The sequence below is a fragment of the Allobosea sp. TWI1241 genome (assembly GCF_039673065.1).
Classification (GTDB): Bacteria; Pseudomonadota; Alphaproteobacteria; order Rhizobiales; family Beijerinckiaceae; genus Allobosea.
In genome coordinates, this window is the sequence record NZ_JBDJKW010000003.1 from 222,990 (window position 1) to 335,527 (window position 112,538).

Below are 112,538 nucleotides of genomic sequence, written 5' to 3' on the forward strand. Positions count from 1 at the left end.
TTCGGCCAGGCCTTGCCCTCGGTCAGGCGGGAGTTCTTCGGGAGATTGAATTCGGCCATCGGTCAGATCGTCCTCAATACACCCGCGCCTTGGGCTTGATGTACTCGATGTCGTTGGACAGCGTGTAGGTGTGCACCGGGCGGTCGTCGAGCGTCACCGTCCGCTTGGAATCGTCGATCCAGGCGAGCGTGTGCTTCATCCAGTCCTTGTCGTCGCGGTTCGGATAGTCCTCGCGGGCATGGGCGCCGCGGCTCTCCGGGCGCTGCAGCGCCGAGTCCATGGTGACAACGGCCTGGGTGATCAGGTTCTCGAACTCGAGCGTCTCGATCAGGTCCGAGTTCCAGATCAGCGACCGGTCGGTGGTGCCGATGTCCTCGATGCCGCCCCAGACCTCGTGGATCAGCTTGGAGCCCTCTTCCAGCGTCTCGCCGGTGCGGTAGACCGCGCAGTTGTTCTGCATGGTCCGCTGCATGCGGTCGCGCAGCACCGCGGTCGGCGTGCCGCCCTTGGCGTTGCGGTAGCGGTCGAGGCGGGTCAGCGACAGGTCGGCCGAGTTCGCCGGCAGCTCCGGCTGGCTCTCGCCGGCCTTGACCGTCTCGGCGCAGCGCAGCCCCGCGGCGCGGCCGAAGACCACGAGGTCGATCAGCGAGTTGGAGCCGAGGCGGTTGGCGCCGTGCACCGAGACGCAGGCCGCCTCGCCGATCGCCATCAGGCCGGGCACCACGGTGTCCGGGTTGCCGTCCACCTTGGTCAGCACCTCGCCGTGGAAGTTCGTCGGGATGCCGCCCATGTTGTAGTGGACCGTCGGCAGCACCGGGATCGGCTCGCGGGTCACGTCGACGCCGGCGAAGATCTTGGCGCTCTCCGAGATGCCCGGCAGGCGCTCGTGCAGGATCTTCGGATCGAGATGGTCGAGGTGCAGGTAGATGTGGTCCTTGTTCTTGCCGACGCCGCGGCCGGCCCGGATTTCCATCGTCATCGAGCGCGAGACGACGTCGCGCGAGGCGAGGTCCTTGGCCGAGGGGGCATAGCGCTCCATGAAGCGCTCGCCCTCGGAATTGGTGAGATAGCCGCCCTCGCCGCGGGCGCCCTCGGTGATCAGGCAGCCCGAGCCGTAGATGCCGGTCGGGTGGAACTGCACGAACTCCATGTCCTGCAGCGGCAGGCCGGCGCGCAGCACCATGCCGCCGCCGTCGCCGGTGCAGGTATGGGCCGAGGTGGCGGAGAAATAGGAGCGGCCATAGCCGCCGGTCGCCAGGATGGTCTGCTGCGAGCGGAAGCGGTGCAGCGTGCCGTCGTCGAGTTTCAGCGCGATCACGCCGCGGCAATGGCCCTCATCGTCCATGATGAGGTCGATCGCGAAATACTCGATGAAGAACTCGGTGTTGTAGCGCAGCGCCTGCCCGTAGAGCGTGTGCAGCATGGCGTGGCCGGTGCGGTCGGCCGCGGCGCAGGTGCGCTGGGCCGGCGGGCCCTCGCCGAACTCGGTGGTCATGCCGCCGAAGGGCCGCTGGTAGATCTTGCCGGTCTCGGTGCGCGAGAAGGGCACGCCCCAGTGCTCAAGCTCGTAGACGGCGGCCGGCGCGTTGCGCACCAGATACTCGATGGCGTCCTGGTCGCCGAGCCAGTCCGACCCCTTCACGGTGTCGAACATGTGCCACTGCCAGGTGTCCTTGCCCATATTGCCGAGCGAGGCGGCGACGCCGCCCTGAGCCGCGACGGTGTGCGAGCGCGTCGGGAACACCTTGGAGATGCAGGCGGTGCGCAGGCCGGCCTGCGAGCAGCCGACCGTGGCGCGAAGCCCCGCGCCGCCGGCGCCGACGACGACCACGTCGAAGGTGTGGTCAGTGATGGCGTAGGCCTGGCCGGTATAGGCCGGGACGGGGCGGGCGCGGGTGATCGCCATGATCAGCCTCCGAACGAGATCTTGAGCAGCGCGAAGGCGCAGGCGGCGCCGACCGCGACCGCGAAGAAGGTGTTGGCCATCACGGCCAGGACCTTGAGGCCCTCGCCATGGACGTAGTCCTCGATCACCACCTGCATGCCGAGCCGCATGTGGATGGCGCCCGAGACCACGAAGAGCAGCATCAGGATGCCGACGACCGGGCGCGACAGCGTCGCCACCGCCTCGGGATAGGGCTTGCCGATCAGCGAGATCACGACGCAGAGGAAGGCCAGCGCCAGCACGACATTGGCGACCGCGGTGACGCGCTGCAGCCAGAAATGCCCGGTTCCGGACTTGGCGGAGCCGAGGCCGCGGACTCGCGAGAGCGGGGTGCGCATCGAAGATTTCGACAGCATGGAACTCTCCCTCAGCGCGTCAGGGCCACGGCCCAGACGAGCACGGTGAGCCCGCCCGAGACCAGGACGCTGTACTTGGCGAGGTTCATGCGCGCCTGCGGCTCGAAGCCACGGCCCATGTCCCAGACGAAATGGCGCAGGCCGCCGACCATGTGGTGCAGCAGCGCGAAGGTGTAGCCGAACAGGACGAGGCGGCCGAGGAAGGAGCCGGCGATCGCCTGGGCGGTCTCGTAGGGGCCGGGACCGCTGGCGGCCGCGACCAGCCAGAGCGCGATCAGGAGCGTGCCGCAGTAAAGAGCGACGCCGGTGGCGCGATGGGCGATCGACATCGCCATGGTCCAGGACCAGCGGTAGATCTGCAGATGCGGCGAAAGCGGGCGTGCCGCCGGTTTGACCTCGGCCAAGTTTGAGACTCCCGACCTATCGACGTGATATGGAGCGATGGATCGCTTGGTATCGTTCTAGAGTGTATGGCTCTCTAACGAAACCCGCGCGCTGCTGCAATGCGGGAGGGGATAATGCGGTTACAGAATCGCATTATTGTCATTTTACCGGGCTCAGCGCGGCAGCAGCGCCCAGTAGTCGAGATCGAGCAGCACGCCCTCGGCATAGCCCTCGTCGCGGCGCAGCGGGAAGTCGGCGCAGGGCAGGTCGCGCGTCGCCACCAGCCGCAGGCGCATCGCGCCGACATCCTCGCGGCCGGGCAGCGCCTCGCGTTCCAGCACCTCGCTCCAGGCATAGACCGTATCGCCGGCGAAGAGCGGCGCGACATGGCGGCCGGCATTGATCGCCGCGACATGGAAGGCGTTGCCGAGCCCGTTGAAGGACAAAGCCCGCGCCAGGCTGATGACATGCCCGCCATAGATCAGCCGGCGGCCGAAGCGACTGCCGCGCGCCGCATGCGCGTCGAAATGCACCTTTGCGGTGTTCTGGTAGAGCCGGGTCGCAAGCTGGTGCTCGGCCTCCTCGACGGTCATGCCGTCGACATGGTCGACGCGCTCCCCCGGCTCGTAATCGCCCCAGCGGAAGAGCGAGCCGGCGAGGCTGTCGTCGTATGCCCCCGCGCTGAGCGGCGGGCAGGCGGCGCCGAGCGCCTCGGGCGCGACCGCCTTGGGCAGTTCCGGCACATGCTCGATCGCCGCGGGCGTGCCCGGCAGGCGCTTGCGCACCAGCACCCAGCGCACATAGCTCAGCACCGCCTCGCCGCGCTGGTTCACGCCGACCGAGCGGACATAGACGATGCCGGCATCGCCGCCCGACGTTTGCTTCAGCCCGATCACCTCGGAGGTCGTCGCCAGCGTGTCGCCGGGATAGACCGGCGCGAGGAAGCGCCCGTCGGCATAGCCGAGATTGGCGACGGCGTTCAGCGAGACGTCCGGCACTGTCTTGCCGAAGACGATATGAAAGACCAGCAGATCGTCCACCGGCGCTGCCGGATAGCCGAGCGACCGGGCGAAGGCGTCGGAGGACTGCACCGCGAAGCGCGGCCCGTAGAGCGCCGTATAGAGCGAGACGTCGCCGGCGGTGACGGTGCGCGGCGTGGCGTGGACGATCGTCTCGCCGAGGCGGAAATCCTCGAAGAAGCGGCCCGGGTCGGTCTTGCTCGGCTGCGGCATGGTCAGGTCCGGTTGGTTGCCCGCCGATTGTGCGCCGCGGGATGGGCCGGCGTCCAGCCTGCCCGCCGCGACGCTCAGCCGGCGAGCGCCACCAGCGCCGCAAGATCGACATTGGCGCCGCAGACCAGCACGCCGACGCGCTCGTCTGGCGCCGGCACATAGGCGCCGTCGACCAGAGCCGCGAGCGCTGCCGCCCCGCCGGGCTCGACCGCCAGCCGGCAATCGCGCCAAAGCAGGCGCTGCGCCCGCGTGATCGCCGCATCCTCGACCAGCACCACCCGCTCGACCGCCTCGCGGCAGATCGCATGAACGAGATCGCCGACATTGCGGGCGCCGAGCGAGTCGGCCGCGACCGAGGCGACCGGCACGTCGACCGCCCTTCCCGCGGCCAGCGCCGCATGCAGCGCGCGCGAGCCCTCCGGCTCGACCGCCACGACCTTGACCGGCGTGCCGGCAAACCAGGCAGCGATGCCCGAGACCAGCCCCCCGCCGCCGGCCGCGACCAGCACGGTGTCGAGCTCCGGCTCCTGCGCCTGCCATTCGCGCGCCAGCGTGCCCTGCCCGGTCACCGTCGCGAGTTCGCCGAAGGGATGGATCTTGAGCGCGCCCGTCTCCGCCACGAAGGCGTCGCAGGCGGCCTGCGCCTCGGCATATTGCGCCCCGCCGATACGCACCTCGGCGCCGAAGCGGCGGATCGCCTCGATCTTGGCCGGCGAGGCGATCTCCGGCACGAAGATCGTCGCCTTCACCCCGCGCCGGCCGGCGGCATAGGCCACCGCCGCGCCGTGATTGCCGCCGGAGGCCGCAGCGACGCCGGCCTGCGGCACGGTGCGCGACAACAGGTTGTAGAAGGCGCCGCGCGTCTTGAAGGAGCCGGCGTGCTGCAGGCACTCGAGCTTGAGCGAGACGCTGCGATCGAGGCCGAAGCTGCCGGCGCCGGGGCGCATCACCGGCGTCACCCGCACATGGCCGGCGATGAGCTCCGCCGCGCGGTCGATCTCGCTGCGGTTCAGGGGCAGGGCTGGCATCGGCGTCTCCTCGGTGGCGTCGCGGGCGGCCCGGAACGACCAGATCGCGACCGGCAGACCGTGGCTATCGCGTCCGGGCGGATCGGGGAAGGGCCGGCCGCGCCCTGCGGCGATGTGCCGGGCGACCACCAGCGCCGCCAGCGCGTCGAGCTGGTCGTCGGCGCCCGCCCCGCGCGGCGGGCGCGCCAGCAGCGTCTCGACCGGCAGCCCGGCGCCGAGCAGCAGCGAGCGCCGCTCGGCCATGCCGTCGGGATTGATCGCGCCGCGGATCTTCTTGGGATGCAGCAGCGGCGCGCCCCTGAGCGTGCGGAAGGCGAGTTCGGGATGCGTCTCGAACACCCGGTCCGCCAGCTGCGGATGCGCCCGCAGCCAGGCGTCGAGCTCGCGGATGCGCGGGAAGAGATGGAAGCCCTGCTGCGAGACCTTGCGCGGCGGCTGCGACTGCGCGGCCGCCAGCCGGCAGGCCTCGCCATAGTCGGCCGCCTCGACCGCGGCGCGGGCGGGGATCGAGAATACCGAGGACTGGCGCGCCCCGAGCAGCGGCCTGACCGCCTGCTCCGGCCCGCGCCCCGAGCCGTCGATCCGCTCCGGCAGGCCGATCGGCATGTCGACAGCGACGACGGCGAAGGATCCGAGCGCCGCCGCCAGCGCCGGCCAGTGCGGGAAGACGGACAGCTCCGGCGGCGCGTCGCTACCCAGCGTCGCGATCCCCGCGATCCAGCCGGCCCGGCACCCGTCCACCCCCGCGATCCGCATCGGCCCGTCCCCCCTGCCCCGCCCGGCATTGCATCGCCAGCCCGTCTGGTGTGCATTGCAGCACGAGAGACGGCTTCCGGAGACCGACCATGACCGATATCCGCCCGCGGCGCAGCATCCTCTACATGCCCGGCTCGAACGCCCGCGCGCTGGAAAAGGCCAGGGAGATCGCTGCCGACGCGCTGATCCTCGATCTCGAGGATGCCGTGGCGCCAGAGGCCAAGGAAGCGGCGCGCGCCCAGGTCTGCGCCGCGGTCAAGGGCGGCGGCTATGGCCGGCGCGAGCTGGTGATTCGCGTCAACGCCCCCGAGACGCCCTGGTTCGAGGCCGATCTCGCCGCCGCGGCCGAGGCGGCGCCCGACGCCATCCTGCTCCCGAAAGTGTCCTCGCCCGAGACGCTCGTCGATGTCGGCCAGCGCCTCACCGGCTTGTGGGCGGCCGAGCGCACCCGCATCTGGGCGATGATCGAGACGCCGCTCGCCATCCTCGACTGCGAGCGCATCGCGCGCGCCGCCCGCGATCCCGCCACGCGGCTCGACTGCCTGGTGCTCGGCACCAACGACCTCGCCAAGGAGACGCGCGCCCGCTTCGTGCCCGGTCGCGCCCCGATGCTGTCCTGGCTCACGACCGCTTTGCTCGCCGGGCGCGCCCATGGCGTCGACGTGATCGACGGCGTCTACAACGCGCTGAAGGACGAGGCCGGCTTACGCGCCGAATGCGAGCAGGCCCGCGATCTCGGCTTCGACGGCAAGACGCTGATCCATCCCGGCCAGGTCGCCACCGCCAATGCGGTGTTCGCCCCCGACGAGGAGGAGCTGACGCGCGCCCGCGCGATCGTCGCCGCCTTCGCCCTGCCCGAGAACGCCGGCAAGGGCGCGATCCAGCTCGACGGCCGGATGGTGGAGCTGCTGCACGCCGAGATGGCTCGCCGGACCATCGCCATCGCCGAGGCGATCGCCGGCTGAGCGGCGCCGTCAAACACGAAAGGCCGGGAGCACGCTCCCGGCCTTGTCGTTTCAGTCTGCTCGGATGCGTCCGGTTCAGGCGGCCTTGCGGCCCTCGAACACATGCTTGAACTCGCGCAGCTGCACGAGGATTTCCTGCAGGCGCTTCTTCACGGTCTCGTCGGTGGTCGCGGCCAGGCGGGTCTCGACGGCGAGGATCTCGGCGTCGAGCACGGCGGCGTCGACGTCCTCGATGAAGCGGGCCTGCTCGGCCAGGATCGTCGCCGAGACCTGGTTGATCTCGATCAGGCCGCCATTGACGAAGAATTCCTTGCCGTTGCTGTCCGAGGTCTGGACCAGAACGACACCGGCCTTCAGCGTCGCGACCAGCGGCGCATGGCCGGCCAGCACGGTCATCTCGCCCTCGACGGAGGGAACGATGACGCTGGTGGCCTCACCCGAGAACAGGATGCGTTCCGGCGAGACGAGTTCGAACTTGAAGGTGGCCATCGTAAACTCTCTCCGGGTTCGTCGGGGCCGGGCTGGGCCCGGCCGTCACGGAACCAGTTCCGTCCCGTCCGCAGCGTCCGGGGCCGAAGCCCGGGACGAAGCAGCGGGGCATCGCCCGGCCGGATCGACCGGCCCGGGCGACACTCAGGGCGTCACGCGGCCTCGGCGGCCAGGCGCTGGGCCTTCTCGATCGCCTCGTCAATGGAGCCGACCATGTAGAAGGCGGCTTCCGGCAGGTGATCGTACTTGCCCTCGACCAGGCCCTTGAAGCTCTTGATCGTGTCCTCGAGCGAGACCAGCTTGCCGGGCGAGCCGGTGAAGACCTCGGCGACGTGGAAGGGCTGCGACAGGAAGCGCTCGATCTTGCGCGCGCGGGCGACCGCCGTCTTGTCCTCTTCCGAGAGCTCGTCCATGCCCAGGATCGCGATGATGTCCTGCAGGGCCTTGTAGCGCTGGAGGATCTGCTGGACCTGGCGGGCCACCGCGTAGTGCTCCTCGCCGACGATGGCCGGCGACAGCATGCGCGAGGTCGAGTCGAGCGGGTCGACCGCCGGGTAGATGCCCTTTTCCGCGATCGAGCGCGAGAGCACGGTCGTAGCGTCGAGGTGGGCGAAGGAGGTGGCCGGGGCCGGGTCGGTCAGGTCGTCGGCGGGCACGTAGATCGCCTGCACCGAGGTGATCGAGCCCTTGGTGGTGGTGGTGATGCGCTCCTGCAGCATGCCCATGTCGGTGGCGAGCGTCGGCTGATAGCCCACCGCCGAGGGGATGCGGCCGAGCAGCGCCGACACTTCCGAACCCGCCTGGGTGAAGCGGAAGATGTTGTCGACGAAGAACAGCACGTCCTGGCCCTGGTCGCGGAAGTGCTCGGCGACGGTCAGGCCGGTCAGCGCGACGCGGGCGCGGGCGCCCGGGGGCTCGTTCATCTGGCCGTAGACCAGGGCGCACTTGGAGCCGGCGGCCGAACCACCGTTCGCCTTCGGGTCCTTGTTGACGTTCGACTCGATCATCTCGTGATAGAGATCGTTACCCTCGCGGGTACGCTCGCCGACGCCGGCGAACACCGAGTAGCCGCCATGGGCCTTCGCGACGTTGTTGATCAGCTCCATGATGAGCACGGTCTTGCCGACGCCGGCGCCGCCGAACAGGCCGATCTTGCCGCCCCTGGAGTAGGGCGCCAGCAGGTCGACGACCTTGATGCCGGTGACGAGGATCTGCGCCTCGGTCGACTGCTCGGAGTAGCTCGGGGCCGGCTGGTGGATGCCGCGGGTGGTCGGGGCGCCGATCGGGCCGAGCTCGTCCACCGGCTCGCCGATGACGTTCATGATGCGGCCGAGGCACTCGTCGCCGACCGGCACGGAGATCGGGGCGCCGGTGTCGGTCACCGCCTGGCCGCGGACCAGACCTTCGGTGGAGTCCATGGCGATGGTGCGCACGGTGTTCTCGCCGAGATGCTGGGCGACCTCGAGAACCAGGCGGTTGCCGAGGTTGTCAGTCTCGAGCGCGTTCAGGATCTCCGGCAGCTCGCCGTCGAACTGCACGTCGACGACGGCGCCGATGACCTGCGCGACGCGGCCGGTGCCGGTGTTGGCGGGCTTGTCGGCGGTCTTGGTCTTGGTTGCGGCTTTGGCCATGGTTCGAACCTCGAAAATTCGCGTTCAGCGTGTCGGAATGGCCGGCACGCCGGCCTTGAGTCTAGTCGGTTAGAGCGCTTCGGCGCCCGAGATGATCTCGATCAGTTCCTTCGTGATCATCGCCTGGCGGGAGCGGTTGTAGATCTGGGTCTGCTTCTTGATCATCTCGCCGGCATTGCGCGTGGCGGAGTCCATGGCGGACATGCGCGCGCCCTGCTCGGAGGCGGCGTTCTCGAGCAGCGCCCGCAGGACCTGGACGGTCAGGTTGCGCGGCAGCAGCGTCTCGAGGATCTCGCCCTCGTCCGGCTCGTAGTCGTAGACCGCGTCGCTGGTCGACGTCCCGGCCGGGATCTCGGCGGGAATGATGCGCTGCGCGGTCGGGATCTGGGAGATGACCGACTTGAACTTGGAGAAGAAGATCGTGGCGACGTCGAACTCGCCGGCGGCGAAGCGGGCCAGCACGTTCTGGGCGATCGCCTCGGCGTTGACGAAGCCGATCTGCTTGAACTCGCGCAGGTCGACGACCTCGATGATGTCCTTCTCGAACTGCCGCTTCAGGGCGTCGTAGCCCTTCTTGCCGACGCAGATGATCTTGACCGTCTTGCCCTCGGCCTTGAGCGCGACCGCCTTCTCGCGCGCGAGGCGCGAGATCGACGAGTTGAACGCGCCGCACAGGCCGCGCTCCGCGGTGCAGACCACCAGCAGATGCACCTTGTCGGAGCCCGTGCCGGCGATCAGGCGCGGCGCGCTGCTGCCGCTGACGCCGGACGCCAGATTGGCCAGCACCGTCTCCATGCGCTCGGCATAGGGGCGGGCCGCTTCGGCGGCGGTCTGCGCGCGGCGCAGCTTCGCGGCCGAGACCATCTGCATGGCCTTGGTGATCTTCTGCGTCGCCTTGAACGAGGCGATGCGGTTTCTGAGATCCTTAAGGGAGGGCATGCCTTGCTCTCACTCCGTCGCCCGGGTCGTCCCGGAGCATCCGCGTCTTCAACCTCGTTCCGTCAGGCCGGGCACGAGGCCCGGCCCTGGCGGAGCGCCGATCAGGCGAACGACTTGGTGAAGCCCTCGACGATCTCCTTCAGCTTCGCGGCATTCGCGTCCGAAAGATCCTTCGTCGAACCGATCTCGTTGAGGAGGTCGGCATGCTTCGTGCGGACGAGGGAGAGCAGGCCCTCCTCGAACTCGCGCACCTTGGCGACCGGCAGCGCGTCGAGATAGCCGTTCACGCCGGCATAGATCACCACGACCTGCTCTTCCATCTTCAGCGGCGAGAACTGCGCCTGCTTCAGCAGCTCGGTCAGGCGGGCGCCGCGGTTCAGCAGGCGCTGGGTCACCGCGTCGAGGTCCGAGCCGAACTGGGCGAAGGCGGCCATCTCGCGGTACTGCGCGAGCTCGCCCTTGATCTTGCCCGCGACCTTCTTGGTCGCCTTGGTCTGCGCCGAGGAGCCGACGCGCGACACCGAGAGGCCGACGTTCACAGCCGGGCGAATACCCTGGTAGAACAGGTCGGTCTCAAGGAAGATCTGGCCGTCGGTGATCGAGATCACGTTGGTCGGGATGTAGGCCGAGACGTCGTTCGCCTGGGTTTCGATGACCGGCAGCGCCGTCAGCGAGCCGAGACCGGCGGCCTCGCCCATCTTCGCCGCGCGCTCGAGCAGGCGGGAATGGAGATAGAACACGTCGCCCGGATAGGCCTCGCGGCCCGGCGGGCGGCGCAGCAGCAGCGACATCTGGCGATAGGCGACGGCCTGCTTCGACAGGTCGTCATAGATGATCACGGCGTGCATGCCGTTGTCGCGGAAGAACTCGCCCATGGCGCAGCCGGCGAAGGGCGCCAGGAACTGCATCGGGGCGGCGTCCGAGGCGGTGGCCGCCACGACGATCGAGTACTCCAGCGCGCCGCGCTCCTCGAGCACCTTCACGAACTGGGCGACGGTCGAGCGCTTCTGGCCGACGGCGACGTAGACGCAGTAGAGCTTCTGGCTCTCCGGGGCGCCTTCGCCGTTCAGCGACTTCTGGTTCAGGATCGTGTCGAGCGCCACGGCGGTCTTCCCGGTCTGGCGGTCGCCGATGATCAGCTCGCGCTGGCCGCGGCCGATCGGGATCAGGGCGTCGATCGCCTTGAGGCCGGTCGCCATCGGCTCGTGCACCGACTTGCGCGGGATGATGCCGGGCGCCTTGACGTCGACGCGGGCGCGCTGGGTGGTCTTGATCGGGCCCTTGCCATCGATCGGGTTGCCGAGCGCGTCGACGACGCGGCCGAGCAGCTCCTTGCCGACCGGCACGTCGACGATGGCGCCGGTGCGCTTGACGGTCTGGCCTTCCTTGATCTCGCGGTCGGAGCCGAAGATCACGACGCCGACATTGTCGCTCTCGAGGTTGAGCGCCATGCCGCGGACGCCGGATTCGAACTCGACCATCTCGCCGGCCTGGACCTTGTCGAGGCCGTAGACGCGGGCGATGCCGTCACCGACCGACAGGACCTGGCCGACCTCGGTGACCGACGCTTCCGAGCCGAAATTGGAGATCTGGGACTTCAGGATAGCGGAGATTTCAGCGGCGCGGATGTCCATCAGCCGACCTCTTTCATGGCGAGACGAATTGAATTGAGCTTGGTTTTCAGGGACGCGTCGACCATGCGGGACCCCATCTTCACGACGAGACCGCCGATGATGGCCGGGTCGACCTTGACCGAGACGTCGACATCCTTGCCGGCGACCTGCTTGAGGGTCGCGGCGATGTCCTTGAGCTGGGCGGCGGAGGGCTCCTCGGCCAGCGTGACCTGCGCGCTGACGATACCCTTGGCCTCGGCGACCCGGGCGCGATAGGCGCGGATCATCCCCGGCAGCGCGAACAGGCGGCGCTTGCTGGCGACGAGGCCGATGAAATTGGCGGCGAGGCCGGTGATGCCGGCCTTGGCGGTGAGCGCGGTCACGGCGGAGACCTGCTCCTGCGCCGTGAAGGCGGGGCTGCCGACGAGACGCTGCAGATCGGCGCTCTCGGCGATCATCGCATCGAAGGTCGCGAGATCAGCGGAGACGGCATCGACCGCCCCGGATTCGCTGGCAAGCTCGAACAGTGCCGTGGCATAGCGCCCGGCGACGCCCGAGACAGGGGATTGGTCCTGCGATCCGCCCTCGGCCACGCTCTCGCTCTCTTCTTTCAAGGGACCACCCCGGCCCCTTCTGACGAAGGCGGAGTGCATGATCCCGGCGCTGCGACGATCAAGCACGGGTCGGCCCTTCCAGGGCGGAGCGCGCTTGGATGCGGCGGTGCACTAACATGCGGATTTGGGGGGCGCAACCCGAGCGTAAGCCCCTCGCCATGCTTTGGATGCGGTCGAAGGAAGCAGGAGCGGCGCCTGCCTGCGCCGGGCGCTCGCGCAGCGGCAGCGCGGGCCCTAGAGAAAGCTCTGTGGATCGACGTCCACCGCCACCCTCACCGAGCCCTTGGGGCGCGGCGCCCGCGCCAGCCAGGCCCTGAGATACGCCTGGAGATTGATCTCGCGCCCGGTGCCCACGATCAGCCGCATCCGGTGGCGGCCGCGCAGGATGGCGAGCGGCGCCTCGGCCGGGCCGAGCACCGCGACGCCCGCCGGCGCCTCGGCGCAACGCGCCAGCGCCCGCGCATGCGCCTCGGCCTCCGCCTGCCCCGTCGCCGAGACGATCAGCGCCGCCAGCCGGCCGAAGGGCGGCAGGCCCGCCGCCTCGCGCGCCGCAGTCTCGGCCGCATAGAAGCGCTCGGGATCGCCCGAGATCAGCGCCTGCAGCACCGGGTGGGACGGGTCGTGCGTCTGGAGCAGGGCGCGCCCCGGCTTCTCGCCGCGCCCGGCCCGGCCGGTGACCTGCCGCAGCGCCTGGAAGGTGCGCTCGGCGGCGCGCGGATCGCCGGATGTCAGGCCGAGATCGGCATCGACCACGCCGACCAGCGTCATGCCCGGGAAATTGTGCCCCTTGGCCACGAGCTGTGTGCCGATGACGATGTCGAATTCGCCGTTCGCCACCGCCATCAGCTCGGTCTTGAGGCGCTCCGTGCCGCCGGGAAAATCGCTGGACAGGACGATGCCGCGCGCCTGTGGAAACAGCGTCGCCACCTCCTCCGCCAGCCGCTCGACGCCGGGGCCGCAGGCCGCCAGGCTCTCGGGCTTGTGGCAGGCGGGGCATTCGTGCGGCCGGCGTTCGACATGCCCGCAATGATGGCAGACCAGCGCGCGCCGGAAGCGATGGTCGACCAGCCAGGCCGAGCAGTTGGGGCACTGGAAGCGGTGGCCGCAGTCGCGGCACAGCGTCAGCGGCGCATAGCCGCGGCGGTTGAGGAAGAGCAGCGACTGCTCGCCCGCCTCGAGATTGGCCGCCACCGCCCTGGCCAGCGCCGCGGAGATCCAGCGCCCGCGCTCCGGCTTGTCGCGGCGCAAATCGACCAGGCCGAGCTGCGGCAGGCTGCGCCCGCCATAGCGCTCGGGCAGCTTGAGATGGCGGTAACGCCCGCGCTCGGCGTTGACGCGGGTCTCCAGCGAGGGTGTCGCGGAGGCCAGCACCACCGGCGCGTTCTCGATGCGCCCGCGCACGACGGCCATGTCGCGGGCGTGGTACGTGACGCCATCCTCCTGCTTGTAGGCGGATTCGTGCTCCTCATCGACGATGATCAGGCCGAGATCGGCATAGGGCAGGAACAGCGCCGAGCGCGCACCGGCCACCACCAGCGCCTCGCCGCGGGCGATCGCCGCCTGCAATCGCTCGCGCCGCCGGCCGCTCACCCCGGAATGCCACAGCCCGGGCCGCACGCCGAAGCGCGCCTCGAACCGGTCGAGGAACTGCGCCGTCAGCGCGATCTCCGGCATCAGGATCAGGCTCTGCCGGCCGAGGCGCACCGCCTCCGCCACCGCCTCGAAATAGACCTCGGTCTTGCCGGAGCCGGTGACGCCCTCCAGCAGCGCCACCTGCCAGGCGCGCTCGCGCACCATCCCGGTCAGCGCGTCGGCCACCGCGCGCTGGTCCGGCGAGAGCGCCGGCTGCTGGTGCTCGGGATCGGGCCTCGCCGCCACCGCCTCCTGCGGCAGGGCCTCGACCGAGAAGGTGCCGGCATCGATCAGCGAATCGATCACCGCCGCGCTGACCGAAGCCGCTTCAGCCAGCGCGCTCTTGCCGATCAGCAGCCCGCCCTCCGCCGCGGCGATGGCGCGGGCACGGGCCGGCGTCATGCGTGCCGGGGGCGGCCCGGCGAGCCGGATGCCAAGCTTCGGCCGCTCCGGCTTGTCCTCCGGCGGGCGGCGCAGCGCCAGCGCCAGCACTGAGCCCTTGGGCGCCAGCGTGTACCACGCCACCCAGTCGACCAGCTGGCGCAGCGCCGGGTCGAGCGGCGGCATGTCGAGCCGGGCGGCGACCGCCTTGAGATTGCCGCCGCTGCCGGCACCGGTCTCCCAGACCACGCCGGCCGTCTCGCGCGGCCCGAAGGGAACGAGAACCACGTCGCCGGGCGCGAGCGTCAGCCCCGGCGGGACCTTGTAGCTGTAGGCCTGGTCCAGCCCGAGCGGGATCAGCACCTCGACAGTGCCCCCGCCTCCCCCGTCTTGCCGCGTGCCGTCCATGGCCGTTCCAGTAGAGCAAGACCGCGCGCCGGGGAACCGGCCCGCCGGCGCCAGCCCGGAGCGATCGTCACGGCTACCATCATGGCCGCCGTGCATGATCGCCCTTCGCAGGCGGCCGCCTTGTTTGCTATGGACGCGCCATGAGCACGATCACCAAGCCCGTCTCGCTGCGCGAGCACGTCGTCCCCGTCGAAGCCGGCGAGCATGTCGTCGGTGCCTTCTGGCTGAAGCAGACCCTGCTGCTCGCCCTCTCGGACGGCCGTATCCTGCGCTGGCGCGACGGCGCGAGCGACACGGTCGAAGCCCATGGCGGCGGCCTGCTCTGCGCCACGGCCGACCGCGAGCGCCTGGTCAGCGGCGGCGACGACGGCCGCGTCGTCGAGACCCGCGCCGAGGGCGAGCCGGTCGAGATCGCCCGCGACGCCAAGCGCCGCTGGATCGACGCGGTGGCGATCTCGGCGTCCGGCAGCCTGGCCTGGAACGCCGGCCGCAGCGTCAGCGCCCGCGACGACAAGGGCCGGCTGCGCAGCCTCGACGTCGTCTCGACGCCGCAGGGACTGGTCTTCGCCCCCAAGGGCTACCGGCTCGCCATCGCCCAGACCAACGGCGTCGCGCTCTGGTATCCCAACACCGAGGCCGCGCCCGAGCAGCTCGAGTGGAAGGGCTCGCATCTCGACGTCGTCTGGTCGCCGGACGGACGCTTCGTGGTCTCCTCCATGCAGGAGAACGCGCTGCATGGCTGGCGCCTCGGCGAGAAGCCCTCGCATATGCGCATGACCGGCTACCCGGCCAAGCCGCGCTCGCTGTCCTGGTCGCATGACGGGCTCTGGCTCGCCTCCTCCGGTGCCGACGCCGCCATCGTCTGGCCCTTCCAGGGCGACGGGCCGACCGGCAAGGCCCCGCGCGAATGCGGCGTCCGCCATGCCCGCGTCACCCGCGTCGCCTTCCATCCCGGCGCGCTGGTGCTGGCCGCCGGCTATGACGATGGCTGCGTCCTGCTGATCCGCCTGACCGACGCCTCCGAGCTGCTGGTGCGCGCGGCACAGCGCGGCAGCGGCATCACCGCCTTCGCCTGGGACAAGGGCGGCAAGCACCTCGCCTTCGGCACGGAAGACGGCCAGGCCGGCGTGCTGACCCTGCCGGCGAGTTGAGCCGCATGCGCCTCGGCCTGTTCGGACGCAAGGGCCGCGACCCGGCCGAAGCGGAGCGCGTCGAGGCGGCGCGGCGCCAGGTCCGCGCCCTGCTCGCCCTGCCCGAGGACACCGCCGTCGCGGTCAACGAGATCGTCTGCGCCGACCCGGCCTGCCCCGGCACCGAGACGGTGATCCTGGTGATGGAGCCCGGCCGCAAGACCAGGGCCTACAAGGTGCTGGCACCGCTCGCCGAGCTGACCCCGGAGCTGCTGGCACAGGCGCTGCGCGACGCGTGCTGAACCGCAGGGCTGCCGCCCTCCCCCGATCGCGATGATCGTCGCCGCCGCCATCCCCTGTCAGCAGCCGCGGGCTAGGCCGGTTCCGCCGGCGCGCCCGGGCGGCTAGCGTGTCACCCATGCCGCCCCGCACACGCTCTCCCCTGCCCTTGAGCCGCGCACAGGCGCGCCGCATCTGGCTGCGCGCCCAGCGCCTCGACGAGGCCGCGCCCTTCGGGGCCGGCCCGCAGGCGACGCCGGCGGCCATCGCCCATCTCGGCTATGTGCAGATCGACACGATCAACGTGATCGAGCGCTGCCACCACCACATCCTGTTCAGCCGCATTCCCGATTATCGCCGCGAGCACCTCGTCCAGGCCCAGACGCACGACAAGACCGTGCTGGAATACTGGACGCACGCGCTCTCCTATGTGCCGGCCGCCGATCTGCGCTACCTCCTGCCGGCCATGAAGCGCCATCGCGCCGAACCGAAGCGCTGGTCCGCCGTCGGCAGCCGCGAGGACAGCCGCAAGCTGCTCGCCCGCATCCGCAGGGAAGGCGCGCTCACCATCCGCGACATCGACAGCGAGGAGCTGATCGAGAAGACGCATCTCTGGGCCAGCAAGAAGCCGTCCAAGGGCCTGCTCGAACGCGCCTTCTACGATGGCGAGCTGGTGATCTCGGCGCGCGCCGGCATGCTCAAGACCTATGAGCTGATCGAACGGCATTTCGGCTGGGAGAAGCGCCCCGCCCCGGCGACCGAGCGGCAGGTCACCGCCCACAGGCTCGACCGGGCGCTGCGCGCCCAGGGCGTCGTCAGCCTGGAGTCGATCTGCCATCTCGACGCGCCCGCCAAGGCCGCGGTGGCGGAGCTGATCGCCGCACGCGTCCGGCGCCGGGAGCTGGTGCCCGTCGCGCTGGAGGGCGCGGCGACGCAGGCGCACTGGGCGCCGCCTGCCCTGCTGGAGGCCGCCTGCGCCCCGCCGGACGGCGACCGAATCCACATCCTCTCGCCCTTCGACCCGCTGGTGATCCAGCGCCGGCGCCTCGCCGCCTTCTTCGGCTACGAACACCGCTTCGAGGCCTATCTCCCGGCGCAGAAGCGGGTCTTCGGCTATTTCGGCCTGCCGCTCCTGGCCGGCGACCGCTTCGTCGCCGTGGCCGACCTCAAGACCGACCGGGCCGCGCGCAAGCTTCTGGTCCAGCGCTGGACCTGGCTGGAGCCGGATCCGCCGGCGCAGCTGCGCCGCGCTGTCGACGACGCGATGCACCGGTTCGAGCGCTTCCAGCTCGCTTGAACGCGCCGGCGCGACGGGCTCACTCCGGGCGCGGCCAGCGGAAATCGTCGGCCCGGCCCGGCAGCGGCGCCGGCGCGACGCCCTCGCCGAAGACCTGGTCGAGCCGCGCCGCGGCATCGCCGCCGCCGCGCGCCTGCTCGATCGTCGCGACAAGCGCCGGCTCGGCCGCGGCCGGCGCCCCCGTCAACGGCAGGATCGGCCCCGCCAGCGGCTTCGCCGGCAGTGAGGGCAGCCCGGTCAGGTCGCCGGCATGGCCGCGCATCATGGCGTCGATCAGCTGCTCGACCGTGCCCGGCGCCAGCGAGACGGCGGCCGATGGCGGCGCGGCGGGAATGGCGAGCAGCGGCTCGCCCGGCGCGCCGTCGAGCAGGCGGCGGACGATCAGATCGACGAAATGCGCCGCCTTGCGCGCGCCGGCCTTGGTGAAATGCACCCCGTCGCCGAGGCGCAGCCGGGTGATCTGCCCGTCCACGTCGGGGCCCATGGCGCTGTAGCGGTTGTCGGCGTCTAGATAGGGCGTCCACAGCTCGACGAAATGTCCGCCCGCCTGCGCGACGCTCTTCTGGAACACGCCGTTCAGCACGGCGAGGTCGGCGGAGAGCCGGCCGTTCTGCATCGGCGGTGTGCCGACCCAGATCAGCGGCACCCTGCGGGCGGCGAAGGCGGCGATCACGCTCTCGACGCGGGCCCGGTAGAGCGTAAGCCAGGCCTCGCTCAGCGGCTCGTGGGTGACGTCGCCCTCGCGGATCGGCTGGCGGTCGTTCGGGCCGACCAGGATCACCCCGGCGAAGATCTTCGGATCGGCCGCCAGCATCTCGGTCACGGCGCGCGGCCAGTCGTAGAAATCGCTGCGGACCAAGCCGCTGTCGGGCTTGGCCCGGCGCAGCACCGCGACGTCGTCGCGATCGGCCAGCAGGTCGTCGAGCCCGGCCGAGATCTGGTCGGCCAGCGTGTCGCCGACCACGAGGATATGATGGCGGACGTCGATCTTGGGGATGACGGGGTCGTCGCGCACCACCACCGCCGGCGCGGTGCGCCGCGGCTGCACGGCGCGCTGCTGGCGCGGCGCCGGGCGCTGCGGCCGCGGCGTCACCGAGAAATTGAACAGCCCGCGCGGCTTCTGCAGCGTCGGGTCGCGCATCAGGAAGGTGTCGCCCTCGGCGAAGGAACTCGGCCCGCCCGTCGCCAGCAGGAGAAGGGCGGCCGCCAGCATGGTCAGGACGCTACGCAGACGCATCGCGGGCCGGCCCTTCCTCCACGACACTCAAAGGCGGTCGGGCGCGATCATAGCGCGCCCGCGGCCGGAAGTCAGCGCTGGGCGCGCATGCGCTGCAGCAGGGCCGGCGTCGGCCAGCCATCGGCGAGCAGCCCGACGCGCAGCTGGTAGGCCCGCACCGCGGTGCGCGTGCCGGTGCCGATGCGCCCGTCGGCGTCGTGCGAGTAGAGGCCGAGCGCCGCCAGCCGCCGCTGCACGTCGACGATGCCCGCCTTGTCGAGGCGCGGCGCCTGCTTGGGCCAGGCGGCCTGCAGCGCCGGGCGGCCCATGATCCGGTCGCCGAGATGGCCGACCGCCAGGGCATAGGCATCCGAGGAGTTGTAGGCCTTGATCACGTCGAAATTGGCGGTGAGCAGCATGGCCGGCCCGGTATGGCCGGCGGGGTAGAACAGCCGCGCCTCGCCGCCGGACGGCAGCGCCCGCCCGTCGACCCGGCGCACGCCGGCGGCACGGAAGGCGGCGAAGCTCGCCCGGTCGCTGCGATGGTCGAAGCCCTGCGGCACCGACACCTCCATGCCCCAGGGCAGGCCGGGCACCCAGCCGTGCTGGCGCAGGTAGTTGGCGGTGGAGGCCAGCGCGTCGCTCGTCGAGGCCCAGATGTCGGCATGGCCGTCGCCGGTATAGTCGACCGCGTATTTCAGGTAGCTCGACGGCATGAACTGGGTGTGGCCCATCGCGCCGGCCCAGGAGCCGCGCAGCTCGCGCCGCCCGGCATGGCCCTTCTCGAGCAGCTCCAGCGCCACCAGCAGCTCGTCACGGAAGAAGTCGCCGCGATAGCGGATGCTCGCCAGCGTCGCCAGCGAGCGGATCACGTCCTTGTCGCCGGTGAAGGAGCCGTAATTGGTCTCCATCCCCCAGACGCCGAGCACGATCTCGCGCGGCACGCCGTAGCGGCTCTCCAGCTGCGCCAGCACGCCGGCATGGGCGGAGACCATCGCCTGGCCCCGCGCGATGCGCCCGCCGCCGACAGCATTGTCGAGATAGCTCCAGATCGGCGCGACGAATTCCGACTGGCGCCTGGTCAGCTTGATGATCGACGGGTCGGAGGTGACGCCGTCGAAGGCGAGCTGGAAGGTCTTGCGCGAGATGCCGCGCGCCTGGGCCAGCGGCCAGAGCCGCTGGACGAAACCGTCGAAGCTGCCGGCCTGCGCCGGAACGGCGGTCGCCGCGGGCCGCGCTGGCGGCGTCGGCGACTGGGCCCGGGCCTGGCCGATCGAGCCTGTGGTCTGCGCCATGGCCGGGCCCAGCCCGATCAGAGCCGCGGCGGCGAGAAGCGTGAGGCGGCGCATGTCGGAATCCCCTGGCACGGTCGCTGGAAACGGATGCCTCCACATCCGCCCGAACGAGGTTAACCATGGGTTAATCGGACGCCAAATCGCCGTGCGCCGAGGTCGCAGCCGGCACTTTCGCCCCGAAAGGAACGCGCGCGCCCGACTCAGCGGTCGTTGCGGCTGCGCAAATGCGCTTCCCAGGCCAACGCATGGCCGACGATCTCGGCGAGATCCTCATGGGCCGGGCGCCAGCCCAGCACCTCGCGGATACGGTCGGCGCCGGCGATCAGCGAGGCCGGGTCGCCCGGCCGGCGCGGCGAGAGCTTCACCGGGAAGTCGACGCCCGAGACCGCCTTCACCACCTCGACGACCTCCTTCACCGAATAGCCGCGGCCATAGCCGCAGTTCAGCGTCAGGGTCTCGCCGCCCGCCCGCAGATGGTCGAGCGCCGCGAGATGGGCGCGGGCGAGATCGGTGACGTGGATATAGTCGCGCACGCAGGTGCCGTCCGGCGTCGGATAATCGTCGCCGAAGATCTCGAGCCCCGCCCGCTCGCCGAGCGCGGCCTGGCTGGCGACCTTGATCAGATGGGTCGCGGTCGCCGACGACTGGCCGGAGCGCCCGCGCGGATCGGCGCCGGCGACGTTGAAATAGCGCAGTGCGACATAGCTCAGACCATGGGCGCGGGCGACGTCGGCCAGCATCCATTCACTCATCAGCTTGGAGCGGCCATAGGGGTTGATCGGCGCCAGCGCGAGATCCTCCGGCACCGGCGAGACCGACGGCTCGCCATAGACCGCCGCCGTCGACGAGAAGATCATATGGCGGACGCCGCCGCGCACCGCGCTCTCCAGCAGCGCGCGCGTCTTCACCGTGTTGTTGAGATAGTAGCCGAGCGGGTCGGCGACGGAGTCCGGCACCACGATCCGCGCGGCGAAATGCGCGATCGCCGTAACGCCGTTCTCGGCGATGACGCGCTCGACCAGAGCCTGGTCGCCCATGTCGCCCTGCACGAAAACGGCCTGCGGCGGCACCGCCCACCAGGCCCCGGTCGAGAGATCGTCGAGCACCACGACGCGCTCGCCGCGGTCGAGCAGTTCGAGGACCATGTGGCTGCCGATATAGCCGGCCCCGCCCGACACCAGAATCGCCATGCGCCTCTCCCCTGCCCGCTCTCGCCGCGCGCTCTCCTGCCTCCATAGCCCCGAATTCTCTAAGATTGCGTGAGAGCGCTGCCCTTGCGGGAACCTCGGGCCGCCTGCGGAATTGACGTTGCAGAAAGGCTTGTCCGCTATCCTGGCTCGAGCTGGCCCGGCTTTCGCCAAAATCGCCGGACAGCCTTGGCTTCGCCGGCGGGATGGGGGGCGCCGCCGGCATGGTTCTCCATGCCCTTCCGAACACCAGATAACGCGCGCCGAGGGCGCGCGGGATGGATGCGCATGACCAAGAAGATCCGCAAGGCCGTGTTCCCGGTCGCAGGCCTCGGCACCCGCTTCCTGCCCGCCACCAAGGCGATCCCCAAGGAGATGCTGACCATCGTTGACCGGCCCGTGGTCCAGCACGTGGTCGACGAGGCGCGCGCCGCCGGCATCGAGCACTTCGTCTTCGTCACCGGCCGCAACAAGGCGGTGATCGAGGACCATTTCGACATGGCCTACGAGCTCGACGACACGCTGCAGAAGCGCGGCAAGGCCAAGGAGCTCGCGGCGCTGAAGCACGACCTGCCGGCCGCCGGCGCCACCTCCTTCACCCGCCAGCAGGCGCCGCTCGGCCTCGGTCACGCGGTCTGGTGCGCCCGCGACATCGTCGGTGACGAGCCCTTCGCCCTGCTCCTGCCCGACATGCTCCATCATGGCGGCAAGGGCTGCCTCGCCGAGATGATCGAGGCCTATGAGCGTCATGGCGGCAACCACATCGCCGTCGCCCCCGTTCCCGACGACCAGACCCATCAATACGGCATCGTCGGCGTCGAGGACGCCTCGGCCAAGGTCTCACGCATCACCGGCATGGTCGAGAAACCGGCCAAGGGCACCGCGCCCTCCAACCTGCACATCTCCGGCCGCTACATCCTGCAGCCCTCGATCTTCGAGCTGCTGGCCAGGCAGGAAAAGGGCGCCGGCGGCGAGATCCAGCTCACCGATTCGATGATTGCCCTGCAGGAGAAGGAGCCGTTCTTCGCGGTGCGCTTCGACGGCGCGATCTACGATACCGGCTCGAAGATCGGCTTCCTCGCCGCCAATGTCGCCTATGCGCTGGAGCGCGAGGACCTGGGTCCGCAACTGCGCGCCGAGATCGCCCGGATGACCGGCTGAGCCTTTCGCCAGCCGACACGCCGCCAGCAAGGCCGCCCGCGAGGGCGGCCTTTTTCGCGAAGCAGGCTTGCGTGGATCGCCTTGGGCGCGCCGGCGCCTCAGAACTGGACGCGCAGGCCGACCAGCGAGACGTTGGCGGTGTAGTCCGAGCCCTGCGCCGTCGAGTTCAGCCGCTCATGGGTGAAGCTCGCGCGCACCGCGAAGGTCCGGGTCAGCCGGTATTCGAGCCGCGCACCGAGCGTCGTGTTGATCTCGCGCAGGCCCTGCCCCTCGTAATCGGTGCGGGCGAGGCTGGTGAAGCCGGTGACCGTCAGGTTCCGGCGCAGCGCGTGCGCCACCTCGAGGCTGACGCGCCGCGCCGTGGTGCCGCTGGAGCCGGCGACGGTGGTGTCACCCAGCTCGGAGCTGCCGCGCAGCGTCACGGTGGTCAGCGGCGTCGGCGTCCAGATCAGCGCCGCGTCGCCGACGATGCCGCGCAGGTTCTTCAGCCGCGCATCCTCGTAGCGCCGGTCCTGATAGCCGGCCGAGACCTCGCCGCTGAGCTGGCGCGTGATCTCGAAGCTCGATCCCGCCCTGAGCGTGTAGCCGTCGGAGGAGCGCATATAGCCGCTGGAATCGACCTTGCGGTCGTATTGGCGCGTGTCGACCTCGCCCTGCAGGAAGGGGGTGAAGCCCGGCGTCACCTCATAGGCCGCGCGCAGGCGCAGGCCGTACTGGGTCTGGTTGCGGTCGGCCTGGCTGAGCTTGCGCCCGTTGGTGAGGGTCGCGTCCTCGTAGTCGTTACGGTCGACCGAGCCGCGCAGCGTCATCTGCAGCCGGTTGAAGTCATGCGTCACGCCGGCCGAGGCGCCGTAGGTATAGATGATCGGCCGCCCCTTCACCGCCGCCGTCAGGTCCGGCGAGCCGGGGCGCTGCGTGTCGATGCGCAGGCGTGATTCGAGCAGGATGCGAGTGTCGCGGCTGGCATCGAGCCTCAGCGCCAGATTGCCGTCCGCATCCGGGCGCGAGGCGTCCTCGGCCCGGTGATAGCGGCTGTAGCCGCCGCGCAGCATGCCGGTCAGCGCATGCACGCTCCAGTCGGACTGGACGCCGAGCTCGCCTTCGGCGCGGGTGAAGGGCGAGCCCTTGCTCGGCCCGCTGATGCGCGCCGGATTGCTGTCATAGCCGACCGAGCCGGTGATGGCCGGGCGCAGCGTCAGCCCGCCGAGGCGCAGGCCGAGCGGCGCGTAAGGGTCTTCCTCCGGCGCACGGCGGCGCGGCGGCGGCGGCGCCGGCGGCGTCACGGGCGGCAGGCCGGTCACCACCGGCTGCGGCGCGCGCACCTGGCGCTGGGTGACGCCGCGCAGCGAGGGCGCCTGGATCGGCTGGCTGGCCCGCGGCGGCTGGCGCTGCGAGATCACGCCCGAGGCGGGCAGCGCCGCGGCCGGATCGGTGACGGTATCGGGCACGGCGTTGACCGGCAGCGCCGGATCGGGCGCGGGAGCCTGCGCCTGCGACACGGCGGCCGGCGTTCCGGTGCGCAATGCGGGGGGAGCGGAGGTGCGCGGCGCCTGGGTCTGCGCCTGCCCGGGCCAGGCCAGCAGGACCGCCGCGCCGCAGGAGCCTGCGACGCCGGCCAGCCGGCGGATCTTGGCGAGACGGGACACGGGCCGACGGCGCTCCGCTGACGAACAGATGCACGCCGGGATCGGCGCGCATGGTTAACGGAGTTAGAACGAGGACGGTTAATACCGCGTCAACGCGCGGGGCTATGGCCGGCCGGGCCGCGCCCATGCTAGAGGCCCGCGCATGACTGCGACCACCAGCGCCTCCGCCCAGCGGACCATCGCCACCGAACGCGCCGGCCTCGACGCGCTCCACGCCGCGATCGGCAGCGGCCTCGCCGGGCCCTTCGCCGCCGCCGTCGACATGATCCGCACGGCCGCCGGCCGGGTGATCGTCACCGGCATGGGCAAGTCCGGCCATGTCGGGCGCAAGGTCGCCGCGACCTTCGCCTCCACCGGCACGCCGGCGCATTTCGTCCACCCGGCCGAGGCCAGCCATGGCGATCTCGGCATGGTGCAGCCGCAGGACGTGGTGATCGCCCTGTCATGGTCGGGCGAGGCGCCGGAGCTCTCGGCGATCGTCTCCTATACCCGCCGCTTCCGCGTCGGCCTGATCGCCATCACCGCCAATGCCGACAGCGCGCTCGGGCGCGAGGCCGATGTCGCGCTGGTGCTGCCCAAGGCGCAGGAAGCCTGCCCCAACGGGCTGGCGCCGACCACCTCGACCACCATGCAGATGGCGCTCGGCGACGCGCTCGCCGTGGCACTGCTGGAGGCGCGCGGCTTCTCGCGGCAGGATTTCTACACCTACCACCCCGGCGGCAAGCTCGGTGCGCAGCTCAAGACGGTGGCGACCATCATGCACGCCGGCGAGCGCCTGCCGATCGTCGGCGAGACGGCGGCGATGGCCGACGTGGTCGAGATGATCACGGCCAAGGGCTTCGGCTGCGCCATCGTCATCGACGTAGACGGACGGCTGACGGGTGTCGTCACCGATGGCGACCTGCGCCGCAAGCTCGGCCCGGGCTGGGGCGCACGGCTCGCCCGCGACGTGATGACCAGGGATCCGCGCCGGATCGGCCCCGACGCGCTCGCCGTCGAGGCGCTGGAGACCGTGAACCGGCTGCGGGTGACGGCGCTGATCGTCGCCGATGCGGAAGCGAGGCCCGTCGGCCTCGTCCATGTCCACGACCTGCTGGCGCTCGGCGTCGCCTGAGCGCCAGCGGGCCCCGCCGCCTCAGCCGCGTTCGTAGAGCAGGCGGGCGCGGATCGTGCCGTCGAGCGCCTTGATCTCCTCAATGATCTCGCGCGCCGCCTCGCCGACCGGATCGGCCTCCATCACCACGTAGCCGATCTCGCCGTCGGTCTGGTAGTTCTGCGCCGCGATGTTGAGGTTGCGGTTGGCGAAGACGTCGTTCAGCCGGCGCAGCATGCCCGGCACGTTGCGCTGGACATGGATGAAGCGCGTCCCGGCCGAGCGGGCGCCGAGCTGCACCTGCGGGAAGTTGACCGCGCCGACCGTCGAGCCGACATCGGAATAGTCGACCAGCTTGCGCGCCACCTCGGCGCCGATGCGCTCCTGCGCCTCCTCGGTCGAGCCGCCGACATGCGGGGTCAGGATGACGTTCGGCAGGCCCTGCAAAGGCGTGACGAAGGGCTCGCTGTTGGAGGCCGGCTCCTTCGGGAAGACGTCGACCGCCGCGCCCGCCAGATGGCCGGAGCGCAAGCCCTCGGCCAGCGCCTCGAGATCGACCACCGTGCCGCGGGAATTGTTGATGAGATAGGCGCCCTTCTTCATCGCCGCGATCTGAGCGGCGCCGATCATGCCATGCGTCGCCGGTGTCTCCGGCACGTGCAGCGAGACGATGTCGCTGGCGCCGAGCAGCGTGTTCAGGCTGTCGACCGGCTCGGTGTTGCCATGGCGCAGGCGGTCGGTGTGATCGTAATAGATCACCCGCATGCCCATCGCCTCGGCCAGCGTCGAGAGCTGGCTGCCGATATTGCCGTAGCCGACGATGCCGAGCGTCTTGCCGCGCACCTCGAAGGCGCCGTTGGCCGACTTGTCCCAGCCGCCCTGATGCGCCGAGCGCGAGCGGTCGGGAATGCGCCGCAGCAGCATGACGATCTCGCCGATGGTCAGTTCTGCGACGCTGCGCGTATTGGAGAAGGGCGCGTTGAACACCGGGATGCCGCGCAGGCGCGCAGCGTCGAGATCGACCTGGTTGGTGCCGACCGAGAAGCAGCCCACCGCGAAGAGCCGCTTGGCGGCGGCGAAGACCGGCTCGGTCAGCTGCGTGCGCGAGCGGATGCCGAGCACATGCGTCTTCTCGATCGCCTCGATCAGCTGCGCCTCGTCCAGCGCCTTGGGCAGCCGGGTCAGGTTGGTGTAGCCGGCCTGCTGCAGGGCGGCGACGGCGGAATCGTTGATTCCCTCCAGGAGCAGGACGCGGATGCGGTCCTTGGGGAAGGAAAGCCGGTCGGTCGGAAGGGTCATGATGCGGCTGCTGGTCCGTGGGGGCGCCTTGGAGCAGGCGCGCGTCGGTCACCGGCGCGCGCCGCCTGCGGAAGCCATGGCTATAGACCTGCCTTCGCAGCGCACAACCGCAAAATTGTCGCGTTAGCCGCCCGCCGCACGCATCGGGACCACCGAACCGAGCCCGGAGAGATGCTGCTGCGGCAGCAGGAAGGGCTGTCCGGCCGGCGGCAGGCGGCTGAAGGACAGCGAGACGCGGAACACGCCGCGTAGCAACTCGTCGTCGAGGATGGCCGAGGGCTCGCCCTGCGCCACGATCGCGCCCTCGTGCATCACGACCAGGCGGTCGGCATAGGTCACGGCGAGGTTGAGATCGTGCAGCACCACCAGCACGGCGGCGCCCTGGGCTGCGATCTCGCGGGCGGCATCGAGCAGCGAGAGCTGGTGGCAGAGATCGAGGCTGGCAATCGGCTCGTCAAGGAACAGCACCTGGCGCTGCGCCAGCGAGCGCCCGGCCTCGAGCTGGCAGAGCGCGCGGGCGAACTGCACCCGCTGCTGCTCGCCGCCGGAGAGCGTCTGGTACTGGCGCTCGGCCAGGCCGATCACGCCGGCGGTGTCGAGCGCCCGCGCGACGATCGCGTCCTTCTGCGCCCGCCCCTGCGCCCGGCCGACGCCTTCGAGCCCGAGCCGCGCCACCTCGTAGACGCTGAAGGGGAAGGCGAGCTTCTGGTTCTGCACCATCACGGCGCGGCGGCAGGCGAGCTGCCAGGCCGGCGTCGCCGAAAGCGGCTCGCCTTCGAGGCGCACCTCGCCGCGGCTCGGCGCGATCTCGCCGGTCAGCAGCTTGAGCAGGGTCGACTTGCCGGCCCCGTTAGGCCCGACGACGATGGTCATCTGCCCGGTCTCGAGCGCGAGCGAGGCCGAGCGCACCAGCGCCGCCCCGCGCACGGAGAAGGCGAGATCGCGTGCCTCCAGGATCGCGCCCATGCTCAGATCTCCGCGATCCGGCCGCGCCGCAGCAGCAGCCACAGGAAGAAGGGCGCACCGATGAAGGCGGTGACGATGCCGATCGGCAGCTCGGCCGGGGCGACCACCAGGCGGGCCACGATGTCGGCGCCGACCAGCAGCGCCGCCCCGCCCAGCGCCGAGAGCGGCAGCAGCAGCCGGTGGTCAGGCCCGACCGAGAGCCGGATCAGATGCGGCACGACGATGCCGACGAAGCCGATCACGCCTGCAGCCGCGACGCTCGCCCCGACTGAGAGCGCCACCAGCACGATCGCGATCGCCTTGATGCGCTGCACCGGGATGCCGAGATGATAGGCCTCGGCCTCGCCCAGCATCAGCGCGTTGAGCCCGCGCGCCAGGAAGGGCACGGCGATCACCAGCGGCAGCACGATCGGCGCGACCGCCGAAAGCTTGGTCCAGCTCGCGCCGCCGAGGCTGCCCATCGACCAGAAGGTCAGGTCGCGCAGCTGCCTGTCGTCGGAGAGATAGGCGAGCAGCCCGGTGAGCGAGCCGGCAAGCGCGCCCAGCGCCACGCCGGCCAGCAGCATGGTCGCGACCGAGGTGCGGCCGTTGCGCGTCGCGATCAGGTAGAGCGCCAGCGTCGAAACCAGCCCGCCGAAGAAGGCGCCGAAGGGCAGCGCCGCGAAGGGCAGCTTCAGCGCCATGCCGGCGAGCAGCCTGTCGCCGAGCACGATCGTCGCCGCCGCCGCCAGCCCCGCGCCGGCCGAGACGCCGACCAGGCCGGGATCGGCGAGCGGATTGCGGAAGAGCCCCTGCATCAGCGCGCCCGAGATCGCCAGCGCCGCCCCGACCAGCGCGCCGAGCAGCAGGCGCGGCATGCGGATATTGAGCACGACCAGCGCCTCGCGCCCGTCGAGCAGCGCCTGCGGCGCCAGCCCGAGCTTGGCGAGCAGGATCTCGGCGACGCGGCCGGGCGCGATCGCGAAGGCACCGGCGCCGAGCGAGAGCAGCAGCAGCAGCAGGCAGAAGCCGGCCAGCACCAGCACGGTGACGAGGTTGCGCTGGCGCCGGCCCGCGGCGAGCCGCGCCAGCGCCTCGACGCCGGACGGCGCCGCCGGCTTGATCGCGAGGCTCATGGCGCGGCGTACGCCTTGCCGGCATCCGACACCGCGATGCCGGCCTCGGGGTAGAGGAGCCCCATCAGGTCGCGCGCGGCGTCCGGCGTGCGCGGGCCGAAGCCGAGCAGATAGAGCCCGTCCATGCGGATCAACGCCTTGGTCTTGGCGGCCGGGGTCTGCGAGAAGGCCGGCGCCGCGAACAGCTCGTCGGCCGAGGAGCCGTGCGCCGCAGTGTGGCGCATCATCACGATGTAGTCGGGCGCGGCGTTGATGATCGCCTCGTCGGTCATCGGCTTGTAGCCCTCGACCGCGGCGGCGGCGTTGATGCCGCCGGCCAGCGCGATGATGCCGTCGGCGGTGCTGTTGCGCCCGCCCACCATGGTGCGCCCGTTCTGGGTCGAGAGCACGAAGAGCACGCGCTTGCGCGCCGGCAGCCGGGCGCGCTGGGCGTCGAGCGCGACGAAGGCTTCGCGCACCCGCTCCGCCAGGGCCTGCGCTGGCCCCGCGGCGCCGGCAGCCTTGCCGATCACCGCGATCTTGTTGACCACGGCGTCGGCGGTGAAGGCCTCGGGCACGTCGGCGATCGGCGTGCCGGATTCGCGCAGCAGGGCGAGCGCGTCCGGCGGCCCCGCGCCCTCGACCGCGATGACCAGCGTCGGCCGCAGCGAGAGCACGCCCTCGGCCGAGAGCGCCCGGACATAGCCGACGCTCTTTTTCTCCTTCAGCGCCTCCGGCGGCCACTGGCTGGTGGTGTCGACGCCGACCACCTTGTCCTGCAGGCCGAGCGCGTAGAGCACCTCGGTGATCGCGCCGCCGACCGCGACGATGCGGGCGCTCGCACCGGCGCTGTTGTCCTGGGCGCTTACAGCGAACCCGCCCGCCGCCAGTGCCAGCGCGCCGGCCAGCGCGGCCACGGCCAGGCGACGACGGCGCTGCGACCGCGGAGCGGGCGAAGGCAGATGCTGCGGAGAAGGAAGCATGGATCCGGCCCTCGTCGGTTCGCACAGCGTCACGCCTCCGGAAGCCCGGAGTCGAAGCTGCATGTCATCTAAACTGGGAGCCAGTTTTTAGTTATTAAAAACAACATATACTGGCCTTTATTGACGGAAATATTCAGCTTTACTAAGAGAGGTCAAGAGCGGCGGAATTGCGTCCGCGCGGCCGCACCACGGCCGGGCGGCCTGCCGCGACCAGTCCAGCCAGTCAGCAGTCCGGGGAACACCGATGTTCATCGCCATGAACCGCTTCAAGGTCGTCAAGGGTGAAGAGGCCGCCTTCATCGAGGTCTGGGCCTCGCGCAAGACCCGCCTGGACGAGATGAAGGGCTTCGTCTCCTTCAACCTGCTCAAGGGCCCGGAGAAGGAGGACCACACCCTGTTCTCCTCGCACACGGTCTGGGAGACCAAGGACGACTTCACCGCCTGGACCCGCTCCGAGCAGTTCCGCGACTCGCACAGCAAGGCCGGCCAGCCGCGGCCGAAGCCGCTCTTCCTCGGCCATCCCGAGTTCGAGGGCTTCGAGTCGGTGCTGGGCGAGACCAACCCGAACCGGCCTCTCCAGGCCGCCGAGTGACGCCCGCCATGTCGACCATGACCATGCCGGCGCCCTCCGCCGACGCGATGGCGCGGGTCCGCGAGGCCCTCGCCGCCAAGCCCGACGGCGTGATCGAGGCCGTCGCCCGCGAGCACGGCGTACCGACGCTCGCCGTGCTGGAGGCCGCACCGGCCGACCAGCGCCACCAAATCCCGGCCGAGCGCTTCGAGGATCTCTGGAAGCAGCTCGCGGGCTGGGGCACCGTGCTCTTCATCGTGCACACGCCCGACATCGTTCTGGAGTGCGAGGGCGAGCTGCCCGTCGGCTCCTTCGGCCACGGCTACTACAACATCCATGGCGACAGCCCGATCGGCGGACACATCAAGGCCGCCAACTGCACGGCAATCTATCTGGTCGACCGGCAGTTCCACGGCCGGCGCTCCTGCTCGGTGCAGTTCTTCAATGCCGCCGGCGAGGCCATGTTCAAGGTCTTCGTCCGTCGCGACAAGGCGCGCGAGCTGCTGCCCGACCAGGTCGCCCGCTTCGAGGCCCTGAAGCGCGACTTCGCCTGAGCGGAGACGGCCCTGCGCCGAAAGGCCGCGTCGGCCCGGGGTCGCAAACCCTGTGTCCTGCGCTAACTCTCGGGCTGCATGCGTCCGCGGCCTCGTGCTAAGCGGACGCCCCGATCTGTCATGCGAAGACACCGCGGCCCGAGGGGCGGAGCCACGTTCGTCTCGCCATCGTCCTGCACCGTCGCCGACCGGGGAAAGCCCGACCGCGCGGGGCGCAGGACCGGCGTTAAGGAACGATTAACCAAGTGAGCGCAGCGTCCAAAGGGCCGGACAGGGGTGGCGACAAGGCTGCACAGGCCCGCCCTCCCACCTCCGGTTCCGCCGACGGGGCGGAGTTTCCGCCCGTCGCCGAGCATCTCGATATCGCGAGCGAGGCCGCGGACATGGCTGCTCACGTCACTTTCGAACGCGCGCTCGCGCCGGTGCCGATCGCCCGCAAGGCCATCGGCGCGCTGATTCGCCCGACCGCGGGCGTCGCCGCCGGCTTCCTGCTGGCGCTGCGCTACGTCCAGGCCCGCGTGCTCTCGATCTGGGGCCTGCTGATCGCCGCGGCCCTGTGCCCGCCGCAGGCCTTCGCCGATTTCGCGATCTATGCCGCGCTGGTCAATATCGTCTCGATCCCGGCGCTGCTGCGCTTCGAGGCGATCTTCTTCCAGGACAGCGACACCGACCGGCTCGGCCGCGCCTTCCGGCTGGCGCTGGCCACCGGTGGCGGCTTCTCGGCGCTGCTCTGCCTCGTCGCGGCCGTCCTCGCCGCGACCGGCACGGTCCAGCCCGAGCACGCGCTGCTCTTCGTGCTCTCGCTGACCGGTCGCTCGGTGATCCGGCTCGCCACCGCCGAAGCCACCGCCGCCGGCGACATGCGCACCATCGGCAATGCCGGCCTCGTCCAGTCGGTGGTCCAGCCGGCGGCGATGCTGGCGCTGATCCTCGCGCTCGACGGCTCGTCCACCGTGCTCTTCGCCGCCGACGCCCTCGGCCATGCCGTCGCGGCCGCCTATCTGGTCTGGCGCCGCCGCCACGCCATCCGCGATCTCGCCGTCACCGCGCCCTGGTCGCGCGAGGAACTCTGGCGCTCCGCACGGCGCTGGCACGCCGCGCCGCGCATCCTGCTGCCCTCGGCCCTGCTCTCCTTCGGCTTCTCGGTCGTGCCGCTGGCGGCGCTGCCCTTCACCGACGACCCGATCTTCGCCGCGCAGGTGGCGCTGGCGATGCGGCTGCTCGACGTGCCGACCCAGATGTTCGCGGCCGTCACCGTGCCGGTGGTGATGAGCAATCTGCGCATCCGCCAGGGTGTCGTGCGCCGGCGCCGGGCGAGGCTGCTGACGCTCGGCCTGCTGGTGCTCGCCTTCGGCCTGTTCGGCGGCATCGCCGGCGCGGCCTTCCTCGGCGGTTCCTGGCTGGAGGCGACGCAGTGGCACGGGCTCGACCGGGTGCTGCTGGCGCTGGCGCCCTTCTATGCCGGCATCGCCATGGTCTCGCCGCTCCACGAAATGGGCACGCTGGCGCGCGCGCCGCAGCATCCGATGGCCGCCAATGCGGTGGCGATCGTCGCCGCCGTCGCGGTCATGGCCTGGTTCGGCACGGTCTCGCTGCCGATGCTGGCGGCGATCGGCGCGATCTCGCTGGCCCGCACCGCCGTCCATGCCCGCCTGACCTGGACGGGGATCGATCTGCGGCAGGGAACCTTCGGCGCGGCGCGGACCTCGACGGGCTGAGCCGGCCTATTCGCGCCGGATCAGCCGGTCGGCCAGCAGCGAGGAGAAGAAGCCCGGCTTGAACTCGCGCTCGAGCCGCTGCGGGTCGTAATGCTCCGCCACCCAGTCGAGGAAGGCAATGCCGCGGCTCTCGCCCTCGCGGCGATAGGCCTCGAAGAACGCGTCGAGGATGCCGGTCTTGGCGAAGCGGAAATGGCCGTAGCGCAGCGACAGCGCCGCCATCGCCTCGGCCAGCGGCCGCTTCTCGTGCATCAGCAGATAGAGCGCCGCGAAGAAGCCGGCACGGTCAGCGCCCGACTTGCAGTGGACCACGGCCGGCAGCTCCAGCCCGGCGAAGAAGGCCGGCGCCGCCAGGATGGTCTCGCGCTCGGGCGCGCCGCGCGAGCGCAGCACGAACTCGACCAGCGTGATGCCATGGCGCTCGCAGGCCTCCTTCTGCAGCGGCCAGGCGCCGTGCTCGCGCCCGCCGCGCAGATTGACCACGGTGCGCACGCCCTGCCGCGCGAACCAGGCGATGTCGCCCGGTGCCGGCTGGGCCGCCCGCCAGAGCCTGGGCGTGACACGATGCGCGTTGAGATAGAGCAGCCGGAAGATGCCGTGATCGGCCAGCAGCATGTTGGTCCATGCGCGCAGGCGGTCGCCCGGCCCGGCCAGCGGCCGCTCCCAGCGGGCGATCCTCGCCATGCGCCGCGCATAGCGCTCCTCGGGGCTGCGCCAGTGGTTCAGCATCGGCGCGCGGCCCGCGGCACGCGACAGGCCGGCAGAAAGATTGCGTCGGTCATGGCGGCCGGATAGCAGCGGCGGCAGGCGCGCGCAAATTCGGTAAGGTCCGGAGGTTAAGGCTGGCGCGGGCGGCGGGCGTTTACCGAAGGGTCCGTCAAACCGAAGGTCTCACTTGGCCTTTGCGCCGCGAACGCGCATAAGGCCGCCGACAGTTCAGTCAAGGCAGGTCAGGTTCATGCGTCTCGACGCCATCGCCATCGGCAAGAATCCTCCCGAAGAAGTCAACGTCGTCATCGAGGTGGCGATCGGCGGCGAACCCATCAAATACGAGATGGACAAGGAAGCCGGCACGCTCTTCGTCGACCGGTTCCTCTATACGCCGATGCGCTATCCAGGGAACTACGGCTTCATCCCCCACACCCTTTCGGAAGACGGCGACCCGTGCGACGTGCTCGTCGCCAATACGCGCCCGCTGATCCCGGGCTGCGTCATCGCAGTGCGCCCGATCGGCGTGATGATGATGGAGGACGAGGGCGGCGGCGACGAGAAGATCATCGCCGTGCCGGTACCGAAGCTCACCAAGCGCTACGAGAACGTCAAGAACTACACCGACCTTCCGCAGATCACACTGGACCAGATCCAGCACTTCTTCGAGCACTACAAGGATCTCGAGCCCGGCAAATGGGTCAAGCTAACCGGCTGGGGCGATGCCACCAAGGCCCGCCAGCTGATCGTCGAGGCGATCGATCGCGCCAAGGCCGCCAAGGCCTGACGCCGCCGCTAAGGTAGCTGGGGCGCGCCGCGCCTCAGCCCAGCGGCACGCTGTCGACCAGCACGAAGCGCCCGCTGCGTTCCGGCTGACGGAACAGCGCGATGCGGTCGATCGCCAGCGGCCCCGCAGGGACCGAAGCGCGATAGGCCGTATCCAGCGCCGTGGCGACGGGGCCGACCGCGTCGTCCGGCAACCGCCCGGTCAGCGTCATGTGGAAGCGGAAGGCGTCGCCGACATAAGGGTAGCCATAGGCCTCCAGATAGGCCCGTTGCGCCGGCGTCAGCGGGCTTTCCAGCCGCCGCGCCAGATCGGCCGGCGAGAGCGGCGCCCGGAACGCCTCGAAATCCTGGACGATGTCGAAGGCGAGCGCCTGCAGGCCAGCGCTCGGCACCGCCGGCGTCAACGCCACGAAGCGCCCCAGCGCCGTCACGGCGAGCCCGCCTTCCAGCACCAACGTCGCGCGCCGCGCCGCCCAGTTGCGCAGGACGGCGCGCAGAGCCCCCTCGTTTCGCCCCTCCACCAGTTCGAACGGCGCCTTCAGCGTCGCGTGGAAGCCGTAGCGGCGCGGCTCGGCGGTCAGCGCCGGCCAGTCCGCCGCCGCATAGCCCGGCGGCACGGCGAAATCGACCGCCGCAGCCATCGCGGCATCGTAGCCGAGCACCGCGCTGCCGAAGCGCCAGAGCGCGCTCTCGGCTGCCGGGGCGTAGTAGATGGCGTAGCGGATTGCGGACGTCGTCATCGCCGCCTCAGAACGCCCGGCGGCCCTGGGCCCAGACCGTCTCGACGACCGGCGTCGCGCCCAGCTGGCGGAAGCGCACCAGATCGGCGCGCAGGCCGGGCTTGAGATGGCCGCGATCGCGCAGGCCGAGAATGTCGGCGACCTTCCAGGTGACCTTCGCCATCGCCGCCGGCAGCGCGATGCCGTGCGAATCGTGCAGCTTGAGCACGGCCTGGAGCAGGCTGGCTGGAACGTAGTCGGAAGAGAGCCCGTCGAGCAGCCCCTTCTCGGCGAGCTCTGCCACCGAGACGCCGCCGGAATGCGAGCCGCCGCGCACCACGTTCGGCGCGCCGGCCACCGTGGCGAGCCCGCGCTGCTTGGCCGCCTGCGCCGCCTCGACCGTGGTCGGGAATTCAGAGATCACCGCGCCCGAGGCGATGCCGGCCTCGACATGCTCGACCGTCGTGTCGTCATGCGTCGCGATCGGGATGCCGCGGCTGCTGAACATCGCGACCACCGCCGCCCAGTTGCGCCCGACATTCTCGGCGCCCTCGCGCTTGCGCTCGCTCACGTCCAGCGCGAACTCCGCCTCGGTCTTGCCGTTGCCGAGCGCATAGGTGCGCAGATGCGCGATGTCGCGCCATTGCCGCTGGCCCGGCGTGTGGTCCATCAGCGAAACGAGCTGCACCAGCGGATCGTCCTGATAGGGCGCGATGTCGCGCATCAGCTCGGGGCTGGTCAGTTCGCAGCGCATGTGGATGCGGTGGTCGATGCGGAACACGCCCTCGGCGGTGCCCTGCCGCAGCGCCGCCATCACATCGGCGAAGATGTCCTTGCGGTAGTCCTTGGCCGAGAAGGGCGTGCCGGCGCAGATCGCATCGTAGACGGTGGTAACGCCGGCCGCCGCCATCTGCGCGTCGTGCACCAGCGCGGCCGCCAGCCCGTTCGGCCAGAAGACCTTTGGGCGCGGCATGAAGTGCTTTTCCATATTGTCGGTGTGCATCTCGACCAGCCCCGGCGCGACATAGTCGCCGCCAGCGTCGATCGCCTCCGGCAGGGAGGAGCGGCCCTGGTCGACGGAGAGGATGCCGCCCTCGTCGAAGGCGATGGTGCCGGTGACGACCTCGTCCTCGAGGATCAGGCGGGCATTGGTCAGGATCATGGGCATCATGCGGCCTTCCGGAAAGCTGTGATGTCGAGATAGCGCGTCGCGACCGCTTCGCGAACCGCCTCGTCGTGGAAGATCCCGACGATGGCGGCCCCCGCCGCCCGCGCCTCGCCGATCAGCGCGACGACGACGTCGCGATTGGCGGCGTCGAGCGAGGCGGTCGGCTCGTCGATCAGCATGATCGGCGAGGGATCGACGAAGGAACGCGCGATGTTGACCCGCTGCTGCTCGCCGCCGGAGAAGGTCGCCGGCGCCAGCTCCCACAAGCGCTGCGGCAGGTTGAGCCGGGCGAGCATGGCCTTGGCCCGCTCGCTCGCCTCCTCCGGCGCGACGCCGCGCGCCAGCAGTGGATCGCGCACGATGTCGAGCGCCGAGACGCGCGGGATCACCCGCAGGAACTGCGAGACGAAGGAGAGCGTGCGCCGGCGGATCTCCAGCACGGTGCGCGGCACCGCCTGCACGATGTCGACCGGGCGCCCGTCATGGGTGATGCGGATCGCGCCCGCGCTCGGCCGGTAATTGCCGTAGAGGATGCGCAGCAGGCTCGACTTGCCGGCGCCCGAGGCCCCGGCGAGCACCAGCGCCTCCCCGGCCGCGACCGAAAAGTCGATTGCGTCGAACACCGGCAGCCTGACCCCGCCCTGATTGTGCAGGACGAATTCCTTGGAGACGTTCTCGACCTGGATCATCGTTGTCATGGGAGGCGTGCCTTTGTGCGACGGGCATGACGGGGCTGTGACGGGAAGACACCGTCATTCCGGGGCGGGCCGTCAGGCCCGAGCCCGGAACCCATGACCGGGTGAGCCGCGATGATCGCGAACGGTGCAGGTCCGACCCAGTCGTGGGTTCCGGGTTCTTCGCTGCGCGAAGCCCCGGAATGACGAGAGGACATCTCAGACACTGAGCACCGCCGAGGTCAGCAATTGCGTGTAGGCGTGCTGCGGATCGTCGAGCACCTGGTCGGTCAGGCCCTGCTCGACGACATGGCCATCCTTCATCACCATCAGCCGGTCGGTCAGCAGGCGCGCCACGGCGAGGTCGTGCGTGACGATCACCGCCGCCAAGCCGAGATCGCGCACCAGCACGCGCAGCAGGTCGAGCAGGCGCGCCTGCACCGAGACGTCGAGCCCGCCGGTGGGCTCGTCCATGAAGACGAGGCGCGGCTGCGAGACCAGCACGCGGGCGATCTGCAGGCGCTGCTGCATGCCGCCGGAGAACTGCCGCGGCCGGTCGTCGATGCGCGCCGCGGCGATCTCGACCCGCTGCAGCCAGTCGAGCGCGCTCTCGCGGATGCGGCCGTAATGGCGGGCGCCATTGTCCATCAGCCGCTCGCCGACATTGCCGCCGGCCGAGACGTCCATGCGCAACCCGTCGCGCGGGTTCTGGTGGACGATGCCCCATTGCGTGCGCATCAGCCGGCGCCGGTCCTGCTCGGCCAGCGCGTAGATGTCGAGCGGCGCCCCCTGCCCATGGAACAGCACCTGCCCCGCATCGGGACGGTCGATGCCGGCGAGGCAGCGAAGCAGGGTCGACTTGCCGGATCCCGATTCGCCGACGATGCCCAGCACCTCGCCCGGCCAGAGGTCGAAGGAGACGCCAGCGCAGCCGATGCGCTCGCCATAGAAGCGCGAGATCCCCGCGACGGAGAGGATCGGGTAGGGATCGAGGCCGGTCTCGGGCGGCGCGACGTGGAGGGTCATGGCGTCTCTCCGGTAGCGGCGGAGCCGGTCACCAGCCCGCTCGCCGTGGCCTCCGCCAGCATCGCGCCGCGATGGCCGTTCGCCCGGCGCGTCTCGCAATGATGGCTGTCGGAACAGACGAACATCCGCCCGCCGCGATCGTCGATCACCACCTCGTCGAGGTAGGAGTCGCTCGCGCCGCACAGGCCGCAGGGCTGGTCCCAGCTCTGGATACGGAAGGGGTGGTCGTCGAAGTCGAGGCTGCGCACGCTGGTGTGCGGCGGCACCGCATAGATCCGCTTCTCGCGCCCGGCGCCGAACAATTGCAGCGCCGGCGACATCTGCATTTTGGGATTGTCGAATTTCGGGATCGGCGACGGCGCCATCACATAGCGGCCGTTGACCATGACGGGATAGTCGTAGGTCGTCGTCACCTCGCCGAAGCGCGCGATCGCCTCGTAGAGCTTGACCTGCATCAGCCCGTACTCTGCCCAGGCGTGGATCTTGCGGGTCTCGGCCTCGCGCGGTTCCAGCCTGCGCAGCGGTTCCGGCGTCGGGACCTGGTAGACCATGATCTGGCCGGGCTGCAGCGGCGCCTCCGGGATGCGGTGGCGGGTCTGGATGATCGTCGCCTCATGGGTCGCCTCGGTGGTGCGCGCCGCGGCGGTGTGTTCGAAGAAGCGCCGGATCGAGACCGCGTTGGTGGTGTCGTCGGCACCCTGGTCGATCACCTTGAGCCTGTCGGCCGGGCCGATCAGCGCGGCGGTGATCTGGATGCCGCCAGTGCCCCAGCCGCGGGCCAGCGGCATCTCGCGCGAGCCGAACGGCACCTGGTAGCCCGGCACCGCCACAGCCTTGAGCAGCGCGCGGCGGATCATCCGCTTGGTCTGCTCGTCGAGATAGGCGTAGTTGTAAGCCGGCTTCGTATCGTCGATGCCGAGGCCGGACGGAGTCTGGTGCATGGTCATTGCGCGGCCTCCGGCTGCGTCTGCGCCCCGGCGTCGGGCCGTGCGTCGCGCTCCTTGCGGATGCGCCGGATCAGTTCGAGCTCGCCCTGAAAATCGACGTAATGCGGCAGCTTCAGATGCTCGACGAAGCCCGCCGCCTCGACATTGTCCGAATGGTAGAGGACGAACTCGTCCTGCTGCGCCGGATACTCCGCCGCCTCGCCGAACTCGGGCGCCTTCAGCGCCCGGTCGACCAGCGACATCGACATCGCCTTGCGCTCGGCATGGCCGAAGGCGAGCCCGTAACCGCGGGTGAACTGCGGCGGCACCTCCTTCGACCCGGCGAACTGGTTGACCATCTGGCACTCGGTCACGGTGATGTCGCCGAGATCGACCGCGAAGCCGAGTTCCTCCGGCACGAATTCGACCGCGACCTCGCCGACCCGGATCTCGCCGACGAAGGGGTGGCTGCCGCCGAAGCCGCGCTGCACCGAATAGCCGAGCCCGAGCAGGAAGCCCTCGTCGCCGCGCGCCATCGCCTGCAGCCTGACATCGCGCCCCGCCGGGAAGGCGACCGGCTCGCGGGTGAGGTCGAAGGGCGCCGGATCGCCCACGGGCGGGGCCTCCTCCTCCATCAGCCCTTCCGCCCCGAGAATGTCGGGCACGCGCGGCATATGCGCGTCGAGCGACGCAGCGGCGGACCGCGCCGTGTCCTCTCCCTCGCCCCGCTCGTGGTGGGGCGGGTTGGGGTGGGCAGCAGTGCCGTCGCGCTGCTCCATGAGCGCGAAATCGAAGAGCCGGTGGGTATAGTCGTAGGTCGGTCCCAGCACCTGGCCGCCCGGAAGATCCTTGTAGGTCGCCGAGACGCGGCGGCGGATCGCCATGGCGGCGGTGTCGAGCGGCTGCGACGAGCCGAAGCGCGGCAGCGTGGTGCGATAGGCGCGCATGAGGAAAGCCGCCTCGATCGCGTCGCCCTGGGCCTGCTTCAGTGCCAGGGCCGCGAGGTCGGCGTCGTAGAGCGAGCCCTCGTTCATCACCCGGGCGCAGGCGAGCCCCATCTGCTCTCGCAACTGCGCCACCGTGACTTCCGGCACGGAGGCGTCGCCGCGCCGCGCCTCGGCGACCAGTTCGTGGCTGGCGAGGATGGCGGCCTCGCCGCCTTTCACCGCGACATACATCGGCTAGACCTCCCGGACCTGCGTGGAGCGCGGCAGGCCGAGCGCCCACGTGCCATGGACGAGCAGCATGTCGACCCCGAGCGGGTAGAGCGCCGCATTGGCCGCGACCTCGCCCCAGAAGCCCGGCCGCAGGCCCGCCGGAGCGACGCTGCGGCTGCCGGGTATTCCCGGCCCTTCGAGCAGGACGGCGGGGCCGCCCGCGAAGCCGGCGCAGGGCACGATCAGTGTCGCCGCGCGGTCGGGGAACTGGTCCTCGCCGGGATGGAAGGCGGCGAGCGCCGGCGCCTCGGCCCCGGCGAGGACAGCGAACAGGGCGCGATGCGGCTCCGCCACCAGGGGCGCGGCGCAGTGGAAGCGCAGCCAAGCCCCGGCCGGCCCGTCGCGCAGTCCCTGCGGCAGCCAGAGCGGCGTCTCATAGTCGGCGAGTGTCAGCAGCACGGTCGCGGCGGCGGCCGGCAGGCCGGGCGGCGGCGCGACCGTGCTGTCGAGATCCTGCACCAGACCCGGCTCGGCCATGGCGGCGAGCACGGCCCGGAACGCGGCTTGCGACTGGAGGATCGGATCGGCGAAGCCGGCGCCCAACGCGATATCGGCCTGCATGCTCAGCCTCCCCTGACCAGGGTGAAGAAGTCGACGCGGCTCGCCGCCGCCTTGCGCGAGGCGAGCTCGCGGGCGGCGCGCTGCGCCTCGGCCAGCGCCTCGATCCCGCGCCCGAGCGGGCCGGCTGCGCCCTCGCGTTGCAGCAGCGCCTCGGCGACCGCCGCCAGCCGCGCCTTGCGGCCATCGCGCCCCAGCGCATAGGAGAAGCCCATCGTGCCGCAGGCGAGCCGGATCACGCAGCGCGTCACGGTCGCCTCGCCGAGATTGAAGCGCCGGCCGGCGCCGCCCGCCCGGCCCTCGACCATCACCGTTCCCGTCTCGGCCGGCTTCAGCACCTCGTGCGCCGGCAGCGGGCCGGCCGCGCCGAGCAGCACCTCGATCTCCGCGCGGGAGGCGCGTGCCAGCACCGCCAGCCGCCTGCGCCGTGCCTGCGTCTCGTCCATACCGGTCCGCATCTCTCGCCAAGCCCTAATGTCTAGACTATGCTAAGCCCGTCACGCAGAAAGGTCTATACATTTTGAATGACGCTTCGATGACGGGCGAGCTGGAGGCTGCGCCGGCCGACGGCACGGTCTGGCGCCGCATCGCCGACGAGATCGCCGGTGCGATCGACCGCGGCGACTATGCCGCCGGCGACCTGCTGCCCGCCTCGGTGGCGCTGGCAGAGCGCTATGGCGTGCACCGGCACACCGTCCGCCAGGCCTTCCGCCATCTCGCCGAGCAGGGGCTGGTCTCGGTCTCGCGCGGGCGCGGCACGCAGGTCATCGCCCGGCGCTTCCCTTACCGGCTCGGCCGGCGCGTCAGCCTGCGCACCAATTTCGGCGCCGCCGGCATCCCGGCCTCGGGACAGGTGATCGACGCTGCCGTCGTGGCGGGCGACGCCGCCGCCTGCGAGCGCCTGTCCCTGCCGACCGGCAGCCCGCTCTGGCGCATCCGCAGCGTCAGCCTCGCCGACGGCCTGCCGGTCGGCACCGGCGTGCACCAGCTCTGCGCCACGCGCTTTCCCGGCTTCGACCGCTTGCTGGCGGAGGCCGGCGCCTCGCTCACCGCCGCCCTCAAGGCCTGCGGCATTCCCGATTACGTCCGGCTGCAGACCCGGCTCGGCGCCAGGCTCGCCGATGCGCGCGAGGCGGATCTGCTGAAGATCGCGCCGGGCGCGGCAGTGCTGACCTCGGACGCGGTCGACGCCCTGCCCGATCTCTCGCCGATCCACCTGATCGACAGCGTCTTCGCCGGCGAGCGCATGGAGATGCTGGTCGAGCCCTTCGCCGAGTGAGACGCAGCCGGCTCAGCCGCCGCGCTGGCCGATGATCGCGAAGCGCAGCCGCGTCGAGAGGAAATCGATGGTCGAGACAGCCGCGAGGATCAGCAGGATCAGGAAGGAGACCTGCTGCCATTCCAGCGTGCGGATCGTCTCGGCGAGGTAGAGGCCGATGCCGCCGGCCCCGACGATGCCGATGATCGTCGAGGAGCGCGTATTCGACTCGATGAAGTAGAGCACCTGGCTCGCCAGAACCGGCAGCACCTGCGGGATCAGCCCGAAGCGGATCGCGTGCAGCCGGCCGCCGCCGACCGAGGTGACGCCCTGCACCGGCTTGCGGTCGGAGGCCTCGATCGCCTCGGAGAACAGCTTGCCGAAGGCACCGAGATCGGCGGTCATGATCGCCAGCATGCCGGCGAAGGGGCCGAGCCCGACGACGTTCACCCAGATCAGCGCCCAGATCAGCGCATCGACGCCGCGCAGGGTGTCGAGCGAGCGGCGGGCCAGCATGTGCACGATCCGGTTGGCGACGACGTTGCGCGCCGCCAGGAAGCCGAGCGGAAAGGCGAGGATCGCCGCCATCACCGTGCCGAGGAAGGCGATGGCGATGGTCTCGAACAGCGCCTTGACGAAGATCATCGCGCGGGCGAGCGAGCCGGGATCGGGCGGCAGCATCAGCACGACGAAGCGGCCGAGATTGCCGAAGCCGGAGAGCACCCGCCAGAGCGAGACCTCGAGCGAGGCGACGCCATAGGCGAAGAGGCCCGCCAGCGCGGCGATCACCGCGAGCGTCGCCGCCCTGCGCCCGGGCGAGCCGCGCAGCACCGCGCCGTGGCGGGCGACCAACGCCGCGCGGTCCGTGTCGGAGAGCACCAGAGTCATCGGCCCTGCTCCATGCCGAGCAGCGCATGGCGCAGCCGCTCGGTGCCGTAGTCGATCAGCATGACCGTCACGATGATCATCAGCAGGATCGCGCTGACGTCGGTGAAGTAGAATTTCCGGATCGCCTCGATCAGGTCCTGGCCGATGCCGCCGGCACCGACGAAGCCCATGATCGCCGCGCCGCGCACATTGATCTCGAAGCGCAGCAGCCCGTAGCTGGCGAAGTTCGAGAGCACCTGCGGCACCACCGCGAAGCGGATGGTCTGCCACCAGCCGGCGCCGGTGGCGCCCACGCCATCGACCGGCTTCATGTCGATGTTCTCGACCACCTCGGAGAACAGCTTGCCGGTGGCGCCCATGGTGTGGATCGCGATGGCGAGCACTCCGGGCAGCGGCCCGAGCCCGAAGGCGATCACGAAGATCAGCGCGAAGACGATCTCCGGCACGGTGCGGCAGAATTCGAGGAAGCGGCGCGCCAGGAAGCGCCCGGTCGCCGAGCGCCCGAGATTGGCCGCCGCCACGAAGCAGAGCGCGAAGCCGCCGAGCACGCCGAGCACCGTGCCGACATAGGCGATCAGCAGCGTCTGCCAGAGCAGCCTGAGCCAGCCTCTGAGATTCCAGAACCATTCGGCGAGATCGGCGCCGAGCGTCGCCCAGCGCAGCCGCGGCAGGATCTCGTAGAGATAGTTGGGAAAGCGCCAGACATTGGCGGCGAAGCGTGGCAGGTCGACCTCGGCGCCGATCGCGGACAGCCAGACGCAGGCCAGGAAGAGGCCGGCGCCGAGCAGGGTCCGGCGCAGCCGTGCCGCCGCCGCCCGCCGGTAGAGCGCGGCATGGGCGGCGATGGCCGGATCGGCGCGATCGATCGCGAGTGTCATGACAATGTCCGTCGCCGAAAGAGGAGGCGGCTAGAGCGGGCCGCAGCCGTCATGCTCGGCCTTGTGGCGAGCATCCACGTCTTGAACACCGCGCGCGATCAGCGAAGCGAAGACGTGGATGGTCGGGACAGGCCCGACCATGACGGGCTGCGACTGAAATGGCTTACGAGGACTTCTTCTTGCGCAGTTCGTCGACGAACTTGTTGAGCTCGATGATCGGGTCGTAGGCCTTGTTGTCGACCGCGACGAGCGGGCCCTGCTTGCCTTCGTAGATCTTGTCGAAGGCGGCTTTGTCCTTCGTGGTAATGTTGAGGACGGCGTCGCGGATCGCGGTCTTCAGCTGCTCCGGCATGTCGGAGAGATAGGCCATCGGCGAGTTCACGATCTGCTCGGACTTGAAGATGATCCGGAAGTCCTCGGCCTTGGCCATGTTCTTGCGGGCCATGCGCTGCAGGTTGGATTCCTGCTCGTCGTTCCACCAGTTGGCGACCATGTCGACGGTGCCCTGCTGGAGCGCGATGATCGCGTTCTCATGGCTGCCGGTATAGACGACCTTGCCGAAGAAGCTCTCGGGCTCGATCTTCATCTGGTTCAGCGCGAAGCGCGGCACGTTGTTGCCCGAGGTCGAGTTGGGATCGACCAGGCCGAGATTCTTGCCCTTCAGGTCCTCGACCTTTTGATAGGGCGAGTCCTTCTTCACGTAGAAGACCGAATGATAGCCCTTGGTGCCGTCGAGATTGGTCTCGATCGCGAAGGCGTCGATCTTGGCGCCGGTCATGCGGGCGCGGGCGAAGGAGGACGGGCCGTAGGAGGCGATGTGGATGTTGCCCGCCCGCTGGCCCTCGATGATCGCCGCATAGTCGTTGGCGATGCGCAGCGTCACCTTGGTGCCGAGTTCCTTGGCGAGATAGTTGACGAAGGGGGTGTAGCGCTCGGTCACGCCGGAGGCATTCTCGGCCGGGATGATCGCGAAGACGATCTCGGGATACTTGGCCTTCCAGTCGTGGGCCAAGGCCGGGGCGGCGAGCGCGCCGGCGAAGCCGGCAGCGAGCATGAGGGTATGGCGACGGGTCAGCATGGGGTGCTCCTGTGGTCCTGTCGAAGATGGTTCGGTCGGCGTCTCGCCCGCGGTCGCGCGGATCCGCTCAGGCGACGCTCTGCCTGGCGCGCCTCGCTTCCGAGGTCGCGATCTCGTCCAGCGCCTCCAGCGCGTCGGCGCCGGCGTCCCTGGCCTCGATTCCGTAGAGATCGGCCGCCACCGCCTTGGTCAGCGCGTGCGGCGGGCCGTCGAACACCACCTTGCCGCCGGCCATGCCGATCAGCCGGTCGCAGTATTTCGACGCGATATCGAGATGGTGCAGGTTGCTGATCACGGTGATGCCGTCCTCGCGGTTGATGCGGAACAGCGCGTCCATCACGACCTGGGTGTTGCGCGGGTCGAGCGAGGCGATCGGCTCGTCGGCGAGGATGATCGCCGGCTCCTGGACCAGGGCGCGCGCGATGGCGACGCGCTGCTGCTGCCCGCCCGACAGGGTCTCGGCGCGCTGGGCCAGCAGGTGCCCCATGTCGAGACGTTCCAGTGCCGCTATGGCGCGGATCTTGTCGTCCTGCGAGAAGCTCCTGACCAGTGTCAGCGCCGCCGCGCGGTGGTTCAGCCGGCCGAGCAGGACATTGGTCAGCACGTCGAGGCGCCCGACCAGGTTGAACTGCTGGAAGATCATCGCCGTGTCGCGGCGCCAGCCGCGCAGCGCCGCCCCCTTCAGCGCCGTGACCTCGCGCGCGCCGCTGAAGATGCGGCCCTCGCTCGGCTCGCTCAGCCGGTTGAGCATGCGCAGCAGCGTCGACTTGCCGGCGCCCGAGCGGCCGATCACCCCGACCATCTCGCCGCGCGGAATCGACAGGCTGACGCCATCGACGGCCACATTACCGCCGAACCGCTTGGTCAAACCTTCGATCCGCAGCATGCCGGCTCTCCCGTCGTGACGGCGGGAGCGGTAGCGGCCGCAGATGACAGCCCGGTGACGCGGCGTCGGCAGCGGCGGCGCCGAGGCGGATCACCGGATCGTGATCGCCTTACGTAAGGCCCGCGCCAGGCCGGTGCCAGGCCGGTGCCGGCCCCATCCGCCCGGCGCGGGACCGCATCCGGCCGGCCCGGCATCGGCTTTGCTTGTCGCGGCGAGGTCCGTTGGCGTACCGGGGATGCCGCTACGGCCCTCCTTCCGCCCACAAGCTCGCTTATCAAATCGTACCGCCCAGTCTAAATCAGGTCCGACCTACCGGAGCGTCCCGCCTCATGAAGCGTTTTCTTCTCCTCATCCTGATCGCTGGACTGGCGGCCGGCGGGTATTACGGCTTCAGGTACCAGACCAAGGCCTCCCAGCAGCAGGCCCAGGCGCCGGGCGGTGCCGCCCGCGCCCCGGCCGTGCCGGTCGAGGTCGGCAGCATCGAGGTCGCCAGCGTCGACGAGGAGGTCGAGGCGCTCGGCACCCTCGCCGCCGACGAGTCGGTGGTGATCGCGCCCGAGATCGCCGGCCGCGTCACCGCACTCGGCTTCAAGGAGGGCGACCGGGTCAAGAAGGACCAGCCGCTGGTCATGCTCGACACCGCCATCCTCGACGCCGAGCTGGCGCAGGCCAAGGCGGACGTCTCGCTCGCCCGCGACACCTATGAGCGCAACACCTCGCTGGTGAAGCGCGGCGCCGGCACGCAGGTGGCGCTGGAGCAGGCCACCGCCCAGCTCGCCTCGCAGGAGGCGCGGCTGCAGCTCGCCCAGGCCAAGCTCGCCTTCGCCACCATCAAGGCGCCGTTCAACGGCGTGGTCGGCCTGCGCTCGGTCGGCGTCGGCGATTTCGTCTCGGTCGGCAAGCCGCTGATCACCCTGACCAATATCGACCCGATCAAGGTCGATTTCCGCGTGCCGGAGATCTTCCTGACCCGGGTGCGCACCGGCCAGCAGATCCAGCTGCGCGTCGACGCCATCCCCGACCGGCCCTTCACCGGCACGGTCTTCGCCATCGACCCGGTGGTCGACGTCAACGGCCGCGCCGTCCGCCTGCGCGCCACCGTTCCCAATGGCGACCTCGTGCTGAGGCCCGGCCTGTTCGCCCGCGTCACCGTGGTGGTCGACCAGCGCCACGAGGCGCTGCTGGTGCCCGAGACCGCAGTCGTGCCCGACGGCATGAGCAAGGTCGTCTTCGTGGTCGAGGACGGCAAGGCCAGGCGCGTCCAGGTCGAGCTCGGCAAGCGGCTTCCCGGCAAGGTCGAGGTGGTCAAGGGCCTGAAGCCCGGCATGCAGATCGTCACCGCCGGCCAGATGCGCCTGCGCGACGGCTCCACCGTCTCGATCAAGGAGAAGACCGTCGTGCAGACCAGCGCGCTGCCGGGCGCCGTGCGATGAGCCTGTTCGAGCTCTTCATCCGCAGGCCGGTCCTCTCGACCGTCCTCAGCCTGCTCGTCATCCTGGTCGGCTTCGTCTCCTATACGCGCCTGACGGTGCGCGAATATCCCAATATCGACGAGCCGATCGTCTCGGTGCAGACCTCCTATCGCGGCGCCAGCGCCGAGATCATCGAGACCCAGGTCACCCAGATCCTCGAGAACTCCATCGCCGGCATCGAGGGCATCGAGATCATCACTTCGACCAGCCGGCAGGAGCGCAGCCAGATCTCGGTGCGCTTCCGCCCGGACGTCGACCCCGACGTCGCCGCCTCCGACGTGCGCGACCGCGTCAGCCGCGTGCGCGGCCGCCTGCCCGACGAGATCGACGAGCCGATCATCGCCAAGGTCGAGGCCGACGCGCAGCCGATCATGTATCTGTCGCTGACCAGCTCGCGGCACTCGCCGCTGGAGCTGACCGACTTCGCCGACCGCTTCATCGCCGACCGCGTCCAGAACATCACCGGCGTCGCCGAGGTCCGCATCCTCGGCCAGCGCCAATACGCCATGCGCATCTGGCTCGACCGCGCCCGCATGGCCGCCTACCAGATCACGGTGCAGGAGATCGAGGCGGCGCTGCGCGCCCAGAACGTCGAGATCCCCTCCGGCCGCATCGAGAGCAACGACCGCGAATTCACCGTCCTCTCGCAGACCAGCCTCAACACGCCCGAGCAGTTCGAGCAGGTCACGGTCAAGGACGTCAACGGCTTCCCGGTGAAGATGCGCGACGTCGCCCGCGTCGAGCTCGGCGCCCGCGAGGAGCGCAACGCCGCCTGGTTCCGCGGCGCGCCCTCGGTCACCATCGGCATCGTCAAGCAGGCCGTCGCCAACCCGCTCGACGTCTCCTCCGGCGTGCAGCAGGCCCTGCCCGGCATCCGCGAGGACCTGCCCGACGGCATGTCGATCGCCACCTCCTACGACACCTCGATCTTCATCGATCGCTCGATCAAGGCGGTCTACACCACCATCGCCGAGGCGATCGTGCTGGTGGTGCTGATCATCTTCGTCTTCCTGCGTTCCTTCCGCGCCACGCTGATCCCGCTCGTCACCATCCCCGTCTCGCTGATCGGCGCCTTCGCGCTGATGTATGCGATGGGCTTCACGGTCAACACGCTGACCCTGCTCTCCATGGTGCTGGCGATCGGCCTGGTGGTCGACGACGCCATCGTCGTGCTGGAGAACATCCACCGCCATATCGAGGAGGGGATGGCGCCGACCCAGGCCGCGATCAAGGGCATCAACGAGATCGCCTTCGCGGTCGTGGCGATGACGCTGACGCTGGTCGCGGTCTACGCGCCGATGGCCTTCTCGACCGGGCGCACCGGCAAGCTCTTCATCGAGTTCGCCCTGACGCTCGCCGGCGCCGTGCTGGTCTCGGGCTTCGTCGCGCTGACGCTGACGCCGATGATGTGCGCCAAGCTGCTGCGCCACGACAAGAAGCACAACTGGCTCTACAACGCGCTGGAGCGCTTCTTCGACGCGCTCGCCTCCGGCTATCGCCGCTCGCTGCGCTTCGCGCTCTCGGTGCGGCCGCTGGTCGTGCTGATCGCGCTCGCCGTCGCCGGCAGCTCCTATGTGTTCTTCACCGGGCTGCGCTCCGAGCTCGCCCCGGTCGAGGATCGCGGCACGATCACCGCGATCGGCGTGGCGCCCGAGGGCGCGACCATGAGCTTCACCGCCGACTATGCCCGGCGCGTCGAGGATTATTTCAGCAAGATTCCCGAGGTCGAGACCTATCTGGTCATCGTCGGCTTCCCGGACGTGACGCGCGCCATCGCCTTCGCCCGCCTGAAGCCCTGGGAGCAGCGCCACCGCAAGCAGCAGCAGCTGGTCGCCGACATCAACAAGGACCTGTCCCAGATCCCCGGCATCCGCCTGTTCGCCACCAACCCGCCCTCGCTCGGCCAGGGCGGCGCCAACAGCAAGCCGGTGGAGTTCGTGCTGCGCTCCTCTGAATCCTATGCCGAGATCAAGCAGAACGTCGACCGGCTGATCGCCGAGGTGCAGGGCAATCCCGCCCTGACCAATATCGAGACCAACCTCATCCTCGACAAGCCGCAGATCAAGGTCTCGATCGACCGCCAGCGCGCCGCCGATCTCGGCGTCGGCGTCGACGTGATCGGCCGCACCATGGAGACCCTGCTCGGCGGCCGCCAGGTCACCCGCTTCAACATGAACGGGGAGCAGTACGACGTGATGCTGCAGGTGGCGGGGCAGGACCGCAACACGCCGCAGGCGCTGCAATCCATCTACCTGATGGGCCGCGGTGGCACGGTGGTGCAGCTCTCCAGCCTGGTGCACGTCGAGGAGAACGTCGCGCCCAAGGAGCTGATCCGCTTCAACCAGATGCGCTCGGCGACGATCACCGCGGTGCCCGGCCCCGGCTATTCGCTGGGCGACGCGCTCAACGTCCTGGAACAGGCCGCGGCCCGCGTCCTGCCGGCGAGCTACCAGGTCGACTATTCCGGCCAGAGCCGCGAGTTCAAGCAGTCCGGTTCCTCGATCCTGCTGGTCTTCCTGCTGGCGCTGGGCTTCATCTATCTGGTGCTCTCGGCCCAGTTCGAGAGCTTCGTCGACCCGATCGTGATCATGGTCTCGGTGCCGCTCTCGCTGACGGGCGCGCTCGCGGCGCTGTATTTCACCGGCGGCACGCTCAACGTCTACAGCCAGATCGGCCTGATCACGCTGGTCGGCCTGATCACCAAGCACGGCATCCTGATCCTGGAGTTCACCAACCAGCTCCGCGAGGAGGGCCGCGAGATGATCGACGCGCTGGTCGATGCCGCGGAGCTGCGCCTGCGGCCGATCCTGATGACCACCGGCGCCATGGTGCTGGGCGCCGTCCCGCTGGCGCTGGCCAGCGGCGCCGGCGCCGAGAGCCGCTCGCAGATCGGCTGGGTCATAGTCGGCGGCATGACCTTCGGCACGCTGCTCACGCTCTATGTCGTGCCGGTGGCCTACAGCTACCTCTCGCGCAGCCGGCAGGCCGCGCGCAGCGTTCCCGTCACGGACGCCCATCCGCAGCCGGCGGAATAGAGCCCGCGGCGACGCTCCCGACGACAAGCCCCGCCATGCAGCCCATGGCGGGGTTTCGCGTTACTGGAGCCTGACCGAGACGCTTTCGCTGGCACCGGCCGCATCGATCACCGAGATCCGCACGAAGCCCTTGACCGGCGGCTGCCAATTGGTCTCGCGCCGCCTGATCGCGTCCATCACCGGCGCGCCGTCGACCAGCCAGGTGAAGGGCGCGACGCCGCCGGTGACCTTGAGCGCCAGTTGCGGCCGGCCGGCCCCGGCGGAGGCGAGGTCGATACGCGCGCCCTCGGGCGGGAAGGCCAGCCGCAGCGCCGGCGTCGCCAGCGCCGCCACGGTCTTCGGCACGTCCTGGCGCAGATGCCGGAGCGGCGGCGGCAGGGCGGCGCTGCTCGCCATGATCGCTCCGGCAGGCCGCGGGAAGGGCCGCAGGTCGAGCCCGATGCGGGCGAAGGCGTCGAACAGGATCGGCGCCGCGACGACGCGCCCGACCAGCCCCGGCACCGCACCATTGTCGGCCCGCCCGACCCAAACGCCGATCGTGTGGCGGCGGTCGAAGCCGACGGCCCAGCCGTCGCGATAGCCATAGGAGGTGCCGGTCTTGTAGGCGATGCGCCCGGGCGGCGCGTTGAGCGGCGGCGGCGCGCCGAGCAGCGTGTCGGCGACGTACCAAGCGGCGACCGGCTCGACCAGGCGCATGCTCTCGCGGCCGCCGACGGCATCGGGGGTCGCGCTCTCCGGCTTCATCCTGAGCGGCACGACCTCGCCGCCGCGCGCCAGCCCAACATAGAGCTGCGTCAGGTCGGCGAGCGTGATGCCGACGCCGCCCAGGCCGATGGCGAGGCCGGGCGCGCCGCTATCCTTCGGCAGGGCGATTCCGGCGCCGGCATCCCGCAGCCGCGACAGGAAGCGCTGCGGCCCGAGCGCCGAGAGCAGGTCGACCGCCGGCAGGTTGAGCGAGAGCTGCAGCGCCTTGCGGGCGCTGACCATGCCCTGGAAGCCGAGGTCGAAATTCTCCGGGACATAGAGCCCGTAGCGCATCGGCCGGTCCTCGAGCATCGTCTCGGGATGGGCGAGGCCATTGTCGAAGGCGAGCGCGTAGATGAAGGGCTTCAGCGCCGAGCCGGGCGAGCGCAGCGCCCGCGTCAGGTCGAGCGAGCCCGCCCGCTCGGCGGCGAAATAGTCGACGCCGCCGACGGAAGCCCGGATCTCGCCGGTCTCGTTGTCGGCGACCAGGATCGCGATCGAGAGCTGCGGTCCCAGCCCGCTGCTGCGCTCGCGCGCCAGTTGCTCGAGCGCGGCCTGCCAGCGCCCGTCGATGGCGAGCTGGTGGCGCGCGAGGCCGGGCGCCTCGGCGACCGCGCGCTCGGCGGCGTGCGGGGCGAGGTTCGGGAACGGCCGCCGCGCCTGCGGGATCGGCTCCTCGCGTGCGGCGGCGACCTCGGCCTGCGTCAGCACGCCCTCGGCCGCCGCGCGCGCCAGCACGCGGTCGCGCGCCCGCCGCGCCGCTTCGGGGAAGCGGTCGGGCCGGCGCAGCTCCGGCGATTGCGGCAAGGCGACGAGCAGCGCCGCCTCGGCGGTCGAAAGCCGCGCCGGCTCCTTGCCGAACCAGGCGAAGCTCGCCGCCCGCACCCCTTCGAGATTGCCGCCGAAGGGCGCCAGCGCCAGATAGAGGTCGAGGATGTCGCGCTTGGCCAGCCGCCTTTCGAGGCCGAGCGCCCGCACCGCCTGGCGCAGCTTGGCGCGCAAAGAGCGCTCCTCGCGCGGCTCCAGCAGCCGCGCCACCTGCATGGTCAGCGTCGAGCCGCCGGAGACGATGCGGCCATTGGCGAGCATCTGCCCGGCGGCGCGCAGGATGCCGAGCGGATCGACCCCGGGATGGCTGTCGAAGCGGCCGTCCTCATAGGCCTTGAGCATGGCGAGATATCGCGGATCGACGTCGTCGACGCCGACCGGCAGCTTCCAGCGGCCATCGCCTGTCAGGAATGGCCGCAGCAGCCGGCCCTCGCGGTCGAGCACCACGGTCGAGCGCTGCGAGCCGGCCGCGAGATCAAGCGGCGGCAGGCTCGCCGCATACCAGGCGACGCCACCCGCTCCCGCCGCGCCCAGTCCCAGCAGCGCCGTGACGGCGAAACCGGCGAGGCGAAGCCGGCGGCGCCGGCGCACCGGTCCCGCCTCGTCCGCCTCCGCCCGGTCGCGCGCGGCGTCCATGCTCAGCGTGCCGGGGCGACGTCCACGGTGCCGAAGCCGGTCCGGCCGAAGCGGTCGGGCCGGTACATGTCCTCGATCACCGCCGCCGGATGGACATAGCGCCCGGGCGTCACCGCCCGCGCGATATAGGCGACCGTGAAGGACAGCGGCTGGTTCTTGCCGCCATCGCGCTCGAAGGCGGCGACGAAGCGGTCGTCGCGCGCCTCGGTATGCACCGGCGAGACCTCCTGCTTCAGCCAGTCGAGCCCTTCGACCGAGGCGCCCTCGGTCAGCTTGGCGTTCTCGATCTCGAGCCCGGCCGGCACGGGATCGACCAGCAGCAGCCGGCCATAGCGCGCCGCCGGCTCGCTGGCCTTGAGCGCCACGACATAGCGCTCGTTCTGCTGCAGGCGGGATGGATCGACCCGCTCGCCCTTCATGGTGAAGATGGTCCGCTCCAGCGCGAAGCCCTGCGCCAGCGGCGGCTCGGGCACGGTCGGGATGCCGGAGACCGTCACCACCGCGCTCGCCGCCGCCGTGCCGGGATTGGCGATCACCAGCGGCTTGGCCTCCAGCGCCGGCGCGCTCACCGTGCGGTAGAAGGCGCCCTTGCGCTCGGCGCCGTCGACGGTGAGCACCATGCCCTCCGCCTCGCGTGCCACCGCGGCGGCGGCCATCGCCATCCAGAGGTTCTCCTGCGTCGAGGTGAAGCGCGCATCGGCGCGCGCGCCCTGCACGATCTCGCTGGCGCGCATCAGCACGCCGCGATCGCCCTCGCTCTCGGCCACCAGCGTCATCAGCCCGGCGCCGTCGCGCAGGCGCGAGCCGTAATCCGGCCGCGACAGCCCGTCGTCGCGCGCGGCGGCGAGCGCCACCACCGCCGAATCGAAGGCCGCCTTGCCGCGGGTGCGGTCGCCGAGCAGCGACAGCGCCGCGCCGATCTGCGCCCGCGCCAGCGGCGAGGCGAAGCTGTCGAGCTTGTTGTCGGCGAGATAGCGCAGATCGCCCATCACCGGCCGGCCGTTGCGGGCCAGCACATAGAGCGCATAGGCGATGCCGGCCGAGTCCTCCTTCGCGATGTCGCCTGTGTTGACCACGGCGTTGCGCAGCCGGTCGAGCGCCATGGCGAAGGCCGTCTGCGGCACGGCGAACTGGCGCTCGCGGGCCCGCGTCAGGAAGTCGGTGACGAAGGCATCGAGCCAGAGATCCTCGCCGCCGACGCTCCACAGGCCGAAGGAGCCGTTGCCGCCCTGGCGCGCCAGCACGCGCTCGATCGCGGCGGTGACGCGCTCGTCGGCGCTGCCGTCCAGCGCCAGGTTCTCCATGCTCGCCAGCCGGTTCACCACCAGCAGCGGCAGGGCCCGGCTGATCGTCTGCTCCGTGCAGCCATAGGGGTAGCGGTCGAGCGCCTTGAGGATGGCCGGGACGTCGAGCGCCGCCACCGGCGAGACCGAGACCGAAACGGCGCCGGAGCCCGGCACCAGATCGGCCAGCAGGTCGGAAGAGACCGTCAGCGAGCCGCCGCCCGGCAGGGCGCGGACCACGCGCCGCGCGATGGTCTGCGTCGAGGGCTGCACGCGGACCGCGAGGTTCTGCACGGTGCCGACGCCGTTGGGGCCGCTGACGCGCACGTCGAAGCTGGCGCGGCCGATGCCCGCCGCCGTCACCGGGATGGTCATCTGCGCCTTGGCGCCGGCGGCCAGCGTCAGCTCGCGGCGCGTCGCCTCGGCGCCGACCACGACCGGCCCCTGCACGTCGAGATCGACCTGATAGGTCCCTGCCGCCCCCTCGACATTGTCGACCTGGAGATGGAAGCGCGACTGGTCGCCGAGCGCCAGGAAGCGCGGCAGCGTCGCCTGCGCCACGATCTGGTCACGCACGAACACGTCGGCGCTGGCCTGGCCGGTGCGCCCGGCCGTCCAGGCGACGGCCATCACGCGCACGCTGCCGTTGAAGGCCGGCAGCGCCATGTCGATCCTGGCCGTGCCGTCCGGCCCGAGCTTGACCACGCCGGAATAGCGCGCCAGCGGCTCCTGCGTCGGCGCGTCGCCGCTGAGCTCGGGCGCCGCGTCGCCGCCGGAGCGGATCGTGCCGCGGACGCCCTGCATGCCGTCGATCAGATAGCCGTAGAGGTCGCGCAGCTCGTGGCCGAGCTGGCGCTGGCCGAAGAAGAAGCGGCTCGGATCCGGGCTCTCGAAGCGCGTCAGGTTGAGGATGCCGACATCGACGGCGGCAACCGTGACGAAGGCGTCCTCGCCCGGCCGCGCGCCGGTGACTTTCACCGGCAGCGACAGCGTCGTGAGCGGCCGCACCAGCGGCGGCGTGCCGAGATCGACGGCAAGCGAGCGCGCCTCCTTGCCGACCCCGAACCAGGCGAGGCCGATCGCCCTTCCGGGCATGCGCTGCGCCTTCTGGTCCATCGGCCGGTGCAGCAGCGCGACCAGATAAGCGCCGGCGCCCCATTCGGCCTTGGCCGGCAGGCTGATCGTGGTGCCCTGCTCCGGCACGTCGACGGTGCGCAGTTCGCGCACGCCGTCGCCCATCACCGCCAGCGTCGCCTTGCCGGCGAAGCGCGGCGACAGCCTGACCTGCATGGTCTCGCCGTCGGCATAGGCCGCCTTGTCGAGCGCGACCGCGAGCACGTCGGGCGTGTCGGCGGTCTTCTCGCTCTCGTAGCCGACGCGGAAGCTGACGCTCGTTTCGCTCGCCTCGGCCCCGTCGGCCGTGACGTCGAGCCGGTAATTGCCCCACTCGACCGGCATGGCGATGCGCGCCGGCTCGGCCTCGGACACAGCCAGCTCGCCATCGGCGACGCGCCGCGTCGTCGTCACGCCCTCATAGTTCCAGCTGCCGTCCTGGTAGAACCATTGATAGGTGCGGTTGACCTTGGACAGCGTCCATTTCAGCCCCTGGCGGGCGATGCGCCGACCGTCGCCCTGCGCCATGATCACGTCGAAGCCGGCGGTCTGGCCGTTGCCGATCTCGCCGTCGCGGAAGGCCTTGCGCACGCCGATCGCCGCGCCCTTGGGCACGATCGGCAGGGTCAGAGAGCGGGCGATCGCCCGGCCGCCGGCCTCGCCGACGCGGATGGTCAGCTCCGCCTCGAGCGGCCGGGTCGTCTCCGGCTCGGCCACCGGATTGACTAGGGTCACCTTGCCGTCCGGCCCGGTCTTGGCCGCCTCCTCGAATTCGGTTTGGCGCGGCTCGAAAGCCTCGTCGGTCAGCCCGACCGCATAGCCTGCGAAGCCGGGAATGGCGCTCTCGGCTGCGGCGCGCACGGTCATCGAGCCGGTGACGGTCAGGTCGGACCCCGGCGCCCCGTAGAGATAGCGCGCCGCGACCGCGATCTCGGCCGGCTCGCCGGCCTGCAGCGCCGGCTTGGCCGAGGACAGGGTCAACTCCAGCCGCTCGGGCACATAGTCCTCGACCAGGAAGGAGACCTCGCCGATCGCCGGGCCCTTCGGCTCGGCATAGGCCTGCACCCGCCAGGTGCCCGGCTGGGAATTGGAGAGCAGCGGAATCGACTCGGCCCGGCCGCCGGCGCCCTGGTCCTCGACCTGCCGGCGGCGATATTCGACGCCGTCCGGCCGCTTCACCACCAGCGTCAGCGGCAGGCCGGTGACGGCCGCGCCCTTGGCGTCGCGCAGCAGCGTGGTCAGGAACACCGTCTCGCCCGAGCGGTAGACGCCGCGTTCGGTGTAGAGATAGGCGTCGAGCCCCACCGGCGCGACGCGGCCCTTCACGCCGCGGTCGGAAAGGTCGAAGGCGGTCTGGCGCAGGTCGAGGAAGCCGTAATCCTCGCCCCGGGAGACGGTGACCAGCCCCGGCGCCTCGCCGCCCTGCCCCTTGGCCAGCGCCGCGTCGAAGCGGGCATGGCCGTTGCGGTCGGTACGGGCGGTGGCGAGCACTTCGTTGTTGCGCGCCAGCAGGCGCAGCTCGGCATCGGCCACGGGCGCGGCGTCGGCGAGCGAGCGCACCAGCACATGCACGCCGTCCGGGCCGGAGAAGGAGGTCAGGCCGAGATCGGAGACGACGAACCATTGCGTGGCGCGGCTGCTGCCGTCCTCGAAACCCTCCTCGCCCTCGGCCGCCGGCGTGCCGGTGCCGGTCGGGCGCGCCAGCATGACGTAGACGCCGGGCTGCAGCCGGCCGACCGCCTCCAGCACCGGGAAGGCGGTGGTGACGTCGCGGTTGAGCTCGGATTTCACCGCCATGGTGCCGGACCAGACTTTCTGGCCCTTCTCGGAGGCGATCTGCCCGGCGCGCCAGTTGCCGATCTGGGTCAGGAAGTCGTCGGACTGGATCGAGCCGATCAGGTTGCGGTCGCCGATGCGCAGCACGGTCAGGTCAAGGCTCGGCGCGTTGACCGAGACCACCGGGATGCCCTGCTGGCCGGTGCGGGGCAGCACGTAGTTTCGGCCGGTGAAGCGCACGGAGGGCGCGCGGTCGCGGACATAGACCTCGTAATCGGCGGCCTTGAGCAGCGCTTCGCCCGGGATCGCCGAGGGGACGCCCTGGCGGATGACGAAGCCGTAGCGCTCGCCATGGCGCAGCCCGTCGACGCAGAGCTGGCGCTCCTCGGCGGTGACCGCGAAATCGCCCTTGCCCGTGATCGCGACATAGGGCGCGAAATCGACGCGGCCGCGCGCCAGCGGCTCGGAGAACTCGAAACAGGCACGCGGGCTCGCCGCGTCGGAATCGACCTTGTTGCCGGTGAGGCGGAAGCCCCGCTCGGCCCGCAGCGCCTCGTAATCGGTGCGTAGCGCGGCATTGTCGACCAGGTCGAGGCTGAGCCGGTAGGCGGTCAGCGACGGCCGCCAGAGCTCGTTGCGCTGGAAGACCCGCGCCAGCACGCCGAGCGAGGTCGCCTCCTCCGCCCGCGAGCTCGCCCGCTGATAGGCGAGGTAGGCCGCCGAGATCGCCCGCTCGCGCAGCTCCCAGCGCTCGCGATAATCGCGCGGCTCGATCGCGCCCGCCGCCTGGGCCATCAGCCGCCAGCCCGCCGGATTGGCCGGATCGGCCACCGCCGCGGCGTTCGCCAGCGGCAGGGCCGCCCGTCCGTCGCCGCGCGCGAGCGCCGCCTGCCCGTCGCGCAGCAGCACCGCCACGGGGCGCTGGCCGGTGGCGACCTCGCGCTTCAGCCGCTCTTCCAGGCGCTGGCCGTCGCTGGCGAGATCGGGCCTGACATAGGCCTTCTGCGCCAGCGCCGGCGTCGCCAGGACGAGGCCGATGAGCAGGGCGGCACGGGCGAAAGTGCGCATGGCTGGGTCTCCGGACTGGGTCGGCCCGCGCGGGCGCGGCCGGGCTCGTGCGGGAGACCTGATCGTCGCCCGTCGAGGCTGGCGAAGCTATCACCCGTATGGGGCAGCGCAACTCGGCAGGTGTCCGCAATCCTCAGTTCCCTGCCGGGCGCCGCTTGCCTCCGGCCCGCGACTGACGCTGAATGGCCCGCGCCGCGCCGTGAGCGGGCGGCGAAGGAGGTCACCATGCGCGCAATCCGGGCCCGATCCGGCGCCATGGCCGCTCTGGCGGCCGTGCTGTTGCTTGGCGGCACCGCCGCGACGCGGGCGCAGGCGCCCGATTCGCCCCTGGCTGCCGCCACCAGCGCCTTCGGCGCCCTGCCAGAGGCCGAGCGCAAGGCGATCCAGGTCGACCTGATCTGGACCGGCCATCTCAACAGCGCCGCGACCGGCAGTTTCGGCCCGCTGACATTCCGCGCCATCAACGCCTTCAAGGCCGGGCGCGGCGCGGCCGACGGGCGCCTGGCCCCGGCCGAGCGGCAGGAGCTCGCCCGGGCCGCGCAGGCCGCGCGCCAGGCCACCGGCTTCGCCGTGCTCACCGACGAGCGCACCGGCGTGCGCATCGGCATTCCGGCACGCCTGCTGCCGAAGCGCGAGGCGCTGCCCAATGGCGGCAGCCGCTGGCAGAGCGCCGACGGGCGCGTCACGCTCGATGTCAGCGCCACCCCGCCCGGGGGCACGCTGAAGGCGCTGTTCGAGCGCGCCACCGCCGCGAACCCGAACGCGGCGCGCAAGATCACCTACAAGCTGCTGCGGCCGGACTTCTTCGTCGTCGCCGGCGAGACCGCCACCGGCAAGTTCTTCCGCCGGCAGGCGTTCGGCGAGGCCGGGCTGCGCGGCTTCTCGATCGGCTACGACAAGGCGCTGGCCGGGACGCTCGACCGCGTCGTCACCGCGATCGCCGACAGTTTCGAGCCCTTCCCCGGCCCCGGCGCGCCGGCCGGCGCCCAGCCGCGCCTCACGGGCCAGGGCCCGGCCGCCGCGGTGATGGCTGTTCCGGGCGGCCCGGTTGCCCGTCACCCGGCCGGCATCGCCCTGGGCGGCGGCCGCGTCGCCGTGGCGCTGGCGACGCTGAAGAGCTGCCCCGCGCCGCGCATCGCCGGCAAGCCCGCCACCATCGCCGCCCGCGACGAAGCGGCCGGCCTCGCGGTGATCGAGAGCGCCGAGGCCCGCAAGGGCGCCGGCCCGGCCCTGCGCGCGGGACGTCCGGACGCGGGCGAGCGCCTCGTCGCCCTCGCCTATGCCGACGCGGACGGCCGCGCGGTCGCGAGCGCCATTCCGGCCGAGGCGCTGCCCGGCGAGGGGGCGACCGCGATCCGCGCCGCGCTCCAGCCCGGACAGGCCGGCGCCGCCGTCTTCGACATGGCCGGCCGCCTCGTCGGCCTGGCGATCGACGCGCCCCCCGAGACCGGTCTCGTCGCCGGCGTGGCCCCGGCCCGCGACTATCGCCTGGCCGGGCCCGCAGCAATCGCCGCGCTCGGCGGCGGTGCCGCCGCGACCACGCCGGAAGCGGGGCCGTCCTCGACCGGCGCGGTCGTCGCCGTGGGGCTCGGCCTGCTCGTCCCCATGGGGTGTGGCGCGTAAAACGCGGCTGAACCGGCCGAAACCGCGTGAAAATCCGTGGCCGCGGCGATCTTGCGGCCGTCAACGCATTTCCGCATGCAGTATGCAGATAAGCGGTTGTCAGCGGCCCCCGCTTTGTTTCAGTATGCCGCCGTAACGGAAGCTCCGCAGAGAGCAACGGTAGTTCAATCGATTTTAACGGGAGGATATCCGAGCATGACCACCATCAGCAGGCGCACGCTTCTGCAAGGGGCTGCGGCCGCCGGCGCCACCGGCCTGATCGCCGGCCCGGCCATCGGCCAGGCGAAGTGGCCGACGCGCCCGGTTCAGCTGGTCTGCCCCTGGGGCGCCGGCGGCGGCACCGACGCCATCGTGCGCATCATCGCCGCGCTGCTCGAGAAGAGCCTGGGCCAGCCCTTCAACGTCGTGAACCGCACCGGCGGCTCGGGCGTGGTCGGCCATTCCGCGATCGCGACGGGCGCGCCGGACGGCTACACGCTCGGCATCATCACCTCCGAAATCGCGATGATGCACCACCAGGGCCTGACCAAGCTCACCTATCAGGACTACACCCCGCTGGCGCTGATGAACTCCGACCCGTCGGGCGTGCAGGTCAAGGCGGACTCGCCCTACAAGACGATCAACGACCTCGCCGAGGCCATCAAGGCGGCCCCGCACGGCAAGCTCAAGGCTTCCGGCACTGGCCAGGGCGGCATCTGGCACCTCGCTCTGATCGGCTGGATGCTCGGGATGAAGCTCAAGCCCGACCACGTCTCCTGGGCCCCGTCCAACGGCGCCGCGCCCGCCATGCAGGATCTCGCCGCCGGCGGCATCGACATGGTGACCTGCTCGGTGCCCGAGGCGCGCGCCATGCTCGACGCCGGCCGCGCCCGCTCGCTGGCGATCATGGCGGCCGAGCGCAACCCGCAGTTCAAGGACGTCCCCACCATGAAGGAGACGCTGGGCATCGACTTCGAAGTCGGCTCCTGGCGCGGCATCGGCGGCCCGAAGGGCCTGCCGGACAACGTCTCCAAGATCATGCGCGAAGAGCTCAAGAAGGTCTACGACTCCAAGGAGTACAAGGACTTCATGAACGGCCGCGGCTTCGCGATGATCTATGCCGACGGCCCGGACTTCGGGACCTATATGGGCACCAGCGACAAGAGCATGGGCGTCGCCCTGACCGCCGGCGGCCTCGCCAAGAAGGCCTGATCCAGGCCGCAGACCCGACTAGGCCCGGACGGCCGCCTCACAGGCGGCCGTCTTCGTCCTGCCACAGCGCCGTATCGAGGGGCGGCGCGGAAAGTAGCCATGCCATGAAATTCAACGACGCCATCGTCGGCGCGATCTTCATCGTGATCGCGGGCCTGATGATCCAGCAGAGCTTCTCCTTCCCGGGCTTCCCGGGCCAGGATTACGGTCCCAATCTCTTCCCGCGCATCATCGCCGGCGGCATCATCCTGTGCTCCGTCCTGCTGATCCTGCGCGGCCTTCGCACCCGCGCCGCCACCGGTCAGGCCTGGCTGGCCTTCGACGACTGGACCCGCGTCCCCCGGCACCTGATCTCGTTCTTCCTGATCATCGGCGCCATGCTGGCCTACATCCTGATCTCCGACACGCTCGGCTTCATCATCACGGCCTTCGTGCTGCAGCTTGGCCTGTTCCTCTGGTTCTCGGTCAGGCCGGTGACCGCGGTCGTCGTCGCGGTCGTCTCGACGCTGGTCGTCCAGTATTTCTTCGCAAGCCTCCTGCGGGTTCCGCTGCCGCGCGGCCTGCTCGACAGCATTCTGTGAGCGCCGATCGATGGACGCAGTTATCTCCGCATTCGGCTTGGTCTTCGAACCCCAGGTCCTCGGCGTCATCCTCGCCTCCGCCGTCTTCGGCATGTTCGTCGGCGCCATTCCCGGCCTGACGGCCACCATGGCGACGGCGCTGCTGGTGCCGATCACCTTCTTCATGTCGCCCGTCGCCGCGCTCGGCGCCATCGTCACCGCCACCGCCATGGCGATCTTCGCCGGCGACATTCCCGGCGCCATGCTGCGCATGCCCGGCACGCCCGCCTCCGCCGCCTATGCCGATGAGAGCTATCAGATGACCCGCAAGGGCCAGCTCGACCTCTGCATGGGCGTCAACCTGGTCTTCTCGGTCGCCGGCGGCCTGTTCGGCGTGGTCTTCCTGATCGCCTTCGCGCCCATGCTGGCCGAGGTCGCGATCAACTTCTCCTCCTTCGAGTATTTCTGGCTGGCCTGCCTCGGCCTGACCTGCGCCATCTTCATCGGCACGGGCGACTCGCTGAAGGGTCTGCTGTCGCTGTTCATCGGCCTGGCGATCGCCACGGTCGGCATCGACCCGGCCGCCGGCCAGCCGCGCTTCACCTTCGGCAATGTCGACCTGCTTTCCGGCATCGACTTCATCCCGGCGATGATCGGCATGTTCGCGGTGTCGGAGCTGCTGCGCGGCGCCGTCTCGATGGACAAGGCCGGCGAGGTGGTGAAGCAGGCGGTGGGCAACATGTTCACCGGCCTCTCGGCGGTCTGGAAGAAGTACTGGAAGAACTTCTTCCGCGGCTCGGCCGTCGGCACCACGATCGGCATCCTGCCGGGCGCCGGCGCCGACATCGCCGCCTGGGTCTCCTACGCCGTCTCGAAGAAGCTCTCCAAGGAGCCCGAGAAGTTCGGCACCGGCCATGTCGAGGGCATCGTCGATTCGACCTCGGCCAACAACTCGGCGCTCGGCGGCGCCTGGATCCCGGCGCTGGTCTTCGGCATTCCCGGCGATTCGATCACCGCCATCGTCATCGGCGTGCTCTACATGAAGGGCATGAACCCCGGCCCGACCGTGTTCCAGCAGTCGCCGGAACTGATCTACGCCGTGTTCATCATCTTCATCCTCGCCAACCTGATCATGCTCCCGCTCGGCTGGGCGGCGATCAAGTCGGCCAAGCAGATCCTGCGGGTGCCGAAGAACATCCTGACGCCGATCATCGTGATCTTCTGCCTGGTCGGCGCCTTCGCCATGACCAACTCGGCCTACGGCATCGTGCTGATGCTCACCATGGGCGTGTTCGGCTGGTGGCTGGAGGAGCACGACATCCCGGTGGCGCCGCTGATCCTCGGCCTCGTCCTCGGCCAGATGCTCGAGCAGAACTTCATGAGCTCGATGATCAAGGCCAATGGCGCGCTGATGGGCTTCTTCGAGCGGCCGCTCGCCGGCACGATCGGCGTGCTGACGCTGCTGCTCTGGGGCATGATGATCTGGCGCGGGCTGACTGCGAAGAAGCCGGTGGAAGCCGCAGCCGCCTGAGGCGGATGCGGGCCCGCACGGCCCGAAACGAGAAAGGGCGGGTCGCTCGCGCGGCCCGCCCTTTCGTTTGTCTCAGCAGCAGACGCCAGCCGCCAGGGCCGGCGCGCCGTCAGGCGGCGCAGGCCTCGAAGCCCTTGCGCAGCGCCGCCTCGTCGAGGCCGCGGCCGATGAAGACCAGGCGCGAAGCGCGCGTCTCGCCCGGCTTCCATTCGCGCTGCAGGTCGCCGTCCAGGATCATGTGCACGCCCTGGAAGACGAAGCGGCGCGGCTCGCCCTTGAAGGCGAGGATGCCCTTGGAGCGCAGGATGTCGGCGCCCTGGATCTGGCTGACATCGTTGATCCAGGGCATGAACTTCTCGGGATCGACATCGCCTGGAATGGTCAGCGAGATCGAGCGCACATCGTCGGAATGGTGATGATGATGGCCGGATTCGAGGAAGTCCGGCTCGATGTCGAGGATGCGGTCGAGATCGAAGGCGCTGCGGTCGAGCAGATCGCCCACCGGCAGGTCGCAGCGCGTGGTCCTGTGCAGCTTGGCATAGGGGTTGAGCGCGCGGATCGCGGCCTCGACCTCGGCCAGTTCGGCCTCGGAGACGAGATCGATCTTGTTGAGGATGATCACGTCGGCGAAGGCGATCTGGTTCTTGGCCTCCGGCGCGTCCTTCAGCCGGTCCTTCAGCCATTTGGCGTCGGTGACGGTGACGACAGCGTCGAGGCGGGTGGCGTCGCCGACGTCCTGGTCAACGAAGAAGGTCTGGGCGACCGGAGCCGGGTCGGCGAGGCCGGTGGTCTCGACGATGATCGCGTCGAACTTGCCCTTGCGCTTCATCAGCCCGTCGAGGATGCGGATCAGATCCCCGCGCACCGTGCAGCAGATGCAGCCATTGTTCATCTCGAACACCTCCTCGTCGGCCCCGACGACGAGGTCGCCATCGATTCCGGCTTCGCCGAACTCGTTGACGATGACCGCGAACCTCTTGCCGTGGTCCTCGGTGAGGATGCGGTTGAGGAGCGTGGTCTTGCCGGCGCCCAGATAGCCGGTGAGCACCGTGACGGGAATTTTCTCGGACATGTTTCGACCTGTGGTTCTCGGCCCTGGTGCTGCGGGAGACGATCGCGGAGCAGCCCCCGCTCCCGTCGCGGCCGATGATCCTCGCCGGGACCCGTGCCGGACCGCTCCGGACAAGGATCCCGGTCAGGCCCGTGCCGTCCGGGAGGGTGGCGTTGCTCGCGCGAAGGCCCTCAGGCCGGGCCGGCGGAGAGCGCCTTCTCGATCTCGCTTATATTGTGTTTCATCATCGCGATGTAAGTCCCGGCCGGGCCGCCCTGCGCCGAGAGCGCATCGGAATAGAGCCGGCCGCCGATCCGCGCACCGCTCTCGCGGGCGATCTGCTCGATCAGGCGGGGATTCGTGATGTTCTCCATGAACACGGCCGGCACCTTGTCGGCCTTGGCCATGCGGATGATGCGGGCCACGTCGCGCGCCGAAGCCTCGGCCTCGGTCGAGACGCCCTGCGGCGCCAGGAAGGCGATGCCGTAGGCCTTGGCGAAATAGGCCAGCGCGTCATGCGAGGTGATCGCCTTGCGGCGCGCCTCGGGGATACGGGCGACGGCGGCCTTGATCTCGCCGTCGAGCGTCGTCAGCCGCGCGAGATAGACCTCGGCATTGGCGGTATAGGCCTCCTTGCCGGCCGGATCGGCCGCGATCAGCGCGTCGCGGATATTGGCGACGTAGATCTTCGCGTTGCCGACATCCTGCCAGGCATGCGGGTCGTGGTCGCCATGGTCGTGAGCGTGCTTGTGACCGTGCTTATGATCATGGCCATGGTCGTGATCCTCGTCGGCCTCGAGCGGCGTGATGCCCTTGGTCGCGGTCACCACCGTGCCCTTGGCCGCCGCCGAGCGCATCAGCCGCGGCAGCCAGCCCTCGAAGTTCAGCCCGTTGACGAGGATCAGCTTCGCCGCCGCGACCGCCTTGGCGTCGGCCGGCGTCGGCGAATAGACATGCGCGTCGCCATCCGGGCCAACCAGCGCCGTGACCGAGACGCGGCCGCCGCCGACCTCGCGCACGAAATCGGCGAGGATCGAGAAGCTCGCGACGACAGGGACCGTCTCCTGCGCGAAGGCGGGAAGCGGCAGCGAAAAGCCGGCGGCGAGGCCGGCGAGCAGATGGCGACGGTTCAGCATGGCACGATCCAGATAGTGAAACACTATAACATCACTAGCGCTGAAGGTGCCTTCCGGGCAAGAGACGCCGCGCCAGACCGCCCTGCGAGCCGAACAGGAGCGAGGCGAGATAGACCACGCCGGCGGCCAGGATCACCGCCGGGCCGGCCGGCAGGCCGGCACCCGCGGCATAGGAGGCGACCAGCCCGCCATAGCCCGACACCATGCCGAACAGGCTGGCCAGCACGATGAGGCGGGTGACGTCAGCGGTCCAGAACCGCGCTGCCGCGGCCGGCAGCATCATCAGGCCGACGGCGAGCAGCGTGCCGAGCGCATGGAAGCCGGCGACGAGGTTGAGGACCACGAGCGCCAGAAAGCTCAGATGCACCATGCCGCCCGACCGGCTGACCGAGCGCAGGAAGCCGGGATCGACGCATTCCAGCACCAGCGGCCGGTAGATCGCCGCCAGGAGCAGCAGGGTGACGCTGGCGACGCCGGCGAGCAGCAGAAGAACGGAATCGTCGAGCGCCAGCACGTTGCCGAACAGCACGTGCAGCAGGTCGACCGCCGAGCCGCGCAGCGAGACCAGCGTCACGCCCAGCGCCAGCGAGATCAGGTAGAAGGCCGCGAGCGACGCATCCTCCTTCAGCACGGTCAGCCGTGCGACCGCGCCGGCCGCCAGCGCGACCGCGAAACCGGCGGCGAGCCCGCCCAGCGTCATCGCCGGGAGCGAGAAGCCGGCGACGAGATAGCCCAGCGCGGCGCCGGGCAGGATGGCATGGGCCATGGCGTCGCCGGTCAGGCTCATGCGCCGCAGCATCAGGATGACGCCGACCGGCGCGGCCGAGACCGAGAGCGCCACGATGCCGACCAGCGCCCGGCGCATGAAGTCGAACTCGACGAAGGGGCCGATCAGCAAATCGTGGAGCAAGGCGAAGGCTCTTTCGGGCGGGGTGTCGAGCGGGCCCGGCAAGGGCCGGCGTGAGCGGCGGCGGCCGTGCTCAGGCGGCACATGGCGCGGCGTGATCGTCGAACGCCTCGACCATCCGGCGCGCGGCGAGCAAATTGCCCGGCGTCAGCGTCTCGCCGGTCTCGCCCCAGGCCACGACCTCGCGCGCCAGCAGCAGCGTCTGCGGGAAGACGCGCCGCACCATCTCGATATCGTGCAGCACCGCGACGACGGTGCGCTTCTCGCCATGCCAGCGCTGCACCAGCGCCAGAAGGTCGGCAGTGGTGCGCGCATCGATCGCGGTGAAGGGCTCGTCGAGCAGGATGACGTCGGCGTCCTGCAGCAAGAGCCGCGCGAACAGGGCCCGCTGCATCTGGCCGCCCGAGAGCGTGCCGATCGCCCGGCTCTCGAAGCCGGTGAGGCCGACCGCGGCGATCGCCTCCTCGATGCCGGCGCGCGCCGCCCGGCCGATGCCGCCGAACAGGCCGGCGCGGTTCCACAGGCCCATGGCGACGAGGTCGTAGACATGGATCGGGAAGGAGCGGTCGAGTTCGGCCGATTGCGGCAGATAGGCGAGGCGATGGCCGGAGCCCAGGGCGATGCGCCCGCCGAGCGGGCGCAAGGTGCCGACGATCCCCTTGAGCAGCGTCGACTTGCCGGCGCCGTTCGGGCCGAACACCGCCGTCAGGCTGCCCTCGGCGATCTCGCCCGAGAGATGGTGCACCGCCGGATGGCGGTCATAGCCGAGGGTCAGGTCGGTGAAGCGGATAACGGACACGGGCGACGCACTCAACTCATGACGGCGAAGGTCGCCACCCACAGGCAGGCGACGATCACCGCGGCGATGGCCAGCCGCTGACCGGCCGACAGGCGCAGCAGCGACCAGCCGGGGACATCGGCGACGGGATGGCGGTGGCCGGCGTGATCGTGAGCCATGGGAACGATATAATATTACGCCGCCTCCCCGGCAAGCGCGGCGGGGTTGCGCTCCACTGGCGCGGGCGCTGTCATACGCACATCCGAGCGTCCCTGCCCCGATGGAGCCTACCCGTGACCGGCGAGAAACTGACCTTCACCGCGATCCTCGACGGCGTCGCGACCCAGATCGCGGCCGATGCCCTCGAGATCCGCCTGCCCGACGGACTGGGCTTCCGCATCCTGAGCGGCGCCGGGCGCAAGGGCGCGGCCGTGCTCCACATGCCGGCGGACGATCCGCAGGCGCCGCGCTTCGACGTGTTCTGCGTCGAGCCCGGTGGCGCCAATACGCTCTTCGTCTCGATCGACCGCGTGCTGAAGCGCCAGATGGACGGCTGATCCTAGGCCGGCAGGTATTGGTACAGCCAGGTTTCGGTCAGGACCTTGTCGCCGCCGCGCAGGAAGCAGCGCATCTCGATCGGGTCGGTGCCCCCGGCGGTGAGGTCGAACTGGGCGCGCCAATGGCCCGGGACGTCGTTCGGCACCGCCTCGGCGAAGACATAGGATAAGCTGCCGCGCGAGGCCGACAGCACCACCTCCGGCTTGACACCGAAGGGGATGGTCTCCAGCGCCGGCCCCTTGAACTCGACCATGAACTTGCGCACGCCCTTCGGCCGCGCCGTGCCCGGCTGGCCGCCATTGCCGAGCCGCGTCGCTACCACCCGGCCGAGCGGCGGCGGAAACGGCTCGTCGGCCAGCCAGTGCAGGCGATAGGCGAAGCTGTAGGACGCGCCCGCCTTGGCCGGCTCGGCCGGCACCCACATCGCGACGATATTGTCGTGGATCTCGTCGTCGGTCGGGATCTCGATCAGCTGGACCGCCCCCTTGCCCCAATCGCCCACCGGCTCGACCCAGAGGCTCGGCCGGCGCTCGTAGAACACCCCGTCCATGTAGTGGTCGAAGGCGCGGTCGCGCTGCATCAGGCCGAAGCCGCGCGGATTGGTGTCGACGAAGGAGGAGGCGATGGTGCGCGGCGGGTTGTTGAGCGGGCGCCAGGCGCGCTCGCCGGCGCCGGTCCACAGCGCCAGCCCGTCGGAATCGTGGATCTCGGGGCGCCAGTCGACCATGGTCGCCTTGGCGGTCTCCGAATACCAGTACATCGAGGTCAGCGGCGCGATGCCGAGGCGCTCGACATCCTTGCGCAGGTAGATCTGGCTCTCGATCTCCATCAGCACGCCCTTGCCGCGATGCATGCGGAAGCGGAACGCCCCGGCCACGCTCGGCCCCGAGAGCAGCGCGTAGACCACGACATGCTCGGCCGCCGCCTGCGGCGTCTCCAGCCAGACATGGGTGAAGTCGGGAAACTCCTCCGGCTTGCCGCCGACGGCGGGGTCGACCGCCAGGCCGCGCGCCGAGAGCCCGTACTGGTAGAGCTCGCCGATCGCCCGGAAATAGGAGGCGCCGAGGAAGGCGACCCAGTCGTTCTTCTTCCAGTCGAGCGTCTCGCCCTTCGGGCCGGGATGGCCCGAGCGGCTCTCCTGGAAACGGAAGCCGGCGAAACCGGCGCCGCGCGGCAGCTGGCGCGCCGGGGAATCCGCCGGCATCTCGAAATAGGCCTCGTCATAGACGATCTCGCGCGCCTTGCCGCCGTCGAGCACATGCATGCGCACCGGCTTCTGGAAGTAGCGGCCGAGATGGAAGAAGGTCACCGGCCAGGGTGAGGGCCCGTCCGCCCACAGCGCCATCTCCGGCTTGAAGCGGATCTTGCCGTGCGCGTCGTAGTCGATCCGCTCCAGCACGTCCGGCTTGGGGTTGGGCGGTGCCTGATAGGGCTTGCGCGCCAGGTCGCGGGCGCGCTCCTTCAGCCCGTCGAAGCTGAAGCTCTCGGCCTCGCCCAGCCGCAGCCCCTGCTGCGCCAGCGCGGGTCCGGCGAAGCCGGCGGCGGCGAGCGCGGCGGTTCCGGCCGCACCGGCGAGCAGCAGGCGGCGGTCGATCACGGGCGAGGTCTGCGGGCGCGACGGCATCGGGACGAGGCTCTCCTTGGGGCGGGCATGGCGCGGGCGGCACGGACTTCGGCTATCCTGTCCGGCCGACAAGGGCAATGTCCGCGCCAATCTGGCGGTAACAGGGCGGAATTCGCACCGAAACCCGACCGCATACAACTATTGGCCAATGGGTGCGGGTTCCCTTCCGGGCCTGACACACCCTAAAGTCGCGCCAGGACCCGGCCTCTCGAGCCGGGGCAACCGTTTCGGGAGGGACCATGAAGACGCTATTTCGCCATCGCTCGCTGGCCGGGCTCGCCGCCGCGCTCGCGATCGCGGCCGCCCCGGTCGGCGCCCGCGCCCAGGAATTCGTGAACGTGCTGACCGGTGGCACCTCCGGCGTCTACTACCCGCTCGGCGTCGCGCTCTCGAAGATCTACGGCGAGAAAATCCAGAACATCCGCCCGACGGTGCAGGCCACCAAGGCCTCGGTCGAGAACCTGCAATTGCTGCAGCAGGGCAAGGGCGAGATCGCCTTCACGCTCGGCGACTCGCTCGCGGCCGCCTGGGCCGGCGACGCCGAAGCCGGCTTCAAGACGCCGCTCAAGAAGCTGCGCGGCGTCACGGCGATCTATCCGAACTACATCCAGATCGTCGCCTCGAAGGACAGCGGCATCAAGACGCTCGCCGATCTCAAGGGCAAGCGGCTCTCGGTCGGCGCCCCGAAATCCGGCACCGAGCTCAACGCCCGCGCCATCCTCGCCGCCGCCGGCATGACCTACAAGGACCTCGGCAAGATCGAGTACCTGCCCTTCGCCGAATCCGTCGAACTGATGAAGAACCGCCAGCTCGACGCCACGCTGCAGTCGGCCGGTCTCGGCGTCGCCTCGCTGCGCGATCTCGCCACCTCGGTCGAGATCACCGTGGTCGAGGTGCCGACCTCCGTGGTCGAGAAGGCCGGCGCGCCCTTCGTCAAGGCCACCATCCCGGCCAACACCTATAACGGCCAGACCACGGCCACCCCGGCCGCCGCCGTGGTCAACTACCTCGTCACCCATGAAGGCGTGAAGGAGGACACCGTCTACCAGATGACCAAGAGCATCTACGAGAACCTGCCGGACCTCGCGGCGGCCCATGCTGCGGCCCGTTCCATCAAGCTCGAGAACGCCCTGGAGGGCCTGCCTGTCCCGCTGCACCCGGGCGCGGCGCGCTACTTCAAGGAGAAGGGCCTGAAGGTCGATTCCTGACAGCAGAGGCATGCGATGACGCGAGCGAGGCCGGTCCGTCCGGCCTCGCTCTGTCTCGTCGGGACAGATGACCACGGCCGGAACGGGGGATCGGCCATTGCCGGCCGCGGCCGGCCGGCACGAAGCACGGGGAACGGAACATGAGCAGCGCAGCCGAAAAGCCACTGGCAGTGCCCGACAATGCCGGGGTGCCGACCGGCGCGCCGGGCCAATTCGTCGATCCCGAGCACGGCCTGCCGGCCGGCTTCGGGCCGGGATGGCAGGGGCGCCTGCTCTTCTGGATCGCCGTGGCCTTCTCGCTGTTCCAGATCGCCACCGCCTTCAATGTCCCGCTCGACCATCGCTTCGCGGGCATCTCGATCATCGACCTCCTGCGCGGCAGCATGGCGCTCTGGCTCGGCTGGATCGTGCTGCGCAAGATCCAGGGCAAGCCGGCGGGCGAGTTGCTGCTCGCCTGGATCCCGCTCTTCGTCGTCGTCGAGCTCTTGGCCCGTTTCGGCGGCTCCATCCCCAACCAGATCCTGCGGACGCTCCATGTCGGCTTCCTCTGCCTGGTGGCCGGCGGATTGCTGGCGCAGCACAAGAGCGACACGCGCGCCAAGGCTGCCGCCGCCTGGCTGCTGGCGGGTGTCGGCTTCGCCGTCGGCCTCTATCACTGGTTCCTCTATGAGGACCTCGTCGCCCGCGCAGGCGAGGTGACCTCCGCCGACCTCGTGGTCGGCATCACCGCCATCGCAGTCCTGTTCGTGATCTGCTGGCGCTTCATGGGGCCGGCCCTGCCGATCGTCTCGGGCCTGTTCCTCGCCTACTGCCTGTTGGGCCAGTATCTGCCCGCGCCGCTGAACCATCGCGGCTATTCGCTCGACCAGGTCATCGAGCACATGGCCTTCGGCACGGAGGGGCTCTACGCGACGCCGACCGGCGTCTCGGCCACCTTCATCTTCCTCTTCATCCTGTTCGGCTCGTTCCTGGAGCGCGCCGGCATGATCCAGCTCTTCACCGACATCGCCATGGGCCTGTTCGGCTCGGCCCGCGGCGGCCCGGCCAAGGTCGCGGTGTTCTCCTCGGCGCTGATGGGCACGATCTCCGGCTCCGGCGTCGCCAACGTCGTCTCGACCGGCCAGTTCACCATTCCGCTGATGAAGCGCTTCGGCTATCGCCCTGCCTTCGCCGGCGGCGTGGAGGCGACCGCGTCGATGGGCGGGCAGATCATGCCGCCGGTGATGGGCGCCGTCGCCTTCATCATGGCGGAGACGATCGACGTGCCCTATGCCGCGGTGGTCCAGGCGGCGATCGTGCCGGCGATCCTCTACTATGTCGCCGCCTTCCTGGCCGTGCATCTCGAGGCCGGCAAGCGCGGCCTCGTCGGCCTGCCCCGCGCCGAGCTGCCGAGCGCCGGCAAGGCGCTGGCCGAGAAGTGGTACCTGATCCTGCCGCTGGCCGTGCTGGTCTATCTGCTCTTCGCCGGCTACACGCCGCTGTTCTCCGGCTCGGTCGGTCTGGCGCTCACCGTGATGCTGATCCTCGGCGGCTCGCTGGCGCTCGGCATCGGCGCGATCACCGTCCGGGTGCTGTTCTGGCTCGGTCTGGGCCTGCTCTGCGCCTTCTTCTTCTGGTACGGCATCCTCGTCATCGTCGGCATCGTCGTGGCGCTGATCCTCGCCAACCTGTTCACCCGGGGCGGCAGGGAGACGGTCGTCGCCTGCCGGGAGGCCCTCGCCGACGGCGCCCGCCAGGCCATTCCGGTCGGCGTCGCCTGCGCGGTCGTCGGCATCGTCATCGGCACGATGACCCTCACCGGCGTCGGCACCATCTTCGGCAATGCGGTGGTGGCCGTCGGGCAGAACTCGCTCTTCCTGGCCTTGGTGCTGACGATGATCGTCAGCCTGATCCTCGGCATGGGCATCCCGACCATCCCGAACTACATCATCACCTCCTCGATCGCCGCGCCGATCCTGCTGAAGCTCGAAGTGCCGCTGATCGTCAGCCACATGTTCGTCTTCTACTTCGGGATCATGGCCGACCTGACGCCGCCCGTGGCGCTCGCCGCCTTCGCGGCGGCGCCCATCGCCAAGGAATCGGGCTTCAAGATCGCCGGCCAGGCGGTGAAGATCGCGATGGCGGGCTTCGTCGTGCCCTATATGGCCGTCTACGCGCCGGCACTGATGCTGCAGCCCGTCGAGGGCCTGACCGGCTCGGCCTATGTGTTCGCCGCGGTCTACATCATCGGCAAGGCGCTCTTGGCGATCTGCCTGTGGGGCGCCGCGACGATCGGCTATCTCAAGCGCGACATGGCTCTGTGGGAGCGCGTGCTGGCGGCGGTCGCCGCGGCCTTCCTCGTGCTGGCCCTGCCGGTGACCGACGAAGTCGGGTTCGCGCTCGCGGTGGTGCTGGTCGTCCTGCATGTCTGGCGCGCAAGGGTGGCAGACCGGCAGGCGGCATGAGCATCTGCCTCGCGGCGGGGGCACTGGTGATCTCGCTCGGCGCGGGCGAGATCACGCTGGCCTGGCGGCACTCGGTGCAGAAATCGCTTTGGGAGGAGGTCTGGCGCGAGACGCCGGACGGGCTGGTCATCGCCGAGGCGCGCGTCCAGGGCAGCGGCGCCGGCATGGAGCCGCCGCCGGAGGCCAGGCTGGTCGACGGGTTATGGCGCTGGCGCCCGCAGCTGCCGCCGCTGAAGGAGGTGGTGATGCGACGCTCGGGCGCGACCGCCGACTGGCGGGTCTGCGTCGGGGCCAAATGCCGCACGATGAACGCCCTGCTGCCGGCCGAGGCCGACCCGGTGGTGATGCGGCCCTGCGCCGGGGCTCAGCCCGGATGACGCAGCCGCTCGACCTTCAGGACACGGCGCATGAACACCATCTGGCCATAGGCCGCGAAGCCCGAGAAGATCGCCATCAGGACATAGGACACGATCTGGCCGAGCTCGAACATGCCCGCGATCGCCCAGCCTGTGGCCAGGGCGACGCCGAAGATCTCGACCGCGACGAGGATCGCGAGCGAGATCACCATGATCAGATTGCGCCAGTTGGTGCGTCCAGCCGCCATGCCGTGATCCTCAGGAGCCATGCGCTCACCGCCTAGCCCAGCCGGCACCGGCATGCAACAGTTCCGCGCCGGACGCCACGCGCCCGCACGCCCGACAACCCGCCTTGCAACGCCCAGAGTCGATGCCCGATACGCCCGTTTTCGCCTCCGCCGCCGTCGCCGCCCCGCACCGGCTCGCCTCCGCCGCCGGCCGCGCCATCCTCGCCGAGGGCGGCAATGCGATCGAGGCGATGATCGCCATGGCCGCCACCATCGCGGTGGTCTACCCCCACATGAACGCGATCGGCGGCGACGGCTTCTGGCTGGTGCGCGAGCCCGGCGGCACGCTGCACGCCATCGAGGCCTGCGGCGGGGCCGGCTCGCTCGCGACAATCGCGCGCTATCGCGAGAAGGGCCATGACCGCCTGCCCTCGCGCGGTCCGGACGCGGCGCTCACCGTCGCCGGCGCGGTCGGCGGCTGGCAGGCAGCGCTCGCCCTGTCGCGCCATCTCGGCGGCCGCCTGCCGCCGACGGCGCTGCTGGCGGACGCGATCGGCCATTGCCGCGACGGCTACGCCGTCTCCGCCTCCGAGCTGCGCACCGTGCCGCAGGAATGCGAGGCGATCCTCGCCGCGCCGGGCTTCGCCGAGGCCTTCTGGCCGGAGGGCAAGGCGCCGAAGGCGGGTGACAGGCGCCGGCCGCGGGCGCTGGGCGCGACGCTGGAGCAGCTCGCCCATGCCGGCTTCGACGATTTCTACCGCGGCGATGTCGGCCGCGAGATCGCCGCCGACCTCGACCGGATCGGCGCGCCCGTCACCCGGGCCGACCTCGCACGTTTCGAGGCGCGCATGGTGCGCCCGCTCGGCCTGCGCCTGCCGGGGCTGACCGTCCACAACCTGCCGCCGCCGACGCAGGGGCTGACCGCGCTGACCATTCTCGGCCTGTTCGAGCGCCTCGGCGTCGACCGCGCCGAGGGCTTCGCACATCATCACGGGCTGATCGAGGCCACCAAGCTGGCGCTCGCCGCACGCGACCGCCACGTCACCGACCCGGCCTTCATGAGCGTCGATCCAGCCACCCTGCTCTCCGACGCCGCCCTGGCGCGCGAGGCGGCCCGGATCGACCCCGCCCGCGCCGCCTCCTGGCCCTTCCGCGCCGGCGAGGGCGACACGGTCTGGATGGGCGCGATCGACGATAGCGGCCTCGCCGTCTCCTACATCCAGTCGATCTACTGGGAGTACGGCTCGGGCTGCGTCCTGCCGGGCACCGGCATCAACTGGCAGAACCGCGGCGTCTCCTTCTCGCTCGATCCCGCAGCGCTCAACCCGCTGGCGCCCGGCCGCAAGCCCTTCCACACGCTCAATCCGCCGCTCGCCTGCTTCGACGACGGCCGCGTCGCGAGCTATGGCGCGATGGGCGGCGACGGCCAGCCGCAGTTCCAGGCGCAGATCCTCAGCCGCTACCGCTTCGGCATGGGCGTGGCCGAGGCGGTCGACGCGCCGCGCTGGCTGTTCGGCCGGACCTGGGGCGCCGGCTCGGTCTCGCTCAAGCTGGAGAACCGTTTCGATCCGGCGCTGCTGGCGCGGCTCGAGGCCGCCGGCCACCCGGTCGAGCCGCATGCCGACGCCTATTCCGACCAGTTCGGCCATGCCGGCCTGCTGGTGAAGCATCGCAAGGGCCATGTCGAGGCCACGCATGATCCGCGCTCCGACGGCGACGCGCAGGGTCTGTGACCGGGGGGAGCGAGACCAGATGTACGACGACGATCCGTTCCGCTGCTTCGTACCCTATCCGCCGGCGCCGGTGAAGCACGCCTCCTCGGGCCCGCTCTCCGGACTGACCCTGGCGGTGAAGGACCTCTACGACGTCAAGGGCTACCCGACCGGGGCCGGCTCGCCGACCGTGCTGGCGCTGTCCGGCATCAAGCCCAAGACCGCGCCGATCGTGAAGGCCTTCCTCGACGCCGGCGCCCGCTTCGTCGGCAAGACGCATACCGACGAGCTCGCCTTCTCGCTCAACGGCAAGAACGCCCACTTCGGCGCGCCGGTGAACCCGGCCGCGCCGGACCGCATTACCGGCGGCTCGTCCTCGGGCTCGATGGCGGCGGTGGCCGGGCGCCTCGCCGATATCGGCCTCGGCTCCGATACCGGCGGCTCGGTGAGGGCACCGGCGAGTTATGGCGGCCTGTTCGGCATCCGCCCGAGCCATGGCCGGCTCTCGCTGAAGCGCGCCTGGCGGCTGGCCGAGAGCCTCGACACCGCCGGCTGGTTCTGCCGCGACGGCGAGACCTTCCGCCGCGTTGCCGAGGCGATCCTCGGCAAGGACCGCGTCACCCTGCCGGAAACCCCGCGCCTGCTGCTGGGCGGCGACCTGTTCGGACAGGCCGTGCCGGAGGCCGAGCGCGTGCTGCGCAACGCCCTGCAGCGCATCACCCATGTGCTCGGCGAGCCGGAGGAGGTGCGCGTCACCCGCGACATGGACGCGCTCTACTGGGCCTTCCGCTGGATCCAGGGTCGCGAGGCCTGGCTCTCCGACGGCGCGATGATCGAGCGCCATGTCCCGCCGCTCGGCCCGGGTGTCGCCGAGCGCTTCGCCTTCGCCAAGGCGGTGACCGACGCCGAATACGCCCGCGGCGACAGCGTGCGCCGCACCTTCCGCAGCAAGCTCTCCCGGCTGCTCGGCCGCGACGGCGTGCTGCTGCTGCCGACCGTGCCCGACATCGCCCCGCTGGTCGAGGCGGGCGAGCCGGAGCTCGACGATTTCCGTAACCGGGCGCTCAGGCTGCTCTGCCTCGCCGGCCTGTCGGGCTTCCCGCAGGTCTCGATCCCGGTCGCCGAGCGCGACGGGGCGCCGCTCGGGCTCTCGGTGATCGGCCCCAAGGGCTCCGACCGCTCGCTGGTCGCGCTGGCGGCGCGGCTGGAGCGTGCGGCGCGGATCAGGATCGCGTAACCTCGCCGGCGAGCCAGGACGGAGAACGGTGCGATGAGCGGCCACGGCCATCACCACGACCATGATCACGAGCACGACAACCACTTCACCGCCATCGAGGCGCGGGTGAAGGCGCTGGAGTCGCTGCTGGTCGAGAAGGGCTATGTCGACCCGGCCGCGCTCGACGCGATCGTCGACACCTACGAAACGCGCGTCGGCCCGCGCAACGGCGCCCGCGTCGTCGCCAGGGCCTGGAGCGACCCGGCTTATGCGGAGAGGCTGGCGGCGGACGGCACCGCCGCCGTCGCCGAGCTCGGCTATGGCGGGCGCGGCGGCGAGCACATCGTCGCGCTGTTCAACACGCCCGCGCAGCACAACCTCGTCGTCTGCACCCTGTGCTCCTGCTATCCTTGGCCGGTGCTGGGGCTGCCGCCGGTCTGGTACAAGTCGCCGCCCTACCGCGCCAAGGCGGTGATCGACCCGCGCGGTACGCTCGCCGATTTCGGGGTGACCCTGTCGGAGGGCCAGCATGTCCGCGTCTGGGATTCGACCGCGGAGACCCGCTTCATCGTCATCCCGATGCGCCCGGCCGGCACGGAGGGCTGGAGCGAGGAGGCGCTGGCCGCGATCGTCACCCGCGATTCGATGATCGGCGTCGCCCTGCTCGACGCGGCGGTGGCGGCATGAACGGCCCGCACGATCTCGGCGGGCAGATGGGCTTCGGCCCGGTGGTGCCCGAGCCGGACGAGCCGATCTTCCATGCCGACTGGGAGAAGCGCGTTCTGGCGATCAACGTCGCCGCGGGCGGGCTCGGCGCCTGGACCATCGACGGCATCCGCCATGCCCGCGAGAGCCTGCCGCCGGTGCAGTATCTCTCCGCGAGCTATTACGAGATCTGGCTGGCGGCCCTCGACAAGGTCCTGGTCCAGCACGGCTTCCTGGACGAGCAGGAACTCGCCTCCGGCGTGCCCGGCCCGCAGCGCCGCGCCCCGAAACGGGTTTTCGCCGGCGACGAGATCCCCGCCATCCTGCGCCGCGGCTTTCCCTATGAGCGCGAGGCGCAAGCCCCCGCCCGCTTCGCCGTCGGCGACCGCGTGCGCACCTTGGTGATGCATCCGCAGCACCATACCCGCCTGCCGCGCTACGCCCGCGGCAAGACCGGGGTGATCGAGCGCGTCACCGGCTGCCATGTCTTCCCCGACACCGGCGCCCATGGCGCGCCGGAGACGGCGCAATGGCTCTACACCGTCGTCTTCACCGGGCCGGAACTCTGGGGCCGCGACGGCGATCCCGACAGCACGGTCAGCATCGAGGCCTGGGAGAGCTATCTTGAGCCGGCCTGAGCAGGAGCTCGCCGCCGCGCTGGCGGCCGAGACACCGATCCCGCGCGACGCGGACGGACCGGTCTTCGCCGAGCCCTGGCAGGCGCAGGCCTTCGCGATGGTGGTGGCGCTGCAGAATCGCGGCGTGATCACCGCCGGCGAGTGGGCGCAGGCGCTCGGCGCCGAGATCCGCGAGGCCGTGGCCGCCGGCGGCTGCCGCGACGGCTCCGACTATTACGAGCGCTGGAGCGCCGCGCTGGAGCGCCTGCTCGTCGCCAAGGGGCTGGCCTCGCCGGCGGGGCTGGCGGAGCGCGCCGCCGCCTGGTCCCGCGCTGCCGATGCGACGCCGCATGGCCAGCCGATCCGGCTCGAGAACGATCCGCAGCGCTGAGCGCGTCAGCCGCTGCCGGCGGCGACGAAGCCGATGAAGAGCGCGGCGCCGAGCACCGCCACGAAGGCCGCCGCGAGCAGTTCCAGCGTCGCGATGATGCGCACGCCGCGCAGCGAGCCGCCGCCGGCGAGGCGCAGCGCCGCGAACTTGAAGAACACCGCCAGCGCCGCCAGCGCCCCCGTGGTCAGCGCCGTGCCGAGCGCCATGGCGAAGGTCGCCGCGACGCCGGCCCAGGCCAGGCCCTGCGCATTGGCGAAGACCAGGATGATCAGCGCCCCGGCGCAGGGGCGCGCGCCCGCAGCGACGACGACGCCCGCCATCTCGCGCCAGCCGCGCAGCCGCGCGATCGCGTCGGGGCCCGGCATGTGGACATGGTCGCAGGCCGCCTCATGGCCGGCCGCGCCCGTGCGCAGCGCCAGCAGGGCGCCGGCCTTGCGCCAGAGCACGTAGAGCCCGACCAGCGCCACCAGCGCGAAGCTGCCCTGCTCGATCACCCGCGTCGTCGCGGCCATGGTGGCGGCGGTGGCGTTGAGGGCGAGCGTCAGCACGCCGACCAGGGCGATCGCGACCACGGCCTGCAGCAGTGCCGCGGCGAAGCTGAGCCCGAGCCCGCGCCGCAGGCTGCGATCGTCGGCGACGATATAGGCCGAGATCACCGCCTTGCCGTGGCCGGGCCCCGCCGCGTGGAAGACGCCATAGGCGAAGGCGACGCCGAGCAGGCCCGGCAGCGCCGCCGGCGACTGGGCGATCGCCTTCAGCGTCGCCGTCAGTTCGCGATAGAAGCTCGACTGCCAGGCGAGGATCACCGCGCCGAAGCCGGTGGTGGAGGGCAGCGCCTCGCGCGGCAGCGCCGTGCCGAAGGGATTGCGCGGCGGCGGAGGCGGCGGCGGGCTGATCTTGGCCAGGAGCATGACGATCAGGCCGAGCCCGATCGCGACCGCGAGCAGGGCGAGGCCGGCCAGCGCCAGCCGGGGTAGCGCCGCCGACAGGCGCGGAGCGGCCTGCGTCGTCCCGCTCAGGGACATGCCACCAGCGCCCGGGTGGTGACCTGGTAGCCGCTCATGTCGGGCGTCGCGGTGATGTCTTCCTGCGCCAGGCGCTGCTGCGTCGCCTCGTCGAGCTTGGGCGGGCGGATGACGCGCACCACGCAGCCCTGCGGCGCGTCGCGCACCGCGACCGCGTCGGGCACGTCGGCGATGTCGAAGGCGACGAAATAGGTCGGATCGCCGATCTCCAGCCCGAATGAGCGCGTCGCGACGGCCGGCGTCTTGAGCGGCAGGGTGAAGCTCAGCGTCAGCGTCTTGTTCTCGTAGGTGAGTACGGCCTCGCGCGGCGGGCCGTATTCCTGCGTCTTGCCGTTCGCCTTGGTGATCGTGAAGAAATCGACGTCCGGCAGGGATTCCATGTTGACCTTGGCGAGTTCGGCCAGCTCGTCCGAGGTCAGCTTGCCGTCGCCGTTCTTGTCGAGGCCCTGGACCATATAGGCCGAATAGGCCTCGTCGAAGCTCCAGCGATGGCGCAGCGCCGTCACCGCCCCGTTCGGCCCGTAGAGGATTTCGGTGCGCGAGGTCACGAAGACGTGCGGATGCGCCGCGGCGGGCAGCGCGGCCCCCGCCAGGACCAGGGCGGCCAGCAACGTCGATCTTGCGGTGGAGCGGCGCGGCACGCGGGAGAACCCTTCGAATCGGCGGTTGAATCGGGCGCCACGCTAGCAATCGCGCCGGCGCGCTGCCTAGGCCGCCGGGCGGCCGGACATGCGGGCGCCGCATGAGCCTTCCCGCGCAATGACGGCCAAATCACGACGGCCGGGGCTGCGGCCACCCTGGAATAATGCCAGTCTGATTTGACCGGCTCCGGCCGGTCTGTCAGCAATACTGACATAATCGACAGAAGGCCGGCGATACCGGCCCGCTCGGACAGGCAGGTTAGCTTCGGGAGGTCGGCCATGGCCGGGACGCAGCAGGACAGCCAGGCATCCGCGGCCGGCGCAACCGCCGGCACCGGGCTGCGCCCGGTCTCGCTCGACGACAAATACGATCTCGCCCAGCGCCAGGTCTTCCTCACCGGCTCGCAGGCGATCGTGCGCATGCTGCTCACCCAGCACGAGCGCGACCGGCGCGCCGGGCTGAACACGGCGGGCTTCGTCTCCGGCTATCGCGGTTCGCCGCTCGGCGGGCTCGACCAGCAGCTCTTCCGCGCCGGCAAGACGCTGTCCACCGCCGACATCGTCTTCACGCCTGGCCTGAACGAGGACCTCGCCGCCACCGCCGTCTGGGGCACCCAGCAGGCCGAACTCTCCGGCGAGGGCCGCCATGACGGCGTCTTCGCGCTCTGGTACGGCAAGGGTCCGGGCGTCGACCGCACCGGCGACGTCTTCCGCCACGGCAACATGGCCGGCAGCGCGCGCCATGGCGGCGTGATCTGCCTGATGGGCGACGACCACACCGCCGAATCCTCGACCAACGCCCACCAGACCGAATTCGTGCTGGTCGACCGGATGATGCCGATCCTCAACCCGGCCGGCGTCCAGGAGATCATCGACTATTCGCTGCACGGCTTCGCACTGTCGCGCTATGCCGGCGTCTGGGTCGGCATCAAATGCGTCAAGGACAACATCGAATCGACCGCCTCGGTCGACGGCTCGGTGGACCGGGTCGAGATCGTCCTGCCCGATGATTTCGCCATGCCGCCGGGCGGGCTCAACATCCGCCGCGAGCTCGACTTCCTCGAGCAGGAGCGCCGGCTCCACCTCTACAAGCGCGACGCGATGCTGGCCTATATTCGCGCGAACCGGCTCAACCAGACAGTCCTGCATGGCGGCTCGCAGCCGCGCATCGGCATCATCACCGTCGGCAAATCCTATCTCGACGTGCGCCAAGCGCTCGAGGAACTCGGCCTCGACGAGGTGCGCGCCAACGATCTCGGCATCCGCCTCTTCAAGGTCGCCTGCCCCTGGCCGCTCGATCCGGCCGAGCTGCGCGCCTTCGCCGACGGGCTCGACCTCGTCATGGTGGTCGAGGAGAAGCGCTCGCTGATCGAGGTCCAGCTGCGCGAGGAGCTCTACGGCGCCGCGCACCAGCCGCGCGTCATCGGCAAGAAGGACGAGAACGGCGCCTGGCTCTTCCCGGTGCACGGCGCGCTGGAGCCCAACGACATCGCCGTCGCGTTGGGCGCCCGGCTGCTGCAATACCGCGACGACCCGGCGCTGCGGGCCAGGCTGGAGACGATCGCCGCCGCGCAGGGCCGCCTCGCCGAGGCGCAGGAGGTGGCGCGGCGCATCCCCTATTTCTGCTCGGGCTGCCCGCATAATTCCTCGACCGTGGTGCCGGAAGGCTCGCGCGCCTATGCCGGCATCGGCTGCCACTACATGGTGCAGTGGATGGACCGCGAGACCATGGGCTTCACCCAGATGGGCGGCGAGGGCGCCAACTGGGTCGGCGAGGCGCCGTTCTCGACGCGCGGCCACGTCTTCCAGAATCTCGGCGACGGCACCTATACCCACTCCGGCTCGCTGGCGATCCGCTTCGCCGTCGCGAGCGGCGTCAACATCACCTACAAGCTGCTCTACAACGACGCCGTCGCCATGACCGGCGGCCAGCAGGCGGAAGGGCACCTCTCGCCGGACCAGATGGCGCGGCAGGTCGCCGCCGAGGGCGTGCGCCGCATCGCAGTGGTCACCGACGAGCCCGACAAGTACCCGCCCGGCACGCTCTGGCCGCCCGGCACCACCATCCACCACCGCGAGGATCTCGACGCCGTCCAGCGCGAGCTGGCGGGCGTCACCGGCGTCTCGCTGCTGGTGTTCGACCAGACCTGCGCCACCGAGAAGCGCAGGCGTCGCAAGCGCGGCGCCTATCCCGATTCCGACAAGCGTGTGCTGATCAACGAATTGGTCTGCGAGGGCTGCGGCGATTGCGGCGTGCAGTCGAACTGCGTCTCGGTGCAGCCGCTCGAGACCGAGTTCGGCCGCAAGCGCCAGATCGACCAGTCGAGCTGCAACAAGGATTTCTCCTGCGTCAAAGGCTTCTGCCCCTCCTTCGTCACCGTGCACGGCGCCCAGCCGCGCAAGGCCGGGCCGCGCAGCCTCGACGGCGCGGCGCTGGCCGAGGACGTGCCGGAGCCGGCGGTCCCGGCGCTCGACCGCAACTACGCTATCGTGGTCACCGGCGTCGGCGGCACCGGCGTCGTCACCATCGGCGCGATCCTCGGCATGGCGGCGCATCTGGAGGGCAAGGGCTGCGGCATGATCGACATGGCCGGCCTCGCCCAGAAGGGCGGCGCGGTGTTCAGCCATGTCCGCCTCGCGCCCAGCCCGGCGGAGATCCACGCGATCCGCGTCGGCGCCGGCCAGGCCGACCTGGTCCTCGGCTGCGACCTGACCGTCACCGGCTCGAAGAAGGTGCTCGGCTCGATCCGCGCCGGCGCCTCGACCGTGGTGGTCAACACGGCGGAATCGATGCCGGGCGAGTTCACCCGCAATGCCGACTTCTCGCTGCCGGTCGAGCGGCTGAAGCGCGCCATCCTCGCCGCCGCGGGGCGCGAGCGCACCCGCCTGCTCGACGCCACCGCGGCGGCGAACGCCCTGCTCGGCAACGCCATCGCCGCCAATATGATGATGCTGGGCTATGCTTGGCAGCTCGGCGCCGTGCCGCTGTCGCGGGCATCGCTGCGCCGCGCGATCGAGCTCAACGGCGAGGCGGTCGCGATGAACCTCTCCGCCTTCGAGATCGGCCGCCGCGCCGCGCACGCGCCAGACACGGTCGCCGGCGTGCTGGCCGAGGCCGGCGCCCCCACCGAGGCGCGGCGCCTATCTGAGACGCTGGACGAGATCGTCGCACGGCGCAGCGCCTTCCTGACCGCCTATCAGGATGCAGCCTACGCGGCGCGCTATCGCGCCCTGGTCGCGCGCGTGGCGCAGCGCGAGGCGGAGGTCCTGCCCGGCGCGACGGCGCTGGCCGAGAGCGTCGCGCGCTATCTGTTCAAGCTGATGGCCTACAAGGACGAGTACGAGGTCGCGCGGCTCTACAGCGACGGCGCCTTCCGCCGCCAGCTCGCCGCGAGCTTCGAACCCACCGGCAAGGACGGCAGGCCGCTGAAGCTGGAGTTCCATCTCGCCCCGCCCCTGCTGGCCCGCCGCGATCCGCAGACCGGCCTGCCGCGCAAGATGCGCTTCGGCCCCTGGATGCTCACCGCCTTCGGCTGGCTGGCGAAGCTGAAGCGCCTGCGCGGCACGGCGTTCGATCCCTTCGGGCGAACCGAGGAGCGCCGCACCGAGCGGCGCCTGATCGTCGATTACGAGGCGCTGATCGAGGAACTGCTGCAGCGGCTCGATCCGCGAAGCCATGCGCTGTGCGTCGCGCTCGCCGCGCTGCCGGAGAAGATCCGCGGCTACGGCCACGTCAAGGAGCGGCACCTCGCCAAGGCCATGGCGGAACAGGCGGCGCTGCTGGCCAGGCTGCGCGACGGTTCGCCCGAGGCGCTCGCCATGCCGCAGGCGGCCGAGTGACGCTAGGGCGCGCAGGCACGCCAGCCCGGCTTGTCTGCGCCGGGCGCGGCGGCCCATACTGGCCGCCCGCGCCGTCCGGCGCCAAGGACACCGCCCGACCGTGATTTCGCCCGACGAGCTGCGTCGCATCGCCACCTGGTCGCACGAGCTGACGGCCGAGGAGTTCGACGAGGCGCGCCGCGGCATCAGCTTCCGCCTCTACGGCAAGGGCGCCGCGATCTGCCATGTAGGCGACCGGCTGGAATCCTGGACCGGCATCGCCGACGGGCTGGTCAAGATGAGCATGACCTCGCGGGCCGGCAAGGCGGTGACGCTGGCCGGCATGCCCGCAGGCGCCTGGTTCGGCGAAGGCACGGTGATCAAGGACGAGCCGCGCCGCTACGAGCTGATCGCGATGCGCGAGACGCGGCTGGCGCTGATGCGGCGCTCCACCTTCCTCTGGCTGTTCGAGCACAGCGCCGCCTTCAACCGCTTCCTGGTCCACCAGTTCAACGAGCGCCTCGCCCAGTTCATCGCGCTGGCCGAGCACGACCGCACGCTCGGCGCCACCGGGCGGCTGGCGCGCAGCCTCGCCTGGCTGTTCAACCCGATCCTCTATCCGCGCGAGGACAAGACGCTGGTGATCTCGCAGGAGGAGCTCGGCATGCTGGCCGGCATGTCCCGGCAGGTCGCCAATCAGGGGCTGGCCAAGCTGACGGAGCAGGGGCTGATCACGGTCGGCCACAACGAGATCACCGTGCTCGACCTGCCCCGACTCAGCCGCTACGGCGGCTGACGGTCGGCGCCCCATCACCTGCCGACACGGCAGCGAGACCGGAGCTCGCGTCGGCGGGCGGGCGAGCGATCCGCTGCCTGCGTCCGGATAAATCTCTCTGAAATCAGGAAGTTGACTCGACCGACCCGGCCATCCGGGCGGGGCTTCGACGCGTCTGGCTCGAACCTCTGCGAGACAATAGCGCCGCAACCGGGTCTTGTCTGTCAAGTGGCTACTTGCGGGGCGCACGGCGTCCTGCAAGTCTCGCATACAGATCCCGCAGGGACGCAGACGCCGAAAACGGCGCGCGTCCTGTCAGCCCTCCGGGCGGAGCGGGACAAGGGTGGAGACGACGAACGTGGCAAGCCAAGCCGCCGCCGTGGCGGACACTTTCCCGAAGCTGCTGCAGCGCAATGCGCGCGAGCGCGGCACGCGCCCGGCCTTCCGCCACAAGGACCTGGGCATCTGGCAATCCTGGAGCTGGGCCGAGGCCGAGCGCGAGGTCCGCGCCTATGCGGCCGGGCTCGAGGCGCTGGGCCTGCGCCAGGGCGACCGCATCGCGGTGATCGGCAACAACCGCCCGCGCCTCTACTGGACCATGCTGGCGGCGCAGTGGCTGCGGGCGATCCCCGTGCCGGTCTATGCCGATTCCGTCGCCGAGGAGATGGCCTATGTCCTCGACCATGCCGGCGTCTCGATCGCCGCGGTGCAGGACCAGGAGCAGGTCGACAAGCTGCTCTCCATGTCGGAGCGCCTGCCGGCGCTGAACCATGTGCTCTATGACGAGCCGCGCGGCCTGCGCGACTACGACCACCGCACCCTGCACCCGATCAGCGAGGTGATCGCCTCCGGCCGCGAGCGCCTCGACGACCGGGCCGTCGCCGCGCGCATCGAGGCGGCGCTCGCGGCGGGCGAAGCGGCCGACATCTCGATCATCCTCTACACCTCGGGCACCACCGGCCGCTCCAAGGGCGTGATGCTGACCGCCGGCGGCTGCGTCGCCGCCGCCAGCGACACCGTCGCCTTCGACAGGCTCGGCGACCGCGACGAGGTGCTGGCCTATCTGCCGCTCGCCTGGGTCGGCGACCATTACCTGAACTATGCCCAGGGGCTGGTCGCCGGCTTCTGCATGGCCTGCCCGGAAAGCGCCGAGACGGTGCAGTCCGACCTCAAGGAGATCGGTCCGAGCTTCTATTTCGCGCCGCCGCGCGTCTTCGAGAACCTGCTGACCCGGGTGATGATCCGCATGGAGGATGCAGGCGCGCTCAAGCGCCGGATGTTCCATCACTTCATCGGGGTGGCGAAGCGCTGGGGCGAGGCGATCCTCGACGGCAAGCCGGTGCCGCTGCGCGCCCGCCTCGCCTATGGGCTCGGCGAGCTCCTGGTCTACGCGCCGCTGAAGAACGCGCTCGGCTTCTCCAACATCCGCGTCGCCTACACCGCCGGCGAGGCGATCGGGCCGGAACTGTTCTCCTTCTACCGCTCGCTCGGCCTCAACCTGAAGCAGCTCTACGGGCAGACCGAAGCCTTCCTCTACGTGACGGCCCAGCCGGACGGCGAGATCCGCGCCGATACCGTCGGCCCCGCGACGCCGAACGTCTCGATCCGCATCGAGGAGGGCAGCGGCGAGGTGCTCTATCGCTCGCCCGGCCAGTTCACCGGCTACTACAAGGACGACGAGAAGACGGCCGAGACCATGACCGCCGACGGCTATGTCCGCACCGGCGACGCCGGCTTCTTCGACGAGACCGGCCATCTCAAGATCATCGACCGCGCCAAGGATGTCGGCCGGCTCAGCGCCGGCGCCCTGTTCCCGCCGAAATACATCGAGAACAAGCTGAAGTTCTTCCCCAACATCAAGGAGGCTGTCGCCTTCGGCCAGGGCCGCGACCACGTCACCGTGGCGCTCAACATCGACCTCACCGCCGTCGGCAACTGGGCCGAGCGCAACAATGTGGTCTACGCCTCCTATCAGGAGCTCGCCGGCCACGACCTGGTCTACGACATCATCGCCGGCCATGTGGACGAGGTGAACCGCTCGCTCGCTTCCGAACCGCAGATGGCGGGTGCGCAGATCAAGCGCTTCCTGATCCTGCACAAGGAGCTCGACGCCGACGACGGCGAGCTGACCCGCACGCAGAAGGTGCGCCGCGGCTTCATCGCCGAGCGCTACGCTCCGCTGGTCGCCGCGCTCTATGACGGCTCGACGGAAGCCGACATCACCACCGAGGTCACCTTCGAGGACGGCCGCAAGGGCGCGATCTCGGCACGGGTGAAGATCCGCGACGCCGCGATCCATCCGGCCGCCGGCGGCACCGGCATCTCTGAAGGCAAAGCGGCGAGGGCGGCATGAGCGCGGCGATGGACACGATCCGGGAGGCGGCCGCCGCCTCGGTGCCGAAGCCGCAGGCGCGCCATGGCGAGGTGCTGCTGGCGGTCGAGAACGTCTCGCTGCGCTTCGGCGGGGTGAAGGCGATCAACGACGTCTCCTTCGACATCCGCAAGGGCGAGGTCCGCGCCATCATCGGGCCGAACGGCGCCGGCAAGACCTCGATGCTCAACTGCATCAACGGCTTCTACCATCCGCAGGAAGGCCGCATCGCCTATCGCGGCGTCACCCGCGCCAGGATGCGCCCGCATCAGGCCGCCGCCGCCGGCATCGCCCGCACCTTCCAGAACGTCGCTTTGTTCAAGGGCATGTCGACGCTCGACAACATCATGACCGGGCGCACCCTCAAGATGAAGCGCGGCTTCTTCTGGCAGGCGCTGCGCTTCGGCCCGGCGATGACCGAGGAGATCGCGCATCGCAAGGTGGTCGAGGACATCATCGACTTCCTGCAGATCCAGCACATCCGCAAGCTGCCGGTCGGCAAGCTGCCCTACGGGCTGCAGAAGCGCGTCGAGCTCGGCCGGGCGCTGGCGATGGAGCCCGAGCTGCTGCTGCTCGACGAGCCGATGGCCGGCATGAACCTCGAGGAGAAGGAGGACATGTGCCGCTTCATCCTCGACGTGAACCAGCAATTCGGCACGACGATCGCGCTGATCGAGCACGATATGGGCGTGGTGATGGACCTGTCCGACCGCGTCGTCGTGCTCGAATACGGCCGCAAGATCGCCGACGGCACGCCCGACGAGGTCAAGCGCGATCAGAAGGTGATCGACGCCTATCTGGGGGTGGCGCACTGATGGCGGGCCTCGACCGACAGAAGACGGGCCGCGACGCGCGGCACACCCGTTCCCCCGAGCCCTTCCTCGCAGGTGCCCTGTCATGAGCGACGTCGCCGTGCGGCCCTCGACGCCGCTTCTCGCCAATGCCTGGATCAAGGCCGGGCTCATCATCGCCGGCATCGCCGCCGCCGCGCTCGTCGGCGCCCGGCTCGATCCGACAGGCACGGTGCACAAGGTCCTGGTCGATCCCTTCGTCCAGATGGCCGACATGCCCGACCTCTTCGTCCAGACGATCTGGGAGGGGCTGGTCTCCGGCGTGCTCTACGCGCTGATCGCGCTGGGCTTCGTGCTGATCTTCAAGGCCTCGGGCGTGTTCAACTTCGCCCAGGGCATCATGGTGGTCTTCGCGGCGCTGACTCTGGTCGGCCTCTACGAGAAGGGCGTCCCCGCCTTCCTCGCGGTGATCCTGACGCTCGGCGTGATGTTCGTGCTGGCATTCACCATCGAGCGGGTGGTGCTGCGCCCGCTGGTGAACCAGCCCGACATCATCCTGTTCATGGCGACCTTCGGCATCACCTATTTCCTGATCGGCTTCGGCGAGTCGCTGTTCGGCGGCAATCCCAAGCAGATGATCACCGAGCAGCTCTGGCTGCCGCGCGGCGCCCTGGAATTCGAGGTGCTGGGCGGGCGGCTGATGCTGCAGAAGATCGACATCGCCGCAGCGGTGATCGCCTCGCTGATGATCGCGGCGCTGGCGCTGTTCTTCCAGTACACCCGCATCGGCCGCGCCCTGCGCGCCGTGGCCGACAGCCACAAGGCGGCACTCTCGGTCGGGATCTCGCTCAACCAGATCTGGGTGATCGTCTGGTTCGCCGCCGGCAACGTCGCGCTGATCACCGGCATCATGTGGGGCGCGCGCTCCGACGTGTCCTTCGCGCTGGAGATCGTCGCGCTGAAGGCCCTGCCGGTGCTGATCCTCGGCGGCTTCACCTCGATCCCCGGCGCCATCGTCGGCGGGCTGATCATCGGCATCGGCGAGAAGCTCGGCGAGTTCTACTGGGGCCCGCTGATCGGCGGCGGCATCGAGAGCTGGCTGGCCTATTTCATCGCGCTCGGCTTCCTGCTGTTCCGGCCGCAGGGCCTGTTCGGCGACAAGATCATCGAACGTATCTGAAGGGGTCGAGACCGTGTTCTACCGCGAAGCCGGCCAGTTCAAGACGAGCTACTCCGCCGACATGGCCGTGTTCCCGATCCGGCAGGACCGGATCGGGCTGGCCGTCATCCTGCTGATCGCCTTCGTCGCCATTCCCTTCATCGGCAACGACTTCTTCATCTCATCGGTGATGATCCCGTTCCTGGTGTTCTCGCTGGCGGCGATCGGGCTGAACATTCTCACCGGCTATACCGGGCTGATCTCGCTCGGCACCGCCGCCTTCATGGGGGTCGGCGCCTATTCCTGCTACAAGCTGACGACCTTCTTCCCGGACGTGAACATCATCGTCCTGGTGCTGGTCTCCGGCTTGTTCTCGGCGGCGATCGGCGTGCTGTTCGGCCTGCCCTCGCTGCGGATCAAGGGCTTCTACCTCGCGGTGGCGACGCTCGCGGCGCAGTTCTTCCTGCAATGGGCCTTCGTGCGCGTGCCCTGGCTGTTCAACTACAACGCCTCGGGCGCGATCGAGGTGCCGCAGCGCACCCTGTTCGACATTCCCGTCACCGGCGCGTCCGCCTCGCCGGAGACCCGCTACTTCGTCTGCCTCGGGCTGGTGGTGGTGCTGACCTGGTTCGCCTCGAACCTGGTGCACGGCCGGCTCGGACGCTCCTGGATGGCGGTGCGCGACATGGACATCGCCGCCGAGCTGATGGGCATCAAGCTGCTCAACGCCAAGCTCGCCGCCTTCGCGGTCTCCTCCTATTTCGCCGGGGTCGCCGGCGCGATGATGATCTTCTTCTGGTACGGCACCGCCGAGGCCGCCGACGTCTTCTCGATCAGGCTGTCCTTCAACATCCTGTTCATGGTGATCATCGGCGGGCTGGGCTCGCTGATCGGCTCCTTCTTCGGCGCGGCCTTCCTGGCCGTGCTGCCGACGGCGATGAAGTTCGGCCTGCCGGCGCTCGGCGTGCCGCTGGCCGGCGCCACCGCCGAGCACGTCACCTTCATGCTGGTCGGCGCGCTGATCATCATCTTCCTGATCGTCGAGCCGCACGGGCTCGCCCGTCTCTGGCAGATCGGGAAGCAGAAGCTGCGAACCTGGCCGTTCCCCTATTGAGGCAAGGGACGGTCCAAGCACAACGACCTGCCGCAAACCGCACAAGCGGCAGGCAAGAGCGAGAACGGGCGCGGCACGAACCGCATCCGCCAGCAACAACGGAGGAAGCCATGAAGAAGAGCAATGCCTTCAGGAGCGCGGCGCTCGGTGCCCTGCTCGCCGCCGGCGCCCTCGCCGCCCCGGCCAGCGCGCAGGACAGCATCTACTTCGCCAACAACGCCTACCGCACCGGGCCCTTCTCCGGCTCCGGCATCCCGATCGGCGACGGCATGCGCGACTACATCGCGATGATCAACGAGCGCGACGGCGGCGTGAACGGCGTCAAGATCGTCTACGAGGAGTGCGAGACCGGCTACGACACCAAGAAGTCGATCGAGTGCTACGAGCAGGCCAAGTCGAAGAACACGGTGCTCTATTCGCCCTGGTCGACCGGCGCGACGCTGGCGGCGATCCCGCGCGCCCATGTCGACAAGATCCCGATCCTCTCCATGGCCTACGGCCTCTCGGCCTCGGCCGAGGGCTCGAGCTTCCCCTGGGTGTTCATCCCGCCGCTGACCTACTGGGACGGCGCCTCGGTGATGGTGAAGCACATGGCCAACGAGCTCGGCGGCTTCGACAAGCTCAAGGGCAAGAAGCTCGGCCTGATCCATCTCGACGCCCCCTTCGGCAAGGAGCCGATCCCGGTGCTCGAGAACCTCGCCAAGAAGTACGGCTTCGAGCTCAAGCTCTACCCGGTCGCCGCGGCGGAAATGCAGAACCAGGGCTCGCTCTGGCTGGGCATCCGGCGTGACCGTCCCGACTTCCTCTACAACCAGGGCTGGGGCGCGATGAACCCGACCGCGGTGAAGGAGGCGATCCGCAACAACTTCCCGATCGGCAAGCTGGTCGGCGTCTGGTGGGCCGGCGGCGACGACGACGCGCGGGCCGGCGGCGCGCAGGCCAAGGGCTACAAGTCGCTGAACTTCAACGCGGCGGGCCAGGATTTCCCGGTCATACAGGACATCCTCAAGCACGTCGTCGACAAGGGGAAGAGCAGCACGCCGAAGGATAAGGTCGGCGAGAACCTCTACAACCGCGGCGTCTACAACTCGATGCTGGTCGTCGAGGCGGTGCGCAACGCCCAGCGCATCACCGGCAAGAAGGTCATCAACGCCGAGGACATGCGCCGCGGCCTCGAGGCCCTCAACATCACCGAGGCCCGCCTGAAGGAGATCGGCATGGACGGCTTCGCCACGCCGACCGTGATCTCCTGCTCCGACCATTCCGGCCACAGCAAGGCCTATGTCGCGGAATGGGACGGCACCAAGTGGACCAAGGGCTCCGACTGGATGGAGCCGCTGAAGGACGAGGTCCGGCCGCTGATCGAGGCCTCGGCCAAGGACTATGTCGAGAAGGCCGGCAACTGGCCCAAGCGCAGCGAGAGCTGCGACAAGTAAGGCCCGTCCGGCCGAACGCCTTGCCTTCTTCCCCGCCGGGGAGAAGGCCCGCGAAGCGGACGGATGAGGGGGCCACCATCAGCCAGCCTCGTCCGTCCGTCCCTCAGCCGGCCCGGCCGCCGCCGGGCCACCTTCTCCTACGAGCGGAGAAGGAAGGAGCGCGCAAGATGACGACCGCCCCCCTCGAAAGGCCCGCCGTCGCAGCAGCGACCGATGCGATCCTGTCGCTGAACAATATCGAGGTGATCTACGATCACGTCATCCTGGTGCTGAAGGGCGTCTCGCTGACCGTGCCGCGCCGCGGCATCGTCGCGATCCTCGGCGCCAACGGCGCCGGCAAGACCACCACCCTCAAGGCGATCTCGAACCTGCTCAAGGCCGAGCGCGGCGAGGTCACCAAGGGCTCGATCGTCTTCGACGGCGAGCGCGTCGACAAGCTCTCGCCCAACGAACTGGTCCGCCGTGGCTGCATCCAGGTGATGGAGGGCCGCCACTGCTTCGGCCATCTCACCATCGAGGAGAACCTGCTCACCGGCGCCTTCACGAGGCGCGACGGCAACGCCGCGATCCGCCGCGACCTCGAGAAGATCTACGAACTGTTCCCGCGCCTGCGCCAGCGCCGCAGCTCGATGGCCGGCTACACCTCCGGCGGCGAGCAGCAGATGTGCGCGGTGGGCCGCGCCATGATGTCGAAGCCCAAGATGATCCTGCTCGACGAGCCCTCCATGGGGCTGGCGCCGCAGATCGTCGAGGAGATCTTCGAGATCGTGCGCCGGCTCAACGCCGAGGAGGGCGTCTCCTTCCTTGTCGCCGAGCAGAACACCAACATGGCGCTGCGCTACGCCACCTATGGCTACATCATGGAGACCGGCCGCGTCGTCATGGACGGCGAGGCGGCGATGCTGCGCGAGAACGAGGACGTCAAGGAGTTCTACCTCGGCGTGGCCGAGGGGGACCGCAAATCCTTCCGCGAGGTCAAGAGCTACAAGCGCCGCAAACGCTGGCTGTCATAGTCCGGCCGGGATCGGCGGGCACGACCGCCGCCATGCTCTACATCCTGTTCGCCCTCCTCGTCGTCGCGGTCATCTATGGACCGCAGTTCTGGGTCCGCTATGAAATGGACAGGCACGCCGCAGACAGGCCAGACCTTCCCGGCACCGGGGGCGAGCTCGCGCGGCACCTGCTCGACCGTTTCGGGCTCGACCAGGTGCCGGTCGAGATGACGGCCGCCGGCGACCATTACGATCCTGACGCGCGCGCGGTGCGCCTGTCGCCCGGCAATCACGACGGGCGGTCGATCACCGCCGTCGCCGTCGCGGCCCATGAGGTCGCCCATGCGCTGCAGCATGCGCAGGGCAGCCGGCTCTTCGACGTCCGCACCGGGTTGGCGCGCCTGCTCGGCAAAGTCGACAAGGTGACGAAGGTGGTGCTGATCGCGGCGCCGGTGATGATGATGCTGACGCGCATGCCGGCGGTCGGCCTGATGCATTTCGCGGCGGTGATGGCGCTGCTCGGCATCGGCCTCGTCGTCCACCTCGTCACCCTGCCGGTCGAGTTCGACGCCAGCTTCGGCAAGGCGCTGCCGGTGCTCGAGCAGGACGGCTACCTGCATCCGAACGACCTGCCGGCCGCGCGCGGCGTGCTGCGCGCCGCCGCGATGACCTATGTCGCCGCCTCGCTGATGGGGCTGCTCAATTTCCTGCGCGTCCTGCGCCGATAGGGCGACACAGCTTCTGGGGCTAGAGCGATGAGCGAGCATTACGACGATCTGGAGACCCGCCCGCCGGAGCGGCGCGAGGCAGACCTGTTCGCCCGCCTGCCGGCGACGCTCGCCGCCGCGCTGGCGGCACCGGGCTACGCCGCCCATCTCGGCCGGATCGATCCGCACGAGATCACCGACCGCAACGCGCTTTCCCTGCTGCCTGTGTTGCGCAAATCGGAGCTGCCGGCGCTCCAGAAAGCCGCGCTGCCCTTCGGCGGCTTCGTGCCAGGCGCGACGGGCGGCTTCGGCCGGCTCTTCACCTCGCCCGGCCCGATCTTCGAGGCGGAAGGCACGGGCAGCGATCCCTGGGGCGCGGCGCGCGGCCTGTTCGCCGCCGGCCTGCGCGGCGGCGACATCGTGCTGAACACCTTCGGCTACCATCTGACGCCGGGCGGCTTCATCATGGATTCCGGCGCCCGCGCGCTCGGCTGCGCCGTGATCCCCGCCGGTCCCGGCAACACCGAACAGCAGCTGGAAGTGATCGACGCCTATCGCCCGAGCGCCTATGCCGGCACGCCGGACTTCCTGAAGCTGCTGGTCGAGGCGGTCGAGGCCCGCGGCGGCGACGTCTCCTGCCTCAAGCGCGCCGTGGTCTCCGGCGCCGCCTTCCCGCCCTCGCTGCAGGACTGGGTCCGCGGGCGCGGAATCGACGCCTACCAGCTCTACGCCACCGCCGATCTCGGCCTGATCGCCTATGAGACCAGGGCGCGCCGGGGCATGGTCCTGACCGAGAACCTGATCGTCGAGATCGTCCGGCCCGGCACCGGCGACCCGGTGGCCGAGGGCGAAGTCGGCGAGATCGTCGTCACCAGCCTCGATCCGCAGCGCCCCTGGATCCGGCTCGCGCTCGGCGACCTCACCGCCATCCTGCCCGGCACGAGCCCCTGCGGCCGCAGCAATGCCCGCATCCGCGGCTGGCTCGGGCGCGCCGACCAGACGGCCAAGATCAAGGGCATGTTCGTGCGCCCCGAGCAGGTCGCCGAGATCGCCCGGCGCCATGCCGAGATCGCCCGGCTCAGGCTGGTGATCGGCCGGGCCGACGAGCTCGACACCATGACGCTCAAGGCCGAGATCTACGCCGAGCCCGCCGGCTTCGTCGACGCGGTCGCCGCGACGCTGCAGCAGGTGACCAAGCTCAAGGGCGCGGTCGAGATCCTGCCGCTCGGCGCCCTGCCCAATGACGGCAAGGTCATCGCCGACGAACGCCCGGTCGGCTGACCGGCCTCACCAGGCGATCGGCGCCTCGCCCTTTTCCGCGAGCCAGGCGTTCGCCCGTGAAAACGGCTGCGAGCCGAAGAAGCCGCGCCGGGCCGAGAGCGGCGAGGGATGGGTGCTTGCCAGCACGAGATGCCGGCTCTCGTCGATCAGGGCCCGCTTCGCCTGTGCCGGCGCGCCCCAGAGAATGAAGACCGCATGCGGGCGGCGCTCCGAGACCGCAGCGAGGATGGCGTCGCTCACCGCGCGCCAGCCGAGACGCAGATGCGAGCCGGCCTGCGTCGCCCCCTCGCGCACGGTGAGCGCGGTGTTGAGCAGCAGCACGCCCTGCCGGGCCCAGTCCGAGAGGTCGCCGGGGCGGCCGGCGCCGGTGCCGAGATCGTCGGCCAGCTCGCGGAAGATGTTGCCGAGCGAGCGCGGCAGCGCCCCGCCGCCGACATGGGAGAAGGCGAGCCCGTTGGCATGGCCGGGTGTCGGATAGGGATCCTGGCCGAGGATGACGACGCGCACGCACTCCAGCGGCGTCAGCGCCAGCGCGGCGAAGAGGCGCTCGGGCGCCGGCGCCACGACATGGCCGGCGGCGCGCTCGGCATCGACGGCGGCGCAGGCCCGCTCCGCCGGCCCGTCCGGCGCGAAGACGGGCAGCGCCGCCCAGCCCGCCGCCTCCGGCGCGGCGAGGAAGGCTGAGAGCGCATCGCGATAGCTCGACATGGCGGGGTCCGGCGCGGTTGGTCCCTCGCCCTGCGGCGAATCGGGAAGGCCTTAGCCTAGCGCAGCACCGCGCGGCCCTCGACCCGCGCCGAGACCGTGCCGAGCCGGCGCAGATAGACCATGACCTCGTTGGCCATCAGCTTGCCGTCGGTGAGGCCGATCAGGGTGCGCCCGCGCGCCAGCGCCCCGTAGCCGTCATTGCGGGCGAGCAGGAAGTCGTTCGAGGCGACGGTGTAGCGCCCGTCCGGGTCGATCGGCGCGCCGTCGACCTCGACCGAGAGCACGCGCTCGCCCTGGGCGCGCGCCGGATCGGCGACGAAGCGCAGGCCTGAGACCACCGGGAAGCGGCCGGCGCCCTGCGGCGCGGCCTGGAGCCCGTTCTCGAGCGCCGCCACAACGTCACGGCCGCCGATCTCCACCATCACGGTGGTGTTGCCGAAAGGCAGCTCGGTCAGGACGTCGCGCCGGGTCAGGACGTGCCCTGCCGGATAGGTACGGTCGCCGCGGATCGCGCCGGCGTTGAGGATGGCGAGCCGCGCACCGGTGGCGGCCCGGATCGCGTCGGCGAACAGGTTGCCGATCGCCGTCTCCTGCCGGCGGATCACGCCCGTGCGCGAATCGAGCGGCGTCGCCAGCGTGGCGATGCCGACGTCGAGCCCCTTCGACAGCTCCGCCTCGTAGCCGGCGACCAGCGCCTGCACCCGCGGCTCGGGCTCGGCCAGCCGGGAATCGTTGATGCGGAAGCGCGGCGTCCAGGACACGCGGCGCGCCGCCCCCTCGCCTGTCACCTGCGCCACGATGTCGATGGCGGTGACGTAATTGCCCTCCTCGTTGGACTCCACCATCACCACCCGTCCGTCGTAGGCGACGGCGAGATCATGGTCGTGGCCGGTGAGCAGGATGTCGACCAGCCGCGAGCGGACGATGGCGTTGTCCATCGCCCGGTCGGCATGCGCAACGGCGACCAGCATGTCGGCGCCCTGCGCCCGCAGCGCGGCGGCTTCGCGCGCCAGCGCCTCCAGTGTCGGGGAGAAGCGCAGGTCGCCGGGGCTGGAGACCTGCGGCGTCGCGTCGAAGGCCAGGCCGATCACGCCGACCCGGATGCCGCCGAGCACGAAGAGCGCCGAGTCGCGATGGCCCGGCAGCACCGCACCGTCGGCGTCGCGCAGATTGGCGGCGAAGGTCGGGTAGCGCTGCTGCGCCGTCAGCTTGAGATAGTTCGCCTTGCCGAAGTCGAACTCGTGATTGCCGGGCACGAAGACGTCGAGTCCCATCTCGTTCTGCATCGCCACGACATGCGCGCCCTGATCGAAGCCCGACATCAGCGAGGGCGAGTAGCAGTCGCCGGCATGGCAGAACAGCACCGGCACGCCGCGCGCCCGCTCCGCCCTGGCGATGCCGGCGGCGCGGGCGAAGCCGCCGCGCCCGTCGCGATCGCCCATCTTGTAGATGTCGTTGACCAGCAGCAGGGTGAAGCTCGGCGCCGCCGGGAGCGTCTGCGCCAGCCCGCCGCCCATGGCGAGCGCCGGCCCCGCCCCCAGCATGCGCAGCGCATTGCGACGGGTCATCCTGCTCATCGATCTGCTCCCGGGGGTAGCCGCCGCATCCAGACTAGCAGGGCGCGGCAGCCGCGGTGAACGGCTTCCGCGATGTCGCACCCCGGTATCGCAGGGCCGTGACGACTGGACGAACCGGCGAACTCGTCTAAATCACACGAGGAACGAAAGCGGATAGCGATGAGCCCCGACACGAGCGACAAGACCGCGGCTGTGGTCCCGACCCTTCCGCCCGACCATCCGCCGATCCGGATCGGCCGGATCGGCGTGCTGTTGATGAATCTCGGCACGCCCGAGGGCACCAGCTACTGGCCGATGCGCGCCTATCTCAAGGAATTCCTCTCCGACCGCCGGGTCATCGAGGAGCCGCGCTGGAAATGGTGGCCGATCCTCAACCTTATCATCCTGAGCACCCGCCCGGGCCGCAAGGGCAAGGACTACGCCAGCATCTGGAACAAGGAGCGCGACGAGGGCCCGCTCAAGACGATCACCCGCGCCCAGGCCGAGCAGCTGGCCGAGCGCCTCGCCGCCGCCGGCGAGGATCGGATCGTGGTCGACTGGGCGATGCGCTACGGCTTCCCCGACGTGAAGAGCCGCCTCAAGGCGCTGCTCGACCAGGGCTGCGACCGAATCCTGATGGTGCCGCTCTACCCGCAATACGCCGCCGCGACCTCGGCGACCGCCTGCGACCAGGCCTTCCGCGCGCTGATGGAGATGCGCTGGCAGCCGGCGGTGCGCGTCGCGCCGCCCTATTACGACGATCCGGCCTACATCAAGGCTATCGCCGATTCGATGCGCGCCTCGCTGGCCACGCTCGCCTTCGAGCCGGAGGTGATCCTGTGCTCTCTGCACGGCATGCCGCAATCCTACCTGCTCAAGGGCGACCCCTATTACTGCCAGTGCGTCAAGACCTGGCGGCTGCTGCGGGACGAGCTCGGCATGTCCTCGGAGCGCTTCCGCCTGACCTTCCAGTCGCGCTTCGGCCCCGAGGAATGGCTGAAGCCCTATACCGACGAGACGGTGAAGGCGCTGGCCGAGAGCGGCACCAAGTCGATGGCGATCGTCGCGCCCGGCTTCTCGGCCGACTGCCTGGAAACGCTCGAGGAGCTCGACGGCGAAAACCGCGAGATCTTCATGCATCATGGCGGCGAGAACTTCGCCTATCTGCCCTGCCTCAACGATTCCGAGGAGGGGGTGCGGGTGATCGAGAGCGTGGTGCGCCGCGAGCTGATGGGCTGGCTCTGACCTGAGCCGGCCTCTCAAGGCGCCGCGACGGCACAGGTGACGTGCCGGCCGGCAGGCGCCATAAAGGCTCCCGGCCGGCCCGCGAAAGCGGTCCAGATCGTCACAATAGCCTGCGAGACCGGCGCGCCCTCGCCGGGACGGCCCGCCGCGACAGACCGGAGACCCTGCTGATGAACCCGTTCGGATTCGACATCGTCGTCGTGGTGCTGGTCGGACTGGTGATCCTCACCGTCGCGCTCGGCGTCCGGACCATCCCGCAGGGCTACAACTACACCGTCGAGCGCTTCGGCCGCTATTCGCGCACGCTCGGCGCCGGGCTTGGCCTGATCGTGCCCTATATCGAGCGCGTCGGGCACAAGGTGAACGTGATGGAGCAGGTGCTCGACATTCCGAGCCAGGAGGCCATCACCAAGGACAATGCCGGCGTCACCATCGACGCCGCCGCCTTCTTCCAGGTGCTCGACGCCGCCAAGGCCAGCTACGAGGTCTCCTCGCTCTCGCAGGCGCTGGTCGTGCTGACCATGACCAATATCCGCACCGTGGTCGGCTCGATGGACCTGGACGAGTTGCTCTCGCATCGCGACGAGATCAACGAAAAGCTCCTCCGCGTCATGGACGCAGCCGCCTCGCCCTGGGGCGTCAAGGTCACCCGCATCGAGATCCGCGACATCCAGCCGCCGCACGACATCGCCGGCGCGATGAACCGCCAGATGAAGGCGGAGCGCGACCGTCGTGCCGCCATCCTCGAGGCCGAGGGGCTGCGCCAGGCCGAGATCCTCAAGGCCGAGGGCCAGAAGCAGGCGCAGATCCTCGCCGCCGAGGGCCGCAAGGAAGCCGCGCTGCGCGATGCCGAGGCCCGCGAACGCCTCGCCCAGGCCGAGGCCGCCGCCACCGCCATGGTCAGCGAGGCGATCAGCAAGGGCGACATCCAGGGCGCCAACTTCCTGATCGCCGAGCGCTATACCGACGCGCTGAAATCGATCGCCGGCGCCAACAACAGCAAGGTGGTGATCGTGCCGATCGAGGCCGCGGCGCTGGCCGGCTCCGTCGGCGGCATCGCCCAGCTCACCCGCGCGGTTTTCGGGCCCGACGGCGCCGCCAATGCCGGCCGCACCGGCTCGGTTCCGAAGACGGGGGCCTGAGCGTGCTCGACGGCTTCGCCAGTCTCGGCGGCTGGGCCTGGGTCGTCCTCGGCCTCGTGCTGATCGGCGCCGAGATGCTGGCACCCGGCATCTTCCTGCTCTGGCTCGGGCTGGCGGCGCTGCTCACCGGCCTCGTCGTCGGCCTCACCGCCCTGTCTTGGCAAGGGGCCTGGCTGGTCTTCGCCGCCCTCAGCATCGCCTCCGTCGTGGCCGGCCGGCTGATCACCCGGCGCAAGGAGGACGAGCCGGACGCCGCGCGCGGCCTCAACGCCCGCGGGCGCAACCTGGTCGGGCGGGTCTTCCGGCTGGAGCAGTCGATGATCGGCGGCGAGGGCCGCCTGCGCATCGACGATTCCTCCTGGCGGATCATCGGGCCGGATCTGCTGGCCGGCGCGCAGATCCGCGTCGTGCGCGTCGAGGGCGCGACCCTGGTGGTCGAGGCCGCCTGAGCCCGTCGCCGCGGATCGGCGCCGGCGGCAACCCTTCGTTCATGCTGAATCCGCGGTTCACCATGCTGCTGAACCGGCGATTCACCGGCACCGTCGCCTGATGGCGCCGCGCGGGCGGTTCCGCGCGGGAGGTCCCATCATGGCGCGCCGCTCAAGCCCGATCGATCTCGTCCTCGCCGCAGGCCTGGCCTTGCTCATGCTGCTGCTGATCGCCCGGCCCGGCCAGGCGCGCGAGCTGGTCGCCTTCCCGGACCATCGCTACCATCCCGGCACCATCGTGATCCGCACCGCCGAGCGGAAGCTCTATTTCATCGCGGCCCCGGGCCAGGCGCTGCGCTATACCGTGGCGGTCGGCAAGGCCGGCAAGAGCTGGCGCGGCGTGAAATATGTCGAGGAGCTCGCGGTCGAGCCGGCCTGGAGCCCGCCGGCCTCGGTGAAGCGCGACAATCCCCGCATCCCCGACTACATCCCGAGCGGCGCCCCCAACAACCCGATGGGCGCCCGCGTCATCGGCCTCGGGCCGGGCGGCGAATACGCCATCCACGGCACCAACAATCCGCGCTCGGTCGGAACGGCCGCCTCCTATGGCTGCTTCCGCATGTACAACCACGACGTGATCGACCTCTATGCCCGGGTGCGCATGGGCACGCCGGTGGTCGTCCTGCCCTGAACCCGTCGATCCGGCCCTGACGAAAGACCAGTGCCGGCCCGCCAGCGAATTTGGCCTTCTCCCCTCGCCTGCTCTCCCGAAGCCGGATATCGTCGGCGGCGTGCGACATCTGTCCTGCCACCCACGAACCCAAAGGTCTCAAAGAGGGGATAGCCATGGATCATCTCGCCGACGTCAAGAAGTTCGCCAGGAAGCCCGTCAACGAAGCTGCCTTCGCCGGCATGACCAAGGCCTATGCGCTCGTCATGAGCAAGCCGGACACCCGCTATGTCGCCTGCACCGATCCGGCCGAGCTCGAGCGGGTGCGCGAGAACTTCCTCAAGAAGAAGCTCGGTCTCGGCGGCGGTGATCTCGACGCCAGCATCAAGGCGGTGTGCGAGCACATGAAGGCCGACAAGACCAAGTCGCGCCTGACCTTCTACTATCTGCTGGCCGAGCATTACGGAAAGCTCGACGCCTTCGTGAAGGCCTGAGCATCGCGCCCGACGCCGCCGGCCGGTGCCGGCGGCGAAACCGGCTCTCATGCCGACAAGACCGCGACATCGACGATCCCGATGGAGAGTGAGATGTTCGCCCCGACCCGTTCCGCCGTCGCCGGCCACGCGCGCACGATCTTCACCGTCGCGGAAGCGGCGCTCTCCTCGGCGATCGTCTTCGCCTCGGGCCTGGCCTTCGGCGCCGCCATCGGCTTCTTCTGAGCCGTCAGCCTCAGCGGTAGAGATCGGCGCGCGTCAGCGGCAGGCCGGACGCGCCCTTGCGGCGCTTCGAGACCAGCGTCTGGTTGACCAGCGCCCCGCCGCGCTCGAAGGCGAGCGAGCAGCCGGCGAGATAGAGCAGCCACATCCGCGTCCGCTCCGGCCCGATCTCGGCCTCCGCCTCGGCCCGGCGCGCGTTCAGCCGCTCCCACCACAGCCGCGTCGTGCGCTGGTAGTGCTCGCGCCAGCCCTCGACATCGTGCACCTCGAAGCCGTAGCGTTCGAGATTGGCGATCGACATGCCGAGATGGTCGAGCTCTCCTCCCGGAAAGATGTAGCGCACCAGCGCCCGGTATTCCGGTGGCATCCGGTTGAAGGCCTTCTCGGTCTTCTTGGCGCGGCGCGAGATAGTATGGTGCAGATAGAGCCCGCGCGGCTTGAGCAGCCGGTTCACCGCCTGGAAATAGGTCGGGTGATTGCGGATGCCGACATGCTCGAACATGCCGATCGAGGAGATCTTGTCGAAGCTCCCCTCCATCTGGGTGAAGTCCTTGAGATGGAGCGTCACCCTGTCCTGCAGGCCGAGCGCCGCGACGCGTTCGCGGGCAAGCGCCAATTGCTCCTCAGCCAGGGTCACCCCATGCGCCTCGACGCCGTAATGCTGCGCGGCATAGCAGACCAGCGCGCCCCAGCCGCAGCCGATGTCGAGCAGCCGGTCGCCCGGCTTGAGCCGCAGCTTACGGCAGATCATCTCGAGCTTATCGGTCTGCGCCCGCGCGAGATCGTCATGGTCCTCGGTGAAGTAGGCGCAGGTATAGACCATGCGCTCGTCGAGGAAGAGGCGGTAGAAGGCGTTGGAGACGTCGTAGTGATGGGCGATGTTCGCCTTGTTGGTCTCGGGCCGCCCGTCGCGGGCGATCTCGTCGCCGGCGATGTGGTCGACCGCCCGCGGCGCCGTCCCCGGCGCGAACAGGAAGCGGCGCACCACCTCGAACACCGCGCCCTTGGGGATGCCGCGCGCCAGCCGGCCGACCTTGCCGTCCGGCCGCGCCGCGGCGAGGTCGAAGACCGAGCCGTTCTCGATGGCGATGCGGTCGGCGACGTGCAGGTGCAGCAGCGTGTCGAGCCTCGGCCGGCGCAGCAGTGCCGCGACCACGCCGGAATCGCGGATGGCGATCATCAGCCCGTCCGCCGGCCAGTCGGCCGGGACGCGCGTGCCGTCCCAGAGCGCGAAGCCGAGCTTCAGCCCGAGCTTGGCATGCGCCTCGCCCAGCAGGCGCCGCAGCGCCTCGACCCGTCTGGCATCCGCACTCATCGGCGTCCGTTCGTCAGCTTGCAGGTCCCGCCTGTGTGGCCGCCGCCGCCGTCCATTGCAAGTCCGCGGCAAGTACGCCGCACCGCAATGAGCAGGCCGCGCCCGTTGTGCGCTGCATTTTCACAAACCCCGTCTGGGGATTCTCGCAAAATTAACTATGGCCGGCTCATGATCAGGCTCGTGGCTTCTAGTGCCGCGCTACTCGTAACGGGAAAAGTCCCATGTCATCAGAGGATGGTCTTGGACGTCGGCTGGCCTTCATGAAGCTCGGTGACAGGGAACGCGCCCTCATCGCCGGACTCGAAACCACGATCGTGGACGCGCTTCCGGGTGCGCTCGACACGTTCTACACGCAGATCATGAGCTTCCCCGAGACCAAGGGGTTCTTCAGCACCGCCGGGCGGATGGAGAGCGCCAAGGGCCGGCAGATCTCGCACTGGCATCGCATCGCCCGCGGCCAGTTCGACGAGGACTATGTCGCGGCGGTCACCGCCGTCGGCGAGGTCCATGCCCGCATCGGCCTCGAGCCGCGCTGGTATATCGGCGGCTATGCCATGCTGCTCGGCTCGCTGCTCGGCTCGATCCTGGAGGCGCGCTGGCCGAAGGGCCGCTTCGGCGGCAAGCTGCCCGGCGCCGAAGAGCGCTCCGCCGAGATCGCCGCCGTGGTCAAGGCCGCGCTGCTCGACATGGACTACGCCATCTCGGTGTATTTCCAGGCCTCCGAGCGCGCCCGCCTGGCTCTGGAAGCCGATGCGCGCGCCGCCGAGGAAGCCAAGACCGCCGAGCGCGACAAGGCCATCGCCCAGGTCGGCACGGGCATGGCGGCACTGTCGCGTGGCGACCTGACCTATCGCATGACCGATGACATGCCGCCCGAATACGCGGTGCTGCGCGACCATTTCAACCAGGCGATGGACCGGCTCTCGCAGATGGTCGGCACCATCAAGAGCGGCTCGGCCGCGATCTCGACCTCGGCGCTGGAGATCAACAGCGGCGCCGACGATCTCTCGGCCCGCACCGAGCAGCAGGCTGCGGCGTTGCAGCAGACCGCGGCGACGACGGAGCAGCTGACCGCCTCGGTCAAGACCTCCTCCCAGTCCTCGGTGCAGTCGGCGACGCTGGCGGACAACGCCTCCAAGGTGGCGCAGACCGGCGGCGAGATCGTCCGCGAGGCGATCGAGGCGATGGCGCGCATCGAGGGGGCCTCGAAGAAGATCTCCGAGATCACCGGCGTGATCGACGGCATCGCCTTCCAGACCAACCTGCTGGCGCTCAACGCCGCCGTCGAGGCGGCCCGTGCCGGCGAGGCGGGCCGCGGCTTCGCGGTGGTCGCCGCAGAGGTCCGCGCGCTGGCGCAGCGCTCGGCCGAGGCGGCGAAGGACATCACCACGCTGATCGGCTCGTCCGACACCGAGGTGGTCGAGGGCGTGCGCCTGGTCCGTCAGGCCGGCGAGACGCTGGAGAAGATCGTCACCGCCACCACCCAGGTCTCCGCCACGGTCAACGAGATCGCGGCCGCCTCGGGCGAGCAGGCCAACGGCATCGACGAGATGGCCCGCACCGTCAGCCATATGGACGAGATGACCCAGAGCAATGCGGCGCTGGCCGAGGAGAGCGCGGCCTCGGCCCGGGCCCTGCTCGACCAGATCGAGCGGCTCAACCGGCTGGTCGGCGCCTTCCGCACCGGGCCGGAGGAGCAGGCGGCAGCGCCCGCCGCCGCGCGGATCCGCGCGGCCTAGCAGTCGGCATGCGAGGGCATCGTCAGAAATCGCTGGCGATGCCCTTCACCTCCCAATCGTCATAGCGCACGGGCTCGAGCCCGCCGCGACCGTCGATCTCGCGGGCTCCGGTGATCTCGGCGGCGCGTGCGTCGATCGCGGCGCGCCTCGCCTCGGCCTCCGCAAGCGCCCGCTTCGCGGCCGGCGGCAGCGTCTTGGCGGGGGCGTCCCCGTCGCTCGCCGCGTCCTTCGGCATCTCGTCGCCGCCCATCGCGCCACCTCCTGCTCGCATCTCGTCTTGCGGGACCGGCCCCGCCCTCACCACATAGGAGCGCAAACGGCATCCGGCGAGGATTTTCCCGCCGCGCCCGTCACGCGACGAGAGGTGCTCGATGAACTACATCAAGACCGGCATGCTGATGGCGGCGCTGACCGCCCTGTTCGGCGTGGTCGGCTATCTGCTCGCCGGCGCCAGCGGCATGGCGATCGCGCTCGCCATCGCGGTGGCCACCAACCTGTTCAGCTACTGGAATTCCGACAGGCTGGCGCTCGCCGCCCACAACGCCCATGAGGTCGACGAGCGCAGCGCGCCCGAGCTCTACGGCATGGTGCGCACGCTCGCCCAGCGCGCGGGCCTGCCGATGCCGCGCGTCTACATCATCGACGAGGACCAGCCCAACGCCTTCGCCACCGGCCGCAACCCGCAGAACGCGGCCGTGGCGGCGACGACCGGCATCCTGCGCACGCTGAGCTATGACGAGCTGGCGGGCGTGATGGCGCACGAGCTCGCCCACATCAGGAACCACGACACGCTGACCATGACGATCACCGCCACCATGGCGGGCGCGATCTCGACGATCGGCAGCTTCGGCATGCTGTTCGGCGGCGGCCATAACGGCAACCGCCCCAACCCGATCGTGCAGATCCTGGTGATGATCCTGGCGCCGCTGGCGGCGACGATCATCCAGATGGCGATCTCGCGCTCGCGCGAATACGAGGCCGACCGGCTCGGCGGCGAGATCTGTGGCAATCCGGCGGCGCTGGCCGACGCGCTCGCCAAGATCGCCGGCGGCGTCGCGCATATTCCGAACGAGACGGCGGAGGCGAAGCCTGCTACGGCGCACATGTTCATCATCAACCCCCTGAGCGGCCGCGGCATGGATTCCCTGTTCTCGACTCACCCCGACACCGGCAACCGCATCGCGGCGCTGATGGAGCAGGCGCGCGCCATGGGCGCCGCCGGGGCGAGCTTCAGCCGCGGCGCCGCCGCCAACCCGTTCGGCGCCGGTCGCCGCTCCGGCCCCTGGGGCTGAGCATGACCGAGCAGGATGCGATCGCGGGCGCCGGCGCCGACGCGCCGGGCCTTCCGGCCCGCCGGCTCGCCGCCGCGCTGGTGGACGAGGTGCTCCGGGCGGGCGTCGCCCTCGACGAGACCTTCGAGCGGCAGGCGCGCGCCGCCGGCCTGCCGCCGGAGGACGCCGCGCTCGCCCGCGCCATCGCGACCGTCGCCTTCCGTCGCCTCGGCAGCATCCGCAAGGCCATGGCGGCGCGCCTGGAACGCGGCACGCCCAAGCGCTCCGGCCCGTTCGAGCCGATCGTGATCGCGGCCATCGCGCAGCTGCTCTATCTCGACGTGCCCGACCATGCGGCGGTCGATCTCTGCATCCGCCATCTCCACGAGGATCTGCGCTCGGCGCGCTATGTCTCGCTGGCGAACGCCCTGCTGCGCCGCATCGCCCGCGAGCGCGAGGCGATCCTCGCCGGCGGCGAGGATTTCGACGACATCCCCGGCTGGCTGCGCACCAGCTGGGTCGAGAGCTATGGCGAGGAGACGGCGCGCGCCATCGCCCGCGCCCACGCCCAGGAGCCGCCGCTCGACCTGACGGTGAAGGACGACGCCGCCGGCTGGGCGCAGCGTCTGGAAGGCAGCGTGCTGCCGACCGGTTCGGTGCGCCTGCACGGCCGCGGCGGCGTCGCAAACCTCGCCGGCTTCGAGGACGGCGCCTGGTGGGTGCAGGACGCCGCCGCCGCGATCCCCGCCCGCCTGCTCAGGGCGAAGCCCGGCGACCGCGTCGCCGATCTCTGCGCCGCGCCCGGCGGCAAGACCGCCCAGCTCGCCGCCGCCGGCGCCGACGTCACCGCGCTCGATCGCTCCGCTCCGCGCCTGCGCCGGCTGGAGGCCAATCTCCAGCGCCTCGGGCTATCCGCCACCGTCGTCACCGCCGACGCCGCGACCTATGCGGCCGAACCCTTCGACGCGGTGCTGCTCGACGCGCCCTGCAGCGCCACGGGCACGATCCGGCGCCACCCCGACGTCGCCTGGACCAAGGCGCCCGAGGACGTCATCAGGCTCGCCGCCCTGCAGGCCCGCCTGCTCGACCATGCCGCCGAGTTGACCCGCCCCGGCGGCCGGCTCGTCTACTGCACCTGCTCGCTCGAACCCGCCGAGGGCGAGCGGCAGATCGCGGCGCTGCTGGCCCGCCGCAGCGATCTCCGGCGCGATCCGATCACGCCCGAGGAGGTCGGCGGCATCGCAGAGGCACTGACGCCGGAGGGCGATCTGCGCACCTTGCCGCAGCAGATCCCTGGGGACACCGCGCGGCTCTCGGGATGGGCGGGATTTTACGCAACCCGGCTGATCAGGCTATGAGTCGCTGCGGACTCGCCTCCGACCCGGAGGCGACGCGGCATGGCGGACGAACGATTGAACGGCTGGTCTGAGCGTGGAGACATAGCGCGCGCGGCGATCGGCCGGGCGATGCGTCGTACCCGCGGACACCTCGCCGGCGCCCGCCGGCTGGCCTGGCCGTTCGGGCGCATCCGCGCCAGCCGCCTGCTCTTCGCACCGCACGACCTGCGCACCGCCGACCCCACGGTCGCCGCCGACATCTATGCCGGCTACTTCGCCCTGGCCGGCCGCACGGTGAACGGCCATGGCGAATCGCCCTTCGCCATCGTGCCGCCGAGCGAGGCCTGGGCCGAGGCGCTGCACGGCTTCGGCTGGCTGCGCCATCTGCGCGCCGCCGACACCGCCATCGCCCGCGCCAATGCCCGCGCCCTGGTCGACGAGTTCCTCGGCCAGCGCCACGACCGCGAGCCGGTCGCGCGGCGCCCGCGCATCATGGCGCGCCGGCTGATGTCTTTCCTGTCGCATTCGCCGCTGCTGCTCGAAGGCGCCGACCACCTGTTCTACGGCCGCTTCATCCGCCATGTGACGCAGACGGCGGAGCGCCTGCAGCTGGCGCTCGCCGGCGCCGTCGAGGGGCTCGACCGGCTGCAGGGCCTCGTCGCGCTGACCTTCGCCGCGATCTGCCTCGAAGGCCAGGATCGCCGCCTGCGCCGCATCGAAGCCGCGCTCGCCGACGAGCTGGAGCGCCAGATCCAGCCCGATGGCGGCCATCTCAGCCGCAATCCCGGCGTGATCATCGACCTGCTGCTCGACCTGCTGCCGCTGCGCGAGACCTTCTCGGCGCGCGGGCTCGAGCCGCCGCGCGGCATCATCATGGCGATCGACCGGATGATGCCGCATCTGCGCCTGTTCCGGCACGGCGACGGCGCGCTCGCCCTGTTCAACGGCATGGGGCCGACCCCGCCCGACCTGATGGCGACGCTCGCCGCCTATGACGACGCCCGCGCGCGGCCGATCGAGCACGCCGCCTATGCCGGCTACGACCGGCTCTCGGCGGGGCCGACCACGGTGGTGATCGACGCCGGCAAGCCGCCTTCCGGCGCGGCCTCGATCGAGGCGCATGCCGGCTGCCTCAGCTTCGAACTGTCGAGCGGCAGCAGCCGCATCGTGGTGAACTGCGGCGCCAGCCGCCACGGCGCGCCGGCGCAGAGGCTGGCGGCGCGCACCACCGCCGCCCATTCGACCGTGGTGATCGACGACCGCTCGAGCTGCGTCTTCGGCCTCGTGCTCGGCGAGCGGCGCATCACCGCCGGCCCGAGCGATGTGCGCGTCGCCCGGCAGGACGGGCCGGACGGCATCGACTGGATGGCGAGCCATGACGGCTATCGCCGCGCCTTCGGCGTGGCGCATACGCGGCGCCTGCGCCTGCGCAGCGGCGGGGCCGAACTGGTCGGCGAGGACGAGATCGCGGCGCAGCCCGCCGGCGGCCCGCCGGCCGCGCCTTTGCCGGCCGCCGCACGCTTCCACCTGCATCCCGCCGTCAAGGCGAGCCTGATCCGCGAGGGCGAGGGCGCCCTGCTCGCCCTGCCCTCCGGCGAGGTCTGGGCCTTCGAGGCCGCCGGCCACCGCGTCGCGCTGGAGGAGAGCGTCTTCTTCGCCGCCACGGACGGGCGGCGCCGCAGCAGCCAGCTGGTGGTGAGCTTCGACGCCGCCGCGACGCCGACCCTGTCCTGGCGCTTCGCCCGCCTCGGCGCCGCCGGCCGCCGCGCCGCGGCCCTTGCCGAAGAGACGCCCGCGCCGGCTGCCAACCCGCCCGAGGACCTGCCCCCGGCCGATCCGGCGCCGTCGCCCTGATGCGTCGCCCCTGACGCATGGCCGCTGACGCATGGCCGGCCCGCGCCGGCCGACCCGCGCTTTCCAGCCGGGCCTCGGCGTGATAGGGCGCGGCGAGCCCATTTCACGCGCCTTCGCGCCCCGTCTGGACCTTCGCACCATGCCGAACGCACTCCGCCGCGTCGAACGCGCGCTGCTTTCCGTCTCCGACAAGACCGGCCTGATCGACTTCGCCCGGGCGCTCTCTGCGCGCGGCATCGCGCTGGTCTCGACCGGCGGCACCGCTAAGGCGATCGCCGAGGCCGGCCTGCCGGTCACCGACGTCTCCGACCTCACCGGCTTCCCCGAGATGATGGACGGCCGGGTCAAGACTCTGCATCCGAAGGTCCATGGCGGCCTGCTCGCCATCCGCTCGCATCCCGAGCACCAGGCCTCGATGCTCGGCCATGGCATCAAGCCGATCGACCTGCTGGTGGTGAACCTCTACCCGTTCGAGGCCACCGTCGCCGCCGGCAAGGCCTATGACGACTGCATCGAGAACATCGACATCGGCGGGCCGGCGATGATCCGCGCCGCCGCCAAGAACCATCACGACGTCGCCGTAGTGGTCGAGCCGGGCGATTACGAGGCGGTGCTCGCCGATCTCGCCGCGCATGAGGGCGCCACCACGCTGACGCTGCGCCGCAAGCTCGCCCAGAAGGCCTATGCCCGCACCGGCGCCTATGACGCCGCGATCTCCAACTGGTTCGCCGGCGAACTCGGCGACACCGCGCCGGCCTTCCGCGCGCTCGGCGGCGGACTTGCCGAAAGCCTGCGCTATGGCGAGAACCCGCATCAATGGGCCGCCTTCTACCGCACGCCCGAGAGCCGCCCCGGCGTCGCCACCGCCCGGCAGGTCCAGGGCAAGCAGCTCTCCTACAACAACATCAACGACACGGACGCCGCCTTCGAATGCGTCGCCGAGTTCGACCCGGCCCGCACCGCCGCCTGCGTCATCATCAAGCACGCCAATCCCTGCGGCGTCGCCGAAGGGGCCTCGCTGCTGGAGGCCTATGAGCGTGCGCTCGCCTGCGATCCGGTCTCGGCCTTCGGCGGCATCGTCGCGCTGAACCGTACGCTCGACGCGCAGGCCGCCAGGAAGATCGTCGAGATCTTCACCGAGGTGATCATCGCCCCCGACGCCGACGAAGACGCGATCGCCATCATCGCCGCCAAGAAGAACCTGCGCCTGCTGCTGACCGGCGGCCTGCCGGACGTGCGCGCCTCCGGTCTCTCGCTGCGCACCGTCGCCGGCGGCTTCCTCGCCCAGGCCCGCGACAATGCGGTGGTCGACGACATGGAACTCAAGGTCGTCACCAAGCGCCAGCCGAGCGAGGCCGAACTTGCCGATCTGCGCTTCGCCTTCCGCGTCGCCAAGCACGTCAAGTCGAACGCCATCGTCTATGCGAAGAATCTCGCCACGGTCGGCGTCGGCGCTGGACAGATGAGCCGTGTCGATTCCTCGCGCATCGCCGCCTGGAAGGCGGGCGAGGCGGCCAAGGCCGCTGGTGCGGCCGAGAGCCTCGCCAAGGGTGCCGTCGTCGCCTCCGACGCCTTCTTCCCCTTCGCCGACGGCCTGCTCGCCGCGGCGGAAGCCGGCGCCACCGCGGTGATCCAGCCCGGCGGCTCGATGCGCGACGACGAGGTGATCAAGGCCGCCGACGAGGCCGGCCTCGCCATGGTCTTCACGGGGCACCGCCACTTCCGGCACTGACCCGAAACGGAGGAACTGTCGCCGATGCATACGATCAAGGTCGTCGCCGCCGGGCTCGTCCTGCTCGGCGCCATGGTTCTCCTGCTGCCGCGCCTCGGCCTCGGCGGCGTGCAGCCGGTCGCCTTCGCCGCCAGGCTGTTCCTGCCGCTCTGGCTGCTGATCGCGCTCGGCAATCTCTGGGTCGGCGTCTCGCGCGCCGGCTACACGGTGCTGCAGGAAGTGCCGTTCTTCCTCGTGGTCTTCGGCGTGCCGGCTCTCGCCGCCGGCCTGCTGATCTGGCGCGCGGGGCGATAGCCGGCATGAGCATCGAATCCGTCCGCGCCTTTTTCGCGGAGCATGCGCCCGACATCGCGGTGATGGAGACGCCGGGCAGCTCGGCGACCGTGCAGCTCGCCGCCGAGGCCTTCGGCGTCGAGCCCGCCCGTATCGCAAAGACCCTGTCGCTGCGGCTCGGCGAGCGCGTCGTGTTGCTGGTCGCGCGCGGCGACGCCCGCCTCGACAACCGCAAGACCAAGGCCGCCTTCGGGGTGAAGCCGCGCATGCTCGCCGCCGAGGAGGTGGCCGAGATCACCGGCCACCCGGTCGGCGGCGTCTGCCCGTTCGGCCTGGCGCAGCCGCTGCAGGTCTATTGCGACGTCTCGCTGAAGGCCTTCGACGAGGTGCTGCCGGCCGCCGGCTCGACGAGCAGCATGGTGCGGCTCTCGCCCGAGCGCATCGTGGCGCTGACCGGCGCGGAATGGGTCGATGTCTGCCAGGGCCCGGCCGAGACGGCGGAGCCGGCCGAAGGCTGAGCCCGAAGCCCGCTCAGGGCCGACCGGCGCGGGCGATCAGCGCCATGGCGGCGGCCGGATTGCGGATCTTCGCCCCGGAGATCACGTAGAGGAAGACGTCGCGCGGCTGCCTCGGCGCCGGCGGCGCAAGCGTTTCCATGTCCTGCGGCACGCCGCCTTCGGCCCAGGCCTGGGCACGGCGCATCCAAAGATCGAGCGCCGCGGGCGCATAGCCCTCCGGGTTCTCCTCCTGCGTGCCCATGATCCGCACATAGACGAAGGGGGCGGTGACGTCGGCGATCTGCGGATGCGCGCTGTCGCCGGCCGTGATCGCCGCGACGCCATGGGCGCGCAGCAGCGCGACGAATTCCGGCACGCGGAAGCTCGGATGGCGCACCTCGACCGCATGGCGCAGCCGGACGCCGTCGACCTCCTGCGGCAACAATCTGAGGAACGCCTCGAAATCGGCGGGGTCGAAGGCCTTCGTCGCCATGAACTGCCAGTTGATCGGGCCGAGCTTGTGCTTCAGCTCGGCGATGCCGCTGGTCACGAATTTCTCGACCGAGGGGCCGGCCTCGGCCAGCACGCGGCGATTGGTGCAATAGCGCGAGCCCTTGAGCGCGAAGACGAAATCCTCCGGCGTCTCCTCGCGCCAGCGCGCGAAGCTCTCGGGCTTCTGCGCGCCGTAATAGGTGCCGTTGATCTCGATCGAGCTCAGCTGCGACGCGGCGTGTTCGAGCTCGCGCTTCTGCGGCAGGCCGGCCGGATAGAAGCTGCCGCGCCAGGGCTCGAACACCCAGCCGCCGATGCCGATGCGGATCGTCCCCTGCCCCGTCTCGTTCATTCCAGGCTCCGTCGGCTCGCGCGCTGCCAGTTTTGTCGCCGGGCGGGGCGACATCTCCTGTCAGGACAGGCAGCGCAGCGGAGGATGCGCTGCGAGCGGTCGCCGCGCCACCCGTTTCCGGCCTCAGCCCCCCGAGGCGATCAGCATCAGCCCGCTGTCCGGATCCTTGCGCTTGCGCAGATGGGCCGGCGCCTCGCTCAGTACGATCTCCAGCGTCGGCCGCACCAGGCCGCGCTCGAGATGCCCTGCGGCGGCGCTGCCGTCGCGGCGGCCGAGCACGGCGTGGACATGGACCGCCGGCGTGCCGTCCGGCTCCAGCGCCACGTCGCCGGTCAGCGACGCGACCTCGACCTGCTCCCGCACCGGGATTGGCTCATAGCGCTTGCTCTCCCAGTCGAAGAAGCTGAGGTCGGCCTCGCTGAAGGCGCCGATCGCCTTGAAGCTCGCCGCCGAGAGTCTTTCGCGCGCCGCGAACGCCTTCAGGCAGGCCATCGCCTCCTCGCCCTGTTCGAGGATCAGCGCCCAAACCTTCTGGCCCTCGGCTGCATGGATCAGCGTCTCGCGCATGGCTTTCTCCTTCGTCTGCGTCGGCTTTCCCTGTCTCGGCAACCGCTCGGCGGGCCGGCTGTTCCCGTCCGCCCGCGTTTGACTCCGGTGGTATGACAGGTCTACATGTCTACCTATCATACCAGCTACCGGCGATACAGCCGGGGCGGCACGGGGAAACGGACGGGAGGAGATTTGGCGTGACGACGCACGCGATCGCTCGCACGGGCGACGGAGGGCCCCACGAAAGCGCACCGGCGGAGCGGGACCGGGCCGCCGGCGCGGTGCTGCCCAGGCTGCTCGAGGTCGAGCGGCTGACCCTGCAGTACAAGACGCCGCAGCATCTGGTGACCGCGACCTATCGCGTCGACTGCGCCGTGCACGAGCAGGACCGCTATGTGATCCTGGGCCCGTCCGGCTGCGGCAAGTCGACCATGCTGAAGGCGGTCGGCGGCTTCATGCGGCCGGAGGAAGGCCATATCCGGCTGCGCGGCCGCGAGGTCAGCGCGCCCGGGCCCGACCGGATGATGGTCTTCCAGGAATTCGAGCAGCTGATGCCGTGGAAGACGGTGCTCGACAACGTGCTGTTCCCGATGAAGGTCTCGGGCCGCTTCAAGGGCAAGGATGCGCTGGAGCGGGCGCTCTCGGTGATCGACAAGGTCAAGCTCACCAAGTTTCGCGACGTCTATCCCCACATGCTCTCCGGCGGCATGAAGATGCGCGTCGCCATCGCCCGCGCCATGGCGATGGAGCCCGACATCCTGCTGATGGACGAGCCCTTCGCCGCGCTCGACGCGCTGACGCGGCGCAAGATGCAGCAGGAGCTGCTCCAGCTCTGGGAGCAGGTCCGCTTCACCCTGATGTTCGTCACCCACTCGATCGAGGAGGCGATCATCGTCGGCTCGCGCATCCTCGTGCTGTCGCCGCATCCCGGCCGGGTGCGCGCCGAGCTCGACGCCTCACAGCTCGGCTTCGACACCATGGGCACGCCGGCATTCGGCGCGCTGTCGCAGAAGATCCACGGCCTGCTCTTCGAGCACGAGCTGGCGCATGACGAGAGCGGAAAGGACGAGGAATGAGCACCGTCCCGATGAGCCCGGCCGCCTCCGCCGCGCTGGCCAGCCGCCCCGAATTCGAGATCGAGCCGATTGACGCCAGCGGCATCGGCGAGGTCTCGCGCCCGCTCTCCTTGGCCGAGCGCATCGTCAACAATGACGGCGTGCGCAAGCTGGCGATCCTGGTCGGGCTTGCGGTGATCTGGGAGCTCTATGCCCGCTGGGTCGGCAATGCGCTGCTGTTCCCCTCCTTCAGCGACACGCTCGCCACCTTTCTCGGCGACCTCGCCAGCGGCACGCTGGTCGACAGGGTCTCGACCTCGCTGCACTCGCTGGTACTCGGCTACGGCACCGGTCTGGCGCTGGCGGCGGTGCTCACCACCGTCGCGGTCTCGACGCGCTTCGGCACCGACTTCCTCAACACGCTGACCGCGATGTTCAACCCGCTGCCGGCGATCGCGCTGCTGCCGCTGGCGCTGATCTGGTTCGGCCTCGGCATCGGCTCGCTGATCTTCGTCATCGTGCATTCGGTGCTCTGGGCGGTCTCGCTCAACACGCTGACCGGCTTCCGCGCCGTGCCCGAGGTGCTGCGGATGAGCGGGCGCAATTACGGGCTGAGCGGCCTGCGCTACGTGATCTACATCCTGATCCCGGCCGGCTTCCCCGCCATCCTCGCCGGGCTCAAGATCGGCTGGGCCTTCGCCTGGCGCACGCTGATCGCCGCCGAGCTGGTCTTCGGCGTCTCCTCGCGCTCGGGCGGGCTCGGCTGGTACATCTTCGAGGCCCGCTCCGAGCTCGACACGGCGCGCGTCTTCTCCGGCCTGCTGGCTGTGATCCTGATCGGCCTCTTCGTCGAATCCGTGATCTTCCGCGCCATCGAGCAGCGCACCGTGCAGCGCTGGGGCATGCAGCGCTGAGCCGGCGCGGGAACGCTTTCACCGCCGACGGCGACGAGGCTAGGAAGGCCTCAGGCCAGCCGGGGGGATGCGTCCCCGTCGACATCGTCCACCATCCGCCCGGCGGCTGGCCCGCGGGCGGCTAAGGAGATCAGCATGGGTACGGGCGCGCTCGTTCCTG

The 112,538-nt window shown here is 70.4% G+C and carries 102 protein-coding genes (2 of these 102 cut by a window edge); 52 read left to right on the forward strand and 50 right to left on the reverse strand.

Annotation, left to right across the window (positions count from 1 at the left end):
* The 6 genes from ABE438_RS06265 to ABE438_RS06290 all read right to left on the reverse strand — a co-directional run.
* Positions 1-59: the 5' portion of a succinate dehydrogenase iron-sulfur subunit gene (locus ABE438_RS06265; RefSeq protein ID WP_346501678.1), read on the reverse strand. 739 nt of this gene lie to the left of the window's left edge; only the first 59 of its 798 coding nucleotides appear in the window; its start codon is at positions 57-59; the stop codon falls past the left edge of the window.
* Between the two features lie 14 nt (positions 60-73).
* Positions 74-1,906, reverse strand: coding sequence for a succinate dehydrogenase flavoprotein subunit (sdhA, locus tag ABE438_RS06270; RefSeq protein WP_346501679.1), 1,833 nt, complete (start codon positions 1,904-1,906; stop codon positions 74-76).
* 2 nt (positions 1,907-1,908) lie between these two features.
* Positions 1,909-2,301 carry a succinate dehydrogenase, hydrophobic membrane anchor protein gene (sdhD, locus tag ABE438_RS06275; protein ID WP_346501680.1) on the reverse strand — a complete coding sequence of 131 codons (393 nt, stop codon included), beginning with the start codon at positions 2,299-2,301 and terminating at the stop codon, positions 1,909-1,911.
* Between the two features lie 11 nt (positions 2,302-2,312).
* The gene (sdhC, locus tag ABE438_RS06280; protein ID WP_346501681.1) at positions 2,313-2,705 is read right to left on the reverse strand and encodes a succinate dehydrogenase, cytochrome b556 subunit; all 393 of its coding nucleotides are present in this window, start codon (positions 2,703-2,705) and stop codon (positions 2,313-2,315) included.
* Between the two features lie 153 nt (positions 2,706-2,858).
* Positions 2,859-3,917 (reverse strand): MaoC family dehydratase, encoded by a 1,059-nt coding sequence (locus ABE438_RS06285; protein WP_346501682.1) that lies wholly within the window; start codon positions 3,915-3,917, stop codon positions 2,859-2,861.
* A gap of 74 nt (positions 3,918-3,991) precedes the next feature.
* On the reverse strand, positions 3,992-5,701 hold the full coding sequence (locus tag ABE438_RS06290; RefSeq protein ID WP_346501683.1) for a serine/threonine dehydratase: 1,710 nt from the start codon (positions 5,699-5,701) through the stop codon (positions 3,992-3,994).
* An 89-nt stretch (positions 5,702-5,790) separates the two neighbouring features.
* Between ABE438_RS06290 and ABE438_RS06295 the strand changes: the two genes are divergently transcribed.
* Positions 5,791-6,666 carry an HpcH/HpaI aldolase/citrate lyase family protein gene (locus ABE438_RS06295; protein ID WP_346501684.1) on the forward strand — a complete coding sequence of 292 codons (876 nt, stop codon included), beginning with the start codon at positions 5,791-5,793 and terminating at the stop codon, positions 6,664-6,666.
* Between the two features lie 75 nt (positions 6,667-6,741).
* On the opposite strand, the gene ABE438_RS06300 is transcribed toward ABE438_RS06295, so the two are convergent.
* From ABE438_RS06300 to ABE438_RS06325, 6 genes are all read right to left on the reverse strand, one after another.
* Positions 6,742-7,155 carry a F0F1 ATP synthase subunit epsilon gene (locus tag ABE438_RS06300; RefSeq protein ID WP_346501685.1) on the reverse strand — a complete coding sequence of 138 codons (414 nt, stop codon included), beginning with the start codon at positions 7,153-7,155 and terminating at the stop codon, positions 6,742-6,744.
* Positions 7,156-7,307: 152 nt separating this feature from the next.
* Positions 7,308-8,786 carry a F0F1 ATP synthase subunit beta gene (gene atpD, locus ABE438_RS06305; protein WP_346501686.1) on the reverse strand — a complete coding sequence of 493 codons (1,479 nt, stop codon included), beginning with the start codon at positions 8,784-8,786 and terminating at the stop codon, positions 7,308-7,310.
* 69 nt (positions 8,787-8,855) lie between these two features.
* Complete coding sequence (locus tag ABE438_RS06310; protein ID WP_346501687.1) at positions 8,856-9,725, reverse strand: F0F1 ATP synthase subunit gamma; 870 nt, start codon at positions 9,723-9,725, stop codon at positions 8,856-8,858.
* A gap of 101 nt (positions 9,726-9,826) precedes the next feature.
* Positions 9,827-11,359, reverse strand: a complete 1,533-nt coding sequence (gene atpA, locus ABE438_RS06315) for a F0F1 ATP synthase subunit alpha (RefSeq protein WP_346501688.1) — start codon at positions 11,357-11,359, stop codon at positions 9,827-9,829.
* Positions 11,359-11,931: a F0F1 ATP synthase subunit delta gene (locus ABE438_RS06320; protein WP_346501689.1), complete on the reverse strand. Its 573-nt coding sequence runs from the start codon at positions 11,929-11,931 to the stop codon at positions 11,359-11,361. Before ABE438_RS06320 ends, atpA begins: the two co-directional genes overlap by 1 nt.
* 255 nt (positions 11,932-12,186) lie before the next feature.
* A complete protein-coding gene (locus ABE438_RS06325; protein WP_346501690.1) occupies positions 12,187-14,373 on the reverse strand; it encodes a primosomal protein N' in 2,187 nt (728 codons plus the stop codon).
* A gap of 140 nt (positions 14,374-14,513) precedes the next feature.
* On the opposite strand from ABE438_RS06325, the gene ABE438_RS06330 reads away from it, so the two are divergent.
* The 3 genes from ABE438_RS06330 (at position 14,514) to ABE438_RS06340 (ending at position 17,079) form a co-directional block, all read left to right on the forward strand.
* On the forward strand, positions 14,514-15,524 hold the full coding sequence (locus tag ABE438_RS06330; RefSeq protein WP_346501691.1) for a WD40 repeat domain-containing protein: 1,011 nt from the start codon (positions 14,514-14,516) through the stop codon (positions 15,522-15,524).
* 5 nt (positions 15,525-15,529) lie between these two features.
* Positions 15,530-15,805, forward strand: coding sequence for a hypothetical protein (locus tag ABE438_RS06335; protein WP_346501692.1), 276 nt, complete (start codon positions 15,530-15,532; stop codon positions 15,803-15,805).
* A 116-nt stretch (positions 15,806-15,921) separates the two neighbouring features.
* Positions 15,922-17,079, forward strand: coding sequence for a winged helix-turn-helix domain-containing protein (locus ABE438_RS06340; RefSeq protein WP_346501693.1), 1,158 nt, complete (start codon positions 15,922-15,924; stop codon positions 17,077-17,079).
* 19 nt (positions 17,080-17,098) lie between these two features.
* On the opposite strand, the gene ABE438_RS06345 is transcribed toward ABE438_RS06340, so the two are convergent.
* The 3 genes from ABE438_RS06345 to galE all read right to left on the reverse strand — a co-directional run bounded on the left by ABE438_RS06345 (position 17,099) and on the right by galE (position 20,780).
* Positions 17,099-18,316: an SGNH/GDSL hydrolase family protein gene (locus tag ABE438_RS06345; protein ID WP_346501694.1), complete on the reverse strand. Its 1,218-nt coding sequence runs from the start codon at positions 18,314-18,316 to the stop codon at positions 17,099-17,101.
* Between the two features lie 71 nt (positions 18,317-18,387).
* Entirely contained in the window at positions 18,388-19,644 is a 1,257-nt protein-coding gene (locus tag ABE438_RS06350) for a lytic murein transglycosylase (RefSeq protein ID WP_346501695.1), read from the reverse strand.
* Between the two features lie 146 nt (positions 19,645-19,790).
* Positions 19,791-20,780 carry a UDP-glucose 4-epimerase GalE gene (gene galE, locus ABE438_RS06355; RefSeq protein ID WP_346501696.1) on the reverse strand — a complete coding sequence of 330 codons (990 nt, stop codon included), beginning with the start codon at positions 20,778-20,780 and terminating at the stop codon, positions 19,791-19,793.
* 285 nt (positions 20,781-21,065) lie between these two features.
* Between galE and galU the strand changes: the two genes are divergently transcribed.
* The gene (gene galU / locus ABE438_RS06360; protein ID WP_346501697.1) at positions 21,066-21,938 is read left to right on the forward strand and encodes a UTP--glucose-1-phosphate uridylyltransferase GalU; all 873 of its coding nucleotides are present in this window, start codon (positions 21,066-21,068) and stop codon (positions 21,936-21,938) included.
* A gap of 98 nt (positions 21,939-22,036) precedes the next feature.
* On the opposite strand, the gene ABE438_RS06365 is transcribed toward galU, so the two are convergent.
* Complete coding sequence (locus ABE438_RS06365; protein WP_346501698.1) at positions 22,037-23,584, reverse strand: outer membrane beta-barrel protein; 1,548 nt, start codon at positions 23,582-23,584, stop codon at positions 22,037-22,039.
* Positions 23,585-23,726: 142 nt separating this feature from the next.
* Here ABE438_RS06365 and ABE438_RS06370 point away from each other — a divergent pair, with 142 nt between their 5' ends.
* Positions 23,727-24,698, forward strand: coding sequence for a KpsF/GutQ family sugar-phosphate isomerase (locus ABE438_RS06370; protein ID WP_346501699.1), 972 nt, complete (start codon positions 23,727-23,729; stop codon positions 24,696-24,698).
* Positions 24,699-24,719: 21 nt separating this feature from the next.
* Here ABE438_RS06370 and serA read toward each other — a convergent pair whose 3' ends face one another.
* The 4 genes from serA to ABE438_RS06390 form a co-directional block, all read right to left on the reverse strand.
* A complete protein-coding gene (gene serA / locus ABE438_RS06375) occupies positions 24,720-25,976 on the reverse strand; it encodes a phosphoglycerate dehydrogenase (RefSeq protein WP_346501700.1) in 1,257 nt (418 codons plus the stop codon).
* A 123-nt stretch (positions 25,977-26,099) separates the two neighbouring features.
* Positions 26,100-26,942, reverse strand: coding sequence for a heme ABC transporter ATP-binding protein (locus ABE438_RS06380; protein ID WP_346501701.1), 843 nt, complete (start codon positions 26,940-26,942; stop codon positions 26,100-26,102).
* A gap of 2 nt (positions 26,943-26,944) precedes the next feature.
* On the reverse strand, positions 26,945-28,057 hold the full coding sequence (locus tag ABE438_RS06385; RefSeq protein WP_346501702.1) for a FecCD family ABC transporter permease: 1,113 nt from the start codon (positions 28,055-28,057) through the stop codon (positions 26,945-26,947).
* Complete coding sequence (locus tag ABE438_RS06390; RefSeq protein ID WP_346501703.1) at positions 28,054-28,953, reverse strand: heme/hemin ABC transporter substrate-binding protein; 900 nt, start codon at positions 28,951-28,953, stop codon at positions 28,054-28,056. Before ABE438_RS06390 ends, ABE438_RS06385 begins: the two co-directional genes overlap by 4 nt.
* A gap of 310 nt (positions 28,954-29,263) precedes the next feature.
* On the opposite strand from ABE438_RS06390, the gene hmuQ reads away from it, so the two are divergent.
* From hmuQ to ABE438_RS06405, 3 genes are all read left to right on the forward strand, one after another.
* Positions 29,264-29,611, forward strand: coding sequence for a heme-degrading protein HmuQ (hmuQ, locus tag ABE438_RS06395; RefSeq protein WP_346501704.1), 348 nt, complete (start codon positions 29,264-29,266; stop codon positions 29,609-29,611).
* An 8-nt stretch (positions 29,612-29,619) separates the two neighbouring features.
* Complete coding sequence (gene hutX, locus ABE438_RS06400) at positions 29,620-30,144, forward strand: heme utilization cystosolic carrier protein HutX (protein ID WP_465248562.1); 525 nt, start codon at positions 29,620-29,622, stop codon at positions 30,142-30,144.
* Between the two features lie 383 nt (positions 30,145-30,527).
* On the forward strand, positions 30,528-31,862 hold the full coding sequence (locus tag ABE438_RS06405; RefSeq protein WP_346501705.1) for a hypothetical protein: 1,335 nt from the start codon (positions 30,528-30,530) through the stop codon (positions 31,860-31,862).
* Between the two features lie 6 nt (positions 31,863-31,868).
* On the opposite strand, the gene ABE438_RS06410 is transcribed toward ABE438_RS06405, so the two are convergent.
* Positions 31,869-32,591 carry a protein tyrosine phosphatase family protein gene (locus ABE438_RS06410; RefSeq protein WP_346501706.1) on the reverse strand — a complete coding sequence of 241 codons (723 nt, stop codon included), beginning with the start codon at positions 32,589-32,591 and terminating at the stop codon, positions 31,869-31,871.
* 229 nt (positions 32,592-32,820) lie between these two features.
* Here ABE438_RS06410 and ppa point away from each other — a divergent pair, with 229 nt between their 5' ends.
* The gene (gene ppa, locus ABE438_RS06415) at positions 32,821-33,357 is read left to right on the forward strand and encodes an inorganic diphosphatase (RefSeq protein ID WP_346501707.1); all 537 of its coding nucleotides are present in this window, start codon (positions 32,821-32,823) and stop codon (positions 33,355-33,357) included.
* 34 nt (positions 33,358-33,391) lie between these two features.
* Here ppa and ABE438_RS06420 read toward each other — a convergent pair whose 3' ends face one another.
* From ABE438_RS06420 to phnG, 8 genes are all read right to left on the reverse strand, one after another.
* Complete coding sequence (locus ABE438_RS06420) at positions 33,392-34,096, reverse strand: DUF1045 domain-containing protein (protein WP_346501708.1); 705 nt, start codon at positions 34,094-34,096, stop codon at positions 33,392-33,394.
* 7 nt (positions 34,097-34,103) lie between these two features.
* Complete coding sequence (locus tag ABE438_RS06425; protein WP_346501709.1) at positions 34,104-35,246, reverse strand: alpha-D-ribose 1-methylphosphonate 5-triphosphate diphosphatase; 1,143 nt, start codon at positions 35,244-35,246, stop codon at positions 34,104-34,106.
* Positions 35,243-35,941 carry a phosphonate C-P lyase system protein PhnL gene (phnL, locus tag ABE438_RS06430; RefSeq protein ID WP_346501710.1) on the reverse strand — a complete coding sequence of 233 codons (699 nt, stop codon included), beginning with the start codon at positions 35,939-35,941 and terminating at the stop codon, positions 35,243-35,245. The genes ABE438_RS06425 and phnL overlap by 4 nt, the downstream gene beginning before the upstream one ends.
* A 195-nt stretch (positions 35,942-36,136) precedes the next feature.
* Positions 36,137-36,943 carry a phosphonate C-P lyase system protein PhnK gene (gene phnK / locus ABE438_RS06435; RefSeq protein ID WP_346501711.1) on the reverse strand — a complete coding sequence of 269 codons (807 nt, stop codon included), beginning with the start codon at positions 36,941-36,943 and terminating at the stop codon, positions 36,137-36,139.
* The gene (locus ABE438_RS06440) at positions 36,940-37,890 is read right to left on the reverse strand and encodes an alpha-D-ribose 1-methylphosphonate 5-phosphate C-P-lyase PhnJ (protein ID WP_346501712.1); all 951 of its coding nucleotides are present in this window, start codon (positions 37,888-37,890) and stop codon (positions 36,940-36,942) included. Before ABE438_RS06440 ends, phnK begins: the two co-directional genes overlap by 4 nt.
* Positions 37,887-39,047, reverse strand: coding sequence for a carbon-phosphorus lyase complex subunit (locus ABE438_RS06445; RefSeq protein ID WP_346501713.1), 1,161 nt, complete (start codon positions 39,045-39,047; stop codon positions 37,887-37,889). The genes ABE438_RS06440 and ABE438_RS06445 overlap by 4 nt, the downstream gene beginning before the upstream one ends.
* A 3-nt stretch (positions 39,048-39,050) precedes the next feature.
* The gene (phnH, locus tag ABE438_RS06450; protein ID WP_346501714.1) at positions 39,051-39,647 is read right to left on the reverse strand and encodes a phosphonate C-P lyase system protein PhnH; all 597 of its coding nucleotides are present in this window, start codon (positions 39,645-39,647) and stop codon (positions 39,051-39,053) included.
* Between the two features lie 2 nt (positions 39,648-39,649).
* The gene (gene phnG, locus ABE438_RS06455; protein ID WP_346501715.1) at positions 39,650-40,102 is read right to left on the reverse strand and encodes a phosphonate C-P lyase system protein PhnG; all 453 of its coding nucleotides are present in this window, start codon (positions 40,100-40,102) and stop codon (positions 39,650-39,652) included.
* Between the two features lie 77 nt (positions 40,103-40,179).
* Here phnG and phnF point away from each other — a divergent pair, with 77 nt between their 5' ends.
* Positions 40,180-40,923: a phosphonate metabolism transcriptional regulator PhnF gene (gene phnF / locus ABE438_RS06460; RefSeq protein ID WP_346501716.1), complete on the forward strand. Its 744-nt coding sequence runs from the start codon at positions 40,180-40,182 to the stop codon at positions 40,921-40,923.
* Positions 40,924-40,935: 12 nt separating this feature from the next.
* Here phnF and phnE (ABE438_RS06465) read toward each other — a convergent pair whose 3' ends face one another.
* The 4 genes from phnE (ABE438_RS06465) to phnC form a co-directional block, all read right to left on the reverse strand.
* A complete protein-coding gene (gene phnE, locus ABE438_RS06465; RefSeq protein ID WP_346501717.1) occupies positions 40,936-41,790 on the reverse strand; it encodes a phosphonate ABC transporter, permease protein PhnE in 855 nt (284 codons plus the stop codon).
* Positions 41,787-42,668, reverse strand: a complete 882-nt coding sequence (gene phnE / locus ABE438_RS06470) for a phosphonate ABC transporter, permease protein PhnE (RefSeq protein WP_346501718.1) — start codon at positions 42,666-42,668, stop codon at positions 41,787-41,789. Before phnE (ABE438_RS06470) ends, phnE (ABE438_RS06465) begins: the two co-directional genes overlap by 4 nt.
* A gap of 163 nt (positions 42,669-42,831) precedes the next feature.
* The gene (gene phnD, locus ABE438_RS06475; protein ID WP_346501719.1) at positions 42,832-43,746 is read right to left on the reverse strand and encodes a phosphonate ABC transporter substrate-binding protein; all 915 of its coding nucleotides are present in this window, start codon (positions 43,744-43,746) and stop codon (positions 42,832-42,834) included.
* Between the two features lie 67 nt (positions 43,747-43,813).
* Positions 43,814-44,632, reverse strand: coding sequence for a phosphonate ABC transporter ATP-binding protein (gene phnC / locus ABE438_RS06480; protein WP_346501720.1), 819 nt, complete (start codon positions 44,630-44,632; stop codon positions 43,814-43,816).
* A 329-nt stretch (positions 44,633-44,961) separates the two neighbouring features.
* Between phnC and ABE438_RS06485 the strand changes: the two genes are divergently transcribed.
* Positions 44,962-46,065, forward strand: coding sequence for an efflux RND transporter periplasmic adaptor subunit (locus ABE438_RS06485; RefSeq protein WP_346501721.1), 1,104 nt, complete (start codon positions 44,962-44,964; stop codon positions 46,063-46,065).
* The gene (locus tag ABE438_RS06490) at positions 46,062-49,139 is read left to right on the forward strand and encodes an efflux RND transporter permease subunit (protein ID WP_346501722.1); all 3,078 of its coding nucleotides are present in this window, start codon (positions 46,062-46,064) and stop codon (positions 49,137-49,139) included. Before ABE438_RS06485 ends, ABE438_RS06490 begins: the two co-directional genes overlap by 4 nt.
* A 60-nt stretch (positions 49,140-49,199) precedes the next feature.
* Here ABE438_RS06490 and pbpC read toward each other — a convergent pair whose 3' ends face one another.
* Positions 49,200-51,347 (reverse strand): penicillin-binding protein 1C, encoded by a 2,148-nt coding sequence (gene pbpC / locus ABE438_RS06495; RefSeq protein ID WP_346501723.1) that lies wholly within the window; start codon positions 51,345-51,347, stop codon positions 49,200-49,202.
* Positions 51,348-51,349: 2 nt separating this feature from the next.
* The gene (locus tag ABE438_RS06500) at positions 51,350-56,587 is read right to left on the reverse strand and encodes an alpha-2-macroglobulin family protein (RefSeq protein ID WP_346501724.1); all 5,238 of its coding nucleotides are present in this window, start codon (positions 56,585-56,587) and stop codon (positions 51,350-51,352) included.
* A gap of 225 nt (positions 56,588-56,812) precedes the next feature.
* Between ABE438_RS06500 and ABE438_RS06505 the strand changes: the two genes are divergently transcribed.
* The 4 genes from ABE438_RS06505 to ABE438_RS06520 all read left to right on the forward strand — a co-directional run bounded on the left by ABE438_RS06505 (position 56,813) and on the right by ABE438_RS06520 (position 61,492).
* Positions 56,813-58,210 carry a S1 family peptidase gene (locus ABE438_RS06505; RefSeq protein ID WP_346501725.1) on the forward strand — a complete coding sequence of 466 codons (1,398 nt, stop codon included), beginning with the start codon at positions 56,813-56,815 and terminating at the stop codon, positions 58,208-58,210.
* A 195-nt stretch (positions 58,211-58,405) separates the two neighbouring features.
* Positions 58,406-59,401 carry a tripartite tricarboxylate transporter substrate binding protein gene (locus tag ABE438_RS06510; protein ID WP_346501726.1) on the forward strand — a complete coding sequence of 332 codons (996 nt, stop codon included), beginning with the start codon at positions 58,406-58,408 and terminating at the stop codon, positions 59,399-59,401.
* 104 nt (positions 59,402-59,505) lie between these two features.
* Positions 59,506-59,982, forward strand: coding sequence for a tripartite tricarboxylate transporter TctB family protein (locus ABE438_RS06515; RefSeq protein WP_346501727.1), 477 nt, complete (start codon positions 59,506-59,508; stop codon positions 59,980-59,982).
* 37 nt (positions 59,983-60,019) lie between these two features.
* Entirely contained in the window at positions 60,020-61,492 is a 1,473-nt protein-coding gene (locus ABE438_RS06520; RefSeq protein ID WP_465248563.1) for a tripartite tricarboxylate transporter permease, read from the forward strand.
* Positions 61,493-61,601: 109 nt separating this feature from the next.
* Here the strand turns inward: ABE438_RS06520 and ABE438_RS06525 are convergent, their stop codons facing one another.
* The 5 genes from ABE438_RS06525 to ABE438_RS06545 all read right to left on the reverse strand — a co-directional run bounded on the left by ABE438_RS06525 (position 61,602) and on the right by ABE438_RS06545 (position 65,543).
* Entirely contained in the window at positions 61,602-62,564 is a 963-nt protein-coding gene (locus ABE438_RS06525; protein WP_346501729.1) for a CobW family GTP-binding protein, read from the reverse strand.
* 170 nt (positions 62,565-62,734) lie between these two features.
* Positions 62,735-63,679, reverse strand: a complete 945-nt coding sequence (locus tag ABE438_RS06530) for a metal ABC transporter substrate-binding protein (RefSeq protein WP_346501730.1) — start codon at positions 63,677-63,679, stop codon at positions 62,735-62,737.
* Positions 63,680-63,713: 34 nt separating this feature from the next.
* Positions 63,714-64,544 (reverse strand): metal ABC transporter permease, encoded by an 831-nt coding sequence (locus tag ABE438_RS06535; RefSeq protein ID WP_346501811.1) that lies wholly within the window; start codon positions 64,542-64,544, stop codon positions 63,714-63,716.
* A 115-nt stretch (positions 64,545-64,659) separates the two neighbouring features.
* The gene (aztA, locus tag ABE438_RS06540) at positions 64,660-65,385 is read right to left on the reverse strand and encodes a zinc ABC transporter ATP-binding protein AztA (RefSeq protein ID WP_346501731.1); all 726 of its coding nucleotides are present in this window, start codon (positions 65,383-65,385) and stop codon (positions 64,660-64,662) included.
* Positions 65,386-65,396: 11 nt separating this feature from the next.
* Positions 65,397-65,543 carry a hypothetical protein gene (locus tag ABE438_RS06545; protein WP_346501732.1) on the reverse strand — a complete coding sequence of 49 codons (147 nt, stop codon included), beginning with the start codon at positions 65,541-65,543 and terminating at the stop codon, positions 65,397-65,399.
* 114 nt (positions 65,544-65,657) lie between these two features.
* Here ABE438_RS06545 and ABE438_RS06550 point away from each other — a divergent pair, with 114 nt between their 5' ends.
* Positions 65,658-65,921: a hypothetical protein gene (locus tag ABE438_RS06550; protein WP_346501733.1), complete on the forward strand. Its 264-nt coding sequence runs from the start codon at positions 65,658-65,660 to the stop codon at positions 65,919-65,921.
* A gap of 2 nt (positions 65,922-65,923) precedes the next feature.
* On the opposite strand, the gene ABE438_RS06555 is transcribed toward ABE438_RS06550, so the two are convergent.
* Positions 65,924-67,546 (reverse strand): OpgD/OpgG family glucan biosynthesis protein, encoded by a 1,623-nt coding sequence (locus tag ABE438_RS06555; RefSeq protein WP_346501734.1) that lies wholly within the window; start codon positions 67,544-67,546, stop codon positions 65,924-65,926.
* A gap of 239 nt (positions 67,547-67,785) precedes the next feature.
* Here ABE438_RS06555 and ABE438_RS06560 point away from each other — a divergent pair, with 239 nt between their 5' ends.
* The 3 genes from ABE438_RS06560 to ABE438_RS06570 all read left to right on the forward strand — a co-directional run bounded on the left by ABE438_RS06560 (position 67,786) and on the right by ABE438_RS06570 (position 71,575).
* Positions 67,786-68,754: a TAXI family TRAP transporter solute-binding subunit gene (locus ABE438_RS06560; RefSeq protein WP_346501735.1), complete on the forward strand. Its 969-nt coding sequence runs from the start codon at positions 67,786-67,788 to the stop codon at positions 68,752-68,754.
* A 140-nt stretch (positions 68,755-68,894) separates the two neighbouring features.
* Positions 68,895-71,198 (forward strand): TRAP transporter permease, encoded by a 2,304-nt coding sequence (locus ABE438_RS06565; protein WP_346501736.1) that lies wholly within the window; start codon positions 68,895-68,897, stop codon positions 71,196-71,198.
* Entirely contained in the window at positions 71,195-71,575 is a 381-nt protein-coding gene (locus ABE438_RS06570; RefSeq protein ID WP_346501737.1) for a DUF1850 domain-containing protein, read from the forward strand. The genes ABE438_RS06565 and ABE438_RS06570 overlap by 4 nt, the downstream gene beginning before the upstream one ends.
* Here ABE438_RS06570 and ABE438_RS06575 read toward each other — a convergent pair.
* On the reverse strand, positions 71,563-71,802 hold the full coding sequence (locus ABE438_RS06575; RefSeq protein ID WP_346501738.1) for a hypothetical protein: 240 nt from the start codon (positions 71,800-71,802) through the stop codon (positions 71,563-71,565). The two genes, ABE438_RS06570 and ABE438_RS06575, sit on opposite strands and share 13 nt — an antisense overlap.
* Positions 71,803-71,924: 122 nt before the next feature.
* Between ABE438_RS06575 and ABE438_RS06580 the strand changes: the two genes are divergently transcribed.
* From ABE438_RS06580 to ABE438_RS06600, 5 genes are read left to right on the forward strand one after another with little or no spacing between them, the layout of a single operon-like run.
* Positions 71,925-73,514, forward strand: coding sequence for a gamma-glutamyltransferase family protein (locus ABE438_RS06580; protein WP_346501739.1), 1,590 nt, complete (start codon positions 71,925-71,927; stop codon positions 73,512-73,514).
* Between the two features lie 19 nt (positions 73,515-73,533).
* A complete protein-coding gene (locus ABE438_RS06585; protein ID WP_346501740.1) occupies positions 73,534-74,730 on the forward strand; it encodes an amidase in 1,197 nt (398 codons plus the stop codon).
* 33 nt (positions 74,731-74,763) lie between these two features.
* Complete coding sequence (gene nthA / locus ABE438_RS06590) at positions 74,764-75,396, forward strand: nitrile hydratase subunit alpha (protein ID WP_346501741.1); 633 nt, start codon at positions 74,764-74,766, stop codon at positions 75,394-75,396.
* Positions 75,393-76,052 carry a nitrile hydratase subunit beta gene (nthB, locus tag ABE438_RS06595; RefSeq protein WP_346501742.1) on the forward strand — a complete coding sequence of 220 codons (660 nt, stop codon included), beginning with the start codon at positions 75,393-75,395 and terminating at the stop codon, positions 76,050-76,052. Before nthA ends, nthB begins: the two co-directional genes overlap by 4 nt.
* Positions 76,039-76,422 (forward strand): nitrile hydratase accessory protein, encoded by a 384-nt coding sequence (locus ABE438_RS06600; RefSeq protein ID WP_346501743.1) that lies wholly within the window; start codon positions 76,039-76,041, stop codon positions 76,420-76,422. The genes nthB and ABE438_RS06600 overlap by 14 nt, the downstream gene beginning before the upstream one ends.
* Before the next feature lie 5 nt (positions 76,423-76,427).
* Here ABE438_RS06600 and ABE438_RS06605 read toward each other — a convergent pair whose 3' ends face one another.
* Together ABE438_RS06605 and ABE438_RS06610 are read right to left on the reverse strand one after the other, a co-directional pair.
* Positions 76,428-77,447 carry a nickel/cobalt transporter gene (locus ABE438_RS06605; protein WP_346501744.1) on the reverse strand — a complete coding sequence of 340 codons (1,020 nt, stop codon included), beginning with the start codon at positions 77,445-77,447 and terminating at the stop codon, positions 76,428-76,430.
* Positions 77,438-78,058: a DUF1007 family protein gene (locus ABE438_RS06610; protein WP_346501745.1), complete on the reverse strand. Its 621-nt coding sequence runs from the start codon at positions 78,056-78,058 to the stop codon at positions 77,438-77,440. Before ABE438_RS06610 ends, ABE438_RS06605 begins: the two co-directional genes overlap by 10 nt.
* 309 nt (positions 78,059-78,367) lie before the next feature.
* On the opposite strand from ABE438_RS06610, the gene ABE438_RS06615 reads away from it, so the two are divergent.
* The 10 genes from ABE438_RS06615 to ABE438_RS06660 all read left to right on the forward strand — a co-directional run bounded on the left by ABE438_RS06615 (position 78,368) and on the right by ABE438_RS06660 (position 92,533).
* A complete protein-coding gene (locus ABE438_RS06615) occupies positions 78,368-81,928 on the forward strand; it encodes an indolepyruvate ferredoxin oxidoreductase family protein (RefSeq protein ID WP_346501746.1) in 3,561 nt (1,186 codons plus the stop codon).
* A gap of 100 nt (positions 81,929-82,028) precedes the next feature.
* Positions 82,029-82,703, forward strand: coding sequence for a Crp/Fnr family transcriptional regulator (locus ABE438_RS06620; protein WP_346501747.1), 675 nt, complete (start codon positions 82,029-82,031; stop codon positions 82,701-82,703).
* A 337-nt stretch (positions 82,704-83,040) separates the two neighbouring features.
* Complete coding sequence (locus ABE438_RS06625; RefSeq protein WP_346501748.1) at positions 83,041-85,035, forward strand: AMP-dependent synthetase/ligase; 1,995 nt, start codon at positions 83,041-83,043, stop codon at positions 85,033-85,035.
* Between the two features lie 8 nt (positions 85,036-85,043).
* Entirely contained in the window at positions 85,044-85,868 is an 825-nt protein-coding gene (locus tag ABE438_RS06630; protein WP_346501812.1) for an ABC transporter ATP-binding protein, read from the forward strand.
* Positions 85,869-86,109: 241 nt separating this feature from the next.
* Complete coding sequence (locus tag ABE438_RS06635) at positions 86,110-87,024, forward strand: branched-chain amino acid ABC transporter permease (protein WP_346501813.1); 915 nt, start codon at positions 86,110-86,112, stop codon at positions 87,022-87,024.
* Between the two features lie 13 nt (positions 87,025-87,037).
* A complete protein-coding gene (locus ABE438_RS06640) occupies positions 87,038-88,117 on the forward strand; it encodes a branched-chain amino acid ABC transporter permease (protein WP_346501749.1) in 1,080 nt (359 codons plus the stop codon).
* A gap of 110 nt (positions 88,118-88,227) precedes the next feature.
* Positions 88,228-89,553, forward strand: coding sequence for an ABC transporter substrate-binding protein (locus ABE438_RS06645; RefSeq protein ID WP_346501750.1), 1,326 nt, complete (start codon positions 88,228-88,230; stop codon positions 89,551-89,553).
* 167 nt (positions 89,554-89,720) lie between these two features.
* Positions 89,721-90,566, forward strand: coding sequence for an ABC transporter ATP-binding protein (locus ABE438_RS06650; protein WP_346501751.1), 846 nt, complete (start codon positions 89,721-89,723; stop codon positions 90,564-90,566).
* Between the two features lie 32 nt (positions 90,567-90,598).
* Positions 90,599-91,273 (forward strand): zinc metallopeptidase, encoded by a 675-nt coding sequence (locus ABE438_RS06655; protein ID WP_346501752.1) that lies wholly within the window; start codon positions 90,599-90,601, stop codon positions 91,271-91,273.
* A 27-nt stretch (positions 91,274-91,300) separates the two neighbouring features.
* Positions 91,301-92,533 carry a phenylacetate--CoA ligase family protein gene (locus ABE438_RS06660; RefSeq protein WP_346501753.1) on the forward strand — a complete coding sequence of 411 codons (1,233 nt, stop codon included), beginning with the start codon at positions 91,301-91,303 and terminating at the stop codon, positions 92,531-92,533.
* Positions 92,534-92,539: 6 nt separating this feature from the next.
* On the opposite strand, the gene ung is transcribed toward ABE438_RS06660, so the two are convergent.
* Both ung and ABE438_RS06670 read right to left on the reverse strand, forming a co-directional pair.
* Positions 92,540-93,241, reverse strand: coding sequence for a uracil-DNA glycosylase (ung, locus tag ABE438_RS06665; protein WP_346501754.1), 702 nt, complete (start codon positions 93,239-93,241; stop codon positions 92,540-92,542).
* Between the two features lie 56 nt (positions 93,242-93,297).
* Positions 93,298-94,818, reverse strand: a complete 1,521-nt coding sequence (locus ABE438_RS06670) for a bifunctional metallophosphatase/5'-nucleotidase (protein ID WP_346501755.1) — start codon at positions 94,816-94,818, stop codon at positions 93,298-93,300.
* Between the two features lie 159 nt (positions 94,819-94,977).
* Here ABE438_RS06670 and hemH point away from each other — a divergent pair, with 159 nt between their 5' ends.
* The 6 genes from hemH to ABE438_RS06700 all read left to right on the forward strand — a co-directional run bounded on the left by hemH (position 94,978) and on the right by ABE438_RS06700 (position 99,001).
* Positions 94,978-96,042: a ferrochelatase gene (hemH, locus tag ABE438_RS06675; RefSeq protein ID WP_346501756.1), complete on the forward strand. Its 1,065-nt coding sequence runs from the start codon at positions 94,978-94,980 to the stop codon at positions 96,040-96,042.
* A 170-nt stretch (positions 96,043-96,212) separates the two neighbouring features.
* Positions 96,213-97,184 (forward strand): SPFH domain-containing protein, encoded by a 972-nt coding sequence (locus tag ABE438_RS06680; RefSeq protein ID WP_346501757.1) that lies wholly within the window; start codon positions 96,213-96,215, stop codon positions 97,182-97,184.
* Positions 97,185-97,186: 2 nt separating this feature from the next.
* Entirely contained in the window at positions 97,187-97,633 is a 447-nt protein-coding gene (locus tag ABE438_RS06685) for an NfeD family protein (RefSeq protein ID WP_346501758.1), read from the forward strand.
* A 139-nt stretch (positions 97,634-97,772) separates the two neighbouring features.
* Positions 97,773-98,303 (forward strand): L,D-transpeptidase, encoded by a 531-nt coding sequence (locus tag ABE438_RS06690; RefSeq protein ID WP_465248564.1) that lies wholly within the window; start codon positions 97,773-97,775, stop codon positions 98,301-98,303.
* A 155-nt stretch (positions 98,304-98,458) separates the two neighbouring features.
* Positions 98,459-98,776, forward strand: coding sequence for a DUF2853 family protein (locus ABE438_RS06695; RefSeq protein ID WP_346501759.1), 318 nt, complete (start codon positions 98,459-98,461; stop codon positions 98,774-98,776).
* A 93-nt stretch (positions 98,777-98,869) separates the two neighbouring features.
* Complete coding sequence (locus tag ABE438_RS06700) at positions 98,870-99,001, forward strand: hypothetical protein (RefSeq protein ID WP_346501760.1); 132 nt, start codon at positions 98,870-98,872, stop codon at positions 98,999-99,001.
* A 10-nt stretch (positions 99,002-99,011) separates the two neighbouring features.
* On the opposite strand, the gene ABE438_RS06705 is transcribed toward ABE438_RS06700, so the two are convergent.
* Entirely contained in the window at positions 99,012-100,313 is a 1,302-nt protein-coding gene (locus tag ABE438_RS06705; protein WP_346501761.1) for a class I SAM-dependent methyltransferase, read from the reverse strand.
* Positions 100,314-100,534: 221 nt separating this feature from the next.
* Between ABE438_RS06705 and ABE438_RS06710 the strand changes: the two genes are divergently transcribed.
* Complete coding sequence (locus tag ABE438_RS06710) at positions 100,535-102,052, forward strand: methyl-accepting chemotaxis protein (protein WP_346501762.1); 1,518 nt, start codon at positions 100,535-100,537, stop codon at positions 102,050-102,052.
* A 22-nt stretch (positions 102,053-102,074) separates the two neighbouring features.
* Here the strand turns inward: ABE438_RS06710 and ABE438_RS06715 are convergent, their stop codons facing one another.
* Positions 102,075-102,302, reverse strand: a complete 228-nt coding sequence (locus ABE438_RS06715) for a DUF1674 domain-containing protein (protein WP_346501763.1) — start codon at positions 102,300-102,302, stop codon at positions 102,075-102,077.
* A gap of 121 nt (positions 102,303-102,423) precedes the next feature.
* Here ABE438_RS06715 and htpX point away from each other — a divergent pair, with 121 nt between their 5' ends.
* The 6 genes from htpX to ABE438_RS06745 all read left to right on the forward strand — a co-directional run bounded on the left by htpX (position 102,424) and on the right by ABE438_RS06745 (position 109,037).
* Positions 102,424-103,344, forward strand: a complete 921-nt coding sequence (htpX, locus tag ABE438_RS06720; RefSeq protein WP_346501764.1) for a zinc metalloprotease HtpX — start codon at positions 102,424-102,426, stop codon at positions 103,342-103,344.
* Between the two features lie 2 nt (positions 103,345-103,346).
* Entirely contained in the window at positions 103,347-104,681 is a 1,335-nt protein-coding gene (locus tag ABE438_RS06725; RefSeq protein WP_346501765.1) for an RsmB/NOP family class I SAM-dependent RNA methyltransferase, read from the forward strand.
* 108 nt (positions 104,682-104,789) lie between these two features.
* On the forward strand, positions 104,790-106,514 hold the full coding sequence (locus ABE438_RS06730; protein ID WP_346501766.1) for a heparinase II/III family protein: 1,725 nt from the start codon (positions 104,790-104,792) through the stop codon (positions 106,512-106,514).
* 139 nt (positions 106,515-106,653) lie between these two features.
* Positions 106,654-108,246: a bifunctional phosphoribosylaminoimidazolecarboxamide formyltransferase/IMP cyclohydrolase gene (gene purH / locus ABE438_RS06735; protein WP_346501767.1), complete on the forward strand. Its 1,593-nt coding sequence runs from the start codon at positions 106,654-106,656 to the stop codon at positions 108,244-108,246.
* 24 nt (positions 108,247-108,270) lie between these two features.
* The gene (locus tag ABE438_RS06740; protein WP_346501768.1) at positions 108,271-108,540 is read left to right on the forward strand and encodes a hypothetical protein; all 270 of its coding nucleotides are present in this window, start codon (positions 108,271-108,273) and stop codon (positions 108,538-108,540) included.
* Positions 108,541-108,545: 5 nt separating this feature from the next.
* Complete coding sequence (locus ABE438_RS06745) at positions 108,546-109,037, forward strand: YbaK/EbsC family protein (protein WP_346501769.1); 492 nt, start codon at positions 108,546-108,548, stop codon at positions 109,035-109,037.
* A gap of 13 nt (positions 109,038-109,050) precedes the next feature.
* Here ABE438_RS06745 and ABE438_RS06750 read toward each other — a convergent pair whose 3' ends face one another.
* Both ABE438_RS06750 and ABE438_RS06755 read right to left on the reverse strand, forming a co-directional pair.
* On the reverse strand, positions 109,051-109,860 hold the full coding sequence (locus ABE438_RS06750) for a DUF72 domain-containing protein (protein ID WP_346501770.1): 810 nt from the start codon (positions 109,858-109,860) through the stop codon (positions 109,051-109,053).
* A gap of 123 nt (positions 109,861-109,983) precedes the next feature.
* Positions 109,984-110,427, reverse strand: coding sequence for a PPC domain-containing DNA-binding protein (locus ABE438_RS06755; protein WP_346501771.1), 444 nt, complete (start codon positions 110,425-110,427; stop codon positions 109,984-109,986).
* A 263-nt stretch (positions 110,428-110,690) separates the two neighbouring features.
* Between ABE438_RS06755 and ABE438_RS06760 the strand changes: the two genes are divergently transcribed.
* From ABE438_RS06760 to nanR, 3 genes are all read left to right on the forward strand, one after another.
* Positions 110,691-111,485, forward strand: a complete 795-nt coding sequence (locus ABE438_RS06760) for an ABC transporter ATP-binding protein (protein ID WP_346501815.1) — start codon at positions 110,691-110,693, stop codon at positions 111,483-111,485.
* 11 nt (positions 111,486-111,496) lie between these two features.
* Complete coding sequence (locus ABE438_RS06765) at positions 111,497-112,378, forward strand: ABC transporter permease (RefSeq protein WP_465248569.1); 882 nt, start codon at positions 111,497-111,499, stop codon at positions 112,376-112,378.
* Between the two features lie 135 nt (positions 112,379-112,513).
* Positions 112,514-112,538, forward strand: the beginning of a protein-coding gene (nanR, locus tag ABE438_RS06770; protein WP_346501773.1) for a transcriptional regulator NanR. The gene runs 704 nt beyond the window's last position; the window shows 25 of its 729 coding nt (coding positions 1-25); its start codon is at positions 112,514-112,516; its stop codon lies off the right edge, out of view.

Excerpts from the sequence above, each read along its gene's own strand:
- sdhA (WP_346501679.1), bottom strand. The coding sequence starts at position 1,906 with ATGGCGATCACCCGCGCCCGCCCCGTCCCGGCCTATACCGGCCAGGCC.
- sdhD (WP_346501680.1), bottom strand. The coding sequence starts at position 2,301 with ATGCTGTCGAAATCTTCGATGCGCACCCCGCTCTCGCGAGTCCGCGGC.
- ABE438_RS06285 (WP_346501682.1), bottom strand. The coding sequence starts at position 3,917 with ATGCCGCAGCCGAGCAAGACCGACCCGGGCCGCTTCTTCGAGGATTTC.
- ABE438_RS06290 (WP_346501683.1), bottom strand. The coding sequence starts at position 5,701 with ATGCGGATCGCGGGGGTGGACGGGTGCCGGGCCGGCTGGATCGCGGGG.
- ABE438_RS06295 (WP_346501684.1), top strand. The coding sequence starts at position 5,791 with ATGACCGATATCCGCCCGCGGCGCAGCATCCTCTACATGCCCGGCTCG.
- ABE438_RS06300 (WP_346501685.1), bottom strand. The coding sequence starts at position 7,155 with ATGGCCACCTTCAAGTTCGAACTCGTCTCGCCGGAACGCATCCTGTTC.
- atpD (WP_346501686.1), bottom strand. The coding sequence starts at position 8,786 with ATGGCCAAAGCCGCAACCAAGACCAAGACCGCCGACAAGCCCGCCAAC.
- ABE438_RS06310 (WP_346501687.1), bottom strand. The coding sequence starts at position 9,725 with ATGCCCTCCCTTAAGGATCTCAGAAACCGCATCGCCTCGTTCAAGGCG.
- atpA (WP_346501688.1), bottom strand. The coding sequence starts at position 11,359 with ATGGACATCCGCGCCGCTGAAATCTCCGCTATCCTGAAGTCCCAGATC.
- ABE438_RS06325 (WP_346501690.1), bottom strand. The coding sequence starts at position 14,373 with ATGGACGGCACGCGGCAAGACGGGGGAGGCGGGGGCACTGTCGAGGTG.
- ABE438_RS06330 (WP_346501691.1), top strand. The coding sequence starts at position 14,514 with ATGAGCACGATCACCAAGCCCGTCTCGCTGCGCGAGCACGTCGTCCCC.
- ABE438_RS06335 (WP_346501692.1), top strand. The coding sequence starts at position 15,530 with ATGCGCCTCGGCCTGTTCGGACGCAAGGGCCGCGACCCGGCCGAAGCG.
- ABE438_RS06340 (WP_346501693.1), top strand. The coding sequence starts at position 15,922 with ATGCCGCCCCGCACACGCTCTCCCCTGCCCTTGAGCCGCGCACAGGCG.
- ABE438_RS06345 (WP_346501694.1), bottom strand. The coding sequence starts at position 18,316 with ATGCGTCTGCGTAGCGTCCTGACCATGCTGGCGGCCGCCCTTCTCCTG.
- ABE438_RS06350 (WP_346501695.1), bottom strand. The coding sequence starts at position 19,644 with ATGCGCCGCCTCACGCTTCTCGCCGCCGCGGCTCTGATCGGGCTGGGC.
- galE (WP_346501696.1), bottom strand. The coding sequence starts at position 20,780 with ATGGCGATTCTGGTGTCGGGCGGGGCCGGCTATATCGGCAGCCACATG.
- galU (WP_346501697.1), top strand. The coding sequence starts at position 21,066 with ATGACCAAGAAGATCCGCAAGGCCGTGTTCCCGGTCGCAGGCCTCGGC.
- ABE438_RS06370 (WP_346501699.1), top strand. The coding sequence starts at position 23,727 with ATGACTGCGACCACCAGCGCCTCCGCCCAGCGGACCATCGCCACCGAA.
- serA (WP_346501700.1), bottom strand. The coding sequence starts at position 25,976 with ATGACCCTTCCGACCGACCGGCTTTCCTTCCCCAAGGACCGCATCCGC.
- ABE438_RS06380 (WP_346501701.1), bottom strand. The coding sequence starts at position 26,942 with ATGGGCGCGATCCTGGAGGCACGCGATCTCGCCTTCTCCGTGCGCGGG.
- ABE438_RS06385 (WP_346501702.1), bottom strand. The coding sequence starts at position 28,057 with ATGAGCCTCGCGATCAAGCCGGCGGCGCCGTCCGGCGTCGAGGCGCTG.
- hmuQ (WP_346501704.1), top strand. The coding sequence starts at position 29,264 with ATGTTCATCGCCATGAACCGCTTCAAGGTCGTCAAGGGTGAAGAGGCC.
- hutX (WP_465248562.1), top strand. The coding sequence starts at position 29,620 with ATGTCGACCATGACCATGCCGGCGCCCTCCGCCGACGCGATGGCGCGG.
- ABE438_RS06405 (WP_346501705.1), top strand. The coding sequence starts at position 30,528 with ATGGCTGCTCACGTCACTTTCGAACGCGCGCTCGCGCCGGTGCCGATC.
- ABE438_RS06410 (WP_346501706.1), bottom strand. The coding sequence starts at position 32,591 with ATGCTGAACCACTGGCGCAGCCCCGAGGAGCGCTATGCGCGGCGCATG.
- ppa (WP_346501707.1), top strand. The coding sequence starts at position 32,821 with ATGCGTCTCGACGCCATCGCCATCGGCAAGAATCCTCCCGAAGAAGTC.
- ABE438_RS06420 (WP_346501708.1), bottom strand. The coding sequence starts at position 34,096 with ATGACGACGTCCGCAATCCGCTACGCCATCTACTACGCCCCGGCAGCC.
- ABE438_RS06425 (WP_346501709.1), bottom strand. The coding sequence starts at position 35,246 with ATGATGCCCATGATCCTGACCAATGCCCGCCTGATCCTCGAGGACGAG.
- phnL (WP_346501710.1), bottom strand. The coding sequence starts at position 35,941 with ATGACAACGATGATCCAGGTCGAGAACGTCTCCAAGGAATTCGTCCTG.
- phnK (WP_346501711.1), bottom strand. The coding sequence starts at position 36,943 with ATGACCCTCCACGTCGCGCCGCCCGAGACCGGCCTCGATCCCTACCCG.
- ABE438_RS06440 (WP_346501712.1), bottom strand. The coding sequence starts at position 37,890 with ATGACCATGCACCAGACTCCGTCCGGCCTCGGCATCGACGATACGAAG.
- ABE438_RS06445 (WP_346501713.1), bottom strand. The coding sequence starts at position 39,047 with ATGTATGTCGCGGTGAAAGGCGGCGAGGCCGCCATCCTCGCCAGCCAC.
- phnH (WP_346501714.1), bottom strand. The coding sequence starts at position 39,647 with ATGCAGGCCGATATCGCGTTGGGCGCCGGCTTCGCCGATCCGATCCTC.
- phnG (WP_346501715.1), bottom strand. The coding sequence starts at position 40,102 with ATGCGGACCGGTATGGACGAGACGCAGGCACGGCGCAGGCGGCTGGCG.
- phnF (WP_346501716.1), top strand. The coding sequence starts at position 40,180 with ATGACGGGCGAGCTGGAGGCTGCGCCGGCCGACGGCACGGTCTGGCGC.
- phnE (WP_346501717.1), bottom strand. The coding sequence starts at position 41,790 with ATGACTCTGGTGCTCTCCGACACGGACCGCGCGGCGTTGGTCGCCCGC.
- phnE (WP_346501718.1), bottom strand. The coding sequence starts at position 42,668 with ATGACACTCGCGATCGATCGCGCCGATCCGGCCATCGCCGCCCATGCC.
- phnD (WP_346501719.1), bottom strand. The coding sequence starts at position 43,746 with ATGCTGACCCGTCGCCATACCCTCATGCTCGCTGCCGGCTTCGCCGGC.
- phnC (WP_346501720.1), bottom strand. The coding sequence starts at position 44,632 with ATGCTGCGGATCGAAGGTTTGACCAAGCGGTTCGGCGGTAATGTGGCC.
- ABE438_RS06485 (WP_346501721.1), top strand. The coding sequence starts at position 44,962 with ATGAAGCGTTTTCTTCTCCTCATCCTGATCGCTGGACTGGCGGCCGGC.
- ABE438_RS06490 (WP_346501722.1), top strand. The coding sequence starts at position 46,062 with ATGAGCCTGTTCGAGCTCTTCATCCGCAGGCCGGTCCTCTCGACCGTC.
- pbpC (WP_346501723.1), bottom strand. The coding sequence starts at position 51,347 with ATGGACGCCGCGCGCGACCGGGCGGAGGCGGACGAGGCGGGACCGGTG.
- ABE438_RS06500 (WP_346501724.1), bottom strand. The coding sequence starts at position 56,587 with ATGCGCACTTTCGCCCGTGCCGCCCTGCTCATCGGCCTCGTCCTGGCG.
- ABE438_RS06505 (WP_346501725.1), top strand. The coding sequence starts at position 56,813 with ATGCGCGCAATCCGGGCCCGATCCGGCGCCATGGCCGCTCTGGCGGCC.
- ABE438_RS06510 (WP_346501726.1), top strand. The coding sequence starts at position 58,406 with ATGACCACCATCAGCAGGCGCACGCTTCTGCAAGGGGCTGCGGCCGCC.
- ABE438_RS06515 (WP_346501727.1), top strand. The coding sequence starts at position 59,506 with ATGAAATTCAACGACGCCATCGTCGGCGCGATCTTCATCGTGATCGCG.
- ABE438_RS06525 (WP_346501729.1), bottom strand. The coding sequence starts at position 62,564 with ATGTCCGAGAAAATTCCCGTCACGGTGCTCACCGGCTATCTGGGCGCC.
- ABE438_RS06530 (WP_346501730.1), bottom strand. The coding sequence starts at position 63,679 with ATGCTGAACCGTCGCCATCTGCTCGCCGGCCTCGCCGCCGGCTTTTCG.
- ABE438_RS06535 (WP_346501811.1), bottom strand. The coding sequence starts at position 64,544 with ATGCGCCGGGCGCTGGTCGGCATCGTGGCGCTCTCGGTCTCGGCCGCG.
- ABE438_RS06545 (WP_346501732.1), bottom strand. The coding sequence starts at position 65,543 with ATGGCTCACGATCACGCCGGCCACCGCCATCCCGTCGCCGATGTCCCC.
- ABE438_RS06555 (WP_346501734.1), bottom strand. The coding sequence starts at position 67,546 with ATGCCGTCGCGCCCGCAGACCTCGCCCGTGATCGACCGCCGCCTGCTG.
- ABE438_RS06560 (WP_346501735.1), top strand. The coding sequence starts at position 67,786 with ATGAAGACGCTATTTCGCCATCGCTCGCTGGCCGGGCTCGCCGCCGCG.
- ABE438_RS06565 (WP_346501736.1), top strand. The coding sequence starts at position 68,895 with ATGAGCAGCGCAGCCGAAAAGCCACTGGCAGTGCCCGACAATGCCGGG.
- ABE438_RS06570 (WP_346501737.1), top strand. The coding sequence starts at position 71,195 with ATGAGCATCTGCCTCGCGGCGGGGGCACTGGTGATCTCGCTCGGCGCG.
- ABE438_RS06575 (WP_346501738.1), bottom strand. The coding sequence starts at position 71,802 with ATGGCGGCTGGACGCACCAACTGGCGCAATCTGATCATGGTGATCTCG.
- ABE438_RS06580 (WP_346501739.1), top strand. The coding sequence starts at position 71,925 with ATGCCCGATACGCCCGTTTTCGCCTCCGCCGCCGTCGCCGCCCCGCAC.
- ABE438_RS06585 (WP_346501740.1), top strand. The coding sequence starts at position 73,534 with ATGTACGACGACGATCCGTTCCGCTGCTTCGTACCCTATCCGCCGGCG.
- nthA (WP_346501741.1), top strand. The coding sequence starts at position 74,764 with ATGAGCGGCCACGGCCATCACCACGACCATGATCACGAGCACGACAAC.
- nthB (WP_346501742.1), top strand. The coding sequence starts at position 75,393 with ATGAACGGCCCGCACGATCTCGGCGGGCAGATGGGCTTCGGCCCGGTG.
- ABE438_RS06605 (WP_346501744.1), bottom strand. The coding sequence starts at position 77,447 with ATGTCCCTGAGCGGGACGACGCAGGCCGCTCCGCGCCTGTCGGCGGCG.
- ABE438_RS06615 (WP_346501746.1), top strand. The coding sequence starts at position 78,368 with ATGGCCGGGACGCAGCAGGACAGCCAGGCATCCGCGGCCGGCGCAACC.
- ABE438_RS06630 (WP_346501812.1), top strand. The coding sequence starts at position 85,044 with ATGGACACGATCCGGGAGGCGGCCGCCGCCTCGGTGCCGAAGCCGCAG.
- ABE438_RS06635 (WP_346501813.1), top strand. The coding sequence starts at position 86,110 with ATGGCCGACATGCCCGACCTCTTCGTCCAGACGATCTGGGAGGGGCTG.
- ABE438_RS06645 (WP_346501750.1), top strand. The coding sequence starts at position 88,228 with ATGAAGAAGAGCAATGCCTTCAGGAGCGCGGCGCTCGGTGCCCTGCTC.
- ABE438_RS06650 (WP_346501751.1), top strand. The coding sequence starts at position 89,721 with ATGACGACCGCCCCCCTCGAAAGGCCCGCCGTCGCAGCAGCGACCGAT.
- ABE438_RS06655 (WP_346501752.1), top strand. The coding sequence starts at position 90,599 with ATGCTCTACATCCTGTTCGCCCTCCTCGTCGTCGCGGTCATCTATGGA.
- ABE438_RS06660 (WP_346501753.1), top strand. The coding sequence starts at position 91,301 with ATGAGCGAGCATTACGACGATCTGGAGACCCGCCCGCCGGAGCGGCGC.
- ung (WP_346501754.1), bottom strand. The coding sequence starts at position 93,241 with ATGTCGAGCTATCGCGATGCGCTCTCAGCCTTCCTCGCCGCGCCGGAG.
- ABE438_RS06670 (WP_346501755.1), bottom strand. The coding sequence starts at position 94,818 with ATGAGCAGGATGACCCGTCGCAATGCGCTGCGCATGCTGGGGGCGGGG.
- hemH (WP_346501756.1), top strand. The coding sequence starts at position 94,978 with ATGAGCCCCGACACGAGCGACAAGACCGCGGCTGTGGTCCCGACCCTT.
- ABE438_RS06680 (WP_346501757.1), top strand. The coding sequence starts at position 96,213 with ATGAACCCGTTCGGATTCGACATCGTCGTCGTGGTGCTGGTCGGACTG.
- ABE438_RS06690 (WP_465248564.1), top strand. The coding sequence starts at position 97,773 with ATGGCGCGCCGCTCAAGCCCGATCGATCTCGTCCTCGCCGCAGGCCTG.
- ABE438_RS06695 (WP_346501759.1), top strand. The coding sequence starts at position 98,459 with ATGGATCATCTCGCCGACGTCAAGAAGTTCGCCAGGAAGCCCGTCAAC.
- ABE438_RS06700 (WP_346501760.1), top strand. The coding sequence starts at position 98,870 with ATGTTCGCCCCGACCCGTTCCGCCGTCGCCGGCCACGCGCGCACGATC.
- ABE438_RS06705 (WP_346501761.1), bottom strand. The coding sequence starts at position 100,313 with ATGAGTGCGGATGCCAGACGGGTCGAGGCGCTGCGGCGCCTGCTGGGC.
- ABE438_RS06710 (WP_346501762.1), top strand. The coding sequence starts at position 100,535 with ATGTCATCAGAGGATGGTCTTGGACGTCGGCTGGCCTTCATGAAGCTC.
- ABE438_RS06715 (WP_346501763.1), bottom strand. The coding sequence starts at position 102,302 with ATGGGCGGCGACGAGATGCCGAAGGACGCGGCGAGCGACGGGGACGCC.
- htpX (WP_346501764.1), top strand. The coding sequence starts at position 102,424 with ATGAACTACATCAAGACCGGCATGCTGATGGCGGCGCTGACCGCCCTG.
- ABE438_RS06725 (WP_346501765.1), top strand. The coding sequence starts at position 103,347 with ATGACCGAGCAGGATGCGATCGCGGGCGCCGGCGCCGACGCGCCGGGC.
- ABE438_RS06730 (WP_346501766.1), top strand. The coding sequence starts at position 104,790 with ATGCGTCGTACCCGCGGACACCTCGCCGGCGCCCGCCGGCTGGCCTGG.
- purH (WP_346501767.1), top strand. The coding sequence starts at position 106,654 with ATGCCGAACGCACTCCGCCGCGTCGAACGCGCGCTGCTTTCCGTCTCC.
- ABE438_RS06740 (WP_346501768.1), top strand. The coding sequence starts at position 108,271 with ATGCATACGATCAAGGTCGTCGCCGCCGGGCTCGTCCTGCTCGGCGCC.
- ABE438_RS06745 (WP_346501769.1), top strand. The coding sequence starts at position 108,546 with ATGAGCATCGAATCCGTCCGCGCCTTTTTCGCGGAGCATGCGCCCGAC.
- ABE438_RS06750 (WP_346501770.1), bottom strand. The coding sequence starts at position 109,860 with ATGAACGAGACGGGGCAGGGGACGATCCGCATCGGCATCGGCGGCTGG.
- ABE438_RS06755 (WP_346501771.1), bottom strand. The coding sequence starts at position 110,427 with ATGCGCGAGACGCTGATCCATGCAGCCGAGGGCCAGAAGGTTTGGGCG.
- ABE438_RS06765 (WP_465248569.1), top strand. The coding sequence starts at position 111,497 with ATGAGCCCGGCCGCCTCCGCCGCGCTGGCCAGCCGCCCCGAATTCGAG.